Source organism: Pseudomonas sp. 3B-A001-10F, assembly GCF_056313565.1.
This window is the reverse complement of record NZ_JBQYFW010000014.1, coordinates 1-115,343: the sequence shown is the minus strand read 5'-3', so window position 1 is coordinate 115,343 and position 115,343 is coordinate 1. Positions and strand designations below refer to the sequence as shown.

The window sequence follows — 115,343 nt, the reverse complement described above, 5'->3', positions numbered from 1 at the left end:
TCGACTTCGACCGTGACATCTGGGGCTACATCTCCCTGGGTTATTTCAAGCAGCGCACCATCGCTGGCGAAATCGGTTCGTCGACCATGCCGCACAAGGTCAACCCGATCGACTTCGAAAACTCCGAAGGCAACCTGGGCATCGCCAACGCACTGTTCCAGCACCTGGCGAGCAAACTGCCGATCTCCCGCTGGCAGCGCGACCTGACCGACTCCACCGTACTGCGTAACCTCGGTGTCGGCTTCGCCCACAGCGTGATCGCGTACGAAGCCAGCCTCAAAGGCATCAGCAAACTGGAGCTCAACGAGCAGAAGATTGCCGCTGACCTCGACGCTTGCTGGGAAGTGCTGGCTGAGCCGATCCAGACCGTGATGCGCCGCTACAACATCGAAAACCCGTACGAGAAGCTGAAAGAACTGACCCGCGGCAAGGGCATCAGCCCTGAAGCGTTGCAGACTTTCATCGATGGCCTGGACATGCCTGCCGAAGCGAAAGCCGAGCTCAAGCAACTGACCCCGGCCAACTACATCGGCAACGCTGTAGCGCAAGCCAAACGCATCTGATCGACCGCTTGATCCGTTTGAGACGCCCGGCCGCGCCGGGCGTTTTTATTCCCGTCTGAAAAGTGCTTTTTTTCAATAGGTTACATATGAATTCCGATATTCCTCTTCAACTTCTGGGCGGCCTCACAGCACGCGAATTCCTGCGCGACTACTGGCAGAAAAAGCCACTGCTGATCCGTCAGGCGATTCCTGACTTCGAAAGCCCGATCGACGCCGACGAACTGGCCGGCCTGGCCCTGGAAGAAGAAGTCGAATCGCGCCTGGTGATCGAGCACGGCGAGCGTCCATGGGAACTGCGTCGCGGCCCGTTCGCAGAAGACGAATTCAGCAAACTGCCGGAAAAAGAGTGGACCCTGCTGGTTCAAGCCGTCGACCAATTCGTCCCGGAAGTCAGCGAACTGCTGGAAAACTTCCGTTTCCTGCCGAGCTGGCGCGTGGACGACGTGATGATCAGCTTCGCCGCTCCGGGTGGCAGCGTTGGTCCGCACTTCGACAACTACGACGTGTTCCTGCTGCAAGGCCACGGCAAGCGCAACTGGAAAATCGGCCAGATGTGCGATTCCGAGAGCCCGCTGCTGCAACACGCGGACCTGCGCATCCTCGCTGAATTCCACGAGACCGAAGAATGGGTCCTGGAACCGGGCGACATGCTCTACCTGCCGCCGCGCTTGGCGCACTGCGGTGTCGCGGTCGATAACTGCATGACCTACTCGGTCGGCTTCCGCGCACCAAGCGCTTCCGAAGTGCTGACTCACTTCACCGACTTCCTCAGCCAGTTCCTGACTGATGAAGAGCGCTACACCGACGCCGACGCACAGCCTGCAGCCGATCCACACCAGATTCAGCACGATGCACTGGATCGCCTGAAAGCCCTGCTCGCCGAGCACATGAGCGACGAACGCCTGCTGCTGACCTGGTTCGGCCAGTACATGACCGAGCCACGCTATCCGGAACTGGTGGCCGGCCCGGAAGAAATCGAAGAAGAAGATTTCCTCGCTGCCCTGCAGGATGGCGCCATTCTGATCCGCAACCCGAGTGCGCGCCTGGCCTGGTCGGAAGTCGATGACGACCTGCTGCTGTTCGCCAGCGGCCAGAGCCGTTACCTGCCGGGCAAGCTGCGCGAACTGTTGAAGCTGATCTGCGCCGCTGACGCCCTGCACACTGACAACCTCGGTGAGTGGCTGAACGACGAAGACGCTTGCGGCCTGCTGTGCCAGTTAGTCAAGCAAGGGAGCCTGGGGTTCGCTGATGAATAAAATTCGCGTTCGTGTCGCAGACTGGCAGAAGGACATCGCCGAGATCCGGCGCATTCGTGAAACGGTGTTCATCGCCGAACAATCGGTGCCACCTGAGCTGGAGTGGGACGCGGATGACGCGACCGCCGTGCATTTTCTGGCGTTTGAAGGCGACTTTCCGATTGGTACTGCGCGCCTGTTGCCTGATGGGCACATTGGCCGGGTTTCGGTACTGAAAGACTGGCGCGGGATGAAGGTGGGTGATGCGCTGATGCAAGCAGTCATCGCTGAAGCTGAAGCGCGTGGCTTGAAGCAGCAAATGCTCAGCGCTCAGGTGCAGGCCACGGCGTTCTATGAGCGCCTCGGCTTCAGCCTGATCAGCGAGGAATTCCTCGAAGCCGGGATTCCGCATGTCGACATGGTTCGGCATTCGGTCTGAGCTCTCCCTGATCATTCCCACGCTCTGCGTGGGAATGCCTCTCGGGACGCTCCGCGTCCCTTGCGGCATGTGACGCAGAGCGTCACTGGCTGCATTCCCACGCAGAGCGTGGGAACGATCACGCCCCGACATCAACCGATGCCGGGGCGTTTTGCTGTCTACGATTCAACTTGCCCCACCCAAGGCCGACAAACTGGCAATATCAAGCCTTTCGAAAGCGGAGATAACGGACATGTCCCTACGCACCCTGCTCACCACCCTGCTGCTCGGTTGCAGTTTTTCGGTGATGGCAGCCACAGAAATCGTGCCCCTCAATTACCGCACCAGCACTGACATGCTGCCGATGGCGCAAGACTTCCTCGGCAAGGATGGTCAGGTCAGCGCCTACGGCAACCAGCTGATCATCAAGGCCGAGCCGGACAAGATTCAGGAACTCAAGGCACTGATCACCCAACTCGACACGGCGCCGAAACGCCTGCTGATCACCGTCGACACCAATGAAAACAATGGCCGTGGCGACGAAGGCTATTCAGTCAACGGCGCTCAACCAAACCAGACCCGCATCATCAGCCGCAGCACCGCCAGCCGTGAGGGCGGCGTCCAGCAAGTTCAGGCCACCGATGGCATGCCGGCGCTGATTCAGGTTGGCCAGAGCGTTCCGATCACCAATGTTCAGAGCGATTCCTACGGCGGTTACAACAGCCAGACGCAATACCGCAACGTCACCCAGGGTTTCTATGTCACCGCCAGCGTCACTGGCGACATCGTTCACCTGGCGATCAGTACCAACCGTGACCGCATGAGTCAGGAACGTCCCGATGTAGTGAACGTGCAAAGCACCGACACAACTGTCAGCGGGCGCCTCGGCGAGTGGATCACCCTCGCCGGCGTCAATCGCCAGACTCAGGCCGACAAACAGGGCCTGACCCGCAGCTACTCGACTCAAGGCCGGGATGACATGACCTTGCGGGTCAAAGTCGACGCCCTGGACCAAAGCACCGAAAACTGACTGATTAGTCGTATTAGACGAAAGATGTAGTGCCTAAAAAAAAGCACTACAAAACGTTTGACGGGGTAAAAAAGCGAAGGCATGATGGCCTCGCTCCCGCTAATCAGAGGCCCTGGCAAGGGCCTTCGAAGCGATGTTCGCACCTACCCCGCGAACCGCTTCGTGTCTGTACCGCCCACAAGGTGTGTTTGACGAGGTTGCCGACTGGAACGAAGTTGTCCCGAGGGACGGAAGCGTAATTAGGTAACCCGGCATCACACTGTAGACCGTATAGAGGCCCACGACGCCCGAATGCGCCCGCAGTCCGCCACTACCTGCTCACTTCCCCTCGAGCCCATCGTTCATCCCGTCGCCTACCCCGCCGAATCCGACTTGACCACCTAAGCTTCTGGTCAGCGAGCGCAGGAATTTTCCACCGCAGAACAACTTTTCATAAAGACGCGACGAGGTTTATCTCCATGGCACTGACACGCGAACAGCAAATTGCAGCCCTCGAAAAAGACTGGGCTGAAAACCCGCGCTGGAAAGGCGTGACACGCACTTACTCCGCTGCTGACGTCGTCCGTCTGCGTGGCTCGGTTCAACCTGAGCACACCTTTGCAAAAATGGGCGCCGACAAGCTGTGGAACCTGGTCACCCAGGGTGCCAAGCCGTCCTTCCGTCCTGAGAAAGATTTCGTCAACTGCATGGGCGCTTTGACTGGCGGCCAGGCTGTTCAGCAAGTTAAAGCCGGCATCCAGGCAATCTACCTGTCGGGCTGGCAAGTGGCTGCGGACAACAACTCCGCAGAATCCATGTACCCGGACCAGTCGCTGTACCCGGTGGACTCGGTGCCAACCGTGGTCAAGCGCATCAACAACTCGTTCCGTCGTGCTGACCAGATCCAATGGAAAGCCGGCAAGAACCCGGGCGACGATGGCTACATCGACTACTTCGCGCCAATCGTGGCTGACGCCGAAGCCGGTTTCGGCGGCGTGCTGAACGCCTACGAGCTGATGAAGAGCATGATCGAAGCAGGCGCCGCCGGCGTTCACTTCGAAGACCAACTGGCTTCCGTGAAAAAATGCGGCCACATGGGCGGCAAAGTACTGGTTCCAACTCAAGAAGCCGTACAGAAGCTGACCGCTGCTCGTCTGGCTGCTGACGTTGCCGGTACCCCGACCATCATCCTGGCCCGTACCGACGCTAACGCTGCTGACCTGCTGACTTCCGATTGCGACCCGTACGACCAGCCGTTCGTGACTGGCGAGCGCACTCAGGAAGGTTTCTACAAGGTCCGTGCCGGCCTCGATCAAGCCATCGCTCGCGGCCTGGCCTACGCGCCGTACGCCGACCTGATCTGGTGCGAAACCGCCAAGCCGGATCTGGAAGAAGCCCGTCGCTTTGCCGAAGCGATCAAAAAGGAATACCCGGACCAACTGCTGTCGTACAACTGCTCGCCTTCCTTCAACTGGAAGAAAAACCTCGACGACGCGACCATCGCCAAGTTCCAGCGCGAACTGTCCGCCATGGGTTACAAGCACCAGTTCATCACCCTGGCCGGCATTCACAACATGTGGCACAGCATGTTCAACCTGGCGCACGACTACGCCCGCAACGACATGACTGCCTATGTGAAGCTGCAGGAGCAGGAATTCGCTGACGCCGCCAAGGGTTACACCTTCGTGGCTCACCAGCAGGAAGTGGGCACCGGCTACTTCGACGACATGACCACCGTGATTCAAGGTGGCTCGTCCTCGGTAACCGCACTGACCGGTTCGACCGAAGAAGAACAGTTCCACTGATTCGGCTTCGCTGAGCAAACGGCCTTTGCGGATCGTATAGAAAGCTAACCGCAGAGCCGCAAAACTGACGCCCCGACTGGTTCGGGGCGTTTTTTTTGCCCGAGACAATCTTCCAGACACCACACCCCCCTGTGGGAGCGAGCTTGCTCGCGAAGGCGTCATGTCAGTCACTATCCATGTCGAATGATGAACCGCATTCGCGAGCAAGCTCGCTCCCACAGGAAAAGCGTCAGCCGCGAATCAAAACATTGATCCAGCGCGGTACAACCGTCAGAAAAATCCGCTAAAACGGGCGCCGTCGCTACTTGCAGTAACGTGCAAGTAAGACAACTTCCCAACTGACATCCCGTTAAACAGTTACAAAACACCCGCAAACGATATTAATTATCATTTAGCCACAACTATGTTCGTTACATTCCCTACAAAACATTATTTGCATAAACCCGCCTAATGCCCGCAACGCATGGGCTGCAGGGCATTGGAGATGCGCTATGTCCTTATTCCAATAAATAATTTCGCTATAGGAATTTTACTTGCAGGGTGTTTAGCCATAAAATCAGCGCGATTGATTGCTGCGACATATCGTCACTGCCTATTTCTTTATCAAGCTCAGAGACCTTTGCTCTCTGTTAAGGATTACCAGCATGCCCGAAGCGACAGGACTCATGGCCCACAACTGGGGCTTTGCCATTTTCCTTCTGGGTGTCGTCGGCCTGTGTGCCTTCATGCTTGGCGTCTCCAGCCTCCTCGGGTCAAAAGCCTGGGGCCGCAGCAAAAACGAACCGTTCGAGTCGGGCATGCTACCTACCGGTGGCGCCCGCTTGCGGCTCTCAGCCAAATTCTATCTGGTCGCGATGCTCTTCGTGATCTTCGATATCGAAGCCCTCTTTCTCTTTGCATGGTCTGTGTCCGTCCGCGAAAGCGGCTGGACCGGATTCGTCGAAGCTCTCGTTTTCATAGCAATTCTGTTGGCAGGTCTTGTCTACCTGTTCCGAGTGGGCGCCCTTGACTGGGCTCCGGAAGCTCGTCGCAAGCGGCAGGCGAAGCTGAAACAATGAGGCTTTGGCAATGCAATACAATCTCACCAGGATCGACCCCGATGCTCCTAACGAGCAATATCCGATTGGCGAACGGGAAACCGTTTCCGATCCGTTAGAAGATCAAGTTCACAAAAACATTTTCATGGGCAAGCTGGAAGACGTGCTGAGTGGCGCGGTCAACTGGGGGCGTAAAAACTCCCTGTGGCCGTACAACTTCGGCCTGTCGTGCTGCTACGTGGAAATGACCACCGCCTTCACGGCGCCCCACGACATCGCGCGCTTCGGCGCCGAAGTGATCCGGGCATCGCCGCGTCAGGCCGACTTCATGGTTATCGCCGGTACCTGCTTCATCAAGATGGCGCCGATCATCCAGCGTCTCTACGAGCAAATGCTCGAACCAAAGTGGGTTATCTCCATGGGTTCGTGCGCCAACTCCGGCGGCATGTACGACATCTACTCTGTGGTTCAAGGGGTGGACAAGTTCCTGCCCGTGGACGTCTACGTACCTGGCTGCCCGCCCCGTCCGGAAGCATTTCTGCAAGGCTTGATGCTGCTGCAGGAATCGATTGGACAGGAGCGTCGTCCGCTTTCCTGGGTCGTTGGTGATCAAGGCGTGTATCGCGCCGACATGCCTTCGCAGAAGGAACAGCGCCGCGAACAGCGAATCGCAGTCACCAACCTGCGCAGCCCTGACGAAGTCTGATCCAGATCTGTTCTGAAATAGAAACGAGAAGCTGGCTTCATTCTTTACGTTGACCGAAAGCGAAAAAATAACCATGACTACAGGCAGCGCTCTGTACATCCCGCCTTATAAGGCAGACGACCAGGATGTGGTCGTTGAATTGAACAACCGTTTTGGCCCGGAGGCGTTCACCGCCCAGCCGACCCGCACCGGCATGCCGGTGCTGTGGGTGGCGCGTGCCAGACTCGTCGAAGTCCTGACTTTCCTGCGTAACCTGCCCAAGCCGTACGTCATGCTCTATGACCTGCACGGCGTGGACGAGCGTCTGCGCACCAAGCGTCAAGGGCTGCCATCGGACGCCGAGTTCACCGTGTTCTATCACCTCATGTCGCTCGAGCGTAATAGTGACGTGATGATCAAGGTTGCCTTGTCCGAGAGCGACCTCAGCTTGCCGACCGTCACCAGCATCTGGCCGAACGCCAACTGGTACGAGCGTGAAGTCTGGGACATGTTCGGTATCGACTTCAAAGGCCACCCGCACCTGTCGCGCATCATGATGCCGCCGACCTGGGAAGGTCACCCGCTGCGCAAGGACTTCCCGGCGCGCGCCACCGAATTCGATCCGTACAGCCTCAACCTCGCCAAGCAACAGCTCGAGGAAGAAGCCGCGCGTTTCCGTCCGGAAGACTGGGGCATGAAGCGTTCCGGTCCGAACGAGGACTACATGTTCCTCAACCTCGGCCCGAACCACCCTTCTGCGCACGGTGCGTTCCGCATCATTCTGCAACTGGACGGTGAAGAGATCGTCGACTGCGTGCCGGACATCGGTTACCACCACCGTGGCGCCGAGAAGATGGCCGAGCGTCAGTCCTGGCACAGCTTCATTCCGTACACCGACCGTATCGACTACCTCGGCGGCGTGATGAACAACCTGCCGTACGTGCTCTCGGTCGAGAAGCTGGCCGGCATCAAGGTGCCTGAGAAGGTCGACGTCATCCGCATCATGATGGCCGAGTTCTTCCGGATCACCAGCCACCTGCTGTTCCTCGGGACTTACATCCAGGACGTCGGCGCCATGACTCCGGTGTTCTTCACTTTCACCGACCGCCAGAAGGCGTACACGGTGATTGAAGCCATTACCGGTTTCCGTCTGCACCCGGCGTGGTACCGCATCGGTGGCGTCGCCCACGACCTGCCGCGCGGCTGGGAAAAACTGGTGAAAGACTTCGTTGAATGGCTGCCAAAACGCCTCGACGAATACACCAAGGCTGCCCTGCAGAACAGCATCCTCAAGGGCCGTACCATCGGCGTCGCCCAGTACAACACCAAAGAAGCCCTGGAATGGGGTGTCACCGGTGCTGGCCTGCGTTCGACCGGTTGCGATTTCGACCTGCGTAAAGCGCGTCCGTACTCCGGCTACGAAAACTTCGAGTTCGAAGTACCGCTAGCTGCCAACGGCGATGCCTACGACCGCTGCATGGTTCGCGTCGAAGAGATGCGCCAGAGCATCAAGATCATCGACCAGTGCATGCGCAACATGCCGGAAGGCCCGTACAAGGCGGATCACCCGCTGACCACGCCGCCGCCGAAAGAGCGCACGCTGCAGCACATCGAAACCTTGATCACGCACTTCCTGCAAGTTTCGTGGGGCCCGGTCATGCCGGCCAACGAATCCTTCCAGATGATCGAAGCGACCAAGGGCATCAACAGTTATTACCTGACGAGCGACGGCGGCACCATGAGCTACCGTACCCGGATCCGCACTCCAAGCTTCCCGCATCTGCAACAGATCCCTTCGGTGATCAAAGGCAGCATGGTCGCGGACATGATTGCGTACCTGGGTAGTATCGATTTCGTTATGGCCGACGTGGACCGCTAAGCATGAACAGCACGCTTATCCAGACAGACCGTTTCACCCTCAGTGAAACCGAGCGCTCGGCCATCGAGCACGAGCTGCATCACTACGAAGACCCGCGCGCGGCGTCGATCGAGGCCCTGAAGATCGTTCAGAAAGAACGCGGCTGGGTGCCGGATGGCGCCTTGTACGCGATCGGCGAGATCCTCGGCATCCCGGCCAGCGACGTTGAAGGTGTGGCGACGTTCTACAGCCAGATTTTCCGTCAGCCGGTTGGCCGTCACATCATTCGCGTCTGCGACAGCATGGTCTGCTACATCGGTGGCCACGAGTCGGTGGTCAGCGAAATCCAGAACAATCTGGGCATCGGCCTGGGTCAGACCACCACCGACGGTCGTTTCACCCTGCTGCCTGTCTGCTGCCTCGGCAACTGCGACAAGGCACCGGCGCTGATGATCGACGACGACACCTTTGGTGATGTGCAGCCTGCTGGCGTCGCCAAACTGCTCGAGGGCTACGTATGACCCTGACATCTTTCGGTCCTGCCAACCGCATTCAGCGTTCGGCCGAGACTCACCCGCTGACCTGGCGCCTGCGCGATGACGGCGAAGCCGTGTGGCTCGACGAATACCAGGCCAAGAACGGTTACGCCGCTGCGCGCAAAGCCTTCGCCGACATGGATCAGGACGCCATCGTCCAGACCGTGAAAGACGCCGGCCTCAAAGGTCGCGGCGGTGCAGGCTTCCCCACGGGCGTGAAGTGGGGCCTGATGCCCAAAGACGAATCCATCAACATCCGCTACCTGCTGTGCAACGCGGATGAAATGGAGCCGAACACCTGGAAAGACCGCATGCTGATGGAGCAACTGCCCCATCTGCTGATCGAAGGCATGCTGATCAGTGCCCGCGCGCTGAAAACCTACCGTGGCTACATCTTCCTGCGCGGCGAATATACCACCGCCGCCAAGCACCTCAACCGTGCCGTGGAAGAAGCCAAGGCTGCTGGCCTGCTGGGTAAAAACATTCTCGGCAGCGGCTTCGATTTCGAGCTGTTCGTCCACACCGGCGCCGGGCGTTACATCTGCGGTGAAGAAACCGCGCTGATCAACTCCCTCGAAGGCCGCCGCGCCAACCCGCGCTCCAAGCCGCCCTTCCCTGCCGCTGTCGGCGTGTGGGGCAAGCCGACCTGCGTGAACAACGTCGAAACCCTGTGCAACGTGCCGGCGATCATTGCCGACGGCGTTGACTGGTACAAATCGTTGGCGCGTGAAGGCAGCGAAGACATGGGCACCAAGCTCATGGGCTTCTCCGGCAAGGTCAAAAACCCGGGCCTGTGGGAACTGCCTTTCGGCGTCACCGGTCGCGAGTTGTTCGAAGACTACGCCGGCGGCATGCGCGACGGCTTCAAACTCAAGGCCTGGCAGCCAGGTGGCGCCGGTACCGGTTTCCTCCTGCCAGAACATCTCGACGCACAGATGTACGCCGGCGGCATCGCCAAAGTGGGCACCCGTATGGGTACCGGCCTGGCCATGGCGGTGGACGACAGCGTCAACATGGTCTCTTTGCTGCGCAACATGGAGCAGTTCTTCGCTCGCGAGTCGTGCGGTTTCTGCACCCCGTGCCGCGATGGTTTGCCATGGAGCGTCAAGCTCTTGATGGCCATCGAACAAGGCCGCGGTCAGCCAGGCGACATCGAGACCCTGCTGGGTCTGGTCAACTTCCTCGGCCCGGGCAAGACCTTCTGTGCTCACGCACCGGGTGCCGTGGAACCGTTGGGCAGTGCCATCAAATACTTCCGTCCAGAGTTCGAAGCCGGTATCGCGCCAGTCAGCGCCGCCGTCCCGCCTCTGGCAAGGCCGATCGTAATCGGCGCGTAAACGCTTAAAAAGGCGAAGGGTCCGTGCCCTTCGCCTTTCGTCCGATGACGCCTTTCGGGGCTGACTGGATTCGGACGGATAACAAGATTCCATTAGCCACGCCCGCTGACACCGGGCCAACGAAGACCTTTGAACCATGGCCACTATCCACGTAGACGGCAAAGCGCTCGAAGTCGACGGGGCAGACAACCTGTTACAGGCATGTCTGTCGCTGGGCCTCGACATCCCTTATTTCTGCTGGCACCCCGCGCTTGGTAGCGTCGGGGCTTGCCGCCAGTGCGCGGTCAAGCAGTACACCGACGAGAACGACACCCGTGGTCGCATCGTCATGTCCTGCATGACCCCTGCCACCGACAACACCTGGATCTCCATCGAAGATGAAGAATCCAAGGCGTTCCGCGCCAGTGTTGTTGAATGGCTGATGACCAACCACCCGCACGACTGCCCTGTGTGCGAAGAAGGCGGTCATTGCCACCTGCAAGACATGACCGTGATGACCGGCCACAACGAGCGCCGGTATCGCTTCACCAAACGCACCCACCAGAACCAGCAACTGGGCCCGTTCATTTCTCACGAAATGAACCGCTGCATCGCTTGCTACCGCTGCGTGCGTTTCTACAAGGATTACGCCGGCGGCACCGACCTCGGTGTGTTCGGCGCCCACGACAACGTGTACTTCGGTCGCGTTGAAGACGGCACCCTCGAAAGCGAGTTCTCCGGCAACCTCACCGAGGTCTGCCCGACCGGTGTGTTCACCGACAAGACTCACTCCGAGCGCTACAACCGTAAGTGGGACATGCAGTTCGCGCCGAGCATCTGCCATGGCTGCTCGAGCGGTTGCAACATCTCCCCGGGCGAACGTTACGGCGAACTGCGTCGCATCGAAAACCGTTTCAACGGTTCGGTGAACCAGTACTTCCTGTGCGACCGTGGCCGTTTCGGTTATGGCTACGTCAACCGCACCGACCGTCCTCGTCAGCCGCTGCTGGCCGACGGCACCAAACTCGGTCTGGACGCTGCGCTGGATAAAGCCGCTGATCTGCTGCGCGGGCGCAATATCGTCGGTATCGGTTCGCCGCGCGCCAGCCTCGAAAGCAACTACGCGTTGCGTGAACTGGTTGGCGCCGAGCACTTCTACTCGGGTATCGAAGCCTCCGAGCTGGAACGCATCCGTCTGGTCCTGCAAGTGCTGAAAGACAGCCCGCTGCCAGTGCCAAACATGCGTGACATCGAAGATCACGATGCGATTTTCGTGCTCGGTGAAGACCTGACCCAGACCGCCGCCCGTATGGCGTTGTCGCTGCGTCAATCGGTCAAAGGCAAAGCTGAAGACATGGCCGAAGCCATGCGCGTTCAGCCTTGGCTCGACGCGGCGGTGAAGAACATCGGTCAGCACGCGCTGAACCCGCTGTTCATCGCCAGCCTGGCGGAAACCAAGCTCGACGACGTTGCTGAAGAATGCGTACACGCCGCTCCGGATGATCTGGCACGCATCGGTTTCGCCGTGGCTCACGCTCTGGACGCCAGCGCCCCTGCCGTTGAAGGTCTGGACGCTGAAGCACTGGAACTGGCCAAGCGCATCGCCGACGCCCTGCTCGCGGCAAAACGTCCGCTGATCATCGCTGGTACTTCGCTGGGCTCCAAAGCCTTGATCGAAGCCGCCGCCAACATCGCCAAGGCGCTGAAGCTGCGCGAGAAGAACGGTTCGATCAGCCTGATCGTCCCGGAAGCCAACAGCCTTGGTCTGGCCATGCTCGGTGGCGAATCGGTGGATGCTGCGCTGCAAGCTGTCATCGACGGTAAAGCCGACGCCATCGTTGTGCTGGAAAACGATCTGTACACCCGCACTGCCAAAGAAAAAGTCGATGCCGCACTGAACGCTGCGCAAGTAGTGATCGTTGCTGACCATCAGAAAACCGCTACCAGCGACCGCGCGCACCTGGTTCTGCCAGCGGCGAGCTTCGCTGAAGGCGACGGTACTTTGGTCAGCCAGGAAGGTCGCGCCCAGCGCTTCTTCCAGGTTTTCGACCCGCAATACATGGACGCGAGCATCCTGGTTCACGAAGGCTGGCGCTGGCTGCACGCCCTGCGCGCGACCCTGTTGAACCAGCCGATCGACTGGACGCAACTCGACCACGTGACTGCTGCCGTTGCTTCGAGCACCGAGCAACTGGCGCGTATCGTCGACGCTGCACCGTCCGCCGCGTTCCGCATCAAGGGTCTGAAACTGGCGCGTGAGCCGCTGCGTTACTCCGGTCGCACCGCGATGCGCGCCGACATCAGCGTTCATGAACCGCGCACCCCGCAAGACAAAGACACCGCGTTTGCCTTCTCCATGGAAGGTTACTCGGGCTCTGCCGAACCGCGTCAGCAGGTGCCGTTCGCCTGGTCGCCGGGCTGGAACTCGCCACAAGCGTGGAACAAGTTCCAGGACGAAGTCGGTGGTCACATTCGCGCTGGCGACCCGGGCACCCGCCTGATCGAAAGCACCGGTGATTCGCTGAACTGGTTCGCTGCAGCGCCACGCGCGTTCAACCCGGCGCCGGGTACCTGGCAAGCCGTGCCGTTCTTCCACCTGTTCGGCAGCGAAGAAAACTCTTCGAAAGCCGCCCCGGTTCAAGAGCGCATTCCGGCTCCATACGTGGCACTGGCCAAGTCGGAAGCGGATCGTCTGGGCGTCAACGACGGTGCCCTGCTGAGCCTGAACGTGGCCGGTCAGACCCTGCGTCTGCCGCTGCGCATCAATGAAGAACTGGGCGCCGGTCTGGTGGCATTGCCTGCGGGCATCGCCGGCATTCCACCGGCATTCGCCGGCGTATCCGTCGACGGTCTGCAGGAGGCAGCGCAATGACCTGGTTCACCCCTGAAGTGATCGATGTGATCCTCTCGGTCGTCAAAGCCATCGTGATTCTGCTGGCCGTTGTGGTTGCAGGCGCGTTGCTCAGCTTTGTCGAACGTCGCCTGCTGGGCTGGTGGCAGGACCGTTACGGTCCGAACCGCGTTGGCCCGTTCGGTATGTTCCAGATCGCCGCCGACATGCTGAAGATGTTCTTCAAGGAAGACTGGACCCCGCCGTTTGCCGACAAGGTGATCTTCACCCTGGCACCGGTGGTGGCCATGTCCGCCCTGCTGATCGCCTTCGCGATCATCCCGATCACCCCGACCTGGGGCGTCGCGGATCTGAACATCGGCCTGCTGTTCTTCTTCGCCATGGCCGGTCTGTCGGTCTACGCGGTGCTGTTCGCCGGCTGGTCGAGTAACAACAAGTTCGCCCTGCTCGGCAGCTTGCGTGCGTCGGCGCAGACCGTGTCCTACGAAGTGTTCATGGGCCTGGCCCTGATGGGCATCGTGGTCCAGGTCGGCTCGTTCAACATGCGCGACATCGTCGAGTACCAGGCGCAGAACCTGTGGTTCATCATTCCGCAGTTCTTCGGCTTCTGTACCTTCTTCATCGCTGGCGTCGCCGTGACTCACCGTCACCCGTTCGACCAGCCGGAAGCGGAACAGGAACTGGCCGACGGTTACCACATTGAATACGCCGGTATGAAATGGGGCATGTTCTTCGTCGGTGAATACATCGGCATCATCCTGATCTCGGCGCTGCTGGTCACCCTGTTCTTCGGTGGCTGGCACGGTCCGTTCGGCATCTTGCCGCAACTGGCGTTCGTCTGGTTCGCACTGAAGACCGCGTTCTTCATCATGCTGTTCATCCTGCTGCGCGCTTCCATTCCGCGTCCGCGTTATGACCAAGTGATGGATTTCAGCTGGAAATTCTGCCTGCCACTGACCCTGATCAATTTGCTGGTGACCGCTGCGGTCGTGTTGTGGAACACGCCTGCAGTCGCGGTTCAGTGAGGATTTGACCCATGTTCAAATATATTGGCGACATCGTTAAGGGTACTGGTACCCAGTTGCGCAGCCTGGTCATGGTCTTCGGCCATGGCTTTCGCAAACGCGACACCCTGCAATACCCGGAAGAAGCGGTCTACCTGCCACCACGCTACCGTGGTCGCATCGTCCTGACCCGCGACCCCGATGGCGAAGAGCGTTGCGTTGCCTGCAACCTCTGCGCTGTGGCTTGCCCGGTGGGTTGCATCTCGCTGCAGAAAGCGGAAACCGAAGACGGTCGCTGGTACCCGGACTTCTTCCGTATCAACTTCTCGCGCTGCATTTTCTGCGGTCTCTGCGAGGAAGCCTGTCCGACCACCGCGATCCAGCTAACTCCGGATTTCGAGATGGCCGAGTTCAAACGTCAGGACCTGGTGTACGAGAAAGAAGATCTGTTGATCTCCGGCCCCGGCAAAAACCCTGATTACAACTTCTATCGTGTTGCAGGTATGGCAATCGCTGGCAAGCCGAAAGGCTCCGCGCAGAACGAAGCCGAACCGATCAACGTGAAGAGCTTGCTGCCTTAAGGAAGAACGATGGAATTCGCTTTCTATTTCGCATCGGGTATCGCTGTTGTGTCCACGCTTCGCGTAGTCACCAACACCAACCCTGTGCACGCCCTGCTCTACCTGATCATCTCGTTGATCGCCGTGGCCATGACCTTCTTCGCACTCGGCGCGCCGTTCGCCGGCGTGCTGGAAGTGATCGCCTACGCCGGCGCCATCATGGTGCTGTTCGTGTTCGTGGTGATGATGCTGAACCTCGGCCCGGCCTCGGTTCAGCAAGAACGCGTCTGGCTCAAGCCCGGCATCTGGGCCGGTCCGGTGATTCTCGCCGCCTTGCTGCTGGCCGAACTGCTGTATGTGCTGTTCGCTCACCAGAGCGGCCAGGCCATCGGCCACACCACCGTAGACGCGAAAGCCGTGGGCATCAGCCTGTTCGGCCCGTACCTGCTGGTGGTCGAACTCGCCTCGATGCTGCTGCTTGCCGCAGCCGTCACGGCGTTCCATTTGGGCCGTAACGAGGCGAAGGAGTAAGACATGCCTGCTATCCCTCTCGAACATGGTCTGGCAGTTGCCGGCATCCTGTTCTGCCTTGGTCTGGTCGGCCTGATGGTCCGCCGCAACATTTTGTTCGTGTTGATGAGTCTGGAAGTGATGATGAACGCCTCGGCACTGGCGTTCATTGTTGCTGGCGCCCGTTGGGGCCAGCCGGATGGACAGATCATGTTCATCCTGGTGATCAGCCTTGCAGCCGCCGAGGCCAGTATTGGTCTGGCGATCCTGCTGCAACTGTATCGCCGCTTCCACACGCTCGATATCGACGCTGCCAGTGAGATGCGCGGATGAATCTTATCTTTCTGACTTTCGTATTCCCTCTGATCGGTTTCCTGCTGCTGTCGTTCTCCCGTGGACGCTGGTCGGAAAACCTCTCGGCACTGATCGGCGTGGGTTCCATTGGCTTGTCGGCGATCGTCGCCGCCTACGTCATCTGGCAATTCAACGTCGCACCTCCCGAAGGCGGTCACTACACCCTGGTGCTGTGGAAGTGGATGGCGGTCGAAGGCTTCAAGCCTGACTTCGCCCTCTACGTCGACGGCCTGTCGATCACCATGCTCGGCGTGGTCGTTGGCGTCGGTTTCCTGATCCACCTGTTCGCATCCTGGTACATGCGCGGCGAAGCGGGCTACTCGCGCTTCTTCTCGTACACCAACCTGTTTATCGCCAGCATGCTGTTCCTGGTACTCGGCGATAACCTGTTGTTCCTGTACTTCGGCTGGGAAGGCGTGGGCCTGTGCTCGTACCTGTTGATCGGTTTCTACTACAGCAACCGCAACAACGGTAACGCCGCACTCAAGGCCTTCATCGTGACCCGGATCGGCGACGTGTTCATGGCCATCGGCCTGTTCATCCTGTTCCAGCAAGTGGGCACGCTGAACATCCAGGAACTGCTGGTGCTGGCACCGCAGAAATTCCAGGTCGGTGACTTCTGGATCACCCTGGCGACCCTGATGCTGCTGGGTGGCGCTGTAGGTAAATCGGCACAACTGCCGCTGCAAACCTGGCTCGCGGACGCGATGGCTGGCCCGACTCCGGTTTCGGCACTGATCCACGCCGCGACGATGGTTACTGCCGGTGTCTACCTGATCGCCCGTACCCACGGTCTGTTCACCCTGGCGCCGGAAATCCTGCACCTGGTCGGCATCGTCGGTGGTGTGACGCTGGTTCTCGCAGGTTTCGCCGCACTGGTACAGACCGACATCAAACGTATCCTCGCCTACTCGACCATGAGCCAGATCGGCTACATGTTCCTGGCGCTGGGCGTTGGTGCATGGGATGGCGCGATTTTCCACCTGATGACCCACGCCTTCTTCAAGGCCCTGCTGTTCCTTGCTTCCGGTGCGGTGATCGTTGCCTGCCACCACGAGCAGAACATCTTCAAGATGGGCGGTCTGTGGAAAAAACTGCCACTGGCCTATGCCAGCTTCATCGTTGGTGGTGCCGCCCTGGCCGCTCTGCCACTGGTCACCGCAGGCTTCTACTCCAAGGACGAAATTCTTTGGGAAGCGTTCGCCAGCGGCAACCACGGTCTGCTCTACGCAGGTCTGGTCGGCGCGTTCATGACGTCGCTGTACACCTTCCGCCTGATCTTCATCACGTTCCACGGTGAAGCCAAGACCGAAGCCCACGCTGGTCACGGCATCTCGCACTGGCTGCCACTGTCGGTGCTGATCGTACTGTCGACTTTCGTCGGCGCGATGATCGTGCCACCGCTGCACGGCGTACTGCCAGAAAGCGTTGGTCATGCCGGTGGCGAAGCCAAGCACAGTCTTGAAATTGCTTCGGGCGCCATTGCCCTGGCCGGTATCCTGCTGGCAGCGCTGCTGTTCCTCGGCAAGCGTCGCTTCGTCACGGCCATCGCCAATAGCGGCATCGGCCGTTTCCTTTCGGCCTGGTGGTTCGCTGCCTGGGGCTTCGACTGGATCTACGACAAACTGTTCGTCAAGCCTTACCTGGCGATCAGCCACGTACTGCGCAAAGACCCGCTCGACCAGACCATCGGTCTGATCCCGCGTATGGCCAAGGGTGGTCACACTGCCCTGAGCCGCACCGAGACCGGTCAACTGCGTTGGTACGCTGCTTCGATGGCTGCTGGTGCCGTGCTGGTCATTGGCGCCATCGTGCTGGTAGCGGTCTGATATGAACCTTGCGAATTTGCGAAAGGAAACGAGCCCGTCATGATTCTGCCTTGGCTAATCCTGATCCCCTTCATCGGCGGCCTGCTGTGCTGGATGGGTGAGCGCTTCGGCGCTACCCTGCCCCGCTGGATTGCGCTGTTGACCATGACCCTGGAACTCGCCCTCGGCCTCTGGCTGTGGGCCCACGGTGACTATTCATTTGCGCCGGCGCCTGGCGCCGATCCGACCTGGGCGCTTGAGTTCAAGCATGTCTGGATCCAGCGCTTCGGCATCAACGTGCACCTGGCCCTCGACGGCCTGTCGCTGTTGATGATCCTGCTGACCGGTCTGCTGGGTATCCTCTCGGTACTCTGCTCGTGGAAAGAGATTCAACGTCACGTTGGCTTCTTCCACCTGAACCTGATGTGGATCCTGGGCGGCGTTGTCGGCGTGTTCCTCGCCCTCGACCTGTTCATGTTCTTCTTCTTCTGGGAAATGATGCTGGTGCCGATGTACTTCCTCATCGCGCTCTGGGGTCACAGTTCTTCGGACGGCAAGAAAACCCGGATCTACGCAGCGACCAAGTTCTTCATCTTCACTCAGGCGTCCGGCCTGATCATGCTGGTGGCGATCCTCGGTCTGGTGCTGGTCAACTTCAACAACACCGGCGTGATTACTTTCAACTACGCCGACCTGTTGAAAACCAAGATGTCGATGACCACCGAGTACATCCTGATGCTCGGCTTCTTCATCGCCTTCGCGGTCAAGCTGCCGGTCGTACCGTTCCACTCGTGGTTGCCTGATGCCCACGCCCAGGCGCCGACTGCCGGTTCCGTCGACCTCGCCGGTATCTTGCTGAAAACCGCTGCCTACGGTCTGCTGCGTTTCGCCCTGCCGCTGTTCCCGAATGCTTCGGCCGAGTTTGCGCCGATCGCCATGACCCTCGGTCTGATCGGGATCTTCTACGGTGCGTTCCTCGCTTTCGCACAAACCGACATCAAGCGTCTGATCGCCTTCTCTTCCGTTTCCCACATGGGCTTCGTGTTGATCGGCATCTACTCCGGCAGCCAACTGGCGCTGCAAGGTGCAGTGATCCAGATGCTCGCGCACGGTGTTTCGGCAGCCGCACTGTTTATCCTCAGCGGTCAGTTGTACGAGCGTCTGCACACTCGTGACATGCGTGAGATGGGCGGTCTGTGGTCGCGTATCGCTTACCTGCCGGCGATCAGCCTGTTCTTCGCAGCCGCATCCCTGGGCTTGCCGGGTACCGGTAACTTTGTCGGTGAGTTCCTGATCCTGATCGGCTCCTTCGCAAGCTGGCCGTGGATCACTGCAATTGCCACCTCCGGTCTGGTGTTCGGTTCGGTCTACTCGCTGATCATGATCCACCGTGCCTACTTCGGTCCGTCGAAATCGGATTCGATCCTGCACGGTATGGACGCTCGCGAACTGATCATGGTGCTGGGCCTTGCGGTGCTGCTGGTTTACCTCGGCGTCTACCCGCAACCGTTCCTCGACACCTCTGCCGCCACGATGCATGGCGTGCAGCAGTGGCTCGGCACCGCCTTCACTCAACTCGCTTCGGCCCGGTAAGAGCGCTATGGAATTCACGATTCAACACTTTATTGCGCTTGCGCCACTGTTGATCACCAGCCTCACCATTATCGTGGTGATGCTGGCAATCGCCTGGCGCCGCAACCACTCGCAGACCTTCCTGATCTCGGTCGCCGGTCTGAACCTGGCCTTGCTGTCGATTCTGCCAGCCCTGAAAGTCGCGCCTCTGGCCGTGACCCCATTGCTGCAAATCGACACCTTCGCTTGCCTGTACATGGCGCTGATCCTGGTCGCCACCCTCGCCTGTGTGACCCTCGCCCACGCCTACTTGGGTGATGGCGGTTCGGGTTACCCGGGCAACCGTGAAGAACTGTACCTGCTGATCCTGATGGCCGCCGCCGGTGGTCTGGTTCTGGTCAGCGCGCAGCACCTGGCCGGTTTGTTCATCGGTCTGGAACTGTTGTCGGTACCGGTTTACGGTCTGGTGGCCTACGCCTTCTTCAACAAGCGTTCGCTGGAAGCCGGCATCAAATACATGGTGCTGTCGGCTGCCGGTTCCGCGTTCCTCTTGTTCGGTATGGCGCTGCTGTACGCAGACTCGGGTTCGCTGAGCTTCGTCGGTATCGGTCAGGCTCTGGCTGCGACTGGCCTGCCTAGCTCGCTGGCACAACTAGGCCTGGGCATGATGCTGATCGGCCTGGCGTTCAAGCTGTCGCTGGTGCCGTTCCACCTGTGGACGCCGGACGTCTACGAAGGTGCTCCGGCACCGGTCGCCGCGTTCCTCGCGACTGCGTCGAAGGTTGCGGTGTTTGCGGTGATGGTGCGTCTATTCCAGATCTCCCCTGCTGCCAGCAGCGGCGTCCTGAGCGACGTGCTGACCGTCATCGCGATCGCCTCGATCCTGTTCGGTAACCTGCTGGCCCTGACCCAGAGCAACCTCAAGCGTCTGCTCGGTTACTCGTCCATCGCGCACTTCGGCTACCTGCTGATCGCACTGGTGGCAAGCAAGGGTCTGGCGGTGGAAGCCATCGGCGTGTACCTGGTCACCTACGTGATCACCAGCCTCGGCGCGTTCGGCGTAATCACCCTGATGTCCTCGCCGTACAACGGCCGTGACGCGGATGCCCTGTACGAGTATCGCGGCCTGTTCTGGCGCCGTCCGTACCTGACTGCTGTTCTGACCGTGATGATGCTGTCGCTGGCAGGCATCCCGCTGACTGCTGGCTTCATCGGCAAGTTCTACATCATCGCTACCGGTGTCGAGTCGCACCAATGGTGGCTGGTCGGTTCGCTGGTGCTGGGCAGCGCCATCGGCGTCTTCTACTACCTGCGCGTGATGGTCACCCTGTACCTGATCGAGCCAAACCTGCGTCGCCACGACGCCCAGCTGCACTGGGAACAGAAGGCAGGCGGCGTGATGCTGCTGGCCATCGCCCTGGTCGCGTTCTTCCTGGGTGTGTACCCGCAGCCATTGCTGACTCTGGTTCAGCAGGCGGGTCTGGCGGGCTGATTGCTCCGTCGCTTTTAGCTACAAATAGAAACGGCACCTTCGGGTGCCGTTTTTGTTTTTGCGGGCAAGCCCGGCTCCCACAGGTTTCGATGGTGTTCACAAAGTCTGTAACCACCCTGGATCACTTTGGGAGCGAGCCTGCTCGCGAAGGCGTCGGCACATTCAACCTCTTCTTCGCCCGACACCCCACCGCTATCACCATTCGGCGTTGGGCACTGCTTGCGGGACTGTTCCGACACAGCAACTGCGAAGCGTCTTCATAGATCAATCGAACGTTCTCACCAAACGCGGCGATTCGTCCTACAGGTGTTTTTACGAGCGGCGTCTACCGTTGAAAAAGGGACGAAAAGCAAGGCCAGGAGGCCTTGACCGATTCGATTATCGAGACAACACTATACGTAGGTAGCGTACAGAACATGGATGCTCTATTTATCGAATTGCCTGTATTTCAGAAGCACCGAGACGACTATCTGGATGACGATCTGTTTCGCAGCTTTCAACTGGAGTTGCTGAAAAATCCGGAAGCGGGCGATCTCATCGAGGACACAGGCGGGCTTCGTAAAATTCGCTTTGGCGACCAACGAAGAGGGAAAGGTAAGCGCAGCGGATTACGAGTGATTTATTACTGGTGGTCAGGCTTCGATCAGTTCTGGCTCTTTACCGTCTACAACAAAAACGAGCAGGACGATTTGACGCCTGCCCAGAAAAAACTTTTCAGAAAAACGCTGGATAGAGAACTCAACGCGAGAACCCACTATGAAACGTGACATTTTTTCCGAACTGATGGATGGACTGGAAGCACTGGCAGATGAACGCCAAGGCAAAATCACCTTGCGTACCCACAAAGTTCAACTGCCAAAACTGATGCCGATCACTGCTGAAGAAGTGATAGCCATCCGTCAGCAACTTAATCTTTCCCGGTCAGTATTCGCGATGTATCTACGCACCAACACGCGAACGCTCGAAAACTGGGAGCAAGGACGAGCAACGCCCAATGCTCAGGCCACAACCCTGATCCGTCTGGTCGAGCGTTTTCCACAGACAATCGAACAACTCGCAGCCCTGACCTGACACTGGGTTCTAATTCCAGCCACATGACGAAATTGTAATTCCCTCATCACCTTGGCGTTATCCGCAGCTTGCAACGATGTGACCCGGCGACCATGCCGGCGGGCCCTGCCCCGTCGAACAATAAAACCCACGCCGAAGCACGTTCCCGTTCTGCCGAACCCAAGGAGTGTTTGATGGTTAACAATTCGAAAATATCGATGGCCGCTATAGCAGTGGTGGTCGGCGCCGGGCCGTCCACGGTGTTTGCTGAAGACAAGCCTGAAGGCTTTGTCGAAGGCAGCAGCCTGACGGTGCTCAACCGTAACTTCTACTTCAATCGTGATCATCGCAATGGTCAGTCCAGCCCGACCGGCAACGGCTATTCAGAAGCCTGGTCGCATGCGGTGATCAGCAAGTTCGAATCCGGTTTCACCCAAGGCACCGTCGGGGTCGGGGTCGATGCATTTGCGATGATTGGTCTGAAACTCGATACCGGTGACGGACGCAACGGTGGGCGCAGTTCGTTTGATGTGTTGCCGGTCAACAGTGACGGCGAGGCGCGGGACGAATACACCAAGGTCGGCGGCGCCGCGAAAATCCGGGCGTTCGATACGGTGGTCAAGGTCGGTGATGTGTTCCCGGCCAACCCGATGGTCGCGGCCGGTGACTCGCGCTTGCTGCCGGAGAGCTTTCGCGGGGTGACGGCGACTAACACCAGCATTGAAGGTCTGTCGGTGCAGGGTGGCCGGTTGCATGCGATGAGCCAGCCGGCGTCCAGCGACATGCGTGAGAACTTCGCGACCTTCTATGCAGGTCCGGTCAATTCGCCGTGGATCGCTTATGGTGGCGGCGATTATGCGCTGAACAAAAATCTCAGTTTCAGTCTGTATTCCAGCCGTCTCAAGGATGCGTGGAATCAGTACTACGCCGGCACTGCCTGGACTTATCCGCTCTCGGATGACCTGTCGCTGTTCGGTGGCCTGAACTATTACAAGGCCGTCGACGAGGGCAAACAACTGCTCGGCGAATTCGACAACAACATCTGGAGCGGCCGCGTTGGCGTCAAGCTTGGTGCCCACTCTGTCGCCCTCTCCCACCAGCGCAACAACGGTAATGACGACTTCGACTACCTGCGCCAGTCCGACTCGATCTTCCTCGACAACTCGATCCAGTACAGCGACTTCAACTCGCCGAAAGAACGTTCGTGGATGGTGCGCTATGACCTCGACATGAGCACCTATGGCGTACCGGGTCTGTCGTTCATGACCCGTTACGCACGCGGCACCGACGCGGACTATTCCAATGCCAACGCGGTGTACATGCGTCGCGATGCCGAGGGCAATCCGCTGACCGATCAGAAGCGTTGGGAGCGCGATATCGAAGTCAAATACGTGGTGCAAAGCGGTTCGATGAAAGACCTGTCACTGCGCTTGCGCCAGGCCACAACCCGCGCCACGGCGTTCGAGTCGGATCTGGATGAAGTGCGGGTGATTGTCGAGTATCCGTTGGCGATTCTTTGATTGCACGGCTGATGCAAATTCACCTTTAGAAGCTCCTTGCTCCTTTGGTAAGAGGTGAATCTTTTGGCGTCCTTCGGGGCGCCTTTTTTTGCTTTGCGGTCGCGACATAATCAACCCGCTATCAAGACAACCTAGCGGGTAGCTGATTAAGCCGAGCTTTAGCGTAAAGGCAGCATCAGGGTTATAGGGGAAATGTCGGGGCACGGAATGAATCCCGCGTACTTGATATAAAAGCTCGACAGCCGATCATTCAAGGGATGAACAATTATCGCGCTGGATCCGATCGACTGAGACGCGTTGAGGGCTCTTTCAATCGCATCTTGCAGTAAATCGACAGCGAAACCTTGGCCCTGAGCTTCGCGCGTTACCCCCATACGCCCCAATAGAGTGACCGGATGGACACTGGGCGAATTGCGTTGACGGCTTTTCGGCATGACGCTGGCACGGGCGACTGATCCGCTGGAGAGCGTGTAGTAGGCCATCACATTCGACGTGCCTTTGAGGCAACTGACGTACACAACAGCCTGCTTGGTGGATTGGGCTTTTCGCGCCTTCCTCTGCAGGTAATGGTCAATGGTCACCTCACCAGAATCGAAAGCATCGAGTTCGTGTAGGTCGTTGAGCTTCTCGGGGGCGGTCAACTCCAACGTTTTGGACGTGCGAGCAGTTGGTGCAGGCATTCGTTACCTCGAGCCGGATTGGCTTCAATAGCCTGTTCGAATGCGTCAAATGCGCTGTCGTCGAGAAGGAACAGTCGTTTATCCAGAATCACCTCTTCAGCTTTTTGGCAGGCAGCTTCCAGGATAAAACTTGTGCGATCACGACCAGACATGGCGGCTGCCAAATCGATCAGATTACGTTTCTTTTCGTCCGCTCTCATGTTGATTGGAACGGGTTTGGATTTTTCAACGCTTTCAGTTGTGGACATTTGTTCTGTTTCCCATCTGGGTAGGTGATGTTGGAACTGGAGCCTCCTTATGGCGTTAGCACATCAGCTTTTGCTTACTTTTCATTTTCTGACTCCTTGAGTGGCCCGGAGAGGTTTAGGCCATGCTCTTAACGTGAGATCTAACGTTTGAGGTACGAAGCCATGAGAGCGGCTTCGGAGTCGATTCTATACCTACCGTGTAGCTAATGCATATACGCGTATAGCTTTCAGATACACGGTCATTTATTTAGGCCTGGCGAGAAAAAGATCCTCGCCAAAGGACCTTCGCCTACGTCGTGACCTCCACGTTATCCAGAGCTTTGTTCACCGCTAATTCACCAAGCATGACGACCTGCGCGATGCCGAGCAGAGTCTTGCGATGGGTGCCGTTCAGCAGCGCAGCGAAGTCACCGAGCATCACCGTGGCCGAGGCCAGGGATTCGCTGGCGTTGGCCAGTAATGATTCGGTGTCGGCTTTGGGATTGACCAGGAACATCTGGTTGGGGATGTACGGCGCGGACATGATGGCGGCTGAGGGTTTGAGGTAGAAATCGAGGGCGCGGTCGGCGGCTTCGTGGAGTTTTCGGGTGTCGACGGAGGCGTAAGGCGATGTTGAGTTGGCGTCGGGGATGGCGTCTGTTTCGGGGGGATTCGGGGTTGGCTTTTTCATAATGTTTTACTCAGCTTGAAGGTGGAGCTGGCCCTTTCGGTTCCACGCGAAAGGGTGGCAGCTGTACGCAGGTTGGAACCCGGGCAACTGAGCAAACCCGACAGACTCGAAGTCTCCCGCGCACAGCCGCCATAACGGAGTGCACACATGAAAGTGCGCAAGCATACGTCATGAACAGTGCGTCTTGCTTCAGTTGATCCGCGGGGTTCCAATCCCGATCGCTGAATTGGCAGCGACCCCCACAGGCTAGAGAGCTGACGTCCGACGGACAACCTGAAAACATTGTGGGAAGGTTCTGCACTTCACACACAACCTTTAAACATCACGAATTGAAATACGCAGCGTGATATTGCAATTCGGCCCCTGTAGGAGCTGCCGAAGGCTCGGGCCGCGTTTCGCCGTAAAGGATTCAGCTCCCGCCGTTGCGACACACGCCCATCACGTTGTACTTGATGGTGTTGAGCTGCCCCTTGGAGTCCTCGTAGGTCATGGCCGTTGGCACCACTTTGCACGCAGGCTGCGGCTTCACCACACTCACCACTTTGGCCACGTCCAGCTTCATTCCGTATTCGTAATCCTTCACCACCGGCGGCGCTTTGCCCTGGTTGGCGGCGTACTGTTCCATGGCTTTGCTGTTGGCGCTGAGCGCGCGTTCGAAAGTGCGGTCACCGCCACCTTCAGCCAGCACATTCACCGACATCGCCATGACAGCCGCGAATGCGATCAACTTGAGTACTTTCATACCATTTCCTTCCCGTCCGGGCGTAAAAAAAGCCCGGCATCGATGCGCGATAACGGGCTTGTTCAGGTGCAGCAGGCTTACAGATCGCGGGTTTTGTCGTCTTTCTTGTCAGTGACGACCACCGGGTTGCCGGCGGCTTTTTCCTTGGCGACGAACAGTTCCATGGAACGGTCGTTGTTGGTCATCATCCGTTCGAAAGTGCGGTCGCCACCGCCTTCTGCCAACGCTACGGAAGAGATCGCCAGAGCGGCTGCGAAGGCAGTGAGTTGGGTAAGTTTCATCGTTGATTCCTCGTTTAAGTAACTGACGGGATCAAGGTAACAATCCGAACCTATCGTGACGGTGGCGGGGAAATTACATATCCGTTATGTGCCCGGCACTCTCCTGAAGTCGAACACAAAACCTGTAGGAGTGAGCCTGCTCGCGATAGCGGTGGGTCAGTCAATGTAGATCTGACTGATAGACCGCTATCGCGAGCAGGCTCACTCCTACAGAGGGGATTACCTATTTAGTTGGAACAGCGTCCTCATCCCGGCGATGGGCGAGTTGGTAGAGCGCCGGCAAGATCAGCAGTGTGAGAATCGTCGAGGACAGGATTCCGCCGATCACCACGGTCGCCAGTGGTCGCTGCACCTCCGCACCGGTGCCGGTTGCAAGCGCCATCGGAATAAACCCCAGCGACGCCACCAACGCCGTCATCAACACCGGCCGCAAACGCGTCAACGCACCTTCGTTAATGGCATCGGACAGCGACCGTCCCTCCTCACGCAAATTACGAATAAATGCAATCATCACCAACCCGTTCAACACCGCCACACCCGACAAAGCAATAAACCCGACACCCGCCGAAATCGACAACGGAATATCGCGCAACCACAGCGCCATGACCCCACCGGTCAGCGCAAACGGAATCCCGGTAAACACCAGCAAGCCATCCTTCAGGTTGTTGAACATCATGAACAACAACCCGAACACCAACAGCAACGCCACCGGCACCACGATCTGCAAGCGCTTGGCCGCCGATTGCAGTTGTTCAAACTGGCCGCCCCAACTGGTCCAGTAACCGGCCGGGACTTGCACATCACGCTCGATCACCTCACCGGCCTCGCTGACAAACGAACCAATGTCACGCCCACGCACGTTGGCGCTGACGATCACCAGACGCTTGCCGTTCTCACGGCTGACCTGATTCGGGCCGAGCACCAGGTCGAGGCTGGCGACGTCTTGCAGCGCGATGAATCCAATCTGATTGGCCGCGCCATTCACCGCAGGCACCGGAATCAGCAGCGCCGACAGCCCGTCGATGTCCTTGCGCATGGCATCGGACAAACGCACAACCATGTCGAAACGCCGATCACCCTCATACAACGTCCCGGCCTGACGACCACCAACTGCAACGGCAATGGTGTCCTGCACATCACCGACGTTGAGTCCGTAACGCGCGGCTTTATCGCGATCGATGTTGATGGTCAGCACCGGCAACCCGGTAGTCTGCTCAACCTTGACCTCGGATGCGCCGTTGACCTTCTGCATGGCAGCAGCGATTTTCGCAGCGGTGGCGTTGAGCACGTCCATGTCATCACCAAACACCTTGACCGCGACGTCGCTGCGCACGCCGGAAATCAGTTCGTTGAAGCGCAGTTGAATCGGCTGCGACAGCTCGTAGTTGCTGCCCGGCAACGTCGCGGCGGCAGCCTGCAACTCGGCCATCAGGGATTCGCGGGACTTGCCCGGATCAGGCCATTGGTCCTTGGGTTTGAGCATCACGTAGCTGTCAGAGATGTTCGGCGGCATCGGATCCGAGGCGATTTCGGCCGTGCCTGTGCGGGCAAAAACGCGCTCGACTTCCGGCACTTTCGCCAGAATCAACGTCTCCAACCGCTGCTGCATATCCACCGATTGCGTCAGGCTGGTGCCCGGCACGCGCAGCGCTTGCAGGGCAAAATCCCCTTCGCTGAGGCTCGGTACAAACTCGCTGCCCATACGACTGGTGAGCACACCGCTGAGCACGATCACGCCCAACGCCGCGCCCACTGCGATTGCGCGATGGGACATGACCCAGGCCAGCGCCGGCGCGTAAACGCGACGTGCGCCGCGCATCACCGCGCCCTCTTCTTCCTTGACCTTGCCAGTCACGAACAGCGCAATCGCCGCCGGCACAAAGGTCACCGACAACAGCATCGCGCCAAGCAAAGCGATGACCACGGTGAACGCCATCGGGTGGAACATTTTCCCCTCGACACCGCTCAGCGCGAAGATCGGCAGGTACACGACCATGATGATCAACTGGCCGAAAATCAGCGGTCGCCGCGCCTCTTTCGCTGCGGCAAAGACTTCCTTGAAACGCTCAGCACGGGTCAGCAAACGGCCGTGATGCTGCTGCGCATGGGCCAGTCGGCGCAGGGTGTTTTCGACGATCACCACCGCGCCGTCAACGATGATGCCGAAGTCGAGCGCGCCGAGGCTCATCAGGTTGGCGCTGACCTTGTTGCTGAACATACCGGTGAACGTAAACAGCATCGACAGCGGAATCACCATCGCCGTAATCAGCGCCGCACGGATGTTGCCGAGGAACAGGAACAGAATCGCGATCACCAGAATCGCGCCTTCGATGAGGTTCTTTTTCACCGTGGCGATGGCTTTGTCGACCAGGTGCGTGCGGTCGTACACCGGCACGGCGATCACGCCTTGCGGCAGGGACTTATTGATCTGTTCGAGCTTGCTGGCGACCGCTTGCGAGACCGTGCGACTGTTCTCGCCGATCAGCATGAACACTGTGCCGAGCACCACTTCGCGGCCGTTTTCGGTGGCCGCGCCGCTGCGCAATTCGCGGCCGATTTCCACGCTGGCGACGTTCTTCACCCGGATCGGCGTGCCGTCGACATTGGCCATGACGATGTTGGCGATGTCCTCGGTGCTCGCCACTTGCCCCGGCGCGCGGATCAGCAATTGCTCGCCGCTGCGCTCGATGTAACCGGCGCCGACGTTGGCATTGTTGCGCTCAAGCGCAGTGACCAGATCGGTGAGCGTCAGTTTGTACGCGGCCAGGCGTTTCGGGTCCGGCGCGATCTGATATTCCTTGGCGAAACCGCCGATGGTGTTGATCTCGGCGACACCGGGTACGTTGCGCAATTGCGGCTTGATGATCCAGTCCTGAATCACCCGCAGATCGGTCGGCGTGTAGGCTGTGCCGTCGTCCTTGAGTGCGCCCTCCTTGGCTTCCACTGTCCATAAAAAGATCTCGCCGAGGCCGGTGGAAATCGGCCCCATCACCGCTTCGGCGCCTTCGGGCAATTGCTCCTTGGCGATCTGCAAACGCTCGTTGACCAATTGACGGGCGAAGAACAGGTCAGTGCCGTCCTTGAAGATCACCGTGACTTGCGACAGGCCCGAGCGCGACAGCGAACGGGTCTGTTCGAGTGCCGGCAGACCGGCCATCGCGGTTTCAATCGGAAAGGTGATGCGCTGCTCGGTTTCCAGCGGCGAAAATCCGGCGGCGCCGGTATTGATTTGCACCTGGACGTTGGTGATGTCGGGCACGGCGTCGATCGGCAGCTTTTGATAACTGGCAATGCCGAGGCCGGCCATAAGCAGAACGGCGAGCAGCACGATGATGCGCTGCTCGATGGCAAACTGGATCAGGCGTTCGAACATGAGGACCTTCCAGAATTAATGACTGTGCTCGGCTGAGGCTTTGCCCAGTTCCGATTTGAGGACGAAGCTGCCGGCGCTGGCGACTTGCACGCCCGGTTCCAGGCCTTGAGTAATTTCCACATGGCCGGCGGCGCGGCTGCCCAGTTCTACCGCGCGGGCTTCGAAACCGTCGTCGGTACGCACGAACACCGTGGGTTTGTCCTCGACGGTCTGGATCGCAGATTCCGGTACGGCGACTTTCGCTTCGCGACTGTCGGTCGCCACCAGCGCGGTGACGAACAGACCGGGGCGCCACGAGCCTTGCGGATTTTCCAGGGTGACGCGGACGGTCGCGGTGCGGGTTTGTTCGCCGAGCAAACTGCCGACGTAAGCCACGCTGCCGACCACTTCAGCGTTGAGTTCCGGGGCGCTGACGGTGACCGCTTTGCCTACTTGAACCTTGTTCAGATCCTTCGGTGACACGCCGAACGTCACCCACACTCGCGACAAGTCCGAGAGGGTGAAAGCCGCCGTGGCCTCATCGACCACCTCGCCCGGCGTCAGGTGTTTTTCTACCACCACGCCATCGAACGGCGCGCGCAGTTCGTAGCGATTGCCGCCAGTGGCGACCACGCTGCCGCTGAGTACGCTGATCTTCTGCTGCGCATTGCTCAGGGCAATTTCAGCTTCTTGCAACGCTTGGCGCGCCTGGAGGAAATCCTGCTCGGCAGAGATCTTGTCCTGCCAGAGTTTTTTCTCGCGTTCATAAGTGGTGCGCGCCAAGGTCAGGCGACGTTGCGCGGCGGCCTGCTCGCTGCGTTGATCGGAGATCTGCTGGCTGGCGATCACCGCCAGCAACTGGCCCTTCTTCACGGTTTGCCCGAGGTTGACCGCCACCGCCTCGACAACACCCGGCACACGCGGCACGATGTGGGCGGTGCGGTCTTCGTCAAAGCGCACTTCGCCGGGGAACGGCAGGCCGCGGCTGATGTTTTGCGGTTTTGCCTCGGCCAGTTGAATGCCGGCAGCACTGATCTGCTCCGCACTCAATTCGATGTGTCCCTCTTCGGCATGGTCAGCCGCTGCGCCTTCTTCAGCGTGATCGGCATGTTCAGAAGCCTCGTCGGCATGCGCGTCGATGCTTGCGTTACCGGCCCACTGCGAGCCGATACCAATGCCCAGCGCCAACGTCGCCACCGCGACCACCATCAATTTTTTATCCATGGAAACTCCTCTGCGCCGAGCCATCGCGCAGTTGTCTGAAAAGTGAAATTCAACGGCTGACGCTGAGGTCGCCGAAGATCCGTTCGATGCGTACGCGGGCGTCGGTGGCTTCGCTGACGGCCTGGATGTATTGGCTGCGAGCGCTGATCAGCGTGCGTTGCGCGTCGAGCACATCGAGAAAGCCGAACTTGCCCATTTCGAATCCGCGTGTGGCGCTGTCGACCGCACTTTGCGCGGCGGGCAGGATGGTCTGGTTGAACGCGGTGACTTCGCCGTTGGCGGTCTGCCATTGCTCAAGGCTGGTCTGGATTTCCGTGCGCAAACGCAGCTCGGTGGCGTTGCGCAGATCCCGCGCCTGATCGGTGCGGCGCGCGGCCGCGAGCACGTTGCCTTGATTGCGATTGAACAGCGGAATCGGCATAGACAGCCCGACCACGTTGACCCGCTCGCGCTCGGTTTCGCTGTATTGGCTGCCGACACTGACGGTGAGATCGGGAATGCGCTGGGACTTTTCCAGGCCCAACGACGCTTCGCGCTGGTCGATCTGCAACTTGGCCAGACGCAGTTCGGCGGTCTCGTTCAAGCGCTCGAGCAATCTTGTCGGTGGTGGAACGGCCGGCATGCTTTGCGTGGGTGCCTGCACCTTGGTCGAGGTCGGTAGCGGCGTGCCCATGACCTGCGCCAGTTGTTGGTAAGCGGTGGCCTGATCGCGCTCTGCCCGGCTCAGCTCAAGGCGCACTTCCGAGAGTTGCACTTGCGCCCGCGTGCCTTCGACCGGCGAAGATTTACCCGCCTCGATCCGCCCTTGCGCCACCCGCACACCGTGCTCGGCCAATTGCAGGGATTGCCGGGACAGCTGCAAACGCTGCTGCGCGGTTTGCGCACTGTTGAACGCCTGAATCACATCGGCACGCAAAGCATTGCGCTTGCGCTCCAGTTCGATGCCGGCAGCGTCTTGCGCACGGCTGGCGACATCGATGCGTGCACCGCGTTTGCCGCCCAGTTCGATTGGTTGACTGAGCATCACCGTGGTTGTGCGCGAATTGCGCCGAGTGTCTTCAGCCTCCCACGACACTTCAGGGTTAGGGATCAGCCCGGCCTGTTGGCGGTCACCTTCGGCGATACCGATTTCCCATTGCGCGGCGGCTAAATCCGGGTTGCTGGCGAAGGCGCTTTGCAGGGCTTGATCCAGCGTCAGGGTCGCTGCGTTTACAAGGCTGGTACAGGCCAGCAACAAGATGACGCTGGCGGTTTTTTTCAGGCGTGATTGCGCCGTCAGTTTAATTAAACCGGGCAATGGAAGACTTCCTTTATTCAAGAATCTCGGATGCCGCCACGGTAGGGTGTTGAACTTATCGACAAGGTGACTGGAACATTACAAATCCGTTATCCACGGTTTGGGGAAGTTGTTTTGTTCTAGGATGCGAAGTGCTAGCAGCGTTATCGAAATACATCGAAACAAAAACACGGTAGTTATCTGCTGAATTGTACTTGCCGTAAGTAAACTCAAGAGAATTTGGTGGTTAGCACTGCGACCTACTGTCGCAGAACACTGATCTAAAGCACTTGGCCGTTGACCCTGTAGCCGCTACAACCTTTATTGTCCGCACTCCCCTCACCCCAGCCCTCTCCCGGGGGGAGAGGGAGCCGACCGAAGTGTCTGGCGTTTTTTATCGACCTGTTACATCAAGTTGATTATGGATTCAGTAACGTTCTTTCACGTCGGCGTAGTTCTGAAATATCCCACGCTCAGTCCCCTCTCCCTCTGGGAGAGGGTTAGGGTGAGGGCCTTTTAAATTAAATACCCATTAAATAAAAGTGGTGAAAGATCATGCGAATCCTTGTCGTCGAGGACGAGCTTAAAGCTGCCGAATACTTGCATCAGGGTTTGACCGAAAGTGGTTATGTCGTTGACCACGCCGCCACCGGCGCCGATGGTTTGCATCTGGCGCAACAGCAGGCCTATGACCTGATTATTCTCGACGTGAACCTGCCGGAACTCGACGGTTGGGGCGTGCTGGAACAACTGCGTCGCACCCATTCGACGCGGGTGATGATGCTGACGGCGCGCGGGCGTCTGGCCGACAAGATTCGCGGCCTCGATCTGGGCGCCGACGATTATCTGGTCAAGCCGTTCGAGTTTCCCGAACTGCTGGCGCGGGTGCGCACCTTGATGCGTCGTAGCGAAAATATCCCGGTGCCGCAGGTGCTGAAAGTCGCTGATCTGGAACTCGATCCGGGTCGCCATCGCGCGTTTCGCGGGCAACAGCGTATTGACCTGACCACCAAGGAATTCGCCCTGCTGCATTTGCTGATGCGCCAGTCCGGCGAAGTGCTGACGCGCACACAAATTATCTCGCTGGTGTGGGACATGAATTTCGACTGCGACACCAACGTGGTCGAAGTGTCGATCCGCCGCTTGCGGGCGAAAATCGACGACCCGTTCGACAGCAAACTGATCCACACCCTGCGCGGTGTCGGCTATGTGCTGGAGGCAAGGGAATGAAGCCCTCCAGCCTCTCGATGCGCCTCGGTTTGACGGTGAGTATTCTCGGTGCGCTGCTAGTGGTGTTTCTGGCGATCCTCGCCTATTTCGCGTTGACCCATGAGCTGAATTCGCTTGCCAGAGACAGCCTGGAAAAGAAGATGGCGCAGGTGGAGCACAGCCTGTCGTTGTACGTCGATGCCAATGAAATCACCGGCAAGCCGCATATTCTGCTCGATCAGGTGATGGGGCATGACAACCTCACGCTGACCATTTACGACCGCCTCAATCAGCGCTCGCCGCTGCTCAAATCCGGCTCGGGATTGAGCGATCCGCGCGTCGAATTGAAAGCGGTGCGCGCAACCACCGATCAACTGACCTACAGCGACAGCACCGACGCTGATGGCAAGAAATTCCTCACCGCCTCGAAACTGATTCGCCTCAAGGACAGCAGCAGCGTGCCGGTGCTGCTGTCAGTGGATAACGCCCACGATGAGGCGCTGCTCAGCGCCTATCTGCGCTCGACGCTGATTGCCTTGCCGTTGTTGCTGGTGTTTATCGGCCTGACCGCTTGGGGCGCGGTGCAGCGTGGTTTGGCGCCGCTGCGCGAGTTTCGCAAAGTCGCGGCGATGGTCTCGACCCAGGATCTGGAACATCGATTGTCCGTGGTGAACATGCCGCAGGAACTGAGTGAACTGGCACAAGGCATCAACTTCATGCTGCATCGGCTCGATGCCGGGGTGCAGCAGTTGTCGCAGTTCTCTGATGACTTGGCGCATGAGCTGCGTACGCCAATCAATAACCTGATGGGCAAGGCGCAGGTGACCTTGTCCCGCGAGCGCACGACCGAGGAATACAAGGACGTGCTGGTATCGTGCACCGAGGAACTGGAGCGCGTGGCGCGGATTGTCTCGGACATGTTGTTTCTCGCGCAGGTCAGTCATCCGTCGGCGCTGGCGCCGTTTGAAGCGGTGGCGCTGGAGGTTGAGGCGGCGAAGGTCGCCGAGATGTTTTCGTTGTCGGCGCAGGATAAGAGCATTCATTTGAATGTCATTGGCAGCGCACAGGTGATGGGCGATCGGTTAATGATTCAGCGGGCTATTTCCAATCTGCTGTCCAACGCGCTGCGTCATTGCCCGAACGGGAAAACCGTGACGCTGCTGATCGAACAGAGTGCGACGCAGGCATCCCTGCTGGTCAGCAACCCCGGCGCCGGGATTGAAGCGCAACACCTGCCACATCTGTTCGACCGCTTCTACCGCGTCGACAGCAGCCGCTCGCGCTCGCAGGGCAGCACCGGATTGGGGCTCGCAATCGTGCGCTCGATCATGAGCCTGCATCAGGGTGTGGCGGAGGTTAAGAGTTTGCCGGGGGCGATGACGGTGTTCCGCCTCGGTTTCCCGGCGGTGCCGCCAATGGCCCCTTCGCTTGCAGGCAAGCTCCCACAGTGATTTGCGGGGTACTCAGGTTTTGTGAACACCGCTAAAACCTGTAGGCCTTCGCCTGTTCGCGATGGCGTCGGATCAGGCGATATCCATGTTGAATGTCAAAATGGGAATCGGGAGTTTTGTACGATTTCTTACCGATACGCTCTCGTCTACGCACAAACTCCGAAAGCTCCCGCCCTAACATCCGCTTCGTCCTACAGCCAGCCTTGAGTGGGTAGTTCTATGGTGAAGGTCTTTGCAGCTAGAAGAACGATGGGGGGGCACTATGAGCAGAGACATGTTTTGTGAGTTGGTTGCAGAAATCGAGACTCTGGCAGTCCAAGGTCGGGCGCAGCGCCTCCTCGCTCACACAGGAAAAACCGGCACACCACGAATTGGCGCTATGAAAGGCAAGTTGGTGCTGCCTGAAGATTTCGATTCGCCATTGCCTGACGCCATGCTTGATACCTTTGAAGAAATTCAAGCATGAAGCTGGCATGGACCGATGCCCTTTAGTAGCTGCTGCGGTGGGCAGGGTGTTTTTGAGTGTTATGAACACCACTGCATTCTGTAGGAGCTTGCCTGCAAGCGATGGCGGCGGGTCAGTCACATCTTTGTTATCTGACACTCCGCAATCGCGAGCAGGCTCACTCCTACAGGTTTTTGTGTCGTTCACAGATGATGCGTACGCCTCAATCCCCTGTAGGAGTGAGCCTGCTCGCGATTGCGGTAGATCAGGCGCAAAAAAAAACGGCACCTTGCAGTGCCGTTCGCCTTTCACATTTCAGCTGTTACTTCCGCGCATCCGCCCACGATTTCAGCAGTTCGTTGTAGCTCACGGTCTCGCCCTTCGGCTTCTCGTTCGCCAGTTTCGGTTTCGGTGCGCCCGGTTGATCGAACCAGTACTGAGCATCGCGCTCCGGATTCATCTTCGGCGCGCAAGTGGCCTGGGCCTTGGAGCGTTCGAGGCGCGTCATGATCGCGTCCTGATCTTTCGCCAACCCATCCAGCGCTTGCTGCGGAGTCTTCTCGCCGCTCGCCGCTTCGGCGATGTGGCTCCACCACAGTTGCGCCAGACGCGGATAGTCCGGCACGTTGGTGCCGGTCGGGGTCCATTGCACGCGGGCCGGGCTGCGATAGAACTCGACCAGACCGCCAAGTTTCGGCGCCAGGTCAGTCATCGCTTGCGAGTTGATGTCCGACTCGCGAATCGGCGTCAAACCAACGATGGTTTTCTTTAGCGACACGGTTTTCGAGGTCACAAACTGCGCATACAGCCACGCCGCGAGTTTCTGTTTCTCAGGCGTGGATTTCATGAACGTCCACGAACCCACGTCCTGATAACCAAGCTTCATGCCCTCTTCCCAATACGGCCCGCGTGGCGACGGCGCCATCCGCCATTTCGGCGTGCCGTCGGCGTTGACCACCGGCAGGCCCGGCTTGGTCATGTCGGCGGTGAACGCGGTGTACCAGAAGATTTGCTGCGCAATGTTGCCCTGCGACGGCACCGGACCGGATTCGGAGAAGGTCATGCCCGCCGCTTCCGGTGGCGCGTACTTCTTCAGCCAGTCGACATACTTGGTGGTGGCGAACACCGCCGCCGGGCCGTTGGTGTCGCCGCCACGGGTCACGCTGGAGCCGACCGGGTGGCAGTCCTCGACGCGAATCCCCCACTCGTCCACCGGCAAACCGTTGGGCAACCCTTTGTCGCCGCCACCGGCCATGGAGAACCAGGCATCGGTGAAGCGCCAGCCCAGCGACGGGTCTTTCTTGCCGTAGTCCATGTGCCCGTAAACGCGTTTACCGTCGATCTCCTTGACGTCTTCGCTGAAGAATTTGGCGATGTCTTCATAGGCCGACCAGTTCACCGGCACGCCCAATTCGTAGCCGTACTTTTCCTTGAACTTGGCTTTCAGATCCGCACGTTCAAACCAGTCGGCACGGAACCAGTACAGGTTGGCGAATTGCTGGTCGGGCAGTTGATAGATCTTGCCGTCCGGCGCGGTGGTGAACGAGATGCCAATAAAATCCTTGATATCGAGGGTTGGCGAGGTGAAGTTCTTGCCCTCGTTGGCCATCAGGTCGGTGATCGATTCGGTCTTGCCGTAGCGAAAGTGCGTACCGATCAAGTCCGAGTCGTTGACCCAGCCGTCATAGATATTCTTGTCCGACTGCATCACCGTCTGCATTTTCTCGACCACGTCGCCTTCTTGCAGCAGGTCGTGGGTGAGTTTGATTCCGGTGATTTCGCTGAACGCCTTGGCCAGCACTTTCGACTCGTACTCGTGGGTGGTCAGGGTCTCGGAAACGACCTTGATGTCCATGCCGCGAAACGGCTCGGCCGCTTTGATGAACCACTTCAGTTCTTCAAGTTGCTGCTCGGCCGTCAGGGTCGACGGTTTGAATTCACTGCCGATCCATTTTTTCGCCGCGTCTTCGTAGGCATCCGCCCACGCGGCGGCGCTCAAACCGCTGAGTGCCAGCATGGCTGCCAATGAAATGCTATGTCGCAGCTTATTGTTTTTGTCGAACATAGAGACCTCCTGTTTAAGTTGTGGAGCCGCGTTGCCGAACGACTCGACTAGCCCCAACGCATCACAGCCAACAGCCACACCAGGGACAACGCGGACGCTACCCAGATGCTCCAGTCGGTGGCGCCGATCACCAGCAAATGCAGGTAGGCGCTGCCGAGAAGACCGATAAACAAACGATCGCCACGGGTGGTGGCAATCGGCAAAAAACCTCGCCGCAGGATGCTCGGCGAGCGCAATTCCCACGTCGTCATGCCGACCAGAATCAGGCCGATGACGATGAAGAAAGCTGCGGTAGGCGTGGTCCAACTCATCCATTCCATCATCAGCTCCTCAGACCCGACCGAGGGCAAAGCCCTTGGCCACGTGGTTGCGAACAAACCAGATCACCAGCATGCCCGGCAGAATGGTCAACACCCCCGCCGCTGCCAGCACGCCCCAATCGATACCCGAAGCGGACACCGTACGCGTCATCACCGCCGCAATCGGCTTGGCGTTTACCGAGGTCAACGTGCGCGCGAGCAGCAATTCGACCCAGGAAAACATGAAGCAAAAAAACGCCGTAACGCCGATGCCGGAGCCGATCAGCGGGATGAAAATCTTCACGAAGAACTTGGGGAAACTGTAGCCGTCGATGTAGGCGGTTTCGTCGATTTCCTTCGGCACGCCGGACATGAAGCCCTCCAGAATCCACACCGCCAGCGGCACGTTAAACAGGCAGTGCGCCAAGGCCACGGCGATATGCGTGTCGAACAGGCCAATCGACGAATACAACTGAAAGAACGGCAGCAGAAACACCGCCGGCGGCGCCATGCGGTTGGTCAGCAGCCAGAAGAACAGGTGCTTGTCGCCGAGAAAACGGTAGCGCGAAAACGCATACGCCGCCGGCAACGCCACGCTCAGCGAGATCACCGTGTTCAAACTCACGTAATACAGCGAGTTGAGATAACCGGTGTACCAGCTCGGGTCGGTGAAGATCACCTTGTAGTTCGCCAGCGTAAAGGCCTGTGGGAAAAGCGTCAGGCCGCCGAGGATTTCGGTGTTGCTCTTGAACGACATGTTCAACAGCCAGTAGATCGGCACCAGCAGGAACAGGATGTACACCAGCAACGGAATAATCTTTCTCTTGCTCATGGCCGGGCCTCAGCGGTTGGCGTCGGAGTGCGTCATGGCGGTGTAGAACAGCCAGGACACCAACAGGATGATCAGGAAGTACACCAGCGAAAACGCCGCTGCCGGACCGAGGTCGAATTGCCCTACGGCCATCTGGGTCAGCGTCTGACTCAAGAAAGTCGTGGCGTTGCCCGGCCCGCCGCCGGTGAGCACGAACGGCTCGGTGTAGATCATGAAACTGTCCATGAAGCGCAGCATCACTGCGATCAGCAGCACGCTCTTCAGCTTGGGCAACTGAATATGCCGGAACACCGCCCAGGCCGAGGCACGGTCGATGCGCGCGGCCTGGTAATACACGTCGGGAATCGCGCGCAATCCGGAGAAACACAGCAGCGCCACCAGTGAAGTCCAGTGCCAGACGTCCATCACCAGCACCGTCACCCAAGCGTCCATGGTGTTGGCGGCGTAGTTGTAGCTGATGCCCATGGCATTGAGGCTCGAACCGAGCAGGCCGATATCCGCGCGGCCAAAGATCTGCCAAATGGTGCCAACCACGTTCCATGGGATCAGCAACGGAATCGCCAGAATGATCAGCACCACCGACGACCAGCGGCCCTTGGTTGGCATCGTCAGCGCAACGGCAATACCCAGCGGAATTTCAATCAGCAACACGCACGCCGAATAGATGAACTGGCGCAGCAATGAGTCGTGCAAACGCGGATCGAGCAGCACTTGCTTGTACCAGTCGGCGCCGACGAAGTAGCGGCTGGACTGATCGAAAATGTCCTGCACCGAATAGTTGACCACGGTCATCATCGGGATCACCGCACTGAATGCCACCAGCAGGAACACCGGCAATACCAGCCACCAGGCCTTGTTGTTCTGCACCTTGTTCATGGCTGCACCTCATCGTCGGCTTCGAGCAGAAACTCATCGGCATAGACCATCAGCCACTGCGCCGGAAAACTGATGTACGCCGTACCCTGGGGCACCGGTTTGTCTTCGGCCAGGCGCACTTTCAACGGCGCGCCGTCGAGGTCGAGGGTCATGATCTTGTAGGTGCCGAGGTCTTCGACGTGTACGACCCTGGCCTGCATCGCGTCATCAAACGGCTCGTCCCAGACATGAATAAACTCGGGACGGATGCCGACCTTCAGATTTTTCCACTGGCCGTGTTCGATATGTCGCTGCATCGCGTCAGACAGCGGCAGATGCGTCGAGGCGAAACCGACGCCGCCGGGTTGCGGCTGCACGTCGATCAGGTTCATGCCGGGGCTGCCGATGAAATAGCCGACAAAGGTATGGCTCGGCCGCTCGAACAGTTCCCGAGGCGTGCCGAACTGGACGATCTGGCCGCCGTACATCACCGCAATCTTGTCGGCGAAGGTCGATGCTTCCAGTTGATCGTGGGTGACGTAGACCATGGTGATGTTGAACTGCTCGTGGATCTGCTTGAGCTTGCGCCGCAGTTTCCACTTCAGGTGCGGGTCGATCACCGTCAGCGGTTCGTCGAAGAGGATCGCCGAAACGTCGTCGCGGACCAGACCACGGCCCATCGAGACTTTCTGTTTTTCGTCGGCGGTGAGGTTGCGCGCCTTTTTGCTCAGCAGGTTTTGCAGGTCGAGGACTTCGGCAATTTCCTGCACCTTGCTGTGCACTTTCGCCTCGGCCATGCCCTGATTGCGCAGGGGGAAGGCGAGGTTATCGAACACGGTCATGGTGTCGTAAACCACCGGAAACTGGAAAACCTGAGCGATGTTGCGCTTCTCTGGCGTCAGGTCATTCACCGCTTTACCATCGAACAACACGTGGCCCTGCGAAGGGCTGAGCAGCCCGGAAATGATGTTGAGCAAGGTCGACTTGCCGCAACCCGACGGCCCGAGCAATGCATAGGCGCCGCCCTGCTCCCAGACGTGATCCATCTCGCGGATCGCGTAATCTTCCGCGCCGCTCGGGGTTTTGCTGTAGCTGTGGGCGAGGTGTTGCAAACGGATTTCGGCCATCAGGCAACCCTCGCGACACGCCGGCCCGGTGCTTGCACCAGCCGGCCCTGCGCATCGAAAACGAACAGTTTGTGGGTCGGGATGTAAATGCGGATCGGCGCATCGACGTCGTATTCGTGAACGCCGGGCAGGTGCAGCACCAGCAGGAAATGCTCGTTGCGCACGTGCAGGAAGGTTTCCGAACCGCTGATCTCGGCGACTTCGACGGTGACCGCCAATTCCAGATCGTCATCGTTGCTCGGCACCAGCGAAATGTGGCTGGGGCGCACGCCAAAACGGAATTCGCCCTCGCCCACTGGGCGCAGATCAACGTTCAACGGGAAGTGTACGAAGTTGGCAAAACTCACTTCGTTGCCGGCAATGCGCCCGGGCATCAGGTTGATCGGTGGCTCGGAGAACAACTCGGCGGCGAGCACGCTTTGTGGTTGGTGATACACCGAGGTCGACGGGCCGCTCTGAATCACCCGGCCTTCGTGAAGAATGGTCGTGGTGCCGCCGAGTGCCAGCGCTTCGTTGGGCTCGGTGGTGGCGTAGATCGCGATGGTGTGGCGCGCCTTGAACAGCTCGCGCATTTCCTGGCGCAGCTCTTCGCGCAGTTTGTAGTCGAGGTTGACCAGCGGCTCATCGAAGAGGATCAGCTCGGCGTCCTTGACCAGCGCACGAGCCATGGCGGTGCGCTGCTGTTGACCACCGGAGAGTTCCAGCGGGTAGCGCTGCAGAAACTTCTCGATGCGCAGCATCTTCGCGGTTTCCTGCACTTTGCTGTGGATGATCTCTTTCGACACACCGGCCTGACGCAGCGGCGAGGCGATGTTTTCGAACACGGTCATCGTCGGGTAGTTGATGAACTGCTGATAGACCATCGACACGTTGCGCAGACGCACCGGACGTTGGGTAACGTCGACGCCGTTCATCAGGATGCGGCCGCTGTCCGGTTTGTCCAGACCGGCCATTAAACGCATGAGGCTGGTTTTGCCGGACAGCGTGCGGCCGAGCAAAACGTTGAAAGAACCAGGTTCGAATTTCAGGCACGCATCGTCGATCCAGATCTGGCCCTCGACGGTACGGCTGACGTGCTCCAGGGTGAGTGACATGGCTCGGCCTTTTTATTATTGGAGTCAAGCGACCTGTGCACGGGAGCGAGTTTCGTGCCAGAAATAGCAAGTGATTGATTTGTCGCGAAAATCATTGAAAGCGCGGAGAACAGGCGTTCACTGCTGAACACATTTGAACAGTTGGGCGATTGACAATGAACAATAGTGAACAACACTCTATGAACGCTTTTTGCCCGATCTCGTAAACACGGAAGATCCCTGTAGGAGTGAGCCGGCTCGCGATAGCGGTGTGTCAGTCAATGCAAATCCGTCTGATAGACCGCTATCGCGAGCAGGCTCACTCCTACAGGGATCTGTGCAGGTTTCGAAGATCGGGTTCATAACAACAATAAAAATCGCTGCATCAGAGGCCCACTGCCATGGCCGCACCTGCCCCGCCGCTGTCCCACGACGCGATCGTCCAGACGTCCTGGCAACGTTGCCGCGCGTTCGGTCTCGACCACCAAAGCACGCCAGCCTTCGATCAACTGCCCGCCGCCGGCATCGCGCAGTTGCTCGACAGCCACCATTCACTGGTGCAGACCACGCACCAGGAAGTCCTGCCCTATTACGAAAACATCCTCAGCAATTCCAACTGCCTGATCATGCTTGCCGACAATCAAGGTCAGGTGCTGACCTCGTGGGGCACGCAGCGGTTTATCGAACCGAATCTGGCGCGGGGGTTTCAGGCTGGGGCGAGCTGGATGGAGCGCACCAGCGGCACCAATGCGATCGGCACGGCGCTGGCCTGCGAACAAGCGGTGCATATCGAACACGATGAGCACTTTCTCAAGGCCAACCGTTTCATGACCGGTTCCGCTGCGCCGATTTTTGACGCTGAGCGCAAGGTGATCGCGGTGCTTGATGTGTCCAGCGACAGCTACCTGCCGCCCTCGCACACTTTGGGCATGGTCAAGATGATGAGCCAGACCGTGGAAAACCGGCTGATCCTCAACCTGTTCCATGGTCAGCATTTTCAACTGACCTTCAACACCGGGTTGAACAACCTCGACAGTCAGTGGGCCGGGTTGTTGATCTTTGATGAGAGCGGTCAAGTGCTGTCGGCCAATCGTCGCGCCGACAATCTGCTCGGTGTGCGCTTGTCGCGGGTCAGCGTTGAAAGTCTGTTCAAGGTGTCACTGCTGGAGTTGATCAATCAGCCCGACGGGTTGCCGTTTGCCTTGCAGACGTCCGGGCGTAACCGTTTTCAATGTTTGTTGAAGCGGCCGAAACAGGCGCCAATTCAGCCTCGGGTGTTTGCCGAACCGAAAAGCATTGAAGTGCCATTAAAACCACCCGCGGGCGCTATCAGCCTCAGCACCCTGCACTTCGGCGACAGTCGCGTGGAGAAAGCTGTGCGCCAGGCTGAGCGTTTGCTGGAGAAAGACATTCCGCTGCTGATCCATGGCGAAACCGGTGTCGGCAAAGAGGTCTTCGTCAAAGCTCTGCATCAGGCCAGCTCGCGCAGCAAACAGGCGTTTATCGCCGTCAACTGCGCGGCGATCCCCGCCGAACTGGTGGAATCCGAATTATTCGGTTACGAGAAAGGCGCGTTCACCGGCGCGAATCAGAAAGGCAGCATCGGACTGATTCGCAAGGCGGACAAAGGCACGTTGTTCCTTGATGAGATTGGCGATATGCCGTTGCCGACGCAGGCGCGGTTGTTGCGGGTGCTGCAGGAGCGTTGCGTGCAGCCGGTGGGCAGCAGCGAGTTGTTTGCGGTGGATTTGCGGATCATTTCGGCGACTAACCGCTCCTTACGCGAACAAGTGCAATTGGGACGGTTTCGTGAGGATTTGTATTACCGCATTGGTGGACTGACGCTGGAACTGCCGCCGCTGCGCGAGCGCAGTGATAAAGAGGCGTTGTTTAAACGGTTGTGGGAACAGCATCGCGAGCCGACGCAGTGGGCGGGGTTGAGCCAAGAGGTGCTGGAACTGTTCAGCCGTCATCCGTGGCCGGGGAATTTGCGTCAGGTCAGCAGTGTGATGCAGGTGGCGTTGGCGATGGCTGAGGAGCAGCCGGTGAGGCTGGAGCATTTGCCGGATGATTTTTTTGTTGATCTGGAGATGGAGCCGGTGGAGAGCGCGGCGCCGTTGGGGGTTGATTTGAATGATGTGGAAGCGTTGAACCGGGAGTTGAAAGCGGCCGGGGGGAATATTTCGCACCTGGCGCGACGGTTGGGGGTGAGTCGGAATACGCTTTACAAGCGGTTGCGGCAGATTGAAGGTTGAGTGAACCGCCCTTTCCCTCACCCCAGCCCTCTCCCTGTATGTACCGGAGACATGGTGGACACATGTTCGGAGACATGGTGGACGGTTTTAGATCTTCTTACCTGCCGTCACGATCTTCAAGTTCAAGTCGATTCGGGCGATACGGTGTCTACTCCAGTAGACATCGTGGATGCCGTCCTCCGTCGTTTCCCTGATAGCCACTGACCTCCCGTGAAACGCCTTTCCGACGGTGTATTCACGGTTGCCCCAGTAGATCTCGCCCTTCACCTGAACCTTCCTGACCACATCCCCATCATCGTACTCAGGCGCCGCCGGTTGCTCCTGATATTCCCGTGGGCTGCTGCTGTAGCGAGTAGCAGGAACCTGCATGCCCAGTGCTTGATGCGGGCGCTTCTGGTTGTAAATCTCACGCCAGATATCAAACGCCCGTTGCGCATCGTCCAGATCGATGAAGAGCTGGCCTTGCAGGACTTCCCTTTTCAGGCTGCGGTGGAAGCGCTCCAGCTTTCCCTGGGTTTGCGGGTGATAAGGTCGGGAGTGGCCGACCTTGATGCCCTGGCTCATCAGCCAGACCTCCAGTGCTGTATAAACACCTGTCTGATCACCCCATGGCGAACCGTTGTCCATCGTCATGCGTAAAGGCAGGCCGAAGCGCCGAAAGGTCCGGATTAGATGCTCCTGAACGGTTTGGCGCTGCTCATTGATGCATGCCGCGATGCACAGCGAAAACCGTGAATGATCGTCCAATATCGTCAACGGATGGCAACGCCCCTGAGCCAGGCTGATATGTCCCTTGAAGTCCATCTGCCAAAGATCGTTGGGCGCTTCATGCTCGAACCGGATAAACGGTTTGATCTCAGCGGCCTTTGGATCAACGCGCGAATGACGCTGTAAAACCGCATGCACGGTACTGACCGAAGGCATCACTTTGCCGTCGTCTTCCAGCACACGCTTGAGCTTGCGAGCGCCCCAAGCGGCGTACTCCTGACTCACGGTCAGAATCTGCTGCTCAACATCGTCAGCGCAACGTTTGGGTGATGTCTTTGGTCGTCGAGACTGATCGATCAATCCCTCTGCACCTGAGGTTTCAAACCTGTTGAGCCATTTGTAGGCAGTGCTTGGGCTGATATTGAATCGGCGGCAAAGCTGCCGAATATTGGCCCCTTCCTGCTGAGCCAAAAGCACGAATTCTGTACGAAGCTGCACGGTGGACACCTCTTCCCAAGACACAGGTCATCTCCTTCACGATGAACAATGTGTCTATTAAAAAGTGTCCACCATGTCTCCGAACACCTGTCCACCATGTGTCCGGTACATACACTCCCAGAGGTAGAGGGAGCTGACCGAGGTATCTGGCGCTGGACATCGACCTGAAAGATCGTGGCGATTATGGATTCGGTGCAAATCGACCAGGTCGGCGTATCTATTGAGCATCCCCCATTCAGTCCCCTCTCCTGGGGGAGAGGGCTAGGGTGAGGGCGAAAATTCCGGCTCAACATGCGCAACCGACGCCGCCTCCAATGTGCGCAACCCGACCAACACAACAACCACCATCATGATCCCTGCCCCAATCGCCACGCCGAACCCGGCCCGTGCACCCCAGCCATCAATGACCAGCCCCGCCAGCATGCCGCCCAGCGCAACGCCAATGCTGATACCGGTAGTCATCCACGTCAGCCCCTCAGTAATCCTCGACGGCGGGATGATGATCGTCCCCAGCTTCATGACCACCACCATCGTCGGCGCAAACGAGATGCCGGCAATAAACAGCGTCGCTGAAAGGACATAAACGTCCGCTGCAAAAATCGGCAATACGCCGGTGAACGCCGTGACCAGTATTCCGATCAGGAACTGTTTTTCGATCGCCAGGGAAACCCTCATCGCGCCAAACGTCAGGCCCGCCACCAGTGAGCCGAACGCATAAGCAGCGAGGATGAAGGTCGCCGCCCCCGGCCAGCCTTGCGCATTGGCGAAGGCGACAACAGCGACATCGATTGCTCCGCCAATGACCCCCATCGCTAACAACGCGAGGACAATGGTGCGCACGCCGGAGATCAGCAAGGTCGAGCCACTATGGCTGGCGTGGCCCACGACAACCTTGGGTTCAGTCTGGCGCTGCAGGAGAAATGCTGTCACCCCGACGGCCAACAGCCCGACCGCAACCAGCGGCCCGGCTTCGGCGAAAAAGCTCACGCTCAGACCGATCGCCAGTGGCGGGCCGATGATGTAGGCGAGTTCGGTCAGGACCGTGTCCAGCGAGAACGCCGTGTGCAACTGCGGCTTGCCCCGGAACAACTGCGACCATCGCGCGCGGATCATCGATGGCATGCTCGGCATCGTCCCCGCCAAGGCTGCCAGTACAAAGAACACCGCGGCGGGCGCTCTCAGGTGAACGGCGGTGATCAGCGCCAGCAGCATGGCAATGCTGAACGCGGTGACGATGGGCAGTACGCGACTCTGGCCATGTTGATCGACCAGTCGCGAGATGTGCGGGCCGAGCAACGCATTGGCCAGGGTGAAAGTACCGGCGACTGCGCCGGCCAGCCAGTACACCCCGGTTTGCTGCACCAGCATGGTGATGATGCCGATGCCGATCATTGCCTGAGGCAAGCGTGCAATGGAACTCGCGAGCACTAGCCCGGTGGCGCCGGGGGTGGTTAGCAGTTCGCGGTAGTGATTGGCCATGGTGTTTCCCTTACATGATCGTCACCACTCAGCATCCGGCTGAGCGCGTTGCCGACATCAAGACCTACGCGAACGTCAAAAGCAACCCTCACCCCAGCCCTCTCCCAGAGGGAGAGGGGGCTGACCGAGGTGTCTCAAGTCATCCATCGACCTGAAAAAAGGAGTCGAATATGGATTCAGAGCAGGCCGGCCAGGTCCGAGTACATCGACCTGAAAGAACCAGTCGATTATGGATTCGGTGCAGCACGTTCAGGTCGGCGTATTTCTTGAGCATCCCCCATTCGGTCCCCTCTCCCTCTGGGAGAGGGTTAGGGTGAGGGGCTTTCTCGCCGCCAAACAAAAACCCGCACTAGGCGGGTTTTGTTTTGAAGCCAAACACAGCAATCAGTCAGCCAAACGCCAGGTAGTCCCACCCTTGCCGTCTTCCAACACAACGCCCATCGCAGTGAGCTGATCACGAATCCGATCCGACTCAGCCCAATCCTTACCCGCACGTGCTGCCAGACGCGCCGCAATCAACGAATCAACCTCAGCCGCATCGACACGCCCTTCAGCGCCCGCCTGCAAAAAGTCATCGGCTTCGAGCTGCAACACACCCAACACGCTCGCCAGCTCTTTCAGACGCGCCGCCAGACCTGCCGCCGCATCGAGATCGCTCTCACGCAGACGGTTGATCTCACGCACCATCTCAAACAACACCGCGCAAGCTTCCGGCGTGCCGAAGTCGTCGTTCATCACCGTGGTGAAACGTTCGACGAAGGCTTCGCCGCCAGCCGGCGCCACAGTCGGCAAACCTTTCAACGCGTGGTAGAAACGCTCGAGGGCGCCTTTGGCGTCCTTGAGGTTGTCTTCCGAGTAGTTGATCGCGCTGCGGTAGTGGCTCGACACCAGCAGGTAACGCACGACTTCCGGGTGATACTTTTCCAGCACGTCGCGAATGGTGAAGAAGTTGTTCAAGGACTTGGACATCTTCTCGCCATTGATGCGGATCATGCCGCAATGCATCCACGCGTTGGCGTAGGTCTTGCCGGTGGCCGCTTCGCTCTGGGCGATTTCGTTTTCGTGGTGCGGGAACTCGAGGTCGCTGCCGCCGCCATGAATGTCGAAGGTCTCACCGAGGCAGCAGGTGGACATCACCGAGCACTCGATGTGCCAGCCCGGACGCCCGGCGCCCCACGGCGATTCCCAGCTTGGCTCGCCCGGCTTGGCGGCTTTCCACAGCACGAAGTCCAGCGGGTCCTGTTTCGACTCGTCGACTTCGATGCGCGCGCCGATGCGCAGGTCTTCGATTTTCTTGCGCGACAGCTTGCCGTAGCCCATGAACTTAGCAACGCGGTAGTACACGTCGCCATTGCCCGGCGCGTAGGCGTAACCCTTGTCGATCAAGGTCTGGATCATCGCGTGCATGCCCGGAATGTGATCCGTGGCGCGCGGTTCCATGTCCGGCTTCTTGATGTTCAGGCGCGCTTCGTCTTCGTGCATCGCGGCGATCATGCGCTCGGTCAACGCTTCGAACGATTCACCGTTCTCGTTGGCGCGGTTGATGATCTTGTCGTCGATGTCGGTGATGTTGCGCACGTAGGTCAGGTCGTAGCCGCTGAACCGCAACCAGCGGGTCACCAGGTCGAAAGCGACCATGCTGCGGCCGTGGCCAAGGTGGCAGTAGTCGTACACGGTCATCCCGCAGACGTACATGCGCACCTTGTTGCCATCCAGCGGTTTGAAGACTTCTTTGCTCTTGGTGAGCGTGTTGTAGATCGTTAGCACGTTATTTCCCTTGACGCTGAATCACTGGCCCCACGAATCACGCAGGGTCACGGTACGGTTGAATACCGGCTGACCTGGTTTCGAGTCCTTCATATCAGCAACGAAGTAGCCTTCGCGCTCGAACTGGAAACGGTCTTCCGGCTGTGCATTGCCAAGCGATGGCTCAGCACGACAACCGGTGAGTACCTGCAGCGAATCAGGGTTGATGTTGTCGAGGAAACTCGCGCTGTCTTCAGCCTTCTCAGGGTTGGCCGAACGGAACAGACGATCGTACAGACGCACTTCGCACTCGACGCTGGCCGCGGCCGGCACCCAGTGGATCACGCCTTTGACCTTGCGGCCTTCAGGGTTCTTGCCGAGGGTTTCCGGGTCGTACGAGCAACGCAGTTCGACGATGTTGCCATCGGCGTCCTTGATCGCTTCGTCGGCACGGATCACGTAGCTGCCGCGCAGACGCACTTCACCGGCCGGTTCCAGGCGCTTGTAGCCCTTCGGCGGCTCTTCCATGAAGTCATCACGGTCGATGTAGATTTCCCGGGCGAATGGCAGCGCGCGTACGCCCATGTCTTCTTTCGGGTGGCGCGGCAGTTCGAGGTTCTCGACCTGGCCTTCCGGGTAATTGGTGATGACGACTTTCAGCGGACGCAGTACGCACATGGCGCGTGGCGCGGTCTGGTCGAGGTCGTCACGGATGCTGAATTCGAGCATGCCGAAGTCGACCACGCCGTCGGAACGGTTGGTGCCGATCATTTCGCAGAAGTTGCGGATCGATTTCGGCGTGTAGCCACGGCGGCGGAAGCCCGACAGCGTGGACATGCGCGGATCGTCCCAGCCGTTGACGTGCTTTTCATCGACCAGTTGCTTGAGCTTGCGCTTGCTGGTGATGGTGTAGTTGAGGTTCAGACGGCTGAACTCGTACTGACGCGGGTGCGCCGGCACTGGCAATGCGTCGAGGAACCACTCGTACAGCGGACGATGGCTTTCGAATTCCAGGGTGCAGATCGAGTGGGTGATGCCTTCGATGGCGTCCGACTGACCGTGGGTGAAGTCGTAGTTCGGGTAGATGCACCACTTGTCGCCGGTCTGGTGGTGATGCGCGTGGCGGATGCGATACATGATCGGGTCGCGCAGGTTCATGTTCGGCGAGGCCATGTCGATCTTCGCGCGCAGCACGCGGGCGCCGTCCGGGAACTCACCGGCACGCATACGCGCAAACCAGTCGAGGTTCTCTTCTACCGAACGGTCGCGGAACGGGCTGTTCTTGCCCGGCTCGGTCAGGCTGCCACGGTATTCCTTGGCCTGCTCTGGGGTCAGGTCGTCGACATAAGCCTTGCCGGCCTTGATCAGCTCAACGGCCCAATCGTGCAACTGGTCAAAATACTGCGAGGCGTAGCGCACTTCACCGGACCACTCGAAGCCCAGCCATTTGACGTCGCTTTCGATCGCGTCGATGTATTCCTGGTCTTCCTTGGCCGGGTTGGTGTCGTCGAAACGCAGGTGCGTGACGCCGCCGAACTCCTGGGCCAGGCCGAAGTTCACGCAGATCGACTTGGCGTGGCCGATGTGCAGGTAGCCGTTGGGCTCAGGCGGGAAACGGGTGACGATCTGGGTGTGCTTGCCCGAGTCCAGGTCTGCCTGGATGATCGGCCGCAGGAAATTGACCGGCACGGCAGGGCCGGACTTGGCATTCGAGGTAGGGTCGACAGTGGGCTTGCTCATAGGATCCTTGACTTACATGTGCGCGGCCGCAGAGGGGGCCAGACAAAACAAAGCCGCTATCATAGCCGATGCTGTCAAGGGGCTGACAGAGCACGGCCTATAAAGGAGCGCATTTAATCGCCGGGAATTGAAAAACAGCCTCGAAATTCGCGCCTGTCACGCTAAACTGCGCACCTTGGCCCACGGGCTGAACCGGTAACGGGCGCAAATGTCCCATTGCCCACGAATTCCTTATAAAACGCTTCATTGAAAAAGAGCACCGATCATGACTCAAGTTAAATTGACCACCAATCATGGCGACATCGTCATCGAACTGGACGCGGAAAAAGCGCCAATCACCGTTGCCAACTTTCTCGAATATGTTAAAGCCGGTCACTACGAGAACGTGGTTTTCCACCGTGTGATCAAGGGTTTCATGATCCAGGGCGGCGGTTTCCAGCCTGGCATGCAGGAAAAGAAAGACAAGCGTCCAAGCATCCAGAACGAAGCCGACAACGGCCTGAAGAACGAGAAGTACACCCTGGCCATGGCTCGCACCATGGAACCGCATTCGGCATCGGCGCAATTCTTCATCAACGCCACCAACAACAGCTTCCTCAACCACACCGCCAAAACCGCTCAGGGCTGGGGTTATGCAGTGTTCGGTAAAGTCGTTGCAGGCACTGACGTTGTCGACAAGATCGAAGGCGTGGCGACCACCTCCAAGGCCGGCCATCAGGACGTACCAGCAGACGACGTGATCATCGAGAAAGCCGAGATCATCGAAGCGTGATATTGCTGATTTCAGACTTGCATCTGGAAGAGGAGCGCCCGGACATTACCCGGGCGTTTCTGGATTTGCTCGCCGGACGCGCCCGCTCGGCGAGTGCGTTGTACATTCTTGGCGACTTCTTCGAAGCGTGGATTGGCGACGACGCCATGACGCCCTTCCAGCGTTCCATCTGCCAGGCCCTGCGCGAATTGAGCGACAGTGGCACGGCGATTTTTCTGATGCACGGCAATCGCGACTTCATGCTCGGCAAGGCCTTTTGCAAGCAGGCCGGCTGTACGTTGTTGAAGGACCCGAGTGTCGTGCAGTTCTACGGCGAGCCGGTGCTGTTGATGCACGGCGACAGCCTCTGCACCCGCGACGTCGGCTATATGAAGCTGCGGCGTTATCTGCGTAATCCGATCACGCTGTTTATCCTGCGCAATCTGCCCTTGAGCAGCCGCCACAAACTGGCGCGCAAACTGCGCAGTGAAAGCAAGGCACAGACGCGGATGAAGGCCAATGACATTGTCGATGTCACGCCTGAAGAGATTCCGCGGATCATGCAGGCGTTTGGCGTGAAGACCTTGATTCATGGCCACACCCACCGCCCGGCGATTCACAAGTTGCAGCTTGGTGAACAAGCGGCGAAGCGGATTGTGTTGGGGGATTGGGATCGTCAGGGGTGGGCGTTGCAGGTGGATGAGAGCGGGTACGCCTTGGCGCCGTTCGACTTCGCCCCGCCGCTGGCTTTGCCGCACGGCTAAAAGCTTTACCCCCTCACCCCAGCCCTCTCCCCCAGGGGGGCGAGGGGGAAAGGGAGCCGATCTCTATGCTCTTCAAAACCTGAGTTCGACTCGGTATTGCAAGTCGGCGTACCTCAAACAATCAACTCGGTCAGTCCCCTCTCCCCTAGTGAGCGAGGGGGAAAGGGAGCCGATCTCTGTGCTTTTCAAAACCTGAGTTCGGCTCGGTATTGCAAGTCGGCGCACCTCGAACATGCACCACGGTCAGTCCCCTCTCCCTCTGGGAGAGGGTTAGGGTGAGGGGTTCTTGACCTTAGTGCCCTGAAGCCGCTGGCCCTGCCTTGGCAGCAAACGGCGGCTTCGCCAGCCACACAATCAGAATCAACCCCATAAACCCCCAGCCCAGCAGCGTGAAGTAATCCACGGTGGAGAGCATGTACGCCTGACTGGTGAGGATCTGATCCATCTGCGCATAAGCCGACTGACTCGCCCCGCCCAAATGATTCAAGGTCTCGCGAGTCGCCGGCTCGAAGGTGCTGATGCTCTCACTCATATACGCATGATGCTGATCGGCCCGACGAATCCAGATCCACGTGGTCAGCGACGCCGCAAAGCTACCGCCCAACGTCCGCAGGAAAGTCGCCAGACCCGCGCCATCGGCAATCTGGCTCGGCGGCAAGTCCGACATGAGGATGCTCAACGTCGGCATGAAGAACAGCGCCACGCCAATACCCATGAACAACTGCACCAAAGCAATGTGCTGGAAGTCCACCTCATTGGTGAATCCGGCCCGCATAAAGCAGCTCAAGCCAATCGCCAGAAACGCCAGCCCGGCCAGTAAACGCAGGTCGAACTTGTTCGCGTACTTGCCGACAAATGGCGACAGCAGCACCGGCAGAATGCCGATCGGCGCCACGGCCAGACCGGCCCAGGTCGCGGTGTAGCCCATTTGCGTTTGCAACCACTGCGGCAGGATCAGGTTGATGCCGAAGAAGCCGGCGTAACCCAGCACCAACACCAGCGTGCCGATGCGGAAGTTGCGATACGCGAACAGCCGCAGATTCACCACCGGATGCTGGTCGGTCATTTCCCAGATAACGAACACCGCCAGCGCGATCACCGAAATCGCCGCGCCGATGATGATGAAGTTCGACTCGAACCAATCCAGGTCATTGCCCTTATCGAGGATCACCTGCAACGCACCGACGCCGATGATCAGCGTGATCAGTCCGACGTAATCCATCGGCTGACGGCTGGTTTCCACCGGACGTTTGGCCAGTTGCGAACGCACCACCATCACCGCAAAGATGCCGATCGGTACGTTGATAAAGAAGATCCACGGCCAGCTATAGCTGTCAGTAATCCAGCCGCCGAGAATCGGCCCGGCAATTGGCGCAACCACCGTGACCATCGCCAGTAACGCCAGGGCCATGCCTCGCCTCGCGGGCGGATAGACCGCGATCAACAGGGTTTGCGTCATCGGATACAGCGGCCCGGCGACCAGACCTTGCAGCACGCGGAAGCCGATCAGTTCCGGCATCGACGTTGAGATACCGCAGAGAAACGAGGCCAGCACGAACAGAATAGTGGCCCACAAAAACAGCTTCACCTCACCGAAACGGCGGCTGAGCCAACCGGTCAGCGGCAGCGCAATCGCGTTGCTCACGGCGAACGAGGTGATCACCCAGGTGCCCTGCTCCGAACTCACCCCGAGGTTGCCGGAAATCGTCGGCAGCGCCACGTTGGCAATGGTGGTGTCGAGCACTTGCATGAACGTCGCCAGCGACAGGCCGATGGTGCTGAGCAACAGGCTGGGCGGCGTGAAAGAGGCGTTATTGCTCATTGTGAATCCTATGAAACCTGATGGTCGCCGCAGCCCTGTAGGAGTGAGGCTGACTGATACACCGTTATCGCGAGCAGGCTCACTCCTACAAGGTCAGTGCAGGTCAGCGTTGTGCGGTTTTGCTGACCGCGGCGCTGTTGTCGTGGATCAGCTGCGCAATCATCGCGTCGGCTTCGGCCAGTTGGCGGTCGTAGACGTTGGTGCTGAACGAGGCTTTTTGTGGCGGCTGCTGCGCCAGCACCGGGCCGCTCTGGTCGTGCAGGTTCACTTCAACGTTGGTCGACAGACCGACACGCAGCGGATGCTTGGCCAGTTCTTCGGCGTTGATGTGAATGCGCACCGGCACACGCTGCACGATCTTGATCCAGTTACCGGTGGCGTTCTGCGCTGGCAGCAGAGCAAACGCGCTACCCGTACCGGCGCCGAGGCTGTCGACGGTGCCGCTGTACTTCACGTCGCTGCCGTAGATGTCGGACTCGATATCGACCGGCTGACCGATGCGCATGTCACGCAGTTGGGTTTCCTTGAAGTTGGCGTCGATCCACAGCTGATCCAGCGGAATCACCGCCATCAACGCCGTGCCCGGCTGCACACGCTGACCGAGTTGCACGGTGCGCTTGGCGACATAACCGGTGACCGGCGCGATCAAAGTGCTGCGGGCATTGGTCAGGTAAGCCTGACGCAGATCGGCGGCGGCGGACATCACGTCCGGGTGCGACGACACCACGGTGTCATCGACCAGCGCGCTGGTGGTTTTCAATTGCTGTTTGGCGTTGGCCAGGGCGTTTTGCGCCGAGGTCAGGTCGTCGCGAGCGTGGGACAGTTCTTCCTGGGAAATCGCCCCGCCCTGCGCCAGGTTCTTCCGGCGGTTGTAGTTGTCCTGGGCTTTCTGCACTTCGGCCTGTTGCGCGTTGACCTGGGCTTTCATGCCGTCAACGTTGCTGTACAGACCACGCACCTGACGCACGGTGCGCGCCAGTTTCGCCTGGGCACTTTGCAGGCCGACTTCGGCATCGTTCGGGTCGAAGTTGATCAGCACCTGACCTTCGTGAACCAGATCACCATCGTCAGCACCAATGCTGACCACGGTGCCGGTCACCAGCGGGGTGATTTCAACGACGTTGCCGTTGACGTAGGCATCGTCGGTGCTTTCGTTAAAGCGCCCGATGAATTCGTGATACGCCCAGACGCCGGCGCAGGCGAGTGCAACCACAACGGCGAGCACCAGCAGCATGACTTTGCGTTTGCGCGGGTTGCCGGTGTCCGGGGTGTTGCCTTGAGCTTGGGTATTTTCGGCAGTGGCCATGACAAGTACCTTGAATTAGTTGTGCGGCGTGGCTGGGGTGGCGTTGGCTGCGGTCAGGGTGTCACCCTGGAAGCCGCCGCCCAGCGCTTGCATCAGTTGAATCGACAGGTCGATCTGCTCGGCATTGAGGTTGGCCAACTGACGCTGGGCCTGCAGCAATTGCTGCTCGATGCTGAGCACGTCCAGGTAGTTGCCGATGCCGGAACCGTAACGCTGGACGACGGTGTTGTAAGAATCCTGAGCAATGTCGGTGGCGTGCTGCTGCGCACCGATCTGCCGGCCGATGTCACGCAACTGGTTGATCGTGTCGCTGACATCGCCCAGTGCTTTCACCAGACTTTTGTTGTACTGCGCCACCGCCAGATCGTAATCGGCGTCGCGCGCATCGAGGTTGGCGCGCAGGCGTCCGCCGTCGAAGATCGGCACCGAGATGGTCGGGGCAATGTTGAAGAAGCGACTGGCCGAACCGAACATCGCGTCACCCAACAAAGATTCGGCACCGGCCGAGGCCGTGAGGTTCAAGTTGGGATAGAAGCGGGTTTTCGCCGAGTCGATGTCCTTGCTCGCGACTTCTACCCGCCAGCGTGCAGCAACCAGATCCGGGCGACGACCGAGCAGTTCCGCCGGCAGCACCGACGGCACGGCGACAGCGCTGGCTTGCAGGACTTTCGGTCGGGCGATTTCGTTGCCGCGATCCGGGCCTTTGCCGAGCAGCACGGCCAAGGCGATTTTGGCGCTGTTCAAGCGCTTTTCTGCGTCGATCAGGCTGGCTTCGGAACTGGCTTCCAGACTTTGTGTTTGCTGGAACTGGTACTGACTGTCGATCCCGGAACTCAGGCGACGCTGGCTCAGGTCGAGCATCTGCTTGGTGCGCTTGAGGTCTTCGTTCGCCAGGTCATAAACGATGTGCGCCTGACCGAGATCGCTGTAGGCACGGGCGACGTCGGCGGCGAGGGTCAGTTGTGCAGCCTGACGATCGACTTCAGCCGCGCGGGCCTGACCGAGTGCAGCTTCCCAGGCGTCACGCTGACCGCCCCAGAGGTCGAAGTTGTAATTGAAACCGGCGCTGACGTTACGCACGGTGGCGTAGGCATCGCCCTGCCCTCGCGGGTCCTGATCCTTGGCCAGACGCGAACGGCTGATGCCGGCGCTGGCGTCGAGGGTCGGATAGCGTTCGGCGTCGGCGGCATACGCGGCGGCACTGGCCTGATGGGCGCGGGCTTCAGCGATCTGTATGTCCGGGCTGTCGTGCAGCGCTTCGCGGATCAAGCCGTCGAGTTGCGGATCGCCGAGGCTGGTCCACCAGTCGTTTTTCGGCCACGCGGCTGGCGACAGGGTCACGCCGTTGAGGGATTGGCTGGCGTTGAGGCTTTTCGCATCAAGGCTTTTGCCTTGAGTGTCGAGGCCGCTGTAGTTGGCGCAGCCGGCGAGGATCATCGCCGACAGCACCAGCGTCAGGCTGCTGCGCAAGGTTTTACCGCTCATTGTGTTCACCTAACCGCTGGATGGTGATCGGGTCACCGGCTGCCAGCAGAATTTTCTTGAGGATGTATTCCAGGGTCTTCAACTCGTCCGGAGTGACGGCGCCCGCCAGTTCATTCATCGCATCGGCGCCGATGTGCGGCAGGCGATCGGCCAGTTGCTGGCCTTGTTCGGTCAGCTTGAGCTGAACCTGACGGCGATCGCCTTCGCTGCGCTGGCGAGCGAGAAAGCCTTTCTGCTCCAGACGATCGAGCATGCGTGTCATCGAACCGCTGTCGAGCGACAGATGCCGGCACAGCTCGGCCGGGGTATCGACGCCGAACTGGGCCATGATGATCAACACCTTGAACTGCGCGGCGGTGATGCCGTGGGGTTCCATGTGGGTGTCGATGATCCGGTCCTTGAGCAGCGCAGCACGGCCAAGCAACAGGCCGAGATGGCAATGTTTGAATTCGTCCGGGGTGAAATGCTTCATTTGCTCACCTAATAACTGCCTAGGCAGTGAATGTATGTCGAGATGTTACTGCCTAGGCAGCGAATGTCAACGTAATAGTTAGGAGGCTTGGTAATTAGTTGACCAGTGGAGTTGGTTTTTGTGTTGCACAGGCGGACGCCTTCGCGAGCAGGCTCGCTCCCACAGGGTTTTGCGTCAGCCAGAAAATATTGGCAACGACACAAAACCTGTGGGAGCGAGCTTGCTCGCGAAGGGCGCGACTCGGTGTAAGTTCGGTCAGGATTCGTCAGATGGATGCACAGGCGGCTGCACAGGATGCACCTCGCGCCCGCGCAAGGCAGTCGCCGCATAGCCACAGGCCCGTTTGACCACCGCATAAATGCTGTGCCAGCCCGGCGGTGCCGGTTCGATTGCAGCATGCAACGCTCGCGCATAGTCGAGCACCAGTCCGGGCGTCCACGCCATCGCCTCTGCCCGTTTGCGCACTTGCGCGGCAACCCAGAACTCGGGGCTGAAAATGATCCGGGTGAAATCCAGCATGCTCGAATGCCCCCGGTTCATCGCCCCTTCCAAGGCCGCTTCGAGGCTATGGGCGACGGCGCTGGAACAATTGCGACTGGTCAGGTTGTACGTGCTGTTCTGCCGATACTCCGTCCAGAACGCATGCAGGCGCCGGGCGTCATAGTGGGCAAAACTGACCTGCGCCGAAGACGGGCACCAGTCCGCCACCTCCCCCGCATAGTCCGGCAGAAACCGGCCGGCAACATCGTTGTTAGGCGTCGCCCGCAGCAAGCGCACGAAATCCCCCGCCGAGCGATCGATGTCGTCCTGCGGGTAATGGCTGATGTAAATGTCCGGACCACATTCCAGTGCCGCGTGACCGGCGGAGATAACGCCATTGATGTCGACCGCCGCGATGTAGCGGTTGAGCAGGCGATTGCGCACCAGGGTGTCGTCGACGGTGCCGCTGGGGGTCCAGACATGAATGACCAACGCGTCGCTGCTGGCCGGCGCACTGACCGACAAAGGGCTTGTCAGCGGCGGCTGGTGCTTGAAGCGCACCGCTTGGCGCAACAAGGCGCAGCCCGAGAGAAACAGGCTCATGCCGATACAAAACGGCACCGTGCCCTTGTACAGCGTCGGATACGGCTCAAGGATAAAAACGCCAAAGCCGATTTCGAACAACCCCGCCAGCAGCGACACTTGCCAGCCGACAAAGCGCACCACCACCGCCGCCGCCAGCCTGAAGACCCCATCAATGATGAAAGCCCCGCCAAACAGCACCGCCAGAATCAGCCCGGCGGCGTGTTGCCGGTCGACGATCAGCAGTCCCAGCAAGAGAAACGCCAGACCGCGCGCTTTGCGCAGGGCCGCAGCGGTCCCGGTTTTCGGTGCCGGCACCAGCAGCAGGATCAGCGCTTCGAGCAACAACAGATAACCGAAAAGATGCAGCGGGAAATACAGCACACCGTCCAGCGCATCAATGAAGATGCCCACACCGGCCGCGCCCCAGACAATGCCCGTCAACGCCAGCGCGGACCAACGCTTGCGGACAAAGTCGTGACCGAGCAAGACCATACTCAAGCGGACCATATGACCTCTCTGGTAAACCGGGGGACGCACAATCTGCACGGTTTTCAGGCTCAGGTGAGTCTAATACATCGTTGCGTTTGCAGATTCGCGCGAGGGTGTTCTAAGAATCGCCTGATGTCCATCGGTATACACCGCGTTTAACGTACGCCGCTCTTTGGCCAATTACGTAAACCCTCTTCATGAAGCGTTTCAAAGTCCAGCGCCCGCTCCTGTTCTGTATCGCAGCCACCTTGTTTGCCTGCGCCTCGAACGTGATGGCCGGCAGCTGTGTTGCAGTCGACTCAAAGACTGAAACCCTCAATTTTGGCGCCAGTCTCGCCAGTTCCAGTCTGACCATTCCTGCCGACACACCCAATGGCACCGTGGTCTATCAGGACACCGTGCAGTCAACCGCCCACGTCTGGAGTTGCTCGAAGATTTCCCTGTTTGGCATTCAGATGAATCCGAAACTGGGCACTGCCACCGGTACGGACAGTATTTTTCCGCTGGGCAAGAGCGGACTGTCCTACCGCGTCTGGTTCCAAGCCCTGAGCCGTTACGAAACAGCTTTGCAAGCCATCGCCGCCAACTCCGCCTATGGCTTCGGCGCGAACTCTGTGCGTCTGGAAATCATCAAGACCGGCGAGCTGACGTCAAAAGTCAACATCGACGCGGGGTATCTGGGCAGCCTGCAGGACGATGATCTGATCCTGAAGAAACTTAACCTGATGAACCCTATCGTGCTGAACGCTGCCTCCTGCCAGACCCCCTCGGTACCGGTGGCGATGGGCGACGATTATCAACTACACGAATTCCGCGAAGCCGGCGCCACGCCACGCAAAGTGCGCTTCGACATTGCCTTGAACCAATGTCAGACCGGGATCAAGAAAGTCACTTATTCACTCAAGGCCAACACCCCGGTCCTTGATGCAACCAAAGGTGTCGTTGCGCTCAATTCCAGTTCCACCGCCAAAGGCATCGGCTTGCAAGTGATGAATGAACTCGGCCAGCCCATCGCTTTCGACACCACCTACCCGTTCAACGGCTTCACCACCACCGGGCTCAATTTCAAAATCCCCTTTTCGGCCGCGTATTACCGTCTGGGCACTGAGAGTATCGAGGCCGGCAGTGCCAATACCGAAGTGACCTTCATCGTCAATTACCTGTGACGCTATTAAGGATCGTCTGATTCTCCCGGCGCCCGCTCGCCCCTACAGTGCCGGGATGAGATTGAAGAACTACCTCCATCAGATCAGCCCGCTCCTGTCCTCGCCCGATGCGGCGCGGCGTCTGCTGCGCATTTTTGCCCTGGTCCTGCTGGTAGGCATTCTCGGCGGCGTCTACAGCTTCCTGCTGTTTACCTTCAACAATGAGATTTCTCAGCGGCGCAGCTACATGAGCAGCGCCATCGCTGAGGCGCATACGTTTTTCACCACCCGCGAAGCGCTGCTGGAAAGCCTGAGCCTGTCGGCCACACGCAAGGCGAAAATAAACGTGCCGGTGTCCGAGGAAGAAATCCGTCTGCTGCTGGGGCAAACGCCGGGCAAGCAATGGAGCATCTGGCTGACCCAGCGCATGCGCGATTACCTGAAAGCCAAGCAGCTCAATCTGCTGTATGTCAGCAACGGCGGTCATGTATTGCGGCTATACAACGCGACGCCGCTGGTCGTCGGATTGCCACAGGCCACGCTGGATCAACTGGAGTCGCTCAAGCTCACGGCGACACTGTCGGAACTGTGGCTGACCCATGCCGCAGACGGCCACTCGCGGCTGTACATTTTCATCCGCCTGGATGAGCGCGACGTCCACTCCGGCTGGCTTGGTCTGGAAATGGACGACCGTGAAGTCTCCAGAGCCTTGAACGACCACAGTGCCGGCGAGTTCACCATGTTCAACTCACAAGGCAAACCGCTGTTCAGCAACAGCCACAAACCACCGCCAGAACAGCACTTGCCGTTGCTGCGACAACAGGATTTCTTCGGCTTCGTTGGCGATGGCTGGCTGCCCGAGCAATTGGTGTTGCGCAAGCAGCTGAAATCCTCGGACTGGCAGCTGACTTACTCCATCGACTTGCTGGCGGTGCTGCGCGCCCTGTGGCCACAAATGCTCGGCGCGCTGCTGTTCTGCGTGTTGAGTATCAGCCTGGTGTGCCTATTGGTCCGTCGTCTGGAGCATCGTTTCATCACCCCGGCGATCCAGCGCATTCAGGCGCTGGTGGAAAGCGAACTGTTCAGCCGCGACGTGATTCAGACTGCGCCTGTGGCGCTGTGCGTGTTGCGCCGCAGTGACGGTCAAGTGGTGCTGGATAACACCCTCGCGCGGCAATGGTTGGGCCAGTGCAGCGAACAACTGGGCGCCGGCTGGATCCGCGATGCGTTCGACCAACACTCGCCGTGCCTGACCGATTACTTCGAGACTGCCGACGGTCGTCACCTGTACCTGAGCTGTGCGCCGACCCGCTACAAAGGTGAAGACGTCTTGCTCTGTGCCTTCAGTGACATCAGCGCTCGGCGACAAATCGAAGCAGCACTGGAACAGGCACGCCAATCGGCCGATGCCGCCAACGAAGCCAAGACTTTGTTTCTGGCGACCATGAGCCACGAAATCCGCACCCCGCTCTACGGTGTATTGGGCACCCTGGAATTGCTGGCGCGCACGCAACTGGACACTCAGCAAAAAAGTTACCTGCGGGCGATCGAGGGTTCGTCGGCCACCTTGCTGCAGTTGATTTGCGACGTACTCGATGTGTCGAAGATCGAAGCCGGGCAACTGGCGCTGGAGCTGAGCGAGTTTTCCGTCCTCGATCTGGTGCACGAGGTGGTGCAGGGTTACGCCGCTGCCGCGCAAAGCAAAGGCCTGCAACTCTATGCCTGCCTGGACCCGCAACTGCCTGAGCGCTTGATCGGCGATGTCAGCCGGGTGCGACAAATCCTCAACAACCTGCTCAGCAACGCGGTCAAGTTCACCGATTCCGGGCGCGTGGTGTTGCGGGTCAGACTGCTCGCGCGCGAAGGTGAACGCGTGTGCCTGCAATGGCAGGTTTCCGACACCGGCAAAGGCATTGCCCATGACGATCAGGCGTTCATTTTCGAGCCGTTCTACCAGACCGCCGGCAACACCAATGTGGTCGCCGGCACGGGCCTCGGTCTGCCCATTTGCCAACGTCTGACGCACTTGATGAACGGCACTCTGCGCATGGTCAGCGAGCCGGGCCTGGGCAGCAGTTTTTCCCTGAGCGTGCCGCTGGAGCAACGCTGCGGCAACGCACCCTCTACTGCTTTGCCGCCCTTGGCCGCGGACCTCGTCTATGTCGTTTCGCCTGTGCGCGAGCTGGCCGACAGCATCAGTGGCTGGTTGCGTCGTTGGGGCGCCCGCTCGCATATCGGCGCACCGGACGACATCGAGCCTGATACAACGGCAGTGTTGCTGGAACTGTATCCCGCGGCCTTCGGACAGCGCCCGAACCTGGCATGGCGTGGGCCGCGCGTACTGGCCAGCGGTGACGGCGCCCATGAGCCGCAGTTCAGCGGCGACGGCTGGCAGGTCAATCTGAATGATCTGCTGGCGATTCAACGGGCCGTGCGCCAGGCCCAGAGCGGCCAGATCGTTCACCGCCCGCAAGACAGTGAAACCCACGCGATGCGTCCGTTGCGCCTACACATTCTGGTGGCCGAAGACAACGTCATCAATCAGTTGATCCTGCGCGATCAGCTCGAAGAACTGGGCTGCACCGTAGCGCTGGCCAGCGATGGCGAAGAGGCCTTGTCGCTGTGGCCCGACGCTGCGTTCGACATCGTCCTGACTGACGTCAACATGCCCCGACTCAACGGCTACGAACTGGCCAAAGCCCTGCGGCGCCTCGGTTGCAGCATCCCGATCATCGGCGCGACCGCCAACGCCCTGCGCGGTGAGGACGCGCTGTGCCTGGCTGCGGGCATGAATCACTGCCTGGTCAAACCTTTTACGCTACGAGCCTTGTTCGCTGTCCTGGCTCCCTACGAACGAGTCGCCCATGAAGCCCTGTAGCATTCTGATTGTCGAAGACCACCCCTTCCAGCACCTGTATTTGCAGAACCTGTTCAGCGAGTTGGGCGACTTCGATCTGGCGTGCGCCAAGGACGGCGAAGAAGCACTGGATTGCCTGAAACAACGCGACTTCGATCTGGTGCTCACCGACCTGCTGATGCCGGGCATGGACGGTGTGCAGTTTATTCAGGGCCTCGCCGCGCAACGTTCGCGCCCGGCACTGGCGATCATGAGCGCCGCCTCACGACGGATGCTGATGGGCGCGAGCCTGGTGGCGAGCAACCTGCAAGTGAAAGTCATCGGGCTGATTTCGAAACCGGTGAATGCCGCCGCCCTGCGCTGCCTGATCGATCAATTGCAGGCGCTGCGCCAGAGCGTCCCGGCGGCGATCCATCCCGGCATCGATCGCCAGAGTATTTGCAACGCCCTCGACAACGGTGAACTGCAAGCCTGGTTTCAACCGAAGAAGGCTTTGAACAATGGCCGGATCGTCGCCGCCGAAGCGCTGGTACGCTGGAATCATCCTGAACATGGCACGCTGCTGCCCGGGGTATTTTTGCCGGCGTTGATTGCGTTCGGTCTCGAAGAGCCGTTGCTCTGGTGCGTGCTGAAACAAGCGATTGCCGCCCAAGCCATCTGGCGCGAACAGGGCTATGACATTCCGGTTTCGATCAACCTGCCGACGCACCTGCTCAACAGCCACGACCTGCCCGACCGCATTCTCGCCTTCGTGCTTGCCCATCAAGGCTTGCCCGCGCGGATCTGTTTCGAGTTGATGGAGTGCTCGGTGCCCGACGACATCAGCAACTTCTACGCCGGCGCGTGCCGCTTGCGGATCAAGGGTTTCGGTCTGTCGCAGGATGATTTCGGCAAGGGCTACAGCTCGTACATGAACCTGGTGTCGGCGCCGTTCACCGAACTGAAAATCGACCGCGCGCTGGTGCAAGGCTGCAACGCCAACGCCGAACTCGCGCAGGCGCTGACCAGCATTGTCAGCCTCGGTCGCCAATTGGGTCTGACCGTGGTGGCCGAAGGCGTAGAAACCGCACAAGAACTTGCTCTGTTGCGTAAAATCGACTGCACTCAGGTTCAGGGTTTCCTGATCTCCCACGCCGTTTCAGCCGATCAGTTCCAGCACTTGCTGACCCACGACGGGCCGGCGACTGCTTATTAAGCGGCACGTGGCTGTTATTGAACGTCGCTCGCTACCGAGGTCACTGTGTCCCAAGGCTGCTCCATCACCGCTGGTCAGGCGCTGTAATGCCGCAGACCAATGCATTTCTGGACAAACTGGCCAGCAGTTCGCTGCGTTTGAACAAAAGTCTGCTGCTGCTCGGCGCACTGGTGTTGCTGCTGTTGGGCATCAGCTATGTGGGGGTGCTGCGCATGCTCGAAGAGCAGCGCGACACCTTGCAGTTTCACTTCGCCCGGTTGATGGAAAATATCCATGAGCAGGAAGTGTTCCTGCGCGATATCTCCCAGGCCAGTGCCAAGGGCCAATATTTTCCTTTGGTGGTGTTGCCCACTTATTCGCAAAAACCCCTGCCCGAGGAAGGCCCGAATGTCTATGAGGGCCGTGGCTTGCCGTTCTCACTGCCGTTCAGTGTAAAGATCGACCCGCAGAGAATCGCCGCCGATCAATACCCCAAGGTTTTCGCGCTGGGCAGTTATCTGGCTGCCTACTACAGCGCGTTCTGGGCGGCGTCGCACTATCAGTCGCCGCAAGTGATCCTGCTCAATGGCCCCGACAATTTCGACGTGGCCGTGCCCTCCGCCGGGCGCTTGCGCGGTGCCGGCCCAATGCAGATCGGCGCGTTTGCCCAAGTCATGAGCCAGGTGAACCAGCATGCACGCGAGCAGTCATCAGTCGCTGATCATCAAGTGCACTGGGTGCCCTACCCGCCCACTCAGGACAGCGAGGCAACACCGACGCTGCTGGCCTACGTCAGGATCAATCTGCTCCAGCCTATGCAGGCCATCGAAGGCGCCGATTCCTGGGTGGTGCTCGGCACATTGCTGAAACTGTCCCAGGTCAACAACATCGAGCGCTTGATGGAGTGGTCGATCTACGATGACTTCACCTTGATCACCCCGGCCGGCGTGGTCTTGACCGGCGCACAGAGATCCGACCAGGAACTGGATGAGGGGATAAATTTCGACCGTGACGGCCTGGTGTTCAAACTGAGCAGCCCCGGCGCACAGCACTGGACCGCGATCTACGTCATCAGCCTGCGCAGTTTTCTCAGCTATGCGCTGTGGCCATTGCTGTGCCTCGTGGCGGTGGTGCTGGCGTTGCTTGGTTGCGGTCGGGTCATCAATCGCTGGTACACCGCGCGCGTGATCATCCCCGCGCAAAGTGCGCACGCGAGCATCGCCGAAAGCGAGGCGTTCAGCCGTGCGGTGATCGACACCGCACCGACCGGCCTCTGTGTGATTCGCCGCAGCGATCACCACGTGCTCCTGGAAAACCAGCGCGCCCAGCAATGGCACGACAGCAGCCGTTTGATGAGCCTGCTCAAGTCACACAGCGAGTCCGGCCATGCCGATCTCGAGATCGACGGGCGTCATCTGCATCTGGCTTTCGTTTCGACCCGTTACCAGGGCCAGGACGCCTGGCTGTGTGCGCTGCACGATGTCACCCGGCATATCGAAGACGCCGCCGCCCTGGAGGAAGCCCGTCAGGCCGCCGACTCGGCCAACCAGGCCAAGAGCCGCTTCCTCGCCACCATGAGCCATGAAATTCGCACCCCGCTCTACGGCGTGCTGGGCACCCTCGAATTGCTCGGGCTGACGCCGCTCGCGCCGCGTCAGCAGGATTATCTGGACACCATCCAGCGCTCCTCCGCCAGCCTGTTCAAACTGATCAGCGATGTGCTCGATGTGTCGAAGATCGAGGCCGGGCAAATGACCCTTGAGCTGCAGGACTTCTGCCCGCTGGAGCTGACTGAAGATGTCGTGCGTACTTACAGCGCATTCGCCCGCGCCAAAGGCCTGCAACTGTATGCCTGCATCGATTCGACGTTGCCGGATCGACTGCGCGGTGATCCGCTGCGCATCCGCCAGATCCTCAACAACCTGCTGAGCAACGCGATCAAGTTCACCGACAACGGCCGCGTGGTGTTGCGCGTGCGGGTGGTGCAAAACGCCGCTGGCAACGCCCAAGTGCAATGGCAGGTCAGTGATTCCGGCGTGGGGATTTCCCAGGCGCAACAAGCGCAATTGTTCGACCCTTTCTATCAGGTCAACGATGCCAACAGTCAGGCCGGCGCGGGTCTGGGCCTGGCCATTTGCAAATGGTTGTGCGAGTTGATGCACGGCCAGTTGAGCGTGGTCAGTGAACCCGGACTGGGCAGCAGTTTTACCCTGCAACTGGAGTTGGAGAACGTGTCGGGCGCATTGGCCGACTGCCCCGCGTTCGTGGAAGGCAGCGCCGCCGTTTATGTACGTGCGCCGGTCAGCGAACTGGCACTGCACCTCATTGCCTGGCTCAAACGTTTTGGTCTGGATTGCCGCCTGGTGACGACCGAGATGCCACCCTCCTCGGCGCTGCTGGTGGACCTCACCCCTCTCGACAACGCCCCGCACTGGAGCGGGCCTCGGATCGTAGCCGTAGCGGGCGGCCCCAACCCGGCACAATCAAATGGCTCTGACTGCACGGTCGACGCCGACGATGTGCGCGCGATTGCCTGGGCGATTGATCTGGCACAACACGGCACCAATGCGCAGCGCCCAGCCTCGTTGCAGGCAAAGACCCGCCCACTGAATCTGCAGGTGCTGGTGGCCGAAGACAACGTGATCAACGCTGCGATCATCAAGGAACAACTGGAAGCACTGGGCTGCGCGGTGGTCGTCGTCGCGAACGGCGAACAGGCTCTGGCGCAGTGGGCGCCCGGCCGTTTCGATCTGCTGCTGACCGACGTCAACATGCCGGTCATGAACGGTTACCGACTCGCCGAGGCGGTACGCCAACAGGATGCGATGTTGCCCATTATCGGCGTCACCGCCAACGCCCTGCGCGAAGAAGGCGAACGCTGTGCCGCCGTCGGCATGAACGCGTGGATGGTCAAGCCGCTGAACCTCGCGACGTTGCGCGCGCAACTGGAACAGCATTGCAAAATCGCCCTGGCGAAGGCTATCGACGCCCCGCCGGCGCTTTCAGCGAAAATGCGCGAGTTGTTTGTCACCACCCTGCGCCAGGATATTCAGACCACCCTGGCAGCACTGGATGCGGCCGACGCCAATAGCGTGGCGCAGCAACTGCACAGCATGGCGGGAGCGCTGGGTGCGGTGCAGATCAATGCCTTGGCCAGCGCGTTTGTCGAGCTGGAATACCGCTTGACCGGCATGGCAGTGACGCCCGCTCTGGCCGTGTCGGTGCGACAAAATCTGACGCGGCTGCAAGATCTGCTCGACTCCCTCGAATAACTTCACTCTGGATAAATCACTCATGGAAACCTTCAACGTTGTCATTGCCGATGATCATCCCATCGTGCTGCTGGGGGTACGGGAACTGGTCGAGCGCGACCAACGCTTTCGCGTGGTGGGCGAAGCCGTTGGCTCCGATGAGCTGATCCAGCTGCTGGAGACCAAGCCCGTAGATTTGTTGATCACCGACTTCAACATGCCTGCCGATTCGACCTATGGTGACGGCCTGAAACTGGTGGAATACCTGATAAGGCACTTTCCCAAGGTTCGAGTGCTGGTACTGACCATGATTTCCAATCCATTGATCCTGACGCGCCTGCAGGAACTGGGTGTGCTGGCAGTCATTCAGAAAAACCAGTTGCACGACGAAATCGAGACCGCACTCAAAGCGATTGCCAAGGGCAGCCCGGTGCGCTGGCAGGCCCCCGCGCCGACATCGGTGGTGAACGACGGCGCCGATCTGGATGAACGTTTTTCCCGCCTGTCGCCCAAGGAACATGAAATCCTGCGTTTGTTCGTTCAGGGCCAAGGCGTCAACGACATTGCCCGGCACTTGAACAGAAGTGCTAAAACCATCAGTACGCAAAAAATATCGGCAATGCGCAAACTTGAAGTCGGCAGTGATCAGGAACTATTGACTTATTGCATAGAACGCAACTTGTTCAGCTGATAACACCGGACACTTTTCGGCAACTTCCGCACATCTAGGAATCGTCTGATGTTCCATCGGTAAAACGAGTTTTATTGTGTTGCTTTAACCCCACCAATGGAAAAAGCAACATGAAAAAGTTGTCCCGAACGCTTCTCGCCCTTTCAATCTTCGCTGCGGCCGGCAATGTCCTGGCAGCCGACCCACCGGTTACGCCAACCAAGGCGGGCAGCGGCACCATCAACTTCACCGGCACCATCAACAATGACGCCTGTTCGGTTGAAAGCGCCGGCAAGGACAAGACCATTTCGGTCGCCATGGGTGAAGTGTCGATCAAGGACATGGGCACCGCCACCGCACCTAAAGGCAACGGCACCTTGAGCGTCGAAAACTTCGACATGAAGATCAACTGCAACGCCGGCACCAAGGTTGCGATGCTCTTCGAACCGACCAAAGGCGCCGGTTCGGGCATCGAACCTGGCACTAAAGTGCTGCGACTGATCAGCGGCCTGGGGGCTGCAAAAGGCATCGGTATCGCCTTGCTCGACGCCAATGGCGCCGTGATCGACTTGAGCTCGCCAGCCACCGCGAAGATCGAAAACACCCTGCAGGACAGCAATACCACGCTGAAATTTTCGGCCGCCTACGTCACCACGGTTGACCCGAAACTGGCTGTTGCCGGTCGCGGCGACGCCACTCTGCCGTTCACCCTGCAATACGAATAACCCGCGCGAATACTCGAGCCCAGTGCGGGGCCGCCCGGCCCCGCGCTTTCAATCACTTGCGCGGTAACCATCATGTTTTATCGTCACTCATTGTCCTTTTGCGCAGGCCTGCTGGGCCTGTTCGTGGTCAATCAGGCCACGGCCGGCATTTCCTTGAGCAGCACCCGTCTGGTCTTCGACGGCCAGCACAAGGAAGCCGGCATCACCGTACGTAACAGCGGTGCAGATGTCCTGGTCCAGTCGTGGATCGACACCGACGCCAGCGAATCCGCGTCCGTGCCGTTTGCGGTTACGCCGCCGTTGGTGCGCGTCAGCGGCGACGAACAGCAAATACTGCGGGTCATCTACGAAGGCACCGGCATGCCGACCGACCGCGAATCGGTGGTCTGGCTCAACGTGCAGGAAATCCCCCAGAACGCGAAGACCCAGAACACTTTGCAGCTCGCTGTGCGCCAGCGCATCAAGGTGTTCTTCCGCCCGGCCGGCCTGAAAAACAACGCCTATCTAGCACCGGGCGAATTGACCTGGCGCTTGGCCGAGCGTGCCGGCAAAAGCGTGCTGGTGGTGAACAATCCCGGCCTGTATCACGTGTCGATTGCCGATATCACCTTGCAATCCGGCGCACTCAGCGAGCACCCGTTTGATTCGATGATGATTGCCCCCGGCGAACGCAAAGAGTTCGACCTCAAACAACTTCATTCAACTAATTCGGCAAATTTGTTGTTCAGCAGCATTAACGACTATGGCGCCCAAGATCGTTATACCGCGCAACTTTCCAACAGCGCTGACACCAGCGCCAGTCCAAAGAAAGAAACGCCATAACTCGCGAATCGCTCTGATCGCACACTTTCACTGTATTTCTCTTCGCTCCGTTAGTTCGTATCGGAGGTGATATAGGGTTCCTGCATGTTTTTACTCAAACGCGACGGTTTGACGTCGTTGTTGATCGCCTCGGCTATCAGCTCGGCGTGCCAGGCTGACGGCGAAGAACAGTTCAACACGTCGTTTCTGCAAGGTGCCGCGTCGACTGTCGATGTGCAATCGCTGCTCGCCAGCAACAGCGTGCTGCCCGGCAACTACCGGGTTGACCTCTACAGCAACGACACGCTGGTCGGTCGTCGCGACATCGACTTCCGCCGTCACCCCGGCAACGGCAAGATCCAGGCCTGCCTGACCCTGGAGATGGTCCAGCAATTGGGCGTCGATATCGCCAAACTGCAAGCGAGCGGCAAGCTCGACGCCAACGATCCGAACGCCTGCCTTGACCTGCCGGCATTGATCGAGCATGCCAGCGTGCGTTACGACGTGCCGCGCCTGCGCCTGTTGGTGAGCGTACCGCAAAGCGCCATGGAACGCGGTCGACGGGGTTATGTCGACCCGGCGCTGTGGGACGAAGGCGTGCCTGCGGCGTTTATCAACTATCAGCTGAGCAGCAGCCGTAACAGCACGCAGACCGCCGACACCATTTCCAATAACGTCGGCCTGCGCAACGGCATCAACCTCGGTGGCTGGCGCCTGCGCAACGAGTCCAACTTCAACAGCAGCACCGGCCAGCCGAGCACCTTCAAGAGCAACCGCAGCTATCTGCAACACGACCTGACCGCGTTAAAAGGCCAGTTCAGTGCCGGGGATATTTTCTCCGACGCCGACCTGTTCGACAGCGTGCGTTATCGCGGCCTGAAACTGGCCTCCGATGACGGCATGCGCGCCGACAGCGAGCGCGGCTATGCGCCAGTGATTCGCGGAATTGCTCAGTCCAGCGCGACCGTGGAAATTCGTCAGAACAATTACATGCTCTACAGCACCAACGTGCCGCCGGGCCCTTTCGAGATCAGCGATATCTATCCGAGCGGTTCCAACGGCGATCTGGAAATCACGATTATCGAGGCCGACGGTCAGCGCCGGGTGACAGTGCAGGCGTTTTCCAGCCTGCCGATCATGGTGCGCCAGGGGCAGTTGAAGTACAGCGTCTCGGCCGGCCGCTACAACAGCAACAGCGATGATCAGCAATCGCCGCAGTTCGTCAGCAGCACACTGGCCTATGGCATCAGCAGCAACTTGTCCGGCATCGTCGGCGTGCAAGCGACCGAGAATTTTCAGGCGCTGTCCGTGGGCGCGGGGCGTAATACGCCGATTGGTGCCGTATCGCTCGACGTGACGCATTCCGCCAGCCGCACCTTTGGCCAAATGGTCAAGGGCAACAGTTTGCGCGCGCTGTACGCCAAGACATTTACCGGCACCGACACCAGCTTCACCCTTGCCGCCTATCGCTATTCGACCGAGGGCTATCGCACCCTCACCGACCACGTCGAGGAACTGAGCCACGAGGGCGAAAAACGCACGGGCAACTCGAAAACCCGTACCGACCTGACCGTCAACCAGAGCCTGGGGCGTGATCAGCAATATGGCAGCATCTACCTCAACGCCAGTGACCAGCGCTATTGGGGCCGCGGTGGCTCGCAAAGCCTGTCGGCGGGTTACAGCAACTATTGGGGCGATGTCAGCTACAACCTCGGCGCGACCTACACCAAGGATGTCGGCAACTATGGGCCGGCGAACAACGACACCCTGGTCAACCTGTCGCTGTCATTCCCGCTGGGTTCGAAACCTCGCGCGCCCCGCGCCTTTGTTTCCGCGAGCACACAGAAAGCCACTGACAGCACTCAGGTCGGAATCAACGGCTACCTGACCGAAGACAGCGACACCTATTACTCGGTGCAAGCTGGCAACAGCAGCACCGGAGGCAGCAGCGGTTCGGCCAATATCAGCACGCGAACATCGGTGATGGACATCAGCGCCGGTTACAGCCAGGGGCGCGGCTACAACTCGCAGAACCTCAATCTGGCCGGCTCGATCGTCGGCCACGGCGGCGGGATCAACCTCGGGCAAACCGTCGGCGAGACGTTTGCGCTGGCGCAGGTCGAAGGGGTTTCCGGGGTGAAAATCGGCAGTTTCTCCGGGGCGAAAACCGGTCGAAATGGCTATGCCGTGGTGCCCAATGCGCAACCCTATCGGGTCAACTGGATCAACCTCGACACTCGCGATCTGGGCGGCGATATTGAAATCGATAATGCGACCCGGCAAGTGGTGCCGCGCCGCGGTGCGGTGGTGCTGGCGCGCTATGCGAGCAAGACCGGTCGGCGCGTGCAATTTGCTTTGTTCGATGCGCAGCACCAGCCGATTCCCTTCGGTGCTTCGGTGGAAGATGGCGCGGGTAAGCAACTGGCGATCTCCGACCCGAGCGGCAAGGCACTGGCGTTGGTCGAGGATGACGCCGGCACGCTGACCATCAACTGGCAGGGCCAGCGTTGTGAGGCGTCGTATGCATTGCCCGAGCGGGACAAGGCGCTGAATTACGAGCGCGCATCCTTGGTATGTCGCCCGGATCAAAACTAGCAGCGAGATTGCTCGCGAAGAGCTGTCAGCCGCACCCTCTCTGCTGGCTGGAAAACCGCCTTCGCGAGCAGGCTCGCTCCCACATTTAATCTGTGGCAGGCACACATTCATGTCAGCCGGAGATCCCTGCTCGCGAAGGCCGCGCCTCGGCTCAAATGAACAGGTGCAATCTAGAAATCGCGCTTGTAGAAAATATCCAGCGAACTGGCCACGCCACTCGCCGCTTCGACATAAACCTTCTTGCTCAGCTTATAGCGCAGCGCAATGGTGCTGGCCGGTTCAAACACGCCCACGCCATAACGCAGACTGAGCTTCTCGGTAATATTGCCGCTGGCCACAACACTGGTGGCATCGCCGCTGCCCGCCGTGTCGAGCTGAAAGTCCTGAATGCCCAGATCCTTGGCCAGGCTGCTGGTGACCCCGGAGCTGCCCATCAGGCCCAGACCCAACGCCGCTTGCGCGAGCATGTTGTTGTCTTCGCCGTTGGTGCTCAGCGGGCGACCCAAGACCAGATAGGACAACGCCTGCTCCTGGCTCATCGCCGGCTCGGAGAAGATCTGCGTAGTCGGCTGCTCGGCACTGCCACTGAGGCGAATACCGGCGATCACGTCGTCGGTCTGGCGGATCGCTTCGATGTCCAGATACGGTTGATCGAGGGGGCCGGCGAACAACAGACGCGCACGGCGCACTTGCAGGCGCTGGCCGTAGGCACTGTAGCGACCGTCGTTGAGCCACAGTTCGCCACGGGTGTCCATGTTGTCGCCGATGTGCACATGGCCTTTCACGTTGGCGGTCAGGCCGAAACCGGCGAAAGCCAGTTTGTCTTCGCCGACCACCACGTCGATGTCCATTTTCATCGCCATCGGCGGTTTGCCCTCTTCGGTCTGCGCACCAACGATGATCGTGTCATCGGAGACTTTCACCGTTGATGGCGGCAATTCGCGCACGGTGATTTCGCCTCGCGGAACCTGCACCTTACCGGCAATCGCCAACTCATCGCCGGCCATGGAAATCTTCAGATCCGGGGCCACTTCCAGCTTGGCATACGGCTCGACCGTAACCGGCAATTGCGTGCCTTTGAGCGCCAGATCGACCACCAACGCCTGACCCCAGGCGACGTTACCGTTCAGACTGCCCTGCCCGCTCTTGCCGCTTTTCCAGCCGCCGTCGAGGCGTACCGATTCGCCGGCAATCACAGCGGTGAGTTGCAGATTCTGCAGCTCCATCGGCAACTCGGCGCCGGACACTTCGCCATCGCTGAGTTGAACGGTGCCGTTGACCAGCGGCGCGAGCAATCCGCCGGAAATCGTGCCGCTGCCATTCAGGCGGCCGGTGAGTTTTTCAACCATCGGCACAAACGGCCGCGCCACCGACAGATCCAGCCCGCTGAGGCGGAACGAGCCGCTCAGTGGTTTGTTTTTCGGCAGTGGATTGAGCTGCGCCTGCACCATCAATTCGCCGAGTTTGCCGCCGACGAAATTCAGCTCGGTGTCGACGCGTTTTGGCGTGAGTTTACTGGTGAGTTTCAGGGTCTGGTACGGGAAGTCCAGCCACTGATCCTTTTCCTTCATGCGCAAGGTGCCGCCGCTGGCATCAATGCTGACAACACCGTTCGGGCCGCTGGCTGGCAGATCCAGTTGCAGATCGGCGTTGAGCTTACCCTTCCAGGCGAAATCTTTTGGCAACCATTGCGCGAGGCTTTCGATCGGGAACTGCTTGAGGTGGTAGCGCAGTTTCGGCTCCGGCATCAGCCGTTGATCTTCACCGCACAGGCTGGCGTCGCCGGACATCCAGCAATGCGCGCCAAAGTTGATTTTGCCGTCTGCCAGACGTTCGAGCTTGGCCGGGCTTTGCAGTTTCCAGTCCTGGCCACCGGCCTGAATATCGCCACTGGCCAGACGACCACGCCAGTTGCCCTTGTCCAGATTGCCATCCAGACCGAGGGCTAGTTTCAGCTTCGGCCCGATCAGATCGAGGTCGAGTTTCTGCTTTTTGATGTCGCCTTGAGCGCTGGCGGTCAAAACGCCCAAGTTAGTGTCGCCGGCCTGAATGCCGCTGCCTTTCAGATCGATCTTTGCCCGCTGTGCGCTGTCGAGAGTCGCATCAAGGTTGAGGCTTTGCAGGCGATTGTCCTGGAAGGCCAATTGCGAACCTTGCAGATCGAGTTTGCCCTGCGGTGCTTTCAACGTGCCGGCGACGTTGACCTGCCCGTTGACCTGCCCGCGCAGTTGCGGCCAGAGCTGAGCCAGACGCGACAGCTTGATGTCGATCTGCCCGGTGAGCTTCTGTTGCAGGCTACCCTTGCCGCTGATGCTGTTGTCGCCGAGGCGGATTTGCAGGGCATTGAGGTTCCACTGTTCGCCAGCGCCATCGGCCTTGGCCTGGAGGATCGCCGGTTGCCCGCGCAGTTTGCCTTTCAAGTCGAGGTCGGCGGTCAGGCTCAGGCGTTCATTCTTCATTTCGCCTTGGCTTTTCAGCGGCCCGGCCAAAGTGCCCGGCAACTCGGCGACCCAGTACGCCGGGTTGAGCGCCGACAACTCCAGCGCGGTGTCCCAGGCGATGCCATCGGCGAACTGCACATTAACGTGCCCTTCAGCCTTGCCCTGCCCGGCTTGCATTTTCAATTGCGGCAAAGCGATCTGTTTAAGGCTGCCGCTGAACGGACTGCTCAGGGTAAACGCGCCCGCCGGGCCATCCAGTGCGGCGGCGAAGTTGCCGAGGTACTGACCGTCGGTGTAGGAGACTTCGCCCGTGAAGGTACGCAAAGCGACCTCAGGTTCGTCGATTTCGTTGTAGAGCCGATGCCACGGAAAGTCCTGCCAGTTGATGTTGGCTTGGGCGCTGAGGCCTTTGCTCCAGTCAACACTGCCGGTCAGTTTCAGGCTTTGCTTGTCGTTGGCCGTCAGGTCGAGGCCGGCAATCTGCGCGCCACTGGCATCGACTTTGCCTTGCAGCAACAGCGCGACCGGACCTCTGTCGGCAGGCAGCGTGGCGTTGCCGTTGAGCTGGTAACCGCTTTTCAGGTCACCCTCACCGGTCAGCACCAGTTGGTTGAGTTGCAGGGTGTCCGGCAGGTCGGCGCTCGGTTTGAACGCATCGGCGGTGATGCGCACTTTGGCCGGCAGGTTTTCCGCCAGCGGTTGCAATTCACCACTCAACTGGCCGTCGAGGTAACCCCGGCTGTCGGCGTGCAGGTTGAGGGTTTTCAACAGGTCACCGTCGATCTTCAACGCCAGCGTCCACGGCTCCGTACCCGGCGACGGCAACGTCAGGTCGCCGCTGATGTTCAGCGGCCAGTTGCCGGTCGGCGCGAGTGTGCCGGACAGGTTCAGGCTGAGGTCGTCGCGCTGCAATTTGATGCTTTCAATCTGCATGCCCTGGGCAGTCCAGTGCGCTGCCAGTTGCAAACCCTTGAGCTGTTCGCTGCCGTTGAACAACAGGCTGCCGACCTGCACGTCGCCCAGCTCGATGGCCACCGGCAATTGCAGGTCCGGCAGTTTGATCGGGCCGCTTTCGGTGGTTTCTTCGCTCGGCGGGAATTGCAGAATGACCTGATCAGCCTTGAGCTGTTCGATGCACAGGGTCATGCGCGTCAGGCACAGCGGCGACCAGGCGAAGATTGCCTTGTTCAGCTCGACGCGGCTGCTGTCCTGCTGCCACAGCAGATGATCGGCGCTCCATTGCCCGCCGAGGCGGCCCTGAAAATTTTCCACGCTCAAACCCGGCACGAGGCCCAGCACCCAGCGGCTGCCGGCCGCCGTGCCGAGTACGGCGGTGACACTCAATACAATCAACAACACCAGCGCCAACAACGCCAGCGCCGTAATTTTCAAACCACGCTTCACAGCTCAGGCCCCATGGAAAAGTGCAGCCGGATGCCGCCATCGTCGTCGAGTGCGTGGGCCAGGTCGAGGCGGATCGGCCCCACCGGCGAGACCCAGCGCACACCAATGCCGACCCCGGTCTTGAGGTTCGGCAGTTCGAGTTTGTTGAAGGAGTTGCCCTGGTCGACGAACGTCGCCACGCGCCATTTTTCGGCGATCGAGTATTGATACTCGACGCTGCCAGCGACCATGTAACGGCCGCCGATTCGGTCGCCATCGGAGTTTTCCGGGGACAGGCTCTGATAGTCATAGCCGCGCACACTCTGATCGCCGCCGGCAAAGAAGCGCAGCGACGGCGGCACCGAGTTGTAGCCGTTGGTGGCGCTGCCACCGACCTGCACGCGACCAAGGAAGCGATGTTTGTCGAACACCGTGGTCAGGCCTTTGACCAGCGCGGTGCCATATAAAAGGTTGTTGTCCGAACCGAGGCCTTCCTTCGCCACTTTGCTTTCGAAGCTCAGGCGATAGCCGTTGTGCGGGTCGATGCGGTTGTCGCTTTTCAGATACGAGTAACTGATGCCGGGCATCAGCAAGGTGCTCAGGCCGGAGTCATCGCCGAGTTCATATTCTTCACGCTGCCATTTCAGCGAGATCACCCGCTGCCAGCCGCTCGGCAATTTGCTGTGCCATTCCGGGCCGAAGGTCAGCAGCTTGCTGAGCGTGTCGGAACCGTCGATGTCTTCGAACTGATAACCGCCGGCCCAACGCAGTTTGTCGGTCAGCGGCGGGTCAAGCGGGATGTCGTAGAACAGCCCGACGTTTTGCCGTGGCGCCGACAGCTCGGCTTCCCAGCCATAGCTGTCGCCTTGCGGGTTGACCCAATGGCGCGTCCAGTTGGCTTTGATGCGCGGGCCGACGTCGGTCGAATAACCGAGGCCCAGGCCCATGGTCCGTGGCTTGCGCGTGTCGAGTTTGACGTCAACCGGGATCACGTCGTTCTTCGCGGTGGTCGGTGCGGCATCGACGCGTATGCCTTCGAAATAACCGCTCGATTGCAGGTCGCGATTGAGTTCGGCGATCAGCTCGGAGTCGTACGGCTCGCCCTCCTTGAACGGCACCATGCGTTGCAGCAGGTCTTCGTCGAACGGCGTGTCGCCTTCGAATTTGACCTTGCCCAGCGCAAAACGCGGGCCGCTGTCGTAGATCAGTTCGATGTCAGCCACCCCGGCGCGCGGGTCGACCATGAGTTTTTGACGGGTGAAATGGCCACTGAAGAAACCGAAGCGCGAGGCCTGATTCTGAATAAGTCTTTTGGCGTCTTCGTAACGCCCATGGTTGAGCACCGCACCGGACTTGAGCGCGTCGCTTTTCGGTACACGAAAGGATTTGAGGGAGGCAGCCGGGCCGTCGACACGAATGGTGACGTTGCGCAGGTGAATAGGCTCGCCGGGATCGATGTTCAACACCAGGCGCGGCTTGTCGCCGCCCTTGACGTCACTTTCAATCTGCGGCTGGTAGTAGCCCAACGCCTGAGCCGCTTTGCGCGCCTGCTCTTCGGCACCGCGACTGAAGCGCTGCAGGGCTTCTTCGTCACGGTCGCCGAGGCTGCCGATATAGCCTTCTATATTGGCCTTGAGTTCATCGTTGGACGGTTTGATCCGCACATCCAATTCACTTTGCGCCAGCGCCGTGCAGCTGGTTAACAGCAGGAGCACGCCACTGGTAAATCTTCCTAGAAACTTCATAGGCGCGGATGCTATCACGGGCTTGGGAGCGTGATAGAACAGGAAATTTCCCAAGAAGTTCGATTGTTATGCTGTTGCAGTTTGTAACACCTGCGGATTGGCGTGGAAAAATACGTGTTCGCGCACCGGCCCGACGGCAACCTCGCCGATCTCCTCGTAACCCTGTCTTTTGTAGAATTCCAGATATCGTGGATTGCCAGTGTCGAGCACCACGCCTTGCGAGGTTTCGTCGACGGCGCACCAGTTGTGTACGGCGGTCAGCAATTGTTCACCGAAGTGTTTGCCCTGGAACTGCGGGTGAATGCCCAACAAGGGAAGCATGTGCACGGAATCGCTGGGCACACACGCGGCGACGGCGTCGTGGTACTCCAGATAGCGCCGAGTGCAGCGGAAACCGGTGCTGAGCACCATGCGCAGGCGCCACGCCCAGCTTTCGGTGATGCCCAAACGGCGTTGCGGTGGCGCGATCAGGGCGATGCCGATCAGGCGGTCGTTGACCAGCAGGCCAATGGCCGGCAGATCCTGCAGAAAGTGTTGCTTGACCAGTTCCCGCACCGTCGCCCGCACCCGTTGCTCATAGCCGGGACGCTCGGCTTCGAACAGGTAGCCGAAGGTCGGCTCGTGGCGATAAGCCTGATAGAGCAGCGAGCGGGCTTCGCGGGAATAGCCGCGGTCGAGCATATGAATGTCGGCGATGGCGGTCTGGGTTTCAGGCATGACGGTGAATCTCCCCGGGGCGCGTGCAAATGGCGGCGCTCTTGTTGGTACGAACCTTGTGGTGGTGACACAGTTCCCCACAGGTATAGACCAACTCGGGATCTTCATCGACCGGTGGGGCCTCATCGCTGGCAAGCCAGCTCCCACAGGTTTCTCTGGTGTACATGAATGTTATGAACGACGCGGACATTGTGGGAGCTGGCTTGCCAGCGATGGGGCCCTCCGGGACAACACATGTCCCACAGGCCAAAATGATTTCTCCCACACTGGCCCATCTCCCCCATGTCAGCTAGCATCGCCCTTTTGCCAGGACTGCCGACCATGAAGATCGTTTCCTTCAACATCAACGGACTGCGCGCCCGTCCGCATCAGCTGGCAGCGCTGATCGAAAAACACCAGCCCGACGTGATCGGTCTGCAGGAAACCAAGGTCCACGACGACCAGTTCCCCCTCGAAGAAGTCCGCGCCCTCGGCTACCACGTGTACTTCCACGGCCAGAAAGGCCATTACGGTGTGGCCATGCTCTCGCGCAAGGAGCCGATCGCCATCCACAAAGGTTTCGCCACCGACGAAGAAGACGCTCAGCGTCGCTTTATCTGGGGCACGTTCGCCGACGCCAATGGCGTGCCGGTGACGATCATGAACGGCTACTTCCCTCAGGGTGAAAGCCGCGACCACCCAACCAAGTTCCCCGCCAAGCAGCGTTTCTACAGCGATCTGCAAGCGCTGCTGGAAAGCCAGTTCCACAACGAGCAGCCGCTGGTGGTGATGGGCGATGTGAACATTTCCCCGGAAGACTGCGACATCGGCATCGGCCCGGACAACATGAAGCGCTGGCTGAAAACCGGCAAATGCAGCTTCCTGCCGGAAGAGCGCGAGTGGATGGCGCGCCTGAAAAACTGGGGTTTGACCGACAGCTATCGCCACTTGAACCCGGATGTGACCGACATGTTCAGTTGGTTCGACTACCGCAGCCGGGGCTTTGAAGATGAGCCGAAGCGCGGGCTGCGCATCGATGTGATTCTGGCATCCCATGGTTTGTTGCCGCGGGTGAAGGCCGCCGGTGTCGACTATGAATTGCGCGGGATGGAAAAACCGTCCGATCATGCGCCGATCTGGCTTGAACTCAGCTGATCTGTCATCTTTTGGTCATGCGCCTGACTTAATCTCCCCGGCATTCCCCTTGGCTTGATTCGGTGCCGGCATGACCCTGCGTGTTTTGTGCGTTTTTCTCTTGAGTGCATGGCTGACGGTTTCTGCCGCCGCCCTGCCCCTCCCTGAAAACGGCCCGGCGCTGCGCATTCAAGGTTCCAACACGATCGGCGCCGAACTCGGCCCGGCACTCGTTGAGGGCCTGCTGCAAGAGCAAGGCCTGCTGAAAATCCACCGCGAAACCCCGGACACCGCCAACGAACTGCGCATCGTCGGCCAGACCAGCGAAGGTAAACGCGTGGTCGTTGAAGTCGCCGCCCACGGTTCCAGCACCGGTTTCACCGCGTTGAAAAATGCCAGCGCCGACCTCGCCGCGTCTTCCCGCGAGATCAAGGACAGTGAGTTACAGACCCTGCAATCACTGGGCGACCTGAAAAGCCCCGCCGCCGAGCAAGTCATCGCCATTGATGGCCTGGCGATCATCCTTCATCCCGACAATCCGCTGCAGCAACTGGACACCGAGCAACTGGCGCGGATCTTCGCTGGCGATGTGAAAACCTGGGAAGACCTCGGCGGGCGTGGCGGTGCGATTCATTTATATGCGCGCGATGACCAGTCCGGCACCTACGACACGTTTAAGGAACTCGTCTTGAGCCGGCGTGGGAAAAGTCTGAACAGCGCCGCGAAACGTTTTGAATCCAGCGAGCAATTATCCGACGCCGTGAGCTCGGATCCGCAAGGCATCGGTTTCATCGGTTTGCCCTACGTGCGTCAGGCCAAAGCCGTGGCCATTGCTGATGGCGCATCGCAGTCGATGCTGCCGCTCAACAGCCTGATCGCTACCGAAGACTATCCACTGTCGCGGCGCTTGTTCTTCTATCTGCCACCCGACAGCAACAATCCGTGGGCAAAAGCCTTGGTGACGTTCGCGCAGAGCCGTCAGGGCCAGGCGATTGTCGCGGCAAACGGTTTTATCAGTCAGACCGTGCATGCGATGAGCGTCGCGCCGAATGCACTGATGCCCGAGGGCTATCAATCCCTCAGCCGTCACGCCCAGCGTCTGACGGTGAATTTCCGTTTTGAAGAAGGCAGCGCGACGCTGGATAACAAGGCGCGTCAGGATCTGGCGCGAGTGTTCGACTATATAAAGCGTCATGACAAGACTGAACGCGCGGTGACCTTGGTCGGGTTTGGTGATGCCAAGGACGACCCGGCACGCGCGGATCTGCTGTCAAAGCTGCGGGCGATGGCGGTACGACGGGAGTTGGTGAAAAACGGCGTGGTGTTGCGCGAGGTTCGCGGGTTTGGCGCGTTGATGCCGGTGGCGGCGAACAATGTGGATGAAGGAAGGATCAAGAATCGGCGGGTTGAGGTTTGGGTGTATTAGCCCTACACGATCGTTCCCACGCTCTGCGTGGTAACGCCGCCATGGACGCTCCGCGTCCACTGTGACGCAGAGCGTCACAGGATGCATTCCCACGCAGAGCGTGGGAACGATCAGGTGGATCAGCGCTCGCTACGCAACATTTCCTTCGGCACATATTTGCCGATCTCGAATTTGCCGATCGCCGCGCGGTGCACTTCGTCCGGACCGTCGGCCAGGCGCAGGGTGCGTTGCATGGCGTACATGTAGGCCAGCGGGAAATCGTTCGACACCCCGGCCCCACCATGCATCTGAATCGCTCGGTCGATCACCCGCAGTGCGACGTTCGGCGCAACCACTTTGATCTGCGCGATCTCGCTTTTCGCCACTTTGTTACCGACGGTGTCCATCATGTACGCCGCTTTCAGCGTCAGCAGACGTGCCATGTCGATTTCCATCCGCGAGTCGGCGATCTTGTCGACGTTACCGCCCAGACGCGCCAGCGGTTTACCGAACGCGGTGCGGCTTACCGCACGTTTGCACATCAATTCCAGGGCCCGTTCAGCCATGCCGATCGAGCGCATGCAGTGGTGAATCCGGCCTGGGCCAAGGCGACCTTGAGCGATTTCGAAGCCACGGCCTTCACCGAGCAAAACGTTTTCGTACGGCACACGCACGTTGTCGAACAGCACTTCGGCGTGGCCGTGCGGAGCGTCGTCGTAGCCAAACACCGGTAGCGGACGGACGATTTTCACCCCAGGGGTGTCGACCGGCACGAGGATCATCGAGTGCTGCGCATGGCGCGGCGCATCGGGATTGCTCAGGCCCATGAAGATGAGGATTTTGCAGCGCGGATCGCAGGCGCCGGAGGTCCACCATTTTTTACCGTTGATCACCCACTCGTCACCATCACGCACGGCGCGGGCGGCCATGTTGGTCGCGTCCGAAGAGGCAACGTCCGGTTCGGTCATGGCGAATGCCGAGCGGATTTCACCGCGCAACAGTGGTTCGAGCCAGCGCTGTTTCTGTTCTTCGTTGGCGTAGCGCACCAGCACTTCCATGTTGCCGGTGTCCGGCGCCGAGCAGTTGAACGGCTCCGGGCCGAGCAACGAGCGGCCCATGATTTCCGCCAATGGCGCGTATTCGAGATTGGTCAGGCCGGCACCGAGTTCCGACTCAGGCAGAAACAAATTCCACAGACCCTCGGCCTTGGCCTTGGCTTTGAGCTCTTCCATGATCGCCGTCGGCTGCCAGCGATCGCCTTCGGCAACCTGGCGTTCGAACACCGCCTCGGCCGGGTAAACGTAAGTGTCCATGAACGCGGTCACGCGCTCACGCAGTTCTTGCACCTTGGGCGAATAAGCGAAATCCATGATCAATTACCTTCTTGGGCAGAGGTTGTTTAAGTCATGCAATCGATGCTAGAACAGCGCTGATAATTTACCTAGCCTATTCTCGGCGTGTATAAACATTCATCACCGATATATGATCGGCTGATTACCAGCCCTTAAATCACCGCCCTTAATAACAAGAGAAGCCGCGTTATGAATCTGAGTAAGGTCGACCTCAACCTTTTCATCGTCTTCGACGCGATCTATACCGAAGCCAACCTGACCCGCGCCGGGCAGATTGTCGGAATCACCCAGCCGGCGGTGTCCAACGCCTTGGCGCGGTTGCGCGAAACCTTCAACGATCCGCTGTTCGTGCGCACGGCTCAGGGCATGGTGCCGACGCCGATGGCGCAGAACATCATCGGCCCGGTGCGCAACGCTTTGTCGCTGCTGCGTGTGTCGGTTCAGGAAAGCCGCATTTTCAACCCGGCGCAGGCGGTCAAGACCTACCGCATCAGCATGACCGACCTCACCGAAGCGGTAATTCTGCCGCCGCTGTTCCAGCGCCTGCGCCGTCTGGCGCCGACCGTGATTATCGAAAGCTTTCTGTCCAAGCGCCGCGAGACCACCAAGGAACTGGCCGCCGGGCGTCTGGATTTCGCCGTGGATGCGCCGCTCAACACCGACCCGCAGGTGCGCCACGTCAAGCTGATGGAAGACCGTTACGTCTGTGCGATGCGCAAGGGGCATCCGATGGCAGGCAAGGAAAAGCTCTCGCTGGATGATTACCTGTCGCTGACCCATATCCATATTTCCAGCCGTCGCAGTGGTCTGGGTTATGTCGATCTGGCGCTGGGCAAAATGGGCATTCAGCGCAAAATTGCCCTGCGCTCGCAGCACTATTTGATGGCGTCGCAGGTGATGCAGCAGACCGACATGGTCATGACGGTGCCGGAGCGCTTTGCCCGGCGGCATGAGCTGCAGGCGTTTAATCTGCCGGTGAATGATGTGCCGCCAGTGGAGACGCACTTGTACTGGCATGAAAGCACGGACCAGGATCCGGCGAATCGCTGGATGCGTGAGCAGATGATCGAGTTGTGCCAGCAGGTGACGGCGCAGGAGAAGAAGCTGGATAAGGTGTAGGGCTTTTTACCGCGGCGCTGCCATCGCGAGCAGGCTCACTCCTACAATTGGTTGCATTTCTTCAGATGAAACACGGTCAACTGTAGGAGTGAGCCTGCTCGCGATGAGGCCAGCATGAACACCACAGATCATCCTTCTTGACGTAAACGTCAACCTGCCATTAGCTTAGCGCCAAGACCTTTTTTCGAGCGCTTCCATGAGCAGCCAGACTTACAGCATCTCCGACCTCGCCCGCGAGCTGGACATCACCACCCGGGCGATCCGCTTTTATGAAGAGCAAGGCCTGCTCAGCCCTGAGCGCCGTGGCCAGGAACGTATCTATTCGCCACGCGACAAGGTCAGTCTGAAGCTGATCCTGCGCGGCAAGCGCATCGGTTTCTCACTGGCCGAATGCCGTGAACTGATCGAGCTTTACGACCCTTCCAGCGGTAACACCAAACAGCTCAACAGCATGCTGGCGAAAATCACTGAGCGCCGCGAGCAGTTGGAACAGCAGTTGCTGGATATCGAACAGATGAAACTGGAACTCGATACCGCCGAAGAGCGTTGCGTGCAGGCACTGGAGCAGACGCTCAAGAGCCAGCAGGCCATTCAGTAACAACCCCATTCCCTGTGGGAGCGAGCTTGCTCGCGAATACGGTCTGACATTCAAATGTTTGTCGACTGATGCGCCGCTTTCGCGAGCAAGCTCGCTCCCACAGGGTTCTCCATGAATTCAAAAGAGCAGGTCAACCGCCATGTCCCTCCCCTCCCAAGTACGCCTGATCGAAGTCGGCCCGCGCGATGGCCTGCAGAATGAAGCCCAACCGATCAGCGTCGCCGACAAGGTGCAACTGGTCGATGCACTCAGCGCTGCCGGTCTTGGCTATATAGAAGTCGGCAGTTTCGTTTCACCGAAATGGGTCCCGCAGATGGCGGGTTCGGCCGAAGTGTTTGCACAGATCCAGCGCAAACCCGGCGTGACCTACGGCGCACTGGCGCCGAACCTGCGTGGCTTCGAAGATGCCATCGCCGCTGGGGTCAAGGAAGTCGCCGTGTTCGCTGCCGCCTCCGAAGCCTTCTCGCAGCGCAACATCAACTGCTCGATCAGCGAAAGCCTGGCGCGCTTCGCACCGATGATGGAGGCGGCGCAACAGCACGGCGTTACCGTGCGCGGTTACGTGTCCTGCGTGCTCGGTTGCCCGTACGAAGGCACGGTCGCGCCGGAACAAGTGGCGATGGTCGCGCGCGAGTTGTATGCGATGGGCTGCTACGAGGTCTCGCTGGGCGACACCATTGGCACTGGCACTGCGGGCGCGACTCGCCGCTTGTTCGAAGTGGTGTCGGCGCAGGTACCACGGGACAAACTGGCCGGGCACTTCCACGACACCTATGGGCAGGCCATGGCCAATATCTACGCCAGCCTGCTCGAGGGCATCTCGGTGTTCGACAGCTCTATCGCGGGCCTCGGCGGCTGCCCGTACGCCAAAGGCGCGAGCGGTAACGTTGCTACTGAAGATGTGGTGTACCTGCTCAACGGCCTGGGTATCGAGACCGGTATCAACCTGGACGCCTTGATTGCTGCGGGTCAGCAGATCAGTGTGGTGCTGGGTCGCCCGAGCGGTTCGCGCGTGGCCAAGGCTCGTAGCGCACAGTGAGGGGGGAAGGTGTTACCGCTGTGTCCGGAATGTGGGTTCAAGCGAGTAACACGGAAACAAATTGTCTGGTTTCGCTAGAGTGAAAATTTGCTGAAATTCTCAAGACATTGATTTATAAGGCTTTTTAAAAGTTGGCACGGCTTCTGCTATCTCTATGGCATAACAAGAATAAAAAGCAGCAAACCAATAAAAATAAGACGTACCGACTCTGACATAACAAAAACAACACGGCAGAGACGCAGCTAACAGATTTTTTTGGAGAAGGTGTGCTTTTCAGGGTGCTCTCAGGAGTGACCCGCAACCGGGCAGAGAACAATAAAACTACCTTCAGGTAGCTCCCGAATCGGTTGGATCGCTTAGCGAGAAAGTAGATCAGCGCTCAAAAAAATACGTTTGCTCTTGACCCCGGATGGGGGTCGCCAAAAACAGCGGTAAAGGGCCACGGTTGCCAAAAACAACAACAGACCGACCCTCAATAATAAAAAAGAGCACGCGACGACAAAATTAAAGGGGAGCTTCGGCTCCCCTTTGTGCTTTCTGTGATTCCTCTTTTCCTCAACACCTATCCCCTGTGGGAGCGAGCTTGCTCGCGAATGCGGTGTGTCATCAACAAAGATATTGGCTGACCTGACGCCTTCGCGAGCAAGCTCGCTCCCACAGAGGTTGCGGTTACCGCTCGATAGTTTTCAGTTCTTCAATGCTTATTTCACGCATCCTGAATTTCTGGATCTTGCCCGTCACCGTCATCGGAAACTCTTCAACGAACTTGAAATGCCGTGGCGTCTTGAAATGCGCGATACGTTCCTTGCACCAGGTTTGCAGCTCCAGCTCCGAAACGCTGTGGCCGGGATGGAATTTGATCCAGGCAACAATCTCCTCACCGTAACGCGAGCACGGAATGCCGATCACCTGCACATCCGCCACGGCCGGATGGGTGAAGAAAAACTCCTCAAGCTCACGCGGGTAAATATTCTCGCCGCCACGAATGATCATGTCCTTGTTGCGCCCGGCAATGTTGACGTAGCCCTCCTCGTTCATGCTCGCCAGGTCGCCGGTGTGCATCCAGCCCGCCTCATCGATGGCTTCGGCGGTGGCTTGCGGATTGTTCCAGTAACCGAGCATCACGCTATAGCCACGGGTGCACAGTTCGCCGATGGTGCCGCGCGTCACGAGGTTGCCGGCTTCGTCGATGATCTTGCTTTCCAGCTGTGGCTGGGTGCGGCCGACGGTGGTCACGCGCAATTCCAGCTCATCGGTCGGCCCGGTTTGCAGCGACACAGGGCTGGTTTCGGTCATGCCGTAAGCGATCTGCACTTCGCTCATGTGCATCTCGCTGATGACCCGGCGCATCACTTCGATCGGGCACGTCGCACCGGCCATGATCCCGGTACGCAGGCTCGACAGGTCGAACTCGGCGCGTTGCGGCTGATCGAGCATGGCGATGAACATGGTCGGGACACCGTAGAGGCCGGTGGCTTTTTCTTCGGCGACGGTTTGCAAGGTCAACAACGGGTCGAACGCGTCGTTGGGGTAAATCATCGTGCTGCCGTGGGTGATGCAGCCGAGGTTGCCCATGACCATGCCGAAGCAGTGGTAGAGCGGCACCGGGATCACCAGACGATCGCGCGGGGTCAGGCCGATGCTTTCACCGACCATGTAGCCGTTATTGAGGATGTTGTAGTGGCTGAGGGTCGCACCCTTGGGGAAACCGGTGGTGCCGGAGGTGTACTGGATGTTCACCGGTTGATCGAAGTGCAGGCTGTCGCTGCGTTCGCGCAGTTGATCGGGAGAGATGCTGGTGGCCAGATCGGCCAGTTGCGACCACGGCAGAAAACCTGACGGTGGTTGCGCGTCAAGGCTGATTACCCCGCGCAGTTCGGGGAGGCTTTCGCTGCGCAGTTGGCCGATGGATTGCTCGGCCAGTTCCGGCACCAACCCTTGCAACATGGCGTGGTAGTTGGAGGACTTGAACGCCCCGGCGCAGACCAGCCATTGGCAGCCGGATTGCTTGAGCACGTATTCGAGTTCGGAGCTGCGATAGGCCGGGTTGATGTTGACCAGGATCACGCCGATTTTTGCCGTTGCAACTTGGGTGATGCACCACTGCGCGCAATTCGGCGCCCAGATACCGAGGCGATCGCCGGCCTGCAAACCCAGGGCGAGCAGCGCTCTGGCGTGCAGGTCCACCGCATAGGCCAGTTGTCGCCAGGAGTAACGCAGTTGCTGATGGCGCACGACAAGCGCTTCACCGTCAGGGTATTGCGCGGCGGTGTGATCGAACTTCTGCCCGATGGTCAGTGCCAGCAAGGCTTTGTCCTGTGAGCCACGGGTGTAGCTGCGCTGCGGGTTTGCACTGGGTTGATCCATGACGACCCCTATTGTCTTTATTAGTGGGTTTTGCCGGATTTAACCCCTGTGGGAGCGAGCTTGCTCGCGAAGAGGCCAGCAGATTCAACATCCGTGTTGACTGATCTGACGCTTTCGCGAGCAAGCTCGCTCCCACAAGGTCCGCTCCGTTTCAATCTTGAACTGCCCCTACTCTCGCCTAAGTTGACGTTAACGTAAAGGGTGATTGACAGCCATCCATCGCAGGCTTACGTTAACGTAAAGGTGAGAGCTGAGTAACCGCCCTCCCCACCCTACAAAAAAGCCAAAAGGTGACCCATGAGCTATCCCTCCCTGAACTTCGCCCTCGGTGAAACCATCGACATGTTGCGCGATCAGGTTCAGTCCTTTGTCGCCAAGGAGATCGCTCCGCGCGCCGCGCAGATCGACAGCGACAACCTGTTCCCCGCCGACATGTGGCGCAAATTCGGTGACATGGGCCTGCTCGGCATCACTGTGCCGGAAGAGTACGGCGGCGCTGGCCTGGGTTACCTGGCGCATGTGGTGGCGATGGAAGAAATCAGCCGTGGTTCGGCTTCGGTCGCCCTGTCCTACGGCGCGCACTCCAACCTTTGCGTCAACCAGATCAACCGTAACGGCAACCACGAACAAAAAACCCAATACCTGCCGAAGCTGATCAGCGGCGAACACGTCGGCGCCCTCGCCATGAGCGAGCCGAACGCCGGTTCCGACGTGGTCTCGATGAAACTGCGCGCCGACAAACGCGGCGACCGCTTCGTGCTCAACGGCAGCAAGACCTGGATCACCAACGGCCCCGACGCCAACACTTACGTGATCTACGCCAAGACCGATCTAGAGAAAGGCCCGCACGGCATCACCGCGTTCATCGTCGAACGCGACTGGAAAGGCTTCAGCCGCAGCAACAAATTCGACAAGCTCGGCATGCGCGGCTCCAACACCTGCGAGCTGTTTTTCGATGACGTCGAAGTGCCGGAAGAAAACATCCTCGGCGTGCTCAACGGCGGCGTCAAAGTGTTGATGAGCGGCCTCGATTACGAACGCGTCGTGCTCTCCGGCGGCCCGACCGGGATCATGCAGTCGTGCATGGACCTGATCGTTCCATACATCCACGACCGCAAACAGTTCGGCCAGAGCATCGGCGAGTTCCAGCTGATCCAGGGCAAAGTGGCCGACATGTACACCCAGCTCAACGCCAGTCGCGCCTACCTCTACGCCGTGGCCCAGGCCTGCGAGCGCGGCGAAACCACCCGTAAGGATGCCGCCGGGGTAATCCTCTACACCGCCGAGCGCGCGACGCAAATGGCCCTCGACGCGATCCAGATTCTCGGTGGTAACGGTTACATCAACGAATTCCCGGCGGGCCGCTTGCTGCGTGACGCCAAGCTGTACGAAATCGGCGCCGGTACCAGTGAGATCCGTCGCATGCTGATCGGTCGCGAACTGTTCAACGAAACCCGCTAAACGGAGCTGGCCATGGCTACCCTGCACACTCAGCTCAACCCTCGTTCAGCGGAGTTCGCCGCCAACAGCGCGGCGATGCTCAAACAGGTCGACGCCCTGCACACCCTGCTCGCCCAAGTGGCGCAGGGCGGCGGCGCGAAAGCCCAGGAACGCCACACCTCACGCGGCAAACTGTTGCCTCGTGAACGCATCAACCGCTTGCTTGATCCAGGTTCGCCATTTCTGGAAATCAGCCAACTGGCCGCCCACGCCGTGTATGGCGAAGACGTTCCGGCCGCTGGTGTGATTGCCGGGATCGGCCGGGTTGAAGGCGTCGAATGCATGATCGTCGCCAACGACGCGACGGTTAAGGGCGGTTCGTACTACCCGCTGACCGTGAAAAAACATCTACGCGCACAAACCATCGCGCAACAGAATCGTCTGCCGTGTATCTATCTGGTCGATTCGGGCGGCGCCAACCTGCCGCGTCAGGACGAAGTGTTTCCGGATCGTGAGCACTTCGGGCGGATCTTCTTCAACCAGGCCAACATGAGCGCGATGGGCATTCCGCAGATCGCCGTGGTCATGGGCTCGTGCACTGCCGGCGGCGCGTATGTACCGGCAATGGCGGACGAAGCGATCATGGTGCGCAATCAGGCGACGATTTTCCTCGCCGGCCCGCCGTTGGTGAAAGCCGCGACCGGTGAAGTGGTCAGCGCCGAAGACTTGGGCGGTGCCGATGTGCACTGCAAGATTTCCGGGGTCGCCGACCATTACGCCGAGAGCGACGAACACGCCCTCGCCCTCGCCCGCCGCAGTATCGCCAACCTTAACTGGCGCAAACTCGGTGACGTGCAGCAACGCGCGCCGATTGCGCCGCTGTACGCCAGCGATGAGTTGTACGGCGTGGTCTCGGCTGACGCCAAGCAGCCGTTCGACGTGCGCGAAGTGATTGCGCGACTGGTCGACGGTTCGGTGTTCGATGAATTCAAGGCTTTGTTCGGCACCACGCTGGTGTGTGGCTTTGCGCATCTGCACGGCTACCCGATCGCGATTCTGGCGAACAACGGCATCCTCTTCGCCGAAGCCGCGCAGAAAGGTGCGCACTTTATCGAACTGGCTTGCCAGCGCGGTATTCCGCTGCTGTTTTTGCAGAACATCACCGGTTTCATGGTCGGCCAGAAATACGAGGCCGGCGGCATCGCCAAACATGGCGCGAAACTGGTAACAGCGGTGGCTTGCGCCAAGGTGCCGAAATTCACCGTGATCATCGGCGGCAGCTTCGGCGCCGGTAACTACGGCATGTGCGGCCGCGCTTATGACCCGCGTTTCCTGTGGATGTGGCCGAACGCGCGGATCGGCGTGATGGGCGCCGAGCAGGCGGCGGGCGTGTTGGTGCAGGTCAAACGCGAACAGGCTGAACGCAGTGGCCAGGCCTTCAGTGCCGAACAGGAAGCCGAGATCAAGCAACCGATCCTCGACCAGTATGAAGAGCAAGGTCACCCCTACTATTCCAGCGCACGGCTATGGGACGACGGCGTCATCGACCCGGCGCAGACCCGCGATGTGCTGGCCCTGGCCTTGTCCGCGTCGCTGAACGCGCCAATCGAACCGAGCCGCTTCGGCGTGTTCCGGATGTGATTTTTTGTGGGAGCGAGCCTGCTCGCGAATACGGTTTGTCAGCTAGCGGATAGGTCGACTGATACAACGTTTTCGCGAGCAGGCTCGCTCGCACAAGAACCGTGGAGACGGATGAATATGAGCGATTTCAACACCCTCGAACTGCACAGCGACCCACGCGGCTTCGCGACACTGTGGCTCAACCGCGCAGAAAAGAACAACGCCTTCAACGCCGAGATGATCCGCGAGCTGATCCTCGCGCTGGACAAAGTCGCCAGCGACGCCAGCCTGCGTTTCCTGCTGGTGCGTGGTCGTGGCAAGCACTTCAGTGCCGGCGCTGATCTGGCGTGGATGCAGCAATCGGCCGAGCTCGATTACCACACCAATCTCGACGACGCTCGCGAATTGGCGGAGCTGATGTACAACCTCGCCAAGCTGAAGATCCCCACAGTGGCCGTGGTGCAAGGCGCGGCGTTCGGTGGCGCGCTGGGGCTGATCAGTTGCTGTGACATGGCGATTGGCGCCGATGACGCGCAGTTCTGCCTGTCGGAAGTGCGCATCGGTCTGGCGCCGGCGGTGATCAGTCCGTTCGTGGTGCAGGCCATCGGCGAACGCGCTGCGCGTCGATATGCCCTGACCGCCGAGCGTTTCGGCGGACAACGTGCGCGGGAAATCGGTTTGTTGTCCGAGAGCTATCCGGCGGCAGAACTTGATCAGCAAGTCGAACAGTGGATCAACAATTTACTGCTCAACAGCCCCGCCGCCATGCGCGCCAGCAAGGATTTGCTGCGTGAAGTCGGTAACGGCGCGCTGACCCCGGCGCTGCGCCGCTACACCGAAAATGCCATCGCCCGTATCCGCGTCAGCCCTGAAGGTCAGGAAGGCTTGCGCGCCTTTCTGCAAAAACGTCCGCCGAGCTGGCAAGCCGCAACCACCACCAAGGAGCCGCGTTGATGAGCGCACCTGTTCTCACCACTCTGCTGGTGGCCAACCGTGGCGAAATCGCCTGCCGCGTGATGCGCACCGCCAAAGCCTTGGGCCTGACCACGGTTGCCGTGCACAGCGCCACCGACCGTGAGGCGCGGCACAGCCGGGAAGCGGATATTCGCGTGGACCTGGGCGGCAGCAAAGCCGCCGACAGTTATCTGCAAATCGACAAGCTGATCGCAGCGGCCAAGGCCAGTGGCGCGCAGGCGATTCATCCGGGTTACGGGTTTCTCTCGGAAAACGCCGGGTTCGCTCGTGCCATCGAAGCGGCCGGGCTGATTTTCCTCGGCCCGCCCGCCTCGGCCATCGATGCCATGGGCAGCAAATCCGCCGCCAAAGCACTGATGGAAACCGCCGGTGTGCCACTGGTGCCGGGTTATCACGGCGAAGCGCAGGATCTCGACACCTTCCGCGATGCCTGCGAACGCATCGGTTATCCAGTGCTGCTCAAAGCCACGGCCGGCGGTGGTGGCAAAGGCATGAAAGTGGTCGAGGACGTCAGCCAGTTGGCCGAAGCCCTCGCCTCGGCTCAGCGTGAAGCGCAGTCGTCGTTCGGCGATTCGCGCATGCTGGTGGAGAAATACCTGCTCAAGCCACGTCACGTGGAAATCCAGGTGTTCGCCGATCAGCATGGCAACTGCTTGTACCTCAATGAACGGGATTGCTCGATTCAACGGCGCCATCAGAAAGTCGTCGAAGAAGCGCCGGCACCCGGCCTGTCCACGCAACTGCGGCGGGCGATGGGTGAAGCAGCGGTGCGTTCGGCACAGGCGATCGGTTACGTCGGCGCCGGTACGGTGGAGTTCCTGCTGGATGCGCGCGGTGAATTCTTCTTTATGGAGATGAACACGCGGTTGCAGGTCGAGCACCCGGTGACTGAAGCGATTACTGGTCTTGATCTGGTCGCCTGGCAGATCCGCGTTGCTCGTGGTGAAGCACTGCCGATCACCCAGGAACAAGTGCCGTTGAACGGCCATGCGATTGAAGTGCGCTTGTACGCCGAGGATCCTGCGAATGACTTCCTGCCGGCGACCGGACGTCTGGCGTTGTATCGCGAATCGGCCGAAGGGCCAGGGCGCCGGGTGGATAGCGGGGTTGAAGAAGGCGATGAAATTTCGCCGTTCTACGACCCGATGCTCGGCAAGCTGATTGCCTGGGGCGAGGATCGTGAACAGGCTCGATTGCGCTTGTTGAGCATGCTCGACGAGTTTGCGATTGGCGGTTTGAAAACCAACATCAACTTCTTGCGGCGGATCATTGCGCACCCGGCGTTCGCGGCGGCGGAACTGGATACCGGGTTTATTCCGCGTTACCAGGAGCAATTGCTGCGTGCACCGGGCACGCTGAGCGATGCGTTCTGGGCGGCGGCGGCTCAAGCGGTGGCGCAGAGCCTGCCACAACCCGCACGCCAGGATGACCCTGCTTCGCCTTGGTCACTCAATAGCGGTTTGCGTGCGGGGCTGCCGCCGGAAATCACCCTGCATTTGAGTTGCGAGGGGCAGGATCGCGCCTTGACGCTGAATGCTGCCGACCACGCCAGACTGTCCGGCGAAGCACTTATCGTCGAGCACGAAGGCGTTCGTCGTACGTTGCGTGCGATTCGCCAGGGCGATGCGCTGTACCTGCAATGGGAAGGTGAGTTGCGCCGTATCGAAACATACGATCCGATCAGCGCCATCGAAGCCAGCCACAGTCATCAGGGCGGCCTGACCGCGCCGATGAACGGCAGCATTGTCCGCGTGTTGGTGGAGGCCGGGCAATCGGTTGAGGCCGGTGCGCAACTGGTGGTGCTGGAAGCGATGAAGATGGAACACAGCATCCGCGCGCCGCATGCCGGGGTGATCAAAGCGCTGTATTGCCAGGAAGGTGAAATGGTTGGCGAAGGCAGCGCTTTGGTTGAGCTGGAAGAAGTATGAACGGGAGGATCGATCCTGCGCCTGGCGAGGATCGATCTGACTAGTAACGCGCCGTTGCCTGCACCACAACACCGATGATTCGACACTCATCGGTCAGCAGGGCTTTCGGCCATGTCGGATTGAGCGGCACCAGGTAACGCTGGCCGCCCTCTTCGTCGAGTTTGCGAAAAATCGCCTCCGTACTGTCGGGCCACTGGGCGATCACCAGTTTACCGGGCAGCGCTTCGGCGGCCGGGTCGACCAGAATCAGCATGCCTTCGGCAATGCTCTGGCCACTGGGTGCGGTCATTGAATCTCCCGTCACCGTCAACCAGAACGCCGGGCCGCGCGCGTGGTAATCCGTCAATTCGAAGCGCTGCTTGCCTGCTGCCTTGTCGTAGGACGCCGGATCGCTTTCACGCACTTCGCACGTCGTCTGCCAATCGCTGACCGGGTAACGGAAGTACGGGTTGTACTTCTGCGCCAGCGGCATCTCGTCCTCGGACGTGGGTTGCGGTTCACGGATCACCAGCACCACTTCGAGGAAATCCATGCCCAGCGCTTGCAGCACCCGGTTCATTTCAGTGATACCGGGTTCGCGACGCTTGTTCAGCCAATGGCCGATCCCGCCCTGGGACATGCCGACGCGCTCTCCGAGCTCTGTTTGAGTGATTTTGAGTTCACTCATCTTGGCCTTGACCAACTCAATCCATTTATCCATGTGCAGCACCTTACGTGGACGCCTTCGGCCAGCAAAACACATATTGTAGTATTTAAATTCTCGTCACAACTACATATAGTACTATTCTGAAGACACGGATTTTCAATCGACCAAGGAGTGCCCCCTCATCATGAATATCAGCAGCAAAGACTTGCCCGATCTGCAAATGGACACCACCTTCACCTCGCCCCAAGGCAATGCGGCGGCGCAACGCGCGCTGGACTATTACTTGAAACCAGCTGTGTCAGAACCTGAGGTCGACGAGCGTTTTTTCGATGTCAGGCGCCATCTCAGTGGCGAGGAAGCCCTGGTGCACGCCTCGGACCTGTTGCGCTGCGCCGCAGCCACGGCGTTCAAGGCAGCCGAAAACCTGCAAGGCGCGAGTCGCGATCTGGCATTTTCAGTGGTACATATGGTGGATATGGCGCGGGCGATGGTCGACCATTCACTCGATGGCGATGAAGCCTGAGAAACGGAAGTGCGGGCGGACGGGAAAGAATTTTCCAATCGAGCAGGTAAAAACATTTGACTTGCAAATGATAATGATTATTATTGCAAGCAACTGGTCGCGAGATCAGTCGATGGACCAGAGACCTTAGGTCGGTCTTCTGGACTATCTCCTCATCAGGCTAATCACGGTTTTTGACCCGGCTTTTTGCCGGGTCTTTTTTTTGCCCGTTTTTCAGGCTTATGGCTTCAGGCTAATGAAGTCTTTAGGTGCTGCAAATTCGATGGCGCGGATAATATCAAAAGAATATTGGTTGGCAAGCGAAGCCCGGCCGCATTGGGGCAAACTAATGCCAATTAGCACTTGAGAATCAATCGCACAGTCTCTAAGCTGCTTGCGCGTCATGGAGGACGCCCCCCGCCACACACCGCAATTCCCCTCGGTTTCAGCCCTGCCTGCGTGTACAGTAACGGCCATAAAAATCATATTCAGGAATCGATTATGACCGTGGCCAAATCTTCGTTCGACATCAGCGCCAACTTCGACAGCGGCAACATCCAAGTCATCGACATCAGCAATCCACTCAATCCGGTTCTGGCCATTCGTCCAGATACTCGCAGCGCGCATTTCCAGTGGTTTCACTTCAAGGCCAGCGGCCTGCATGTCGGCCAGGAACACTGGTTCCGCCTGAACAATGCCAGCCAATCCACGTACAGCAAGGGCTGGCCCGGTTATCAGGCCGTAGCGTCCTACGATCACGTCAACTGGTTCCGCGTGCCGACTATTTACGAGGGCGACTGCCTGCGCTTTTGCCTCGAGGCCACGCAGACCCATGCCTGGTTCGCCTACTTCGAACCCTATAGCCGTGGCCGTCACGACTGGCTGATCGAGCAGGCGCTGAGCAAGGCCGGCACCGAATTACTGGCGACTGGTAAAAGTGTCGAAGGTCGCGACATTCAATTGCTGCGCAAAGGCACTGGCGCTGAAGGCCAGCGCAAGATCTGGATCATCGCTCAGCAACATCCCGGCGAGCACATGGCCGAATGGTTCATGGAAGGCGTGATCGAGCGCCTGGAAAGGCACGATGATCCGGTGCTGAACAAGCTGTTCGCCAGTGCCGATCTGTACCTGGTACCGAACATGAATCCGGACGGCGCGTTCCATGGCCATCTGCGCACCAACGCCATGGGCCAGGATTTGAACCGGGCCTGGCAGAACGCCAGCCAGGAGATCAGTCCCGAGGTGCTCTTCGTCCAGCAGCAAATGGAAAAGTACGGCGTCGATCTGTTCCTGGACGCCCATGGCGATGAAACCATTCCTCACGTATTCACCGCCGGTTGCGAAGGCAATCCGGGCTACACGCCGCGTATCGAGAAGCTCGAAGAGCATTTCCGCAATCACCTGAAACACACCACCAAAGATTTCCAGACCAAGTACGGCTACACCCGCGACGAACCGGGCCAGGCCAACATGACCCTGGCGTGCAACAGCGTCGGCCAGAAATACGACTGCCTGTCGCTGACCCTGGAAATGCCGTTCAAGGATCACGACGACCATCCCGACAAGGTCACCGGCTGGTCGGGTAAACGCTCTAAACAGCTGGGCAAAGACGTGCTGACCACCATCGCTGACATGGTTGATACTCTGCGCTGATCCCCTCCTCCGTTCTGTAAAAGATCGCAGCTTGTCTGCGATCTTTTGCTTTCCGCCATTCACCATCTCGCGCAAACAGGTTGCAAAATAAAACCCGAATCAATAGCGTACTCTAGGTTTTATTTTGAAACCTAAAAGGATGCGGGAAATGAAACCTCTAAAGAGCAGTGCCGTTTTGCTTTTCTCCGTGGCCTGCGGTCTGGCCGTGGGCAATGTGTATTACGCCCAGCCATTGCTGGACGCGATGGCCGAGGCGTTTGCGATGTCGCCGGCGACCATCGGCATTGTCATCACCCTGACGCAAATCGGCTACGGCATCGGACTGGTGCTACTGGTCCCTCTCGGTGATCTGCTCAATCGACGCCGATTAATCGTTACTCAAACCCTGCTGTCGGCAGCGGCGCTGTTGATGATCGCGCTGGCGCCCAACAGTGCGTGGCTGCTGCTTGGCATGACCTTGACAGGGCTGCTCGCGGTAGTGACGCAGGTCTTGGTAGCTTATGCCGCGACGCTGGCAATCCCGGCCCAACGCGGGCGCGTGGTCGGGGTGGTCACCAGCGGCATCGTTGTCGGCATCTTGCTGGCACGCACGGTTGCCGGCGGTATGGCCGATTTGGCTGGGTGGCGAGCGATTTACGTTCTGTCAGCCGGGCTGACACTGTTGATGGCGTTGCTGCTGTTGCGTGTTCTGCCGAAGGATGAGGTTCCGCAACCGATTACGACTTACGCCGCCCTGATCGCCTCAGTATTCAGCCTGTTCAAAGAAGAACCGGTACTGCGCCAACGCGCGATCCTCGCATTGCTGACTTTCGCCAGTGCGATGGTGCTGTGGACGCCGATGGTGCTGCCGCTGGCCGCGCAACCGTTGTCGTTGTCGCACAGTGAAATCGGTCTGTTCGGACTCGCAGGTGCTGCCGGTGCACTGGCAGCCGCGCGGGCCGGGCATCTGGCTGATCGCGGACTCGGGCAATGGGTCAGCGGTCTGTCGCTGTTACTGATGCTCGCCTCATGGTTGCCGATCGCCCTGACTCAATCCTCGCTGTGGGCATTGCTGCTCGGCGTAATCACCCTGGACTTGGGTCTGCAAGCCGTGCACGTCACCAGCCAGAGCATGATCTACAGCGTGCGCCCCAAAGCGCAAAGCCGTCTCACCGCCGGTTACATGCTGTTCTACTCGATCGGCAGCGCGCTCGGTTCCATCGGCTCGACCGCGATGTACGCGTGGGCCGGCTGGATCGGCGTGTGCCTGCTCGGCGCCGGCATCAACGCCGTGGCGCTGGCGTACTGGTGGCTGACCCGTTTGCGCGGCGCATCGCTACGATGCGCCACGCAAACGGGTTAGCTGCGATCGCGACCACGCAACATGCTGTCGAGCACCTCGTCGCGGCGGACCCAGCCATGAAACAGCGCCGCCGCCAGGTGCAGCAGCACCGTCAAGAACAGCAGATAGGCCAGATACCCGTGAGCCTTGCGCAGAAACGCGAACAACTGCGCGTCGGCCGGAACGATCGCTGGCAACTGCAACGTTGTGCTGAGCATCACCGGTTCACCAGAAGCGCTGATCATCGCCCAACCGAGCAACGGCAACACCAGCATCAACGCGTAAAGCAGCAGATGGGACGCCTTGGCCGCCAGTACTTGCCAGCCCGGCAGATCGGCGGGCAACGGTGGCTGGCGCGTGGTGAGCCGCACCAGCAAACGCACGATCACCAGCGCCATAATCGCAATGCCCAACGGTTTGTGCAGATGGATCAGCCATTCATGCCGCTCAGACACCGAGGTGACCATGCCGGCGCCGATAAACAGCATGGCGATGATCATCAGCGCCATCAGCCAGTGCAGCAGCCGCGCCAACAGGGCGAAATGCGTCGGTTGAGTGCTCATGGACGAGCCTCCTGTTTGGCGGCGGGCAACTGACTGACTTCGCTGGTGCGACGCAAGTAGGAATTGGCGTAACCGGCGGAACGCGCCGCGAGCAACGGGTCGTCGGAACCTTGAATCCCGGCCGGCAGCACCAGCGGGTCATAGTTGATGTCCCGGCATTCGCCGCTCAATTGCGGCTGGGTCTTCTCCAGCACCAGCGTACCGGCGTTCAACACTTTGCGCCCCTCGGGCCAGGTCTTGCTGGCGTCGTTCACCGGATCCTCGGGATTGGCCAGAGTGATATTCAACTGAAAACGCAGCGGTGCAGACGACAACCGTTGCACCAGATCTTTCTCGAGAAAATCGCCGCCCTCAGGCGCACTGGCGCCCGCAGCATCGCGCGCCAACGGTGTCATGCTCCAGCGCACGGCCTGTTTTTTACCGCTGGCGTCGACCAGATAAAACGCGTTGACGCTGTTATAGGTTTCGGTGGCATAACTGGCCGACGGTTTGGCTGTCTTCACCCAGGTCAAAAACGGCACGGTTTCCGGGTGCGCGGCGAAGAACGCCGGAACCTTCGCCGGATCAGGTTTACCGGTGGCCGGATCTGGTGATTGCGCCTGTTGCAATTGATAAAACGCCTCAGGCGTACCGACCGGGAACACCGGCATGCTGTTCATCCCGGTGCGCCACTGCTGCCCGTTAGCCTGGGTGAACCGCAACGCCAGACTGCGAATCGGCACGCTGCTGTCCGGTGCATAGGGATTGCCCGCCGGCAGCGCAAAACGCCCGACCACTGGAGTCTGCGGCTCGTTGAACACCTGCGCGGTGGAGAATACCCGTGCCTCACCACTGCTTTCGAAATGCCCGATCACGCACACGCCTTTGGCGTGATTACGACGAAACCCAGGATGCACGCCATTGTTCTTCTCCAGCACATCGACCAGCGCCTTTGGCGTCAGGCGTTGTGGGTCGAAGTTACCGTGAACGTAGGCAAACGCCCCGGCCACCGCAGCGACTACCACGGCAATGCCGCCCAGACGCAATATCAGGCTCGCGGCACTCAGTGGCGGGCGCTGCGGCCCGCCGGGCGGTGAAGCGTTGGGTGAGGTGCGATCAACCATGAAGGACTCCAGGCCAATGGCCACAAGTAGGAAGAATCAGCAAGACGCGCCTCATCCGGGTTTATTCCACACAACGGTATTTATTTTTCCGAACGTGGAATAACCTTCAACGGCGGGCGTCTCCCTAGTCCACAGCGTAGTGACTAGCAGAATTTCATGAGCGAATTCGACGAACAGTTGAGAGAAATCATTCCCAGATTGCGCCGCTTTGCCGTGTCGTTGACGCGCAACAGCAGCAGTGCTGACGATCTGGTGCAGGCCTGTCTGGAGCGTGCCCTGTCGAGTTGGGGCGACAAACGCGCCGACGGCGACTTGCGTGCCTGGCTGTTCGCGATCCTCTATCGGCAGTTTCTCGACGCCCACCGGCGCTCGCGGCGTTATGCGCGAATGCTCGAATTCTTCACCGGTCGCGACGATGCCGAACCCTCGGTGGAGCGCACCGTTATCGCTCAGTCAACCCTGCAAGCCTTCGACCGACTGCCCAGCGAACAGCGCGCGCTGCTGCTCATGGTTTCAGTGGAAGGCCTTTCCTATAAAGAGGTCGCCGAGATTCTCGGCGCCCCGATCGGCACCGTGATGTCGCGCCTGTCCCGCGCCCGCCAGGCCCTGCGCCAACTCAGCGACGGCGAAATCAGCAGCCCTTCTTTGCGGATACTCAAATGATCAGCCTGCCTCCCACCGAGCGTGATCTGCACGCCTATGTCGACCACCAGCTCAGCGACGCCGACCGGCGTGTGCTGGAGACCTGGCTGGCCAGTCACCCGGACGAAGCGGCGCAGGTTCGCGCCTGGCAACAGGATGCCCAGCAATTGCGCGCGGCACTCAGCGGCGCGTTGCAGCAACCGGCCAACCCAGCGCTTGACCCAGCGATGATTCGCCAGCGCCGTCAGCGCCAGTCGCGTCGTCATCTGGCCAGTGCTGCGGTGTTGCTGATCGCGGTCAGCCTCGGCGGTTTCAGTGGCTGGCAGGCCCGGGAAATGACCCTTGTGCGCCCGGCCATGTTGCCAATGACCGACGCCCTGCAAGCCTATCGCCTGATTGCCCAGCAAGGCATGTTGCCAGCCGATTACAAGGTCGACAGTGATGGCGACATGCAGCGCTGGCTCGATCGTTATTTCACTCGGGCCAGTCGTTTACCAGATCTGAAGGCGGCCGGGTTTGAACCGGTTAGTGGACGCCTGCTCAGCACCGACGAAGGCCCGGCAGCGATGGTGATGTATGAGGATGGCAGTGGCCACAAGGTGAGTTTCTACGTGCGCCCGCCGGGGCCGAAGAACACCTTTTTGCCGCGTGGCACGCGCAGTGACGGAGATTTGCAGGCCCAGTACTGGTCAGGTGGTGGCTATAACTACGCGATGGTCAGCCCGGTCGATACACCGGCGGCGCAACAGCTCAAGCAATCACTGCCATTCTGAGAACACCACCTTTCCCCTGTGGGAGCGAGCTTGCTCCGGGCGGCGTTCCGACGAAGGCGCTGGATCAGTCGCATCGTTGCTGAATGACACACCGCATTCGCGAGCAGGCTCGCTCCCACAAGGGTTCAGCGTCAGGCTCAGAAACCTACGTCGAGCACGACATTGTCCAGATAAGTACCCGCAGGCGGCGTGGTCTGGTCGGTGTAGATCTTCGCGTTGTAGTTGAAAATCTGGCTGCCCGTGCCCAAGCCGTTTCCCGGATTGACCTCGGCATCGGTACTCGCCCGCCGCGCCGCGCCAACACTGCCCCAGCGCGTGGTGCCGGCACTTTTGAAAATGTCGTAGGCCAGATAATTGCTCCCGGAAATCATCCGCCGCCGGCCGCCGACACTCACCGCGTTCTGCCCGTCGCTCAGCCCCACGGTATAGGCACTGCCCTTGGTGCAGGCCAGATTGATGGTTTGCCCGGTCACCGGGGTGAACGCGCTGATCACCGGAGCGCTGCCGAACGCAATGTTCGGCGCAGTAATCGTGCAGTCGTTGGACACCGTCATGTTCACCGTCAACGAGGTCGTGCCACTGGCGATGTCGCGCCCAAGACAGATAGAACCAATACCAATCCCCGAGCAGTAATTCCAGTTCCAGAAAATGCTCAGGGTCTCGGTGTACACCCCGGCGGCGACGTTGCTGCCAATGGTTGTGCCGAGATACAGCGGCACGGTTTTCGGCGTTGTACCGTTGAGCAGGCCCAAGGCATCGATGATGCCGTTGCGCGCAAAGTCGTAGGCCGTGCCACGCGTCAGCGGGTAGCTGGTGCTGTTGTTGGCGTAGACCGTGTAACTGATGACATCGCCGGTCGGCCCGACCAGACCACTTTGAGTCGAAGAAACGGTGCCCCAGAAGTGGTCGTTGCTGGTCAGCAGGGACAGCAGCGAACCGGTACAGCTCAAACCTGCATTCAGCGTGGAGCTGGGCTGCGACGTCGTGCGCACGGCGATCGAACTGAGCGTACCGAACGCTGCCGGCGTGGTGCTGACCACCGAGCACGCAGCCTGCGCCGCCCCCGGCAGCATCAGCGCCAGCAACAAAAGCAAGCGTGCGCCGATCATTGACACACCAACGGGCCAATCAGCGGCACCTGGTCCTGATTCATATCGACGCTGAACTGCGCCTGACAGGTCTTGCCGTCGGCCAGCGTGACCTGCAGCGAGTTCTGCGCCTGCAGGTTTTCCAGATACACCAGCCCATCCCAACCGACCACCGTCCGCGTACCGCTCTGCTCATGCAACACACCCGCGCCCAGCGGCAGTTCGCGATGTTGCGCGTCGACCAGCACGATGCTTGCGGCAATCACTCGGGCCAGCGGAAACTCCAGCAGATATCCGCTACCGCGCCTTACAGCGATGCGTTGTTCGACATTGGGACTGCGCACATTGGCCGGCAGATTCAGTGGGTCGATTTCATACTTGCCCCGGTAATAGGCGCTGCTCCACGGCACCAGCAGATGACCGTTCTTGTCGGTCTGACCGACCTGCTGGTTTTCGTAGCGCACCGGAATATCGGCGAAACCATCGGTGCTGACCACTACAAACGCATCGTCGATGCGGTTGGCGGCGAACACCTGACGGTCCATCCACACCAGCGAACCACTGGCGTCGGCCCAACGGGTTTCAGCCTCGGAAGTGCCGTAGACACCAGCCTGCAACTGCACCGATTGCAGCCGCCAGGTGACGTCGGCCTGGCGATAATCGGCGCCATCACCCTTGGCGTAGCCGAGGTTGAAACCCACGCCGCCCTCAGTCGGCACCGCACGACTGTAGTTGACCCGCTGCTGGCTCTGCCCGGTTTTACTGCGATCGCTGCTGATCGCCAGGCTGCCACGCAGATCGAACGGAATCACCAGTTGCGCCTGCACCGCCCAGTTGCTGTCGCCGATTTCGCGGTTGGCCGACAGGTAAAAACTGCTGTTGCGCCACAGCGGTTTGCTCCAGCTGAGGTTGAGCAGCCGCGTGCGCGAGTCGTCCGCCGCGCGCACATCGAAATAACCGGCGCCGAGGCTGCCCCAACGATCAAGGTTAAGGCTTAAGGTCGCCTGTTCGCTGCGTCGACTCAGGCTGATGTAGGAGCTGTCGACCACAGTCAGGTCGGCATATTGATCGTGACGTTGCAGGCGCTGGTAGGAAAAGCTGAAGCGCTGATTGCTGTACTGGTAGCCCAGGCTCAATTGCTGACCGCCCTCGCCGTCGAAGCGGCTTTGACTCAGGGCACTATTGAGTACACCGAAATTACCCAGCCGCAGGTTGCCGCCGAGGCCGCCCAGTGTCAGCGAATCGGCCGCTTCGGCGTGGCTCTCCAGAGTAAAACTGTCGCTGACGCCGTAACGCAGGCTGCCGGAGGTGACACCCGGGCCGTAACTGAAGTCCTTCAAGCCGTAGTCGCGGCGCAACGTACCGGCCGCCACGGAAAAATCGCTCAAGCCTTTTTGCAACAACGTGCTGGTGACATAGAACGGCACCGTGGTCGACACCTGCCGACCCAGTGCATCGGTGGTCACCACCACCGCTTCGCCAGCGCCGTTGATGAATGGAATATTGGTCAGCGTATAAGGCCCAGGTTGCAAATCTGCGCTGCTCGACTTGTAGCCATTGATGAACAGGTCCACCGAGGACGGCACTGCTGCTTCACCGGCAAATTGCGGCAACGGATAAGTCACCAGATCCGGGCGTACGGCAAAGTCCCGCGAGAACTGCACGCCGCCCAGACGCACCGAACTGCTCCACGGCAACGCACCGCTGATCACGTCACCGGCCTCGTAGGTGAGCATTCGCTCGTCGTCGGAGTAACGCCAGGTGGTGTCGTAACGCAGGTAGCCATTGTCCAGCGTGTTGAGCGAATCACCGGACAACGTACGCCGGTATTGCCCGGTGCTGGACAATGTGCCCCAGCTGTCGAACAGCCGCACTTCGTTCCACGCCGCCAGGTAAGTGCCGGCATCGTCGGTATCGTTGAGGTACAGATCGTAGTTGAACAGTGCGCCGAAACTGCTCAGCGCCGGGGTGCGCGGGTAAGCCTGGCGATTGCCGATGAACTGTTCCGGCAACCAGTCCGGCGGCACGTCCAGCAGCAGGCGCTGACCGACACTGTCGTAATCACTGTGCAGCCCCGCCAGGCTGTCGAGATCGACCTCGGCGCCGAGGCTGTCGGGCAGTTTCATACCGGTCTCGCGCAACGCGGTCACTGGCACGAACAAGCGCCCGTCGCGCTGCTGCACCGCCACCACGCGTCCGGTATTCATCTGGTTGACCACCAGTTCCAGAAACAACTGTGCATCACTCACGGCCTCCATGCCGCTCGGTGGCGGCGGCAGATCGCCGGCCCCGGATGGTTGAACGAACATCAGGCAACACGCGCCGGTGATGAGCCACAACGGACGCTGAATACGACGAACCCGTCCTGGGCTCATACCCGTTTTACGTCCGTCAATGGACTGAATCCTCCCTGATACCGCTTTAGCCGACGTCAGATAACTGCGCTACGACTCACTCACTTGGCAGGTGTAATGCTCTGCACCTGCGGCGCGCCGTTCACCCGCACCTGCAACGCCGAATCACCGGCCAACGGCTCCGGTGCCGGCCAGCGCATTACCGCCCCCGGCAGGACGTAACCCAAGAGTCCTTCGGCCAGCGGTCTGCTCTGCCCTGTCTGTTTGATTGCCACGTCAGTCAGTCGCGCATGCACCGCGCCCTGATTACGCACTTCGACATAGGGCTTGCCGTCCACGGCCACCGTGCGCCAGCTCAATTGCGGCAGGCCGACACCCTTGGGATCACGCGCGCGGCTGCTGTCTTCCTTGCTCCACAGCCCGGCGCCATAGGCAAACAGCGGCACCGAATAACGCATCTGGAAGCGGATCGCTGCGGCGGTTTTGCCTCCGTCAGCGGTCGCGGGTTGTGCGGAAGGAATTTCGTCAATGATGATCCGATAGGCCAGTTCCTGCCCCGGTGGCACTTCCTTGGTTCGGGTCAGACGCACCAATTGTTTCTGTCCCGGCTCGATTTTCGCCACCGGCGGGCTGCCGATCACGTCGCGCTGGTTCTGGTATTGCTCGGCGAAACCACTCTGGCTCCAGCCGAACACGCGGATCTGCAGATTGGCGGTTTCACTGCCGCGATTCTCCAGCCACAGCGCACTGGCCTGCTGATCAGCCTCCAGCACCGGATCGATCGGCCAGATCAGCACCGAACTCGCCGCGTGTGCCTGACTTGCCCCAAGCATGACCAGCGTCCACATCGCACAGCGCACGAACGAGTGCCGTGACGTAACTGACCCCATAAACCTGCTCCTTGTCGGCCATTCAACTTCGCCTTACCACGACAGTTGCACCTGCAACACGTCGCTGTACGTCCCCCCAGGCTGATTGCCCGGCAATTGCACCTGACCGTAAATCGGCAGGCTGATGTTGTTCGCATCGCTGTAGGCCACCGCCACACTCTGGCCGATGCCCAGGCTCTGGCTGTATGCCGCATCACTAAACAGCGCATACGCCACCCGCGCACTGCCGCTGTTGATCTGCATGTGCCGGCCGCTGTTGTTGTACTGGCCGCCATCAACGCTCATGTTCAGCGTCACGCCCGGCGTGCATTGCAATTGCACCCCACCCGTCAGCGCGACCTGCACGGTGCCGGTGGCCAGTGCCGAACGCGAACCGAAATTCAGCCCGCCATAGTTCGACACCCCGCCCACCACCAGACACCCGGCAATGACCGTGGCACTGACCTGAAAGCTCTGGCTCGTCGCCGCTGTCAGCGGCAGCGGCGCACTGCCTGCGCAGAGCAGGAGCAGCGCGGCACAGCCATGGCGGCGCATGGCATCAGAACGTCAGTTCGACGGCGACAGTGTCGGTGTATGTCCCCGCCGGCAAACCGGCCTTGCCAACCGCTTGACCGTAGATGTTCACTGTCTGCGCGACACCGGTACTGGCGGCGAGGTTGATCGTCCCGTCAATCGCCAGCAGTTGCGAATGTCCGGCATCGGTGTACAAGTCGTACGGCACGTAATTGGCAACGCCGTCGTACAGCGCCCGCGTGCCACCCGGTGACATTCCGTCGTGGGAGCCCGCGCGTACCTTGACCGTCGGCGTGGTGCCGCTGGAACAGAGAATCGACAACGCCCCGCCGCCCCCGCCCAACACCTGCCCGGTGGCGGTGGTGAACAGGCTGTTGGCAGTGCCGAAGTTCAACGCACCGAAGTTCAGCCCGGTGGAACCGCCAGCGCCGTTGACCTGACAGCTGCTGATCAGAATCAGGCTGGAGGTGATCTGGCCGGTGACCGTGGTGGCGGCGTTGGCACTGGAAACCAGCGCCAGGCCAAGCAACGACAAACCTATCCTTGATGCAAACATACGCATGGTGTCCGTCCTCTACGGGGTTACCAGTCGAGCGTCACCGTCAGGGTGTCGGTATAGACCCCTGCCGGTACCGCACGGGTATTCGCCACCACCGTGCCAAATACCGGAATGGGTATCTGCGCACCGCTGGTGACAGCGAAATTGTGTTGCTGGCCGATGCTGTAACTCCGGACGCCGGAGGGATCGACAAACAGCTGATAAGGAAGGGTCTGGCGACCGTTGCTCAGGCGCCGGGTATTGCCGTCACCGTGGGTGCCGCCGTCGATGGTGACGGTGAAACCGGTGACCGAGGGGTTGCAGGCGACGTTGAGTTTGCCGCTGCTGTCGCCGTCCAGACTGGCCTTGATCGGCGCGTTCCAGGTGGGCCCCTGAAGGCCGAAGTCGAGGGTGCCGAAGGCACTGAGCGGACTGTCGGGTGTGCTGGTATTGGTGACTTCGCAGCCGGCAATCAGGATCAGCCGCGCATTGATCTGCCCGCTGACCGCCGCTTGCGCCTCGTCTGCGAGCAATGCCAGCGTACCCGCTGCCACCACCATCCAGTGTTTACCTGTCATTGCGCCCGTCCCTGCTCCTTTACGCTGATTCGATCACCGCGCTCATCATCGAACGCCTTCCTTGCGCACCCACGTCCAGCGGCTGCCTTGAAACCACGCTCACCAGGTGACCGTCACCTTGACCAGATCCGAATAACGGCTGACCTGCGGCACCTCAGCCAGGCGCTCGATCCGCGCGTACAGTGGCAGCTCCACCGTGCCGCTGTCAGGCACCCGCCCACTGACCGGAACATCCACCACTAGCGGCACCCGGCGCGCCGCGTCCTGGTACAAGCGGTACGGAATCGGTGTACTGCCTGTTGAACCGACCATATAGCGAACTTCCCCGACACCACCATGCAAGCCGCCGTCGACACGCATCTGGTACGGCGTGTCAGGGTTGCACTCCAGCCGTGGCAGGCGTTGATTGGTCAGCGCCGCTGCCAACGGCCCGGCCGGGTCATCGAGGCGCGCGGTGCTGCCGAAATCGAGCACACCCAATTGCTCGATACCAGCCTGCCGCTGCTGGCCGATCAACTGGCAGCCGCGTTGCACATCGACGCGCACTTCTACCTGAAGATCCGCCGAATAGGCAGGCGCAGCGAGCACACCCAACAGCCCCATGACCCCATATACATTCACTGCGCCATTCCTTGTCAGTGATCGCTTGCGACGTCGTTTCTGTGATTGAGGTTAGCAACGGTCGACGATTCCGCCAGTCGATTGGATCCATGGATCGGCCGGGATATGTTTCGAAAGATTGACAACGGGGCGAGTAATGTCGCTAAAAATGGCTGTACGTGCCGCACAAATTTGTTCAATAACCGCCCACTGTCGACACGTCGCGGTGGCTGGTCATCTCGGCGTCTGGTTACACTACATCGCCGCGCTCCCGGGAGCCGGTTTTGACGAACACGGAGACGCCGACAGTGCCTGCCCACCCGCCGAAACGATCGCGACTGATCCAGCGCTGGCCGGCGTTGCGCCGCTGGTTCGGCAAGGGTTTGCCGGCCGGCGCCGGGCATGACGCCAGCGCCCAGTCGATCCGCGATTACTTCCGACACAAGGCCAGCGGTCAGGGCTACACCCTCAGCCACAGCCAGCAGCGCGTCATCGAGTGCATGGCGCAGCAGGCCAGTCTGCTGTTGGCCGCCAACAGCCGAACCGCGCCAAGCCTGTATCTGTTCGGCGCCGTCGGGCGTGGCAAGAGCTGGCTGCTCGACGGCTTTTTCCAGGCGCTGCCGATCACCCAGAAACGACGCCTGCATTTCCATCAGTTTTTCGCGCAATTGCATCAGGGCATGTTCAGCCATCGCCTGCAGGACGATGCCCTCGAAGTGACTCTCGACGAACTGCTGCAAGATTGTCGGGTGCTGTGTTTCGACGAGTTTCATGTGCATGACATCGGCGATGCCATGCTGATCACCCGGCTGTTCAAGGCGTTGTTCAAACGACGGATTCTGCTGCTGGTGACCTCCAACTATGCGCCTGAAGGTTTGCTGCCCAATCCGCTTTATCACGCCCGCTTCAAACCGGTGATCGAACTGATCAATACGCACATGCAGGTGATGGAAGTCGGCGGCCCGCACGATTACCGCAGCCAGACGCGTCACTCTGCACACCAGATATTCACCCAGGGACATTACGTGTGGCCGGCCACGCCAGCACAACGCACGGCCCTGGATCTCCCGCCTGCAGAGGCACCGGCCGTTGCGCTAACGGTCGGCACCCGGCAGTTTCAGGCGCGGTTTTTTGAGAAGCGGCGGGTCGGTTTTACCTTCAACGATCTGTGCGAGCAGCCAACGGCGGTGATGGATTACCTGGAACTGTGTCGCCGTTTCGACCGCTGGATCATCGATGATCTGCCGGAACTGGCAGAGTGCTCGATCGCCGCGCAACAACGCTTCATCAACCTGATCGACGTGCTGTACGACCAGGACAAGCACCTGACGCTGCTCGGTCGATTGCCCTTGTGCGCTAGCCTGGATGGCAATGCCATTGACCTGGCGCGCACGCGCAGTCGGTTGGGACAGTTGCAGGAAGTGCACGGGACGATCTGAGCACGCCATTCCCCTGTGGGAGCGAGCCCGCTCGCGAAAGCGCCCTATCAGTCAAAACATCAGCTTCTGACACTCCGCCTTCGCGAGCAGGCTCGCTCCCACATGGCTCCATGGCACTTGCAGCATTCCGCTCAAACCCGGAACCCGCTTTGCCGTTATCATGTCGCCCATTCCCAGCGCCCCAGCGGCGCGCACATGATCAATAGCGAACCCCAACATGCACACCCTTGCTCAATTGCGTGCCGGCGAGTTGTCGGGCATCACTCGACTGGATCTGTCTTGTGGCCTGACCGAATTCCCGCGCGAGATTTTTGATCTGGCCGACACCCTGGAAATCCTCAATCTCAGCGGCAACGCTCTGAGCCGCCTGCCGGATGACTTGCACCGTCTGAGGCGCCTGCGGGTGCTGTTCTGCTCCGACAACCCGTTTACCGAACTGCCGGCCTGCCTCGGCCAGTGCGCGGCGCTGACGATGATCGGCTTCAGGGCCAATCGCATCGTCAACGTTCCCGCTGCAGCCCTGCCACCGCAGCTGCGCTGGCTGATTCTGACCGACAACTGCCTTGAAAGCCTGCCGAGCGAACTCGGTGAGCGCCCTGCCCTGCAAAAGCTCATGCTGTCCGGCAACCGTCTGCAAGCGCTGCCACCCTCGCTGAGCAACTGCCATCGTCTGGAGCTGTTACGCATCTCCGCCAACCGCCTGACCGAGCTGCCGCAGTGGCTGCTCGCGCTGCCGAGCCTGACCTGGCTGGCCTACGCCGGTAACCCGCTGGAAAACGAGGCGGACGCTGCCGCGCTCGACGCGACGGCACAGATCCCCTGGTCTGCGCTAATTCTGGAGCAACGGCTGGGTGAAGGCGCCTCGGGGGTGATTTCCCGGGCGAACTGGCAACGCGACGATGGTTCGGTGATACCGGTTGCGGTGAAGTTGTACAAAGGTGAAATGACCAGCGACGGCTCGCCGCTGCACGAAATGAATGCGTGTATCACCGCCGGCCTGCATCCCAATCTGATCCGCGTCGAGGGACGCATCAGTGGCCATCCCGACGGCCAGCAAGGATTGGTGATGCAATTGATCGATCCGTCGTTCCGCAACCTCGCCGACCTGCCCAGCCTGGCGTCCTGCTCGCGGGATGTGTACGCCGATGATTGCCGGTTCAGTGCCGAGGTCGCGCTGAACATTGCCAAAGGCATCGCTTCGGCAGCCGAACACTTGCATCAGCAAGGCATCACCCACGGCGATCTCTACGGGCACAACATTCTGTTGAACGAGCGCGGCGATTGCCTGCTCGGGGATTTTGGCGGGGCGTCGTTCCATGCTGTCGACGACGCGCTGGAAACGCGCGCGTTGCAACGCATCGAAGTGCGTGCGTTCGGGGTTTTGCTGGGGGAATTGCTGGCGCGCGTCGACTCGGGGTTAAGTGATGAGCGGCGTCGGGTTCTTGAGGAACTGGAGCAACGTTGCTGTCAGGCGGATGTGCTGGCGCGGCCGGGGTTTTCTGAGGTCATGAAGCAACTTGAAGATCTGTGACCGCTGCGCGGTCAATCGCGAGCAGGCTCACTCCTACAGTGGACGGTGGTGATCACAAATGATGTGTTCACCCCTGGCCTGTAGGCCTGCGCCTGCTCGCGATGAGGCCATCACTGACGCAGCCGATCAGCCCGCCAGGCCAACAAACATGTCCTGCACGTCATCATGGTTGTCGAGGCCTTCGAGGAACGCTTCAACTTCAGCCATCTGCTCGTCACTCAAGCCGCTGACCGGGTTCTTCGGCTGGTAGCCGAGCTTGGCCGACAGCACGGTGAAACCCTGCTCTGGCAGCGCTTTCTGCACCGAATCCAGGTCGGTAGGGTCGGTCAGGAACAGCGTTGCGCCGTCTTCGCCCGGCTCGAAATCCTGAGCACCGGCTTCGATCGCGGCCATTTCCGGATCGGCGTCCGGGGTGTCCGGCGAAGCTTCGATCATGCCGACGTGGTTGAAGTCCCAGGCCACGGAGCCGGAAGCCCCCAGTTGGCCTTTACGGAACGCCACGCGGATTTCGGCGACGGTACGGTTGATGTTGTCGGTCACGCACTCGACGATCAGCGGCACCTGGTGCGGGGCGAACCCTTCGTAGGTCACGCGATGGTATTGCACGGTTTCACCCAGCAGACCGGCGCCTTTCTTGATCGCGCGATCGAGGGTTTCTTTTGGCATCGAGGCTTTCTTGGCCTGTTCGACCACCAGACGCAGGTGTGCGTTGGTGGTGGTATCGGCACCGTTGCGGGCAGCGATGGTGATTTCCTTCACCAATTTGCCGAAGATCTTGCCTTTGGCGTTGGCTGCCGCTTCTTTGTGTTTAACCTTCCACTGTGCGCCCATTACTCACTCTCTTGATCTGTGGCGCCGAGACATCTATTGGCCGACGCGTGGCGCCAAGTTTATACGGCCTAAAGTCGGCAATCGACCAAAAAAACGCAATGTGGAATCGACATCTTCACCAGAGCTTGTAGGGGAATTCTGAAAAACGCCTTTGACATGACCATTCAACGCTGCGGTTTCGTACCCTCTCAGGCCCGTATTGCCTGACAGAGCCCGTTCGAATGCTCAATGACAAGGAAAGTCCTTTTACCCTGACCCTGACCGACAGCGGTCTGTGCCTGCCGGTGGTGCGTTTTCACGGCGAGGAAGCGCTCAACCAGCCCTACCGTTTCGACATCGAACTGATCGGTTTGGCCCCCGCCGTGGCGCCGGGCACATTCCTGCACCAACGGGCCTTTCTGCGTCTGGACGACCATCATGGAATCCACGGCGTGATCGACAGTGCCAGTTGCGAACATCGCGGTACGCACCGGATCGGCTATCGCGTGACGGTCGTGCCGCGCTTGCACAGGCTGGCTCAGCCGAGCAAACGGCGAGTGTTCGTGCAACAGAGTGTGCCGCAGATTCTCCAGCAGTTGCTCACGGAAAACGCCCTGCCCGCCGACGGCTACCGGATTGAAATGACTGTCGGCCGCTACCCGATCCGGCCTTTTTGCATCCAGTACGAAGAAAGCGATCTGGCGCTGCTGCACAGGCTTTGCGAGGAGGAAGGCATTCACTACCACTTCGAACACCGGATGGACGGACACGTTGTCGTGTTTGCCGATGACAGCCTTAGTCTGCCGCAAACGCCGGTACTGGTTCCGTTCAAGGCCTGTGAGCAAACGCCTTCTCCCTGCATCACTTCGCTGTACCAGCATCATCACGCCGCGCCCGTCGCCACGCTGCATGCCGTGCGTAACCGAGGGCAGCGGGCGATCAGCGACGAGGCCGCCAACCACATCACGGCAAATCCCTTGCCGCAGGCATCTTCCCTCGAACAACGACACCACGAACAACGCAGCCGTCGACATCTGGAACGGCAACGCTGCCAGCATCGCACGATCAACGGCCGCAGCGACCGGATCGGCTTGCTCAGTGGACAACTGCTGCAAGTGTCGGCGCATCCGGTCAGCCACTTCAACGAACAATGGCGGCTCACCTCGATACGTCATCACGGGCAACATCCGTCGATTCTTGACCCGACCCCACCCCTGCACCGCTACGAAAACGATTTTACCGCCCAGCCCTGGTCAAGCGATTTTCGCCCGGCGCTCAACCAACCGCGTCCAGGCATTGCCGGTTATCACCTGGCGCTGGTGCTGGGACCTGCCGGGCAACCGGCGCAGCTCGATGAACAGGGTCGGGTCGCCGTCAGGCTGTGGCCCTCGGAACATCTGCAAACCCTTGATGACGAGGCGATCTGGCTGCCCATCGCGATGACTCGCGCCAATGGCCGAGTGGCACGGGAGGAACTGCCCTGCGCTGGCAGCGAAGTGTGGGTGAGTTTCCTTGACAGCGACCCCGACCGGCCGATTCTGTGTCTGGGCAACTCACGCAAGCCCACACCTCGCGAACCACCCGCACGTGACAGTCTATTACTCGACTGGCTACTCGACAGCGGCGCACGCTGATCCCTTTGTAAGAGTGGCCGCAGGCTGCGATCTTTTGATTTTGATCTTAAAAACCAGATCGAAAGATCGCAGCCTGCGGCAGCTCCTGCATCAACACGCCGTACTTCAGGCTTTGTCAGCCTTGCCCGCCGCCGCAGCGAATTTCGCCAGACGCACATCCAGATGCCGAGGACGCCGCCCGTGATCTTCGGCGCGCTCCTTGCGGCGGATGGCGTTGCGCACCATCAACGAACCGAGGTAGCGGATTGGCTCCGGCGGGAAATAACCCAGCGGCCCGTTGACCAGCGGCGAGCGGGTCCACGGGTTGTCCAGGCCCTGCACCAACGAAGCAAGAATCTGTCCGCCCATGTGGCACGGGCCGACGCCGCTGCCAGAATAGCCGAAGCCGTAAAACACATTGCCGGCGCTGCTCATCTGGCCGAAGAACGGCAAACCGGTGACCGAGCGATCCGACGGGCCGTTCCAGGTGGCATCGACTTTGACATCGGCAAACGCCGGGAAGAAGTCGGCGAGGCTGTTTTTCAGCAGGCCAGCATAAGGCGATGGCTGATCGAACACCGGCAGCATGCGCCCGCCAAACGCGAAGGTGTTGCCACCCTTGCCGAGCATGATCCGGCCGTCCGGGGTGTTGTGGTAGTAGTGCACGAAAATCCGCGAATCGAGCACAGTGACCCCGCTGGTCAGGCCGATTTCCTGCAACAGATCCGGGCGCGGCTCGGTGATCAGCATGTCGCTGGAAACAATCGCCACGCTGCGTTCGAACTGTGGAAAGGCACGGGCCATCCACGCATTCATCGCCAGCACCACGCGATCGGCAACAATGCTGCCGTTCGGTGTTTGCAGGCGTGCCGGGCGCCCTTCTTCCAGCCCGGTCATTGCCGTGTTTTCGTGAATTTTCACACCCAACTGCAACGCCACGCGACGCAAGCCACGCACCAGTTTGCCCGGTTGCACACTGGCCGCCGCCGGCGAGAACCAGCCTTCCAGATGCTTGCTCGAACCGGCCATGCGCTGCACATCAGCTACTGGACGCTGGGTGAATGAGTTGATGCCATTGCGCTCGAGTGCAGCGATTACCGCATCGGTCGAGCCGACTTGCGCGCGGTTGGTCGCGGTGTACAGCGTGCCGTCGAGCCGATAATCGGCATCGACGCCGTACTGCTCACAGAACTCGCCGATCGCGTGGATACTGCGCTCCGATTCCTTGACCAGACGTACCGCTTCCTCGACGCCAAACAAGCGTTCAAGGGTGAAATACTTCGCCGACCACGACAGCGCACAACCACCGTTGCGCCCGCTGGCGCCGGCGCCGCAGATGTCCGCTTCGATCAGCAAGACATCGAGTTCGGGGTTTTGTTGCTTGAGCATGATCGCCGTCCACAACCCGGTGTACCCGCCGCCGACGATGCACACATCGGCGCGGACTTCGCCTTGCAACGGCGGGCAGGTTTGCGAGGTGTCGGCCTGCAAGGCCTGCTCCAGCCAAAACGGTCTCATGGGGTTTCTCCAAGTCAGATGGCCACGACCCAGCCTGCCGCGAGCGTCGCAGCAGGCCACGAGGCAAGGGTTTCAGGAACGCAGGGGTTTGATCGTCAGCGGGCAATTGGGGATCGAGGCGCGCGGCTCCATCACGCCAACCGGGCGGCTGTTCCAGTGCGGAATCAGCACCAGCGCCGAGAACAGCGCGCAACCGGCGAAGACGATGAACACCGTCACCGAGTCGAAGTAACCCGGCAGCAAACCGCCAAGTACCGCACCAACCGAGCCGCAGCCGTTGACGAAACCGGCCGCCGTGGCGCCGGCCTTGGCTTTGCCGAAGTCGATCGCGGCGGCACCGCTGATCATCGAGTCCGGGCCATACAAAGTCAGGCCCATGACGAACAGCAGCGCGACCACCAGCAACACACTGCCGGTATGCAACGCGGCCATAAACAGCGCCAGCGTCACGGTCAGCGCCAGCAGGCTCAACACGCAGGCCGGCATGCGCCGGGCACCGAACAGTTTGTCCGAGGCCAGGCCAATCAGGATCGGCCCGAGCAACCCGGCCAGTTCAAACGAAGTGGGAATGATCGCCGCGCCGACCTTGCCGACACTGGGCATCTGTTCAAAGACAATCACCGGGCCCCACAACAGAATCGCGTAACGCGCCGGTTTCAACATGAAATACGCCAGGCCCAACACCAGCACCGTGCGGTTACGCAGGATTTCCTTCAAGGGCTCCCAGACGCTGAGCTTGCTGTTGGCTTCGGTTTCTTCCGCCGTCAATTCAGGTTCCGGCTCGACCGCCGGCAAGCCGACGTCTTCCGGCTTGTTGCGCTGGAAGATAAAGAACAACACCGCCACCACGGCGACCACCACCGCACTGGAAATGAACGCCGCGTGCCAGGTGCCCACCAACGTATACGCCCACCAGCCGGCGAACGGCGACGCTACCAGACCACCAAACGCGTAGCAGGAACTCCATAACCCGAGCACTCGCCCGCGTTGTTGGGAGGGGAAAAAACTGCCGAGGTTTTTGCACAATCCCGACCATCCAGTGGACTGCGCCAAGCCCTGTATCAACATGCAGGTGGCGAAGATTGGCAACGTCGCGTAACTGCCCATCACCAGCGCCGCCGCGGCGGAAATCAGCAAACCGCCGAGCACCACGACCCGTGGGCCAAAGCGGTCAGCGAGCATGCCCCAAGTGAACTGGCCGAGGGCATAAGCCGCCAGATAAATCGCATCGAGGTTGGCCATGGCCATCTTGTCGAGCATGAAGGTAGGGTCTTCGGCGATGCCCAGTTTGGCCACCGAAAACGCTTTGCGGGTGAAATAGAAAGCGGCGTACGCAAGCCAGGTAATCGCGAAAATCTGCACGCGCCAACGCGCAATGGTGCCGATGTGCTTGTTCATGGTGGTTCTGACCTCAGGGTGTGAGTGTGCCGGCAGAATCGTTAAGAAAAACGCCTGTGTTTTTATTGTTGAGCACTGCGATATCACCCCGTCCCTGTGGCGATATCGGTCAGATGAGTCCTGTTGTTGCACGCACAGGCTCATGGCTACCGTGCGGCCCGAGCGGGCAGTCAGCGATGGCGTGAGCCGATCAAAGCAATTACTGTTTAATAAATAAAATCGATTTATCGTATTTCACACATAAGCTCAGCTTGTTACTGACTAAGCGATCAGGTGACTTCATGTCGGTGTCCCACGCCCAACTCAAAGCCTTCCACGCCGTGGCTGTGCATGGAAGCTTCACCAAAGCCGCCGAGCGCCTTTTTCTCACGCAACCGGCGATATCCGACCAAGTGCGCAAACTCGAAGAGCGTTTTGGCGTTTTGCTGTTTCACCGCAATAAACGTTCCGTACGCCTGACCGACCTGGGCGAACGCTTGCTGGCGATCACCCAGCGCCTATTTGTGATTGAAGCCGAAGCACAGGAACTGTTGCAGGAATCCCAGGCCTTGCAGACCGGCAGCCTGATTCTGGCAGTGGATGCGCCGGTCCACGTGCTGCCGCAAATCGCGCGGTTCTGCGAGCGCTATCCGGGGATCAGCGTGAAGATCGAGACCGGCAATACCGATGAATCGTTGTTTCGCCTGTTCAACTATCAGGCCGATCTGGCGCTGCTCGGCCGCGATGTCAGCGATGAGCGCTTGCTGTGCGTGCCGCTGCGCAATGATCCGATGGTCGCGTTCGTGTCGCGCCATCATCCGTGGGCCGAGCGTGAATCGATCTGCCTGGCAGACCTGGATGACACGCCGCTGGTGTTGCGTGAGCACGGCTCGGTGACGCGGCAGACGCTGGAAGAGGAAATGGCCCGGGCCGGATTTCGCATTCGTCCGGCGATTCAGGTTGAGGGCCGGGAAGCAGCGCGTGAGGCGGTGGTGGTCGGGATTGGCGTTGGCGTGGTGTCGGCGGCGGAATTTGGTGCGGACTCGCGGGTGTGCGCGTTGCCGATTGTCGACTGCACCCGACGGTTGACGGAGACGCTGGTGTGCTTGCGCGAGCAAAGCAATCGACGGGTGGTGGCGACCTTTCTCGATATGGTCCGCCAGAGTCTTGTGTGAACCGTGATGGCCCCTTCGCGAGCAAGCTCGCTCCCACAGGGGTTACGCATTCCAAATGTGGGAG

The 115,343-nt window shown here is 59.7% G+C and carries 95 protein-coding genes (1 of these 95 running past the window's edge); 53 read left to right on the top strand and 42 right to left on the bottom strand.

Annotation, left to right across the window (positions count from 1 at the left end; genetic code table 11):
- The 21 genes from purB to AC0ZWN_RS15135 all read left to right on the top strand — a co-directional run.
- Positions 1–563 carry the 3' end of an adenylosuccinate lyase gene (gene purB, locus AC0ZWN_RS15235; protein ID WP_003223822.1) on the top strand. Its footprint begins 808 nt before the window's first position, so the window shows 563 of its 1,371 coding nt (coding positions 809–1,371); its start codon lies off the left edge, out of view; its stop codon occupies positions 561–563.
- A gap of 86 nt (positions 564–649) precedes the next feature.
- Positions 650–1,819 (top strand): ribosomal protein uL16 3-hydroxylase, encoded by a 1,170-nt coding sequence (locus tag AC0ZWN_RS15230; protein ID WP_007920198.1) that lies wholly within the window; start codon positions 650–652, stop codon positions 1,817–1,819.
- A complete protein-coding gene (locus AC0ZWN_RS15225) occupies positions 1,812–2,237 on the top strand; it encodes a GNAT family N-acetyltransferase (RefSeq protein ID WP_116256079.1) in 426 nt (141 codons plus the stop codon). The genes AC0ZWN_RS15230 and AC0ZWN_RS15225 overlap by 8 nt, the downstream gene beginning before the upstream one ends.
- Before the next feature lie 232 nt (positions 2,238–2,469).
- Positions 2,470–3,246 carry a secretin N-terminal domain-containing protein gene (locus AC0ZWN_RS15220; RefSeq protein ID WP_476335601.1) on the top strand — a complete coding sequence of 259 codons (777 nt, stop codon included), beginning with the start codon at positions 2,470–2,472 and terminating at the stop codon, positions 3,244–3,246.
- A gap of 458 nt (positions 3,247–3,704) precedes the next feature.
- Positions 3,705–5,030 (top strand): isocitrate lyase, encoded by a 1,326-nt coding sequence (aceA, locus tag AC0ZWN_RS15215; protein ID WP_102899358.1) that lies wholly within the window; start codon positions 3,705–3,707, stop codon positions 5,028–5,030.
- A 644-nt stretch (positions 5,031–5,674) separates the two neighbouring features.
- Positions 5,675–6,088, top strand: coding sequence for an NADH-quinone oxidoreductase subunit A (locus AC0ZWN_RS15210; RefSeq protein WP_003223812.1), 414 nt, complete (start codon positions 5,675–5,677; stop codon positions 6,086–6,088).
- Positions 6,089–6,098: 10 nt separating this feature from the next.
- Positions 6,099–6,773 (top strand): NuoB/complex I 20 kDa subunit family protein, encoded by a 675-nt coding sequence (locus tag AC0ZWN_RS15205; RefSeq protein ID WP_003223809.1) that lies wholly within the window; start codon positions 6,099–6,101, stop codon positions 6,771–6,773.
- Positions 6,774–6,846: 73 nt separating this feature from the next.
- Positions 6,847–8,631 (top strand): NADH-quinone oxidoreductase subunit C/D, encoded by a 1,785-nt coding sequence (gene nuoC / locus AC0ZWN_RS15200; protein WP_093434270.1) that lies wholly within the window; start codon positions 6,847–6,849, stop codon positions 8,629–8,631.
- Positions 8,632–8,633: 2 nt separating this feature from the next.
- Complete coding sequence (gene nuoE / locus AC0ZWN_RS15195) at positions 8,634–9,131, top strand: NADH-quinone oxidoreductase subunit NuoE (protein ID WP_007920186.1); 498 nt, start codon at positions 8,634–8,636, stop codon at positions 9,129–9,131.
- Positions 9,128–10,483 (top strand): NADH-quinone oxidoreductase subunit NuoF, encoded by a 1,356-nt coding sequence (gene nuoF, locus AC0ZWN_RS15190; protein ID WP_007920184.1) that lies wholly within the window; start codon positions 9,128–9,130, stop codon positions 10,481–10,483. Before nuoE ends, nuoF begins: the two co-directional genes overlap by 4 nt.
- 136 nt (positions 10,484–10,619) lie before the next feature.
- Complete coding sequence (gene nuoG, locus AC0ZWN_RS15185) at positions 10,620–13,334, top strand: NADH-quinone oxidoreductase subunit NuoG (RefSeq protein WP_476335599.1); 2,715 nt, start codon at positions 10,620–10,622, stop codon at positions 13,332–13,334.
- A complete protein-coding gene (nuoH, locus tag AC0ZWN_RS15180; protein ID WP_007920179.1) occupies positions 13,331–14,338 on the top strand; it encodes an NADH-quinone oxidoreductase subunit NuoH in 1,008 nt (335 codons plus the stop codon). Before nuoG ends, nuoH begins: the two co-directional genes overlap by 4 nt.
- Before the next feature lie 11 nt (positions 14,339–14,349).
- Positions 14,350–14,898 carry an NADH-quinone oxidoreductase subunit NuoI gene (nuoI, locus tag AC0ZWN_RS15175; RefSeq protein WP_007920177.1) on the top strand — a complete coding sequence of 183 codons (549 nt, stop codon included), beginning with the start codon at positions 14,350–14,352 and terminating at the stop codon, positions 14,896–14,898.
- Between the two features lie 9 nt (positions 14,899–14,907).
- On the top strand, positions 14,908–15,408 hold the full coding sequence (gene nuoJ, locus AC0ZWN_RS15170; protein ID WP_007920176.1) for an NADH-quinone oxidoreductase subunit J: 501 nt from the start codon (positions 14,908–14,910) through the stop codon (positions 15,406–15,408).
- Positions 15,409–15,411: 3 nt separating this feature from the next.
- Positions 15,412–15,720, top strand: coding sequence for an NADH-quinone oxidoreductase subunit NuoK (nuoK, locus tag AC0ZWN_RS15165; protein ID WP_003223790.1), 309 nt, complete (start codon positions 15,412–15,414; stop codon positions 15,718–15,720).
- Positions 15,717–17,570 (top strand): NADH-quinone oxidoreductase subunit L, encoded by a 1,854-nt coding sequence (gene nuoL, locus AC0ZWN_RS15160; RefSeq protein ID WP_007920175.1) that lies wholly within the window; start codon positions 15,717–15,719, stop codon positions 17,568–17,570. The genes nuoK and nuoL overlap by 4 nt, the downstream gene beginning before the upstream one ends.
- 39 nt (positions 17,571–17,609) lie before the next feature.
- The gene (gene nuoM / locus AC0ZWN_RS15155) at positions 17,610–19,142 is read left to right on the top strand and encodes an NADH-quinone oxidoreductase subunit M (protein ID WP_016986254.1); all 1,533 of its coding nucleotides are present in this window, start codon (positions 17,610–17,612) and stop codon (positions 19,140–19,142) included.
- 7 nt (positions 19,143–19,149) lie between these two features.
- Positions 19,150–20,613 carry an NADH-quinone oxidoreductase subunit NuoN gene (gene nuoN / locus AC0ZWN_RS15150; RefSeq protein ID WP_007920173.1) on the top strand — a complete coding sequence of 488 codons (1,464 nt, stop codon included), beginning with the start codon at positions 19,150–19,152 and terminating at the stop codon, positions 20,611–20,613.
- A gap of 416 nt (positions 20,614–21,029) precedes the next feature.
- Positions 21,030–21,380 (top strand): type II toxin-antitoxin system RelE/ParE family toxin, encoded by a 351-nt coding sequence (locus AC0ZWN_RS15145; RefSeq protein WP_093434372.1) that lies wholly within the window; start codon positions 21,030–21,032, stop codon positions 21,378–21,380.
- Positions 21,370–21,684: a helix-turn-helix domain-containing protein gene (locus AC0ZWN_RS15140; RefSeq protein WP_027614657.1), complete on the top strand. Its 315-nt coding sequence runs from the start codon at positions 21,370–21,372 to the stop codon at positions 21,682–21,684. The genes AC0ZWN_RS15145 and AC0ZWN_RS15140 overlap by 11 nt, the downstream gene beginning before the upstream one ends.
- 173 nt (positions 21,685–21,857) lie before the next feature.
- On the top strand, positions 21,858–23,183 hold the full coding sequence (locus tag AC0ZWN_RS15135; protein WP_320337595.1) for an OprD family porin: 1,326 nt from the start codon (positions 21,858–21,860) through the stop codon (positions 23,181–23,183).
- A gap of 158 nt (positions 23,184–23,341) precedes the next feature.
- Here the strand turns inward: AC0ZWN_RS15135 and AC0ZWN_RS15130 are convergent, their stop codons facing one another.
- From AC0ZWN_RS15130 to AC0ZWN_RS15095, 8 genes are all read right to left on the bottom strand, one after another.
- Positions 23,342–23,863, bottom strand: a complete 522-nt coding sequence (locus AC0ZWN_RS15130; protein ID WP_400498895.1) for a hypothetical protein — start codon at positions 23,861–23,863, stop codon at positions 23,342–23,344.
- The gene (locus tag AC0ZWN_RS15125; RefSeq protein WP_041073246.1) at positions 23,821–24,111 is read right to left on the bottom strand and encodes a type II toxin-antitoxin system TacA family antitoxin; all 291 of its coding nucleotides are present in this window, start codon (positions 24,109–24,111) and stop codon (positions 23,821–23,823) included. The genes AC0ZWN_RS15130 and AC0ZWN_RS15125 overlap by 43 nt, the downstream gene beginning before the upstream one ends.
- Positions 24,112–24,400: 289 nt before the next feature.
- Positions 24,401–24,781 carry a DUF6124 family protein gene (locus tag AC0ZWN_RS15120; RefSeq protein WP_099756649.1) on the bottom strand — a complete coding sequence of 127 codons (381 nt, stop codon included), beginning with the start codon at positions 24,779–24,781 and terminating at the stop codon, positions 24,401–24,403.
- 409 nt (positions 24,782–25,190) lie between these two features.
- Positions 25,191–25,523, bottom strand: a complete 333-nt coding sequence (locus AC0ZWN_RS15115; RefSeq protein ID WP_460100641.1) for a DUF2790 domain-containing protein — start codon at positions 25,521–25,523, stop codon at positions 25,191–25,193.
- A gap of 77 nt (positions 25,524–25,600) precedes the next feature.
- Positions 25,601–25,804 carry a co-regulatory protein PtrA N-terminal domain-containing protein gene (locus AC0ZWN_RS15110; RefSeq protein WP_476335596.1) on the bottom strand — a complete coding sequence of 68 codons (204 nt, stop codon included), beginning with the start codon at positions 25,802–25,804 and terminating at the stop codon, positions 25,601–25,603.
- A 223-nt stretch (positions 25,805–26,027) separates the two neighbouring features.
- The gene (locus tag AC0ZWN_RS15105) at positions 26,028–29,177 is read right to left on the bottom strand and encodes a CusA/CzcA family heavy metal efflux RND transporter (RefSeq protein ID WP_476335595.1); all 3,150 of its coding nucleotides are present in this window, start codon (positions 29,175–29,177) and stop codon (positions 26,028–26,030) included.
- Positions 29,178–29,192: 15 nt separating this feature from the next.
- The gene (locus AC0ZWN_RS15100) at positions 29,193–30,380 is read right to left on the bottom strand and encodes an efflux RND transporter periplasmic adaptor subunit (RefSeq protein WP_476335593.1); all 1,188 of its coding nucleotides are present in this window, start codon (positions 30,378–30,380) and stop codon (positions 29,193–29,195) included.
- Positions 30,381–30,429: 49 nt separating this feature from the next.
- A complete protein-coding gene (locus AC0ZWN_RS15095) occupies positions 30,430–31,677 on the bottom strand; it encodes a TolC family protein (protein WP_476335591.1) in 1,248 nt (415 codons plus the stop codon).
- A gap of 534 nt (positions 31,678–32,211) precedes the next feature.
- Here AC0ZWN_RS15095 and AC0ZWN_RS15090 point away from each other — a divergent pair.
- From AC0ZWN_RS15090 to AC0ZWN_RS15080, 3 genes are all read left to right on the top strand, one after another.
- The gene (locus tag AC0ZWN_RS15090) at positions 32,212–32,886 is read left to right on the top strand and encodes a heavy metal response regulator transcription factor (RefSeq protein WP_095048087.1); all 675 of its coding nucleotides are present in this window, start codon (positions 32,212–32,214) and stop codon (positions 32,884–32,886) included.
- Entirely contained in the window at positions 32,883–34,316 is a 1,434-nt protein-coding gene (locus AC0ZWN_RS15085) for a heavy metal sensor histidine kinase (RefSeq protein ID WP_476335589.1), read from the top strand. Before AC0ZWN_RS15090 ends, AC0ZWN_RS15085 begins: the two co-directional genes overlap by 4 nt.
- A 262-nt stretch (positions 34,317–34,578) precedes the next feature.
- Positions 34,579–34,782 carry a hypothetical protein gene (locus tag AC0ZWN_RS15080; RefSeq protein ID WP_476335588.1) on the top strand — a complete coding sequence of 68 codons (204 nt, stop codon included), beginning with the start codon at positions 34,579–34,581 and terminating at the stop codon, positions 34,780–34,782.
- A 301-nt stretch (positions 34,783–35,083) separates the two neighbouring features.
- Here AC0ZWN_RS15080 and AC0ZWN_RS15075 read toward each other — a convergent pair whose 3' ends face one another.
- Genes AC0ZWN_RS15075 through AC0ZWN_RS15050 form a run of 6 tightly spaced genes read right to left on the bottom strand, consistent with a single transcriptional unit; the run spans position 35,084 to position 41,033 of the window.
- A complete protein-coding gene (locus AC0ZWN_RS15075; protein ID WP_258708478.1) occupies positions 35,084–36,826 on the bottom strand; it encodes an ABC transporter substrate-binding protein in 1,743 nt (580 codons plus the stop codon).
- Between the two features lie 47 nt (positions 36,827–36,873).
- Positions 36,874–37,146: a DUF2160 domain-containing protein gene (locus tag AC0ZWN_RS15070; RefSeq protein ID WP_007912485.1), complete on the bottom strand. Its 273-nt coding sequence runs from the start codon at positions 37,144–37,146 to the stop codon at positions 36,874–36,876.
- A 10-nt stretch (positions 37,147–37,156) separates the two neighbouring features.
- The gene (locus AC0ZWN_RS15065) at positions 37,157–37,957 is read right to left on the bottom strand and encodes a carbohydrate ABC transporter permease (protein ID WP_093434233.1); all 801 of its coding nucleotides are present in this window, start codon (positions 37,955–37,957) and stop codon (positions 37,157–37,159) included.
- Between the two features lie 9 nt (positions 37,958–37,966).
- Positions 37,967–38,833, bottom strand: coding sequence for a carbohydrate ABC transporter permease (locus AC0ZWN_RS15060; RefSeq protein ID WP_007912484.1), 867 nt, complete (start codon positions 38,831–38,833; stop codon positions 37,967–37,969).
- On the bottom strand, positions 38,830–39,939 hold the full coding sequence (locus tag AC0ZWN_RS15055; protein ID WP_108225644.1) for an ABC transporter ATP-binding protein: 1,110 nt from the start codon (positions 39,937–39,939) through the stop codon (positions 38,830–38,832). The genes AC0ZWN_RS15060 and AC0ZWN_RS15055 overlap by 4 nt, the downstream gene beginning before the upstream one ends.
- Entirely contained in the window at positions 39,939–41,033 is a 1,095-nt protein-coding gene (locus tag AC0ZWN_RS15050; RefSeq protein WP_095048092.1) for an ABC transporter ATP-binding protein, read from the bottom strand. Before AC0ZWN_RS15050 ends, AC0ZWN_RS15055 begins: the two co-directional genes overlap by 1 nt.
- A 380-nt stretch (positions 41,034–41,413) precedes the next feature.
- Between AC0ZWN_RS15050 and AC0ZWN_RS15045 the strand changes: the two genes are divergently transcribed.
- Positions 41,414–43,267, top strand: a complete 1,854-nt coding sequence (locus AC0ZWN_RS15045; RefSeq protein WP_476335587.1) for a sigma-54-dependent Fis family transcriptional regulator — start codon at positions 41,414–41,416, stop codon at positions 43,265–43,267.
- Between the two features lie 87 nt (positions 43,268–43,354).
- Here AC0ZWN_RS15045 and AC0ZWN_RS15040 read toward each other — a convergent pair whose 3' ends face one another.
- From AC0ZWN_RS15040 to AC0ZWN_RS15025, 4 genes are all read right to left on the bottom strand, one after another.
- Positions 43,355–44,497: an IS481 family transposase gene (locus tag AC0ZWN_RS15040; RefSeq protein WP_099758035.1), complete on the bottom strand. Its 1,143-nt coding sequence runs from the start codon at positions 44,495–44,497 to the stop codon at positions 43,355–43,357.
- 237 nt (positions 44,498–44,734) lie between these two features.
- Positions 44,735–45,952: an MFS transporter gene (locus tag AC0ZWN_RS15035; RefSeq protein WP_476335586.1), complete on the bottom strand. Its 1,218-nt coding sequence runs from the start codon at positions 45,950–45,952 to the stop codon at positions 44,735–44,737.
- A 384-nt stretch (positions 45,953–46,336) separates the two neighbouring features.
- Positions 46,337–47,719: a cysteine--tRNA ligase gene (cysS, locus tag AC0ZWN_RS15030; protein ID WP_476335584.1), complete on the bottom strand. Its 1,383-nt coding sequence runs from the start codon at positions 47,717–47,719 to the stop codon at positions 46,337–46,339.
- Positions 47,720–47,740: 21 nt separating this feature from the next.
- Positions 47,741–49,438 (bottom strand): glutamine--tRNA ligase/YqeY domain fusion protein, encoded by a 1,698-nt coding sequence (locus AC0ZWN_RS15025; protein WP_320413179.1) that lies wholly within the window; start codon positions 49,436–49,438, stop codon positions 47,741–47,743.
- A 265-nt stretch (positions 49,439–49,703) separates the two neighbouring features.
- Here AC0ZWN_RS15025 and AC0ZWN_RS15020 point away from each other — a divergent pair, with 265 nt between their 5' ends.
- Together AC0ZWN_RS15020 and lpxH are read left to right on the top strand one after the other, a co-directional pair.
- Positions 49,704–50,210 carry a peptidylprolyl isomerase gene (locus AC0ZWN_RS15020; RefSeq protein WP_476335582.1) on the top strand — a complete coding sequence of 169 codons (507 nt, stop codon included), beginning with the start codon at positions 49,704–49,706 and terminating at the stop codon, positions 50,208–50,210.
- A complete protein-coding gene (gene lpxH / locus AC0ZWN_RS15015; RefSeq protein WP_038362679.1) occupies positions 50,207–50,953 on the top strand; it encodes a UDP-2,3-diacylglucosamine diphosphatase in 747 nt (248 codons plus the stop codon). Before AC0ZWN_RS15020 ends, lpxH begins: the two co-directional genes overlap by 4 nt.
- Before the next feature lie 292 nt (positions 50,954–51,245).
- Here the strand turns inward: lpxH and AC0ZWN_RS15010 are convergent, their stop codons facing one another.
- From AC0ZWN_RS15010 to AC0ZWN_RS14990, 5 genes are all read right to left on the bottom strand, one after another.
- Positions 51,246–52,775, bottom strand: a complete 1,530-nt coding sequence (locus AC0ZWN_RS15010) for a DHA2 family efflux MFS transporter permease subunit (RefSeq protein WP_016986555.1) — start codon at positions 52,773–52,775, stop codon at positions 51,246–51,248.
- Positions 52,776–52,878: 103 nt separating this feature from the next.
- Positions 52,879–54,081, bottom strand: coding sequence for an HlyD/EmrA/EmrK family protein (locus AC0ZWN_RS15005; RefSeq protein ID WP_008082123.1), 1,203 nt, complete (start codon positions 54,079–54,081; stop codon positions 52,879–52,881).
- 15 nt (positions 54,082–54,096) lie between these two features.
- On the bottom strand, positions 54,097–55,566 hold the full coding sequence (locus AC0ZWN_RS15000; RefSeq protein WP_476335579.1) for an efflux transporter outer membrane subunit: 1,470 nt from the start codon (positions 55,564–55,566) through the stop codon (positions 54,097–54,099).
- Positions 55,556–56,038: a MarR family winged helix-turn-helix transcriptional regulator gene (locus AC0ZWN_RS14995; RefSeq protein WP_077573642.1), complete on the bottom strand. Its 483-nt coding sequence runs from the start codon at positions 56,036–56,038 to the stop codon at positions 55,556–55,558. Before AC0ZWN_RS14995 ends, AC0ZWN_RS15000 begins: the two co-directional genes overlap by 11 nt.
- A gap of 255 nt (positions 56,039–56,293) precedes the next feature.
- A complete protein-coding gene (locus AC0ZWN_RS14990; protein ID WP_476335578.1) occupies positions 56,294–57,610 on the bottom strand; it encodes an HdeD family acid-resistance protein in 1,317 nt (438 codons plus the stop codon).
- A 179-nt stretch (positions 57,611–57,789) separates the two neighbouring features.
- On the opposite strand from AC0ZWN_RS14990, the gene AC0ZWN_RS14985 reads away from it, so the two are divergent.
- The 8 genes from AC0ZWN_RS14985 (at position 57,790) to AC0ZWN_RS14950 (ending at position 70,810) form a co-directional block, all read left to right on the top strand.
- Positions 57,790–58,758: a fimbrial protein gene (locus tag AC0ZWN_RS14985; protein WP_476335576.1), complete on the top strand. Its 969-nt coding sequence runs from the start codon at positions 57,790–57,792 to the stop codon at positions 58,756–58,758.
- Between the two features lie 55 nt (positions 58,759–58,813).
- Positions 58,814–61,615, top strand: coding sequence for an ATP-binding protein (locus AC0ZWN_RS14980; RefSeq protein WP_476335575.1), 2,802 nt, complete (start codon positions 58,814–58,816; stop codon positions 61,613–61,615).
- Positions 61,602–62,789: a response regulator cyclic di-GMP phosphodiesterase PvrR gene (gene pvrR / locus AC0ZWN_RS14975; protein ID WP_476335574.1), complete on the top strand. Its 1,188-nt coding sequence runs from the start codon at positions 61,602–61,604 to the stop codon at positions 62,787–62,789. The genes AC0ZWN_RS14980 and pvrR overlap by 14 nt, the downstream gene beginning before the upstream one ends.
- Positions 62,790–62,875: 86 nt before the next feature.
- Positions 62,876–66,040: a hybrid sensor histidine kinase/response regulator gene (locus AC0ZWN_RS14970; RefSeq protein WP_476335573.1), complete on the top strand. Its 3,165-nt coding sequence runs from the start codon at positions 62,876–62,878 to the stop codon at positions 66,038–66,040.
- A 22-nt stretch (positions 66,041–66,062) separates the two neighbouring features.
- On the top strand, positions 66,063–66,710 hold the full coding sequence (locus AC0ZWN_RS14965) for a response regulator (protein ID WP_405123308.1): 648 nt from the start codon (positions 66,063–66,065) through the stop codon (positions 66,708–66,710).
- Positions 66,711–66,820: 110 nt separating this feature from the next.
- A complete protein-coding gene (locus AC0ZWN_RS14960) occupies positions 66,821–67,414 on the top strand; it encodes a fimbrial protein (RefSeq protein ID WP_095189889.1) in 594 nt (197 codons plus the stop codon).
- 72 nt (positions 67,415–67,486) lie between these two features.
- Complete coding sequence (locus tag AC0ZWN_RS14955; protein ID WP_476335571.1) at positions 67,487–68,236, top strand: fimbrial biogenesis chaperone; 750 nt, start codon at positions 67,487–67,489, stop codon at positions 68,234–68,236.
- Positions 68,237–68,320: 84 nt separating this feature from the next.
- Positions 68,321–70,810, top strand: coding sequence for a fimbria/pilus outer membrane usher protein (locus AC0ZWN_RS14950; protein ID WP_476335570.1), 2,490 nt, complete (start codon positions 68,321–68,323; stop codon positions 70,808–70,810).
- A 170-nt stretch (positions 70,811–70,980) separates the two neighbouring features.
- Here the strand turns inward: AC0ZWN_RS14950 and AC0ZWN_RS14945 are convergent, their stop codons facing one another.
- The 3 genes from AC0ZWN_RS14945 to AC0ZWN_RS14935 form a co-directional block, all read right to left on the bottom strand.
- Positions 70,981–74,655 (bottom strand): translocation/assembly module TamB domain-containing protein, encoded by a 3,675-nt coding sequence (locus tag AC0ZWN_RS14945; RefSeq protein ID WP_476335568.1) that lies wholly within the window; start codon positions 74,653–74,655, stop codon positions 70,981–70,983.
- On the bottom strand, positions 74,652–76,379 hold the full coding sequence (locus AC0ZWN_RS14940) for an autotransporter assembly complex protein TamA (RefSeq protein WP_476335567.1): 1,728 nt from the start codon (positions 76,377–76,379) through the stop codon (positions 74,652–74,654). The genes AC0ZWN_RS14945 and AC0ZWN_RS14940 overlap by 4 nt, the downstream gene beginning before the upstream one ends.
- Positions 76,380–76,445: 66 nt before the next feature.
- Positions 76,446–77,096, bottom strand: a complete 651-nt coding sequence (locus tag AC0ZWN_RS14935; RefSeq protein ID WP_007912451.1) for a GNAT family N-acetyltransferase — start codon at positions 77,094–77,096, stop codon at positions 76,446–76,448.
- A gap of 321 nt (positions 77,097–77,417) precedes the next feature.
- Between AC0ZWN_RS14935 and xthA the strand changes: the two genes are divergently transcribed.
- Both xthA and AC0ZWN_RS14925 read left to right on the top strand, forming a co-directional pair.
- The gene (gene xthA / locus AC0ZWN_RS14930) at positions 77,418–78,230 is read left to right on the top strand and encodes an exodeoxyribonuclease III (protein ID WP_064389273.1); all 813 of its coding nucleotides are present in this window, start codon (positions 77,418–77,420) and stop codon (positions 78,228–78,230) included.
- A gap of 70 nt (positions 78,231–78,300) precedes the next feature.
- A complete protein-coding gene (locus tag AC0ZWN_RS14925; RefSeq protein ID WP_476335565.1) occupies positions 78,301–79,635 on the top strand; it encodes a substrate-binding domain-containing protein in 1,335 nt (444 codons plus the stop codon).
- 119 nt (positions 79,636–79,754) lie between these two features.
- Here the strand turns inward: AC0ZWN_RS14925 and AC0ZWN_RS14920 are convergent, their stop codons facing one another.
- The gene (locus AC0ZWN_RS14920) at positions 79,755–80,984 is read right to left on the bottom strand and encodes an acyl-CoA dehydrogenase (protein ID WP_134178261.1); all 1,230 of its coding nucleotides are present in this window, start codon (positions 80,982–80,984) and stop codon (positions 79,755–79,757) included.
- A gap of 171 nt (positions 80,985–81,155) precedes the next feature.
- Here AC0ZWN_RS14920 and AC0ZWN_RS14915 point away from each other — a divergent pair, with 171 nt between their 5' ends.
- The 3 genes from AC0ZWN_RS14915 to AC0ZWN_RS14905 all read left to right on the top strand — a co-directional run bounded on the left by AC0ZWN_RS14915 (position 81,156) and on the right by AC0ZWN_RS14905 (position 83,722).
- On the top strand, positions 81,156–82,085 hold the full coding sequence (locus tag AC0ZWN_RS14915) for a LysR family transcriptional regulator (RefSeq protein WP_016986544.1): 930 nt from the start codon (positions 81,156–81,158) through the stop codon (positions 82,083–82,085).
- A gap of 196 nt (positions 82,086–82,281) precedes the next feature.
- Positions 82,282–82,683 carry a MerR family transcriptional regulator gene (locus AC0ZWN_RS14910; protein ID WP_093434160.1) on the top strand — a complete coding sequence of 134 codons (402 nt, stop codon included), beginning with the start codon at positions 82,282–82,284 and terminating at the stop codon, positions 82,681–82,683.
- Between the two features lie 139 nt (positions 82,684–82,822).
- Positions 82,823–83,722 carry a hydroxymethylglutaryl-CoA lyase gene (locus tag AC0ZWN_RS14905; RefSeq protein WP_476335563.1) on the top strand — a complete coding sequence of 300 codons (900 nt, stop codon included), beginning with the start codon at positions 82,823–82,825 and terminating at the stop codon, positions 83,720–83,722.
- Positions 83,723–84,391: 669 nt separating this feature from the next.
- On the opposite strand, the gene AC0ZWN_RS14900 is transcribed toward AC0ZWN_RS14905, so the two are convergent.
- A complete protein-coding gene (locus tag AC0ZWN_RS14900) occupies positions 84,392–86,089 on the bottom strand; it encodes an AMP-binding protein (protein WP_476335562.1) in 1,698 nt (565 codons plus the stop codon).
- A gap of 297 nt (positions 86,090–86,386) precedes the next feature.
- Here AC0ZWN_RS14900 and AC0ZWN_RS14895 point away from each other — a divergent pair, with 297 nt between their 5' ends.
- From AC0ZWN_RS14895 to AC0ZWN_RS14880, 4 genes are all read left to right on the top strand, one after another.
- Positions 86,387–87,550, top strand: a complete 1,164-nt coding sequence (locus AC0ZWN_RS14895) for an isovaleryl-CoA dehydrogenase (protein WP_095050784.1) — start codon at positions 86,387–86,389, stop codon at positions 87,548–87,550.
- Positions 87,551–87,562: 12 nt separating this feature from the next.
- A complete protein-coding gene (locus AC0ZWN_RS14890) occupies positions 87,563–89,170 on the top strand; it encodes a carboxyl transferase domain-containing protein (protein ID WP_414926371.1) in 1,608 nt (535 codons plus the stop codon).
- Between the two features lie 117 nt (positions 89,171–89,287).
- Positions 89,288–90,103, top strand: a complete 816-nt coding sequence (locus AC0ZWN_RS14885) for a gamma-carboxygeranoyl-CoA hydratase (protein ID WP_093434145.1) — start codon at positions 89,288–89,290, stop codon at positions 90,101–90,103.
- Entirely contained in the window at positions 90,103–92,052 is a 1,950-nt protein-coding gene (locus tag AC0ZWN_RS14880; protein ID WP_476335561.1) for an acetyl/propionyl/methylcrotonyl-CoA carboxylase subunit alpha, read from the top strand. The genes AC0ZWN_RS14885 and AC0ZWN_RS14880 overlap by 1 nt, the downstream gene beginning before the upstream one ends.
- A 40-nt stretch (positions 92,053–92,092) precedes the next feature.
- On the opposite strand, the gene AC0ZWN_RS14875 is transcribed toward AC0ZWN_RS14880, so the two are convergent.
- The gene (locus AC0ZWN_RS14875) at positions 92,093–92,752 is read right to left on the bottom strand and encodes a LexA family protein (protein WP_093434139.1); all 660 of its coding nucleotides are present in this window, start codon (positions 92,750–92,752) and stop codon (positions 92,093–92,095) included.
- A 130-nt stretch (positions 92,753–92,882) separates the two neighbouring features.
- Here AC0ZWN_RS14875 and AC0ZWN_RS14870 point away from each other — a divergent pair, with 130 nt between their 5' ends.
- Complete coding sequence (locus AC0ZWN_RS14870; RefSeq protein ID WP_093434137.1) at positions 92,883–93,221, top strand: DUF6124 family protein; 339 nt, start codon at positions 92,883–92,885, stop codon at positions 93,219–93,221.
- Positions 93,222–93,440: 219 nt separating this feature from the next.
- Here the strand turns inward: AC0ZWN_RS14870 and AC0ZWN_RS14865 are convergent, their stop codons facing one another.
- Positions 93,441–93,605, bottom strand: a complete 165-nt coding sequence (locus AC0ZWN_RS14865) for a hypothetical protein (RefSeq protein WP_156685516.1) — start codon at positions 93,603–93,605, stop codon at positions 93,441–93,443.
- Between the two features lie 96 nt (positions 93,606–93,701).
- On the opposite strand from AC0ZWN_RS14865, the gene AC0ZWN_RS14860 reads away from it, so the two are divergent.
- Positions 93,702–94,853 (top strand): M14 family metallopeptidase, encoded by a 1,152-nt coding sequence (locus tag AC0ZWN_RS14860; RefSeq protein WP_476335558.1) that lies wholly within the window; start codon positions 93,702–93,704, stop codon positions 94,851–94,853.
- A gap of 148 nt (positions 94,854–95,001) precedes the next feature.
- Positions 95,002–96,195 (top strand): MFS transporter, encoded by a 1,194-nt coding sequence (locus tag AC0ZWN_RS14855; RefSeq protein ID WP_476335557.1) that lies wholly within the window; start codon positions 95,002–95,004, stop codon positions 96,193–96,195.
- Here the strand turns inward: AC0ZWN_RS14855 and AC0ZWN_RS14850 are convergent.
- Together AC0ZWN_RS14850 and AC0ZWN_RS14845 are read right to left on the bottom strand one after the other, a co-directional pair.
- The gene (locus tag AC0ZWN_RS14850; protein ID WP_476335556.1) at positions 96,192–96,737 is read right to left on the bottom strand and encodes a cytochrome b; all 546 of its coding nucleotides are present in this window, start codon (positions 96,735–96,737) and stop codon (positions 96,192–96,194) included. The genes AC0ZWN_RS14855 and AC0ZWN_RS14850 overlap by 4 nt on opposite strands.
- Entirely contained in the window at positions 96,734–97,840 is a 1,107-nt protein-coding gene (locus AC0ZWN_RS14845) for a catalase family peroxidase (protein WP_476335554.1), read from the bottom strand. The genes AC0ZWN_RS14850 and AC0ZWN_RS14845 overlap by 4 nt, the downstream gene beginning before the upstream one ends.
- Positions 97,841–97,996: 156 nt before the next feature.
- Here AC0ZWN_RS14845 and AC0ZWN_RS14840 point away from each other — a divergent pair, with 156 nt between their 5' ends.
- Positions 97,997–98,503, top strand: a complete 507-nt coding sequence (locus AC0ZWN_RS14840; RefSeq protein ID WP_007917263.1) for a sigma-70 family RNA polymerase sigma factor — start codon at positions 97,997–97,999, stop codon at positions 98,501–98,503.
- Complete coding sequence (locus AC0ZWN_RS14835; RefSeq protein ID WP_476335552.1) at positions 98,500–99,255, top strand: anti-sigma factor family protein; 756 nt, start codon at positions 98,500–98,502, stop codon at positions 99,253–99,255. The genes AC0ZWN_RS14840 and AC0ZWN_RS14835 overlap by 4 nt, the downstream gene beginning before the upstream one ends.
- 137 nt (positions 99,256–99,392) lie before the next feature.
- Here the strand turns inward: AC0ZWN_RS14835 and AC0ZWN_RS14830 are convergent, their stop codons facing one another.
- From AC0ZWN_RS14830 to AC0ZWN_RS14800, 7 genes are all read right to left on the bottom strand, one after another.
- A complete protein-coding gene (locus tag AC0ZWN_RS14830) occupies positions 99,393–100,364 on the bottom strand; it encodes a Csu type fimbrial protein (RefSeq protein WP_476335550.1) in 972 nt (323 codons plus the stop codon).
- On the bottom strand, positions 100,361–102,718 hold the full coding sequence (locus AC0ZWN_RS14825; protein ID WP_476335548.1) for a fimbria/pilus outer membrane usher protein: 2,358 nt from the start codon (positions 102,716–102,718) through the stop codon (positions 100,361–100,363). Before AC0ZWN_RS14825 ends, AC0ZWN_RS14830 begins: the two co-directional genes overlap by 4 nt.
- Before the next feature lie 80 nt (positions 102,719–102,798).
- Entirely contained in the window at positions 102,799–103,587 is a 789-nt protein-coding gene (locus tag AC0ZWN_RS14820) for a fimbrial biogenesis chaperone (RefSeq protein WP_476335547.1), read from the bottom strand.
- A gap of 33 nt (positions 103,588–103,620) precedes the next feature.
- Positions 103,621–104,121 carry a Csu type fimbrial protein gene (locus AC0ZWN_RS14815; RefSeq protein WP_476335545.1) on the bottom strand — a complete coding sequence of 167 codons (501 nt, stop codon included), beginning with the start codon at positions 104,119–104,121 and terminating at the stop codon, positions 103,621–103,623.
- Positions 104,122–104,125: 4 nt separating this feature from the next.
- Positions 104,126–104,662 carry a Csu type fimbrial protein gene (locus tag AC0ZWN_RS14810; protein WP_064389251.1) on the bottom strand — a complete coding sequence of 179 codons (537 nt, stop codon included), beginning with the start codon at positions 104,660–104,662 and terminating at the stop codon, positions 104,126–104,128.
- A 20-nt stretch (positions 104,663–104,682) separates the two neighbouring features.
- On the bottom strand, positions 104,683–105,216 hold the full coding sequence (locus AC0ZWN_RS14805; protein WP_476335544.1) for a Csu type fimbrial protein: 534 nt from the start codon (positions 105,214–105,216) through the stop codon (positions 104,683–104,685).
- Positions 105,217–105,315: 99 nt separating this feature from the next.
- Entirely contained in the window at positions 105,316–105,819 is a 504-nt protein-coding gene (locus AC0ZWN_RS14800; protein ID WP_476335613.1) for a Csu type fimbrial protein, read from the bottom strand.
- Positions 105,820–106,124: 305 nt separating this feature from the next.
- Between AC0ZWN_RS14800 and zapE the strand changes: the two genes are divergently transcribed.
- Together zapE and AC0ZWN_RS14790 are read left to right on the top strand one after the other, a co-directional pair.
- Positions 106,125–107,255 (top strand): cell division protein ZapE, encoded by a 1,131-nt coding sequence (gene zapE / locus AC0ZWN_RS14795; RefSeq protein ID WP_476335543.1) that lies wholly within the window; start codon positions 106,125–106,127, stop codon positions 107,253–107,255.
- Positions 107,256–107,472: 217 nt separating this feature from the next.
- Positions 107,473–108,786: a leucine-rich repeat-containing protein kinase family protein gene (locus AC0ZWN_RS14790; RefSeq protein ID WP_476335542.1), complete on the top strand. Its 1,314-nt coding sequence runs from the start codon at positions 107,473–107,475 to the stop codon at positions 108,784–108,786.
- A 126-nt stretch (positions 108,787–108,912) separates the two neighbouring features.
- Here AC0ZWN_RS14790 and AC0ZWN_RS14785 read toward each other — a convergent pair whose 3' ends face one another.
- Positions 108,913–109,617 carry a YebC/PmpR family DNA-binding transcriptional regulator gene (locus AC0ZWN_RS14785; RefSeq protein WP_099756686.1) on the bottom strand — a complete coding sequence of 235 codons (705 nt, stop codon included), beginning with the start codon at positions 109,615–109,617 and terminating at the stop codon, positions 108,913–108,915.
- 221 nt (positions 109,618–109,838) lie between these two features.
- On the opposite strand from AC0ZWN_RS14785, the gene AC0ZWN_RS14780 reads away from it, so the two are divergent.
- Positions 109,839–111,230, top strand: a complete 1,392-nt coding sequence (locus AC0ZWN_RS14780) for a type VI secretion system Vgr family protein (RefSeq protein ID WP_093434091.1) — start codon at positions 109,839–109,841, stop codon at positions 111,228–111,230.
- A 105-nt stretch (positions 111,231–111,335) separates the two neighbouring features.
- Here AC0ZWN_RS14780 and AC0ZWN_RS14775 read toward each other — a convergent pair whose 3' ends face one another.
- Together AC0ZWN_RS14775 and AC0ZWN_RS14770 are read right to left on the bottom strand one after the other, a co-directional pair.
- Positions 111,336–112,727 carry an FAD-dependent oxidoreductase gene (locus AC0ZWN_RS14775; protein ID WP_093434089.1) on the bottom strand — a complete coding sequence of 464 codons (1,392 nt, stop codon included), beginning with the start codon at positions 112,725–112,727 and terminating at the stop codon, positions 111,336–111,338.
- Between the two features lie 72 nt (positions 112,728–112,799).
- Positions 112,800–114,125: an MFS transporter gene (locus AC0ZWN_RS14770; RefSeq protein WP_093434083.1), complete on the bottom strand. Its 1,326-nt coding sequence runs from the start codon at positions 114,123–114,125 to the stop codon at positions 112,800–112,802.
- Positions 114,126–114,406: 281 nt separating this feature from the next.
- On the opposite strand from AC0ZWN_RS14770, the gene AC0ZWN_RS14765 reads away from it, so the two are divergent.
- Complete coding sequence (locus AC0ZWN_RS14765; protein WP_093434080.1) at positions 114,407–115,279, top strand: LysR family transcriptional regulator; 873 nt, start codon at positions 114,407–114,409, stop codon at positions 115,277–115,279.
- The last annotated feature ends 64 nt before the right edge of the window (positions 115,280–115,343 follow it).

What these genes read in the sequence shown, in the direction of transcription:
- AC0ZWN_RS14850 (WP_476335556.1), bottom strand. Translation starts at nt 96,737, where the DNA reads ATGAGCACTCAACCGACGCATTTCGCCCTGTTGGCGCGGCTGCTGCAC.
- AC0ZWN_RS15025 (WP_320413179.1), bottom strand. Translation starts at nt 49,438, where the DNA reads ATGAGCAAGCCCACTGTCGACCCTACCTCGAATGCCAAGTCCGGCCCT.
- AC0ZWN_RS14985 (WP_476335576.1), top strand. Translation starts at nt 57,790, where the DNA reads ATGAAGCGTTTCAAAGTCCAGCGCCCGCTCCTGTTCTGTATCGCAGCC.
- AC0ZWN_RS15125 (WP_041073246.1), bottom strand. Translation starts at nt 24,111, where the DNA reads ATGTCCACAACTGAAAGCGTTGAAAAATCCAAACCCGTTCCAATCAAC.
- nuoI (WP_007920177.1), top strand. Translation starts at nt 14,350, where the DNA reads ATGTTCAAATATATTGGCGACATCGTTAAGGGTACTGGTACCCAGTTG.
- AC0ZWN_RS15065 (WP_093434233.1), bottom strand. Translation starts at nt 37,957, where the DNA reads ATGAGCAAGAGAAAGATTATTCCGTTGCTGGTGTACATCCTGTTCCTG.
- AC0ZWN_RS14865 (WP_156685516.1), bottom strand. Translation starts at nt 93,605, where the DNA reads ATGACGCGCAAGCAGCTTAGAGACTGTGCGATTGATTCTCAAGTGCTA.
- nuoN (WP_007920173.1), top strand. Translation starts at nt 19,150, where the DNA reads ATGGAATTCACGATTCAACACTTTATTGCGCTTGCGCCACTGTTGATC.
- AC0ZWN_RS15060 (WP_007912484.1), bottom strand. Translation starts at nt 38,833, where the DNA reads ATGAACAAGGTGCAGAACAACAAGGCCTGGTGGCTGGTATTGCCGGTG.
- AC0ZWN_RS14885 (WP_093434145.1), top strand. Translation starts at nt 89,288, where the DNA reads ATGAGCGATTTCAACACCCTCGAACTGCACAGCGACCCACGCGGCTTC.
- AC0ZWN_RS15230 (WP_007920198.1), top strand. Translation starts at nt 650, where the DNA reads ATGAATTCCGATATTCCTCTTCAACTTCTGGGCGGCCTCACAGCACGC.
- nuoF (WP_007920184.1), top strand. Translation starts at nt 9,128, where the DNA reads ATGACCCTGACATCTTTCGGTCCTGCCAACCGCATTCAGCGTTCGGCC.
- AC0ZWN_RS14940 (WP_476335567.1), bottom strand. Translation starts at nt 76,379, where the DNA reads ATGAAGTTTCTAGGAAGATTTACCAGTGGCGTGCTCCTGCTGTTAACC.
- AC0ZWN_RS15130 (WP_400498895.1), bottom strand. Translation starts at nt 23,863, where the DNA reads ATGCCTGCACCAACTGCTCGCACGTCCAAAACGTTGGAGTTGACCGCC.
- AC0ZWN_RS14965 (WP_405123308.1), top strand. Translation starts at nt 66,063, where the DNA reads ATGGAAACCTTCAACGTTGTCATTGCCGATGATCATCCCATCGTGCTG.
- AC0ZWN_RS15145 (WP_093434372.1), top strand. Translation starts at nt 21,030, where the DNA reads ATGGATGCTCTATTTATCGAATTGCCTGTATTTCAGAAGCACCGAGAC.
- AC0ZWN_RS14780 (WP_093434091.1), top strand. Translation starts at nt 109,839, where the DNA reads ATGCTCAATGACAAGGAAAGTCCTTTTACCCTGACCCTGACCGACAGC.
- AC0ZWN_RS14935 (WP_007912451.1), bottom strand. Translation starts at nt 77,096, where the DNA reads ATGCCTGAAACCCAGACCGCCATCGCCGACATTCATATGCTCGACCGC.
- nuoE (WP_007920186.1), top strand. Translation starts at nt 8,634, where the DNA reads ATGAACAGCACGCTTATCCAGACAGACCGTTTCACCCTCAGTGAAACC.
- AC0ZWN_RS14825 (WP_476335548.1), bottom strand. Translation starts at nt 102,718, where the DNA reads ATGAGCCCAGGACGGGTTCGTCGTATTCAGCGTCCGTTGTGGCTCATC.
- nuoK (WP_003223790.1), top strand. Translation starts at nt 15,412, where the DNA reads ATGCCTGCTATCCCTCTCGAACATGGTCTGGCAGTTGCCGGCATCCTG.
- AC0ZWN_RS15080 (WP_476335588.1), top strand. Translation starts at nt 34,579, where the DNA reads ATGAGCAGAGACATGTTTTGTGAGTTGGTTGCAGAAATCGAGACTCTG.
- AC0ZWN_RS14860 (WP_476335558.1), top strand. Translation starts at nt 93,702, where the DNA reads ATGACCGTGGCCAAATCTTCGTTCGACATCAGCGCCAACTTCGACAGC.
- AC0ZWN_RS15140 (WP_027614657.1), top strand. Translation starts at nt 21,370, where the DNA reads ATGAAACGTGACATTTTTTCCGAACTGATGGATGGACTGGAAGCACTG.
- AC0ZWN_RS15075 (WP_258708478.1), bottom strand. Translation starts at nt 36,826, where the DNA reads ATGTTCGACAAAAACAATAAGCTGCGACATAGCATTTCATTGGCAGCC.
- AC0ZWN_RS14905 (WP_476335563.1), top strand. Translation starts at nt 82,823, where the DNA reads ATGTCCCTCCCCTCCCAAGTACGCCTGATCGAAGTCGGCCCGCGCGAT.
- AC0ZWN_RS14970 (WP_476335573.1), top strand. Translation starts at nt 62,876, where the DNA reads ATGCCGCAGACCAATGCATTTCTGGACAAACTGGCCAGCAGTTCGCTG.
- nuoJ (WP_007920176.1), top strand. Translation starts at nt 14,908, where the DNA reads ATGGAATTCGCTTTCTATTTCGCATCGGGTATCGCTGTTGTGTCCACG.
- AC0ZWN_RS15045 (WP_476335587.1), top strand. Translation starts at nt 41,414, where the DNA reads ATGGCCGCACCTGCCCCGCCGCTGTCCCACGACGCGATCGTCCAGACG.
- AC0ZWN_RS14900 (WP_476335562.1), bottom strand. Translation starts at nt 86,089, where the DNA reads ATGGATCAACCCAGTGCAAACCCGCAGCGCAGCTACACCCGTGGCTCA.
- AC0ZWN_RS14890 (WP_414926371.1), top strand. Translation starts at nt 87,563, where the DNA reads ATGGCTACCCTGCACACTCAGCTCAACCCTCGTTCAGCGGAGTTCGCC.
- AC0ZWN_RS14950 (WP_476335570.1), top strand. Translation starts at nt 68,321, where the DNA reads ATGTTTTTACTCAAACGCGACGGTTTGACGTCGTTGTTGATCGCCTCG.
- AC0ZWN_RS15005 (WP_008082123.1), bottom strand. Translation starts at nt 54,081, where the DNA reads ATGGCCACTGCCGAAAATACCCAAGCTCAAGGCAACACCCCGGACACC.
- AC0ZWN_RS14770 (WP_093434083.1), bottom strand. Translation starts at nt 114,125, where the DNA reads ATGAACAAGCACATCGGCACCATTGCGCGTTGGCGCGTGCAGATTTTC.
- AC0ZWN_RS15100 (WP_476335593.1), bottom strand. Translation starts at nt 30,380, where the DNA reads ATGGATAAAAAATTGATGGTGGTCGCGGTGGCGACGTTGGCGCTGGGC.
- AC0ZWN_RS14920 (WP_134178261.1), bottom strand. Translation starts at nt 80,984, where the DNA reads ATGGATTTCGCTTATTCGCCCAAGGTGCAAGAACTGCGTGAGCGCGTG.
- AC0ZWN_RS14815 (WP_476335545.1), bottom strand. Translation starts at nt 104,121, where the DNA reads ATGCGCCGCCATGGCTGTGCCGCGCTGCTCCTGCTCTGCGCAGGCAGT.
- AC0ZWN_RS15210 (WP_003223812.1), top strand. Translation starts at nt 5,675, where the DNA reads ATGCCCGAAGCGACAGGACTCATGGCCCACAACTGGGGCTTTGCCATT.
- AC0ZWN_RS14915 (WP_016986544.1), top strand. Translation starts at nt 81,156, where the DNA reads ATGAATCTGAGTAAGGTCGACCTCAACCTTTTCATCGTCTTCGACGCG.
- xthA (WP_064389273.1), top strand. Translation starts at nt 77,418, where the DNA reads ATGAAGATCGTTTCCTTCAACATCAACGGACTGCGCGCCCGTCCGCAT.
- AC0ZWN_RS15020 (WP_476335582.1), top strand. Translation starts at nt 49,704, where the DNA reads ATGACTCAAGTTAAATTGACCACCAATCATGGCGACATCGTCATCGAA.
- AC0ZWN_RS15055 (WP_108225644.1), bottom strand. Translation starts at nt 39,939, where the DNA reads ATGGCCGAAATCCGTTTGCAACACCTCGCCCACAGCTACAGCAAAACC.
- AC0ZWN_RS15010 (WP_016986555.1), bottom strand. Translation starts at nt 52,775, where the DNA reads ATGAGCAATAACGCCTCTTTCACGCCGCCCAGCCTGTTGCTCAGCACC.
- AC0ZWN_RS15085 (WP_476335589.1), top strand. Translation starts at nt 32,883, where the DNA reads ATGAAGCCCTCCAGCCTCTCGATGCGCCTCGGTTTGACGGTGAGTATT.
- AC0ZWN_RS14845 (WP_476335554.1), bottom strand. Translation starts at nt 97,840, where the DNA reads ATGGTTGATCGCACCTCACCCAACGCTTCACCGCCCGGCGGGCCGCAG.
- AC0ZWN_RS14805 (WP_476335544.1), bottom strand. Translation starts at nt 105,216, where the DNA reads ATGACAGGTAAACACTGGATGGTGGTGGCAGCGGGTACGCTGGCATTG.
- AC0ZWN_RS14925 (WP_476335565.1), top strand. Translation starts at nt 78,301, where the DNA reads ATGACCCTGCGTGTTTTGTGCGTTTTTCTCTTGAGTGCATGGCTGACG.
- AC0ZWN_RS15105 (WP_476335595.1), bottom strand. Translation starts at nt 29,177, where the DNA reads ATGTTCGAACGCCTGATCCAGTTTGCCATCGAGCAGCGCATCATCGTG.
- AC0ZWN_RS15115 (WP_460100641.1), bottom strand. Translation starts at nt 25,523, where the DNA reads ATGAAAGTACTCAAGTTGATCGCATTCGCGGCTGTCATGGCGATGTCG.
- aceA (WP_102899358.1), top strand. Translation starts at nt 3,705, where the DNA reads ATGGCACTGACACGCGAACAGCAAATTGCAGCCCTCGAAAAAGACTGG.
- AC0ZWN_RS14980 (WP_476335575.1), top strand. Translation starts at nt 58,814, where the DNA reads ATGAGATTGAAGAACTACCTCCATCAGATCAGCCCGCTCCTGTCCTCG.
- AC0ZWN_RS14955 (WP_476335571.1), top strand. Translation starts at nt 67,487, where the DNA reads ATGTTTTATCGTCACTCATTGTCCTTTTGCGCAGGCCTGCTGGGCCTG.
- AC0ZWN_RS15110 (WP_476335596.1), bottom strand. Translation starts at nt 25,804, where the DNA reads ATGAAACTTACCCAACTCACTGCCTTCGCAGCCGCTCTGGCGATCTCT.
- AC0ZWN_RS15070 (WP_007912485.1), bottom strand. Translation starts at nt 37,146, where the DNA reads ATGGAATGGATGAGTTGGACCACGCCTACCGCAGCTTTCTTCATCGTC.
- AC0ZWN_RS14790 (WP_476335542.1), top strand. Translation starts at nt 107,473, where the DNA reads ATGCACACCCTTGCTCAATTGCGTGCCGGCGAGTTGTCGGGCATCACT.
- AC0ZWN_RS15000 (WP_476335579.1), bottom strand. Translation starts at nt 55,566, where the DNA reads ATGAGCGGTAAAACCTTGCGCAGCAGCCTGACGCTGGTGCTGTCGGCG.
- nuoL (WP_007920175.1), top strand. Translation starts at nt 15,717, where the DNA reads ATGAATCTTATCTTTCTGACTTTCGTATTCCCTCTGATCGGTTTCCTG.
- AC0ZWN_RS15120 (WP_099756649.1), bottom strand. Translation starts at nt 24,781, where the DNA reads ATGAAAAAGCCAACCCCGAATCCCCCCGAAACAGACGCCATCCCCGAC.
- AC0ZWN_RS15090 (WP_095048087.1), top strand. Translation starts at nt 32,212, where the DNA reads ATGCGAATCCTTGTCGTCGAGGACGAGCTTAAAGCTGCCGAATACTTG.
- AC0ZWN_RS14830 (WP_476335550.1), bottom strand. Translation starts at nt 100,364, where the DNA reads ATGATCGGCGCACGCTTGCTTTTGTTGCTGGCGCTGATGCTGCCGGGG.
- AC0ZWN_RS14840 (WP_007917263.1), top strand. Translation starts at nt 97,997, where the DNA reads ATGAGCGAATTCGACGAACAGTTGAGAGAAATCATTCCCAGATTGCGC.
- nuoH (WP_007920179.1), top strand. Translation starts at nt 13,331, where the DNA reads ATGACCTGGTTCACCCCTGAAGTGATCGATGTGATCCTCTCGGTCGTC.
- pvrR (WP_476335574.1), top strand. Translation starts at nt 61,602, where the DNA reads ATGAAGCCCTGTAGCATTCTGATTGTCGAAGACCACCCCTTCCAGCAC.
- nuoM (WP_016986254.1), top strand. Translation starts at nt 17,610, where the DNA reads ATGATTCTGCCTTGGCTAATCCTGATCCCCTTCATCGGCGGCCTGCTG.
- nuoC (WP_093434270.1), top strand. Translation starts at nt 6,847, where the DNA reads ATGACTACAGGCAGCGCTCTGTACATCCCGCCTTATAAGGCAGACGAC.
- AC0ZWN_RS14765 (WP_093434080.1), top strand. Translation starts at nt 114,407, where the DNA reads ATGTCGGTGTCCCACGCCCAACTCAAAGCCTTCCACGCCGTGGCTGTG.
- AC0ZWN_RS14995 (WP_077573642.1), bottom strand. Translation starts at nt 56,038, where the DNA reads ATGAAGCATTTCACCCCGGACGAATTCAAACATTGCCATCTCGGCCTG.
- AC0ZWN_RS15035 (WP_476335586.1), bottom strand. Translation starts at nt 45,952, where the DNA reads ATGGCCAATCACTACCGCGAACTGCTAACCACCCCCGGCGCCACCGGG.
- AC0ZWN_RS14990 (WP_476335578.1), bottom strand. Translation starts at nt 57,610, where the DNA reads ATGGTCCGCTTGAGTATGGTCTTGCTCGGTCACGACTTTGTCCGCAAG.
- AC0ZWN_RS14880 (WP_476335561.1), top strand. Translation starts at nt 90,103, where the DNA reads ATGAGCGCACCTGTTCTCACCACTCTGCTGGTGGCCAACCGTGGCGAA.
- AC0ZWN_RS14875 (WP_093434139.1), bottom strand. Translation starts at nt 92,752, where the DNA reads ATGGATAAATGGATTGAGTTGGTCAAGGCCAAGATGAGTGAACTCAAA.
- AC0ZWN_RS14855 (WP_476335557.1), top strand. Translation starts at nt 95,002, where the DNA reads ATGAAACCTCTAAAGAGCAGTGCCGTTTTGCTTTTCTCCGTGGCCTGC.
- AC0ZWN_RS14960 (WP_095189889.1), top strand. Translation starts at nt 66,821, where the DNA reads ATGAAAAAGTTGTCCCGAACGCTTCTCGCCCTTTCAATCTTCGCTGCG.
- AC0ZWN_RS15135 (WP_320337595.1), top strand. Translation starts at nt 21,858, where the DNA reads ATGGTTAACAATTCGAAAATATCGATGGCCGCTATAGCAGTGGTGGTC.
- AC0ZWN_RS15225 (WP_116256079.1), top strand. Translation starts at nt 1,812, where the DNA reads ATGAATAAAATTCGCGTTCGTGTCGCAGACTGGCAGAAGGACATCGCC.
- AC0ZWN_RS15205 (WP_003223809.1), top strand. Translation starts at nt 6,099, where the DNA reads ATGCAATACAATCTCACCAGGATCGACCCCGATGCTCCTAACGAGCAA.
- AC0ZWN_RS14810 (WP_064389251.1), bottom strand. Translation starts at nt 104,662, where the DNA reads ATGCGTATGTTTGCATCAAGGATAGGTTTGTCGTTGCTTGGCCTGGCG.
- AC0ZWN_RS14800 (WP_476335613.1), bottom strand. Translation starts at nt 105,819, where the DNA reads ATGGGGCTGTTGGGTGTGCTCGCTGCGCCTGCCTATTCGGCGGATCTT.
- AC0ZWN_RS15050 (WP_095048092.1), bottom strand. Translation starts at nt 41,033, where the DNA reads ATGTCACTCACCCTGGAGCACGTCAGCCGTACCGTCGAGGGCCAGATC.
- AC0ZWN_RS14910 (WP_093434160.1), top strand. Translation starts at nt 82,282, where the DNA reads ATGAGCAGCCAGACTTACAGCATCTCCGACCTCGCCCGCGAGCTGGAC.
- AC0ZWN_RS14895 (WP_095050784.1), top strand. Translation starts at nt 86,387, where the DNA reads ATGAGCTATCCCTCCCTGAACTTCGCCCTCGGTGAAACCATCGACATG.
- AC0ZWN_RS14785 (WP_099756686.1), bottom strand. Translation starts at nt 109,617, where the DNA reads ATGGGCGCACAGTGGAAGGTTAAACACAAAGAAGCGGCAGCCAACGCC.
- AC0ZWN_RS14870 (WP_093434137.1), top strand. Translation starts at nt 92,883, where the DNA reads ATGAATATCAGCAGCAAAGACTTGCCCGATCTGCAAATGGACACCACC.
- AC0ZWN_RS14835 (WP_476335552.1), top strand. Translation starts at nt 98,500, where the DNA reads ATGATCAGCCTGCCTCCCACCGAGCGTGATCTGCACGCCTATGTCGAC.
- AC0ZWN_RS14820 (WP_476335547.1), bottom strand. Translation starts at nt 103,587, where the DNA reads ATGGGGTCAGTTACGTCACGGCACTCGTTCGTGCGCTGTGCGATGTGG.
- nuoG (WP_476335599.1), top strand. Translation starts at nt 10,620, where the DNA reads ATGGCCACTATCCACGTAGACGGCAAAGCGCTCGAAGTCGACGGGGCA.
- AC0ZWN_RS15220 (WP_476335601.1), top strand. Translation starts at nt 2,470, where the DNA reads ATGTCCCTACGCACCCTGCTCACCACCCTGCTGCTCGGTTGCAGTTTT.
- AC0ZWN_RS14775 (WP_093434089.1), bottom strand. Translation starts at nt 112,727, where the DNA reads ATGAGACCGTTTTGGCTGGAGCAGGCCTTGCAGGCCGACACCTCGCAA.